The 91,269-nt window shown below is 31.3% G+C and carries 126 protein-coding genes; 76 read left to right on the top strand and 50 right to left on the bottom strand.

Annotation, left to right across the window (positions count from 1 at the left end):
- Nucleotides 1–124: 124 nt before the first annotated feature.
- Nucleotides 125–604 carry an RDD family protein gene (locus AW732_RS06820; RefSeq protein WP_067960419.1) on the bottom strand — a complete coding sequence of 160 codons (480 nt, stop codon included), beginning with the start codon at nucleotides 602–604 and terminating at the stop codon, nucleotides 125–127.
- A 111-nt stretch (nucleotides 605–715) separates the two neighbouring features.
- Between AW732_RS06820 and AW732_RS06815 the strand changes: the two genes are divergently transcribed.
- Genes AW732_RS06815 through msrA form a run of 3 tightly spaced genes read left to right on the top strand, consistent with a single transcriptional unit; the run spans nucleotide 716 to nucleotide 2,503 of the window.
- Nucleotides 716–1,561 carry a class I SAM-dependent methyltransferase gene (locus AW732_RS06815; RefSeq protein WP_253805590.1) on the top strand — a complete coding sequence of 282 codons (846 nt, stop codon included), beginning with the start codon at nucleotides 716–718 and terminating at the stop codon, nucleotides 1,559–1,561.
- Between the two features lie 56 nt (nucleotides 1,562–1,617).
- Nucleotides 1,618–1,998 (top strand): DUF6659 family protein, encoded by a 381-nt coding sequence (locus tag AW732_RS06810; RefSeq protein ID WP_067960417.1) that lies wholly within the window; start codon nucleotides 1,618–1,620, stop codon nucleotides 1,996–1,998.
- A gap of 52 nt (nucleotides 1,999–2,050) precedes the next feature.
- A complete protein-coding gene (msrA, locus tag AW732_RS06805) occupies nucleotides 2,051–2,503 on the top strand; it encodes a peptide-methionine (S)-S-oxide reductase MsrA (RefSeq protein WP_067960415.1) in 453 nt (150 codons plus the stop codon).
- A 6-nt stretch (nucleotides 2,504–2,509) separates the two neighbouring features.
- On the opposite strand, the gene AW732_RS06800 is transcribed toward msrA, so the two are convergent.
- A complete protein-coding gene (locus AW732_RS06800; protein WP_067960412.1) occupies nucleotides 2,510–2,941 on the bottom strand; it encodes a universal stress protein in 432 nt (143 codons plus the stop codon).
- A gap of 129 nt (nucleotides 2,942–3,070) precedes the next feature.
- Between AW732_RS06800 and AW732_RS06795 the strand changes: the two genes are divergently transcribed.
- Nucleotides 3,071–3,481: a phosphoribosyltransferase gene (locus AW732_RS06795; RefSeq protein ID WP_067960409.1), complete on the top strand. Its 411-nt coding sequence runs from the start codon at nucleotides 3,071–3,073 to the stop codon at nucleotides 3,479–3,481.
- Nucleotides 3,482–3,492: 11 nt separating this feature from the next.
- On the opposite strand, the gene AW732_RS06790 is transcribed toward AW732_RS06795, so the two are convergent.
- Together AW732_RS06790 and AW732_RS06785 are read right to left on the bottom strand one after the other, a co-directional pair.
- The gene (locus tag AW732_RS06790) at nucleotides 3,493–4,407 is read right to left on the bottom strand and encodes a TFIIB-type zinc ribbon-containing protein (protein ID WP_067960406.1); all 915 of its coding nucleotides are present in this window, start codon (nucleotides 4,405–4,407) and stop codon (nucleotides 3,493–3,495) included.
- 118 nt (nucleotides 4,408–4,525) lie between these two features.
- Complete coding sequence (locus tag AW732_RS06785) at nucleotides 4,526–5,974, bottom strand: matrixin family metalloprotease (protein WP_067960403.1); 1,449 nt, start codon at nucleotides 5,972–5,974, stop codon at nucleotides 4,526–4,528.
- A gap of 115 nt (nucleotides 5,975–6,089) precedes the next feature.
- On the opposite strand from AW732_RS06785, the gene AW732_RS08580 reads away from it, so the two are divergent.
- Nucleotides 6,090–6,503, top strand: a complete 414-nt coding sequence (locus tag AW732_RS08580; RefSeq protein ID WP_156416082.1) for a hypothetical protein — start codon at nucleotides 6,090–6,092, stop codon at nucleotides 6,501–6,503.
- 1 nt (nucleotide 6,504) lies between these two features.
- Here the strand turns inward: AW732_RS08580 and AW732_RS06775 are convergent, their stop codons facing one another.
- Genes AW732_RS06775 through AW732_RS06765 form a run of 3 tightly spaced genes read right to left on the bottom strand, consistent with a single transcriptional unit; the run spans nucleotide 6,505 to nucleotide 9,029 of the window.
- Complete coding sequence (locus AW732_RS06775; protein ID WP_067960397.1) at nucleotides 6,505–7,512, bottom strand: biotin--[acetyl-CoA-carboxylase] ligase; 1,008 nt, start codon at nucleotides 7,510–7,512, stop codon at nucleotides 6,505–6,507.
- A gap of 36 nt (nucleotides 7,513–7,548) precedes the next feature.
- Nucleotides 7,549–8,076, bottom strand: coding sequence for a winged helix-turn-helix transcriptional regulator (locus AW732_RS06770; protein ID WP_067960394.1), 528 nt, complete (start codon nucleotides 8,074–8,076; stop codon nucleotides 7,549–7,551).
- A 44-nt stretch (nucleotides 8,077–8,120) separates the two neighbouring features.
- Nucleotides 8,121–9,029 carry an NAD(P)-dependent oxidoreductase gene (locus AW732_RS06765; RefSeq protein ID WP_067960392.1) on the bottom strand — a complete coding sequence of 303 codons (909 nt, stop codon included), beginning with the start codon at nucleotides 9,027–9,029 and terminating at the stop codon, nucleotides 8,121–8,123.
- Between the two features lie 95 nt (nucleotides 9,030–9,124).
- Between AW732_RS06765 and AW732_RS06760 the strand changes: the two genes are divergently transcribed.
- From AW732_RS06760 to AW732_RS06725, 9 genes are all read left to right on the top strand, one after another.
- Nucleotides 9,125–9,535, top strand: coding sequence for a CoA-binding protein (locus AW732_RS06760; RefSeq protein WP_067960390.1), 411 nt, complete (start codon nucleotides 9,125–9,127; stop codon nucleotides 9,533–9,535).
- Between the two features lie 411 nt (nucleotides 9,536–9,946).
- On the top strand, nucleotides 9,947–10,513 hold the full coding sequence (locus AW732_RS06755; RefSeq protein ID WP_067960386.1) for a hypothetical protein: 567 nt from the start codon (nucleotides 9,947–9,949) through the stop codon (nucleotides 10,511–10,513).
- A gap of 66 nt (nucleotides 10,514–10,579) precedes the next feature.
- Nucleotides 10,580–10,762, top strand: coding sequence for a hypothetical protein (locus AW732_RS06750; protein WP_067960382.1), 183 nt, complete (start codon nucleotides 10,580–10,582; stop codon nucleotides 10,760–10,762).
- A 50-nt stretch (nucleotides 10,763–10,812) separates the two neighbouring features.
- A complete protein-coding gene (locus tag AW732_RS06745) occupies nucleotides 10,813–11,460 on the top strand; it encodes a nitroreductase family protein (protein WP_067960379.1) in 648 nt (215 codons plus the stop codon).
- Nucleotides 11,461–11,511: 51 nt separating this feature from the next.
- A complete protein-coding gene (locus AW732_RS06740) occupies nucleotides 11,512–11,745 on the top strand; it encodes an Lrp/AsnC ligand binding domain-containing protein (RefSeq protein WP_067960376.1) in 234 nt (77 codons plus the stop codon).
- A 46-nt stretch (nucleotides 11,746–11,791) separates the two neighbouring features.
- Nucleotides 11,792–12,001 carry a hypothetical protein gene (locus tag AW732_RS06735; protein ID WP_067960373.1) on the top strand — a complete coding sequence of 70 codons (210 nt, stop codon included), beginning with the start codon at nucleotides 11,792–11,794 and terminating at the stop codon, nucleotides 11,999–12,001.
- 41 nt (nucleotides 12,002–12,042) lie between these two features.
- A complete protein-coding gene (locus AW732_RS08795) occupies nucleotides 12,043–12,219 on the top strand; it encodes a hypothetical protein (protein ID WP_172790420.1) in 177 nt (58 codons plus the stop codon).
- Between the two features lie 63 nt (nucleotides 12,220–12,282).
- Nucleotides 12,283–12,663, top strand: coding sequence for a hypothetical protein (locus tag AW732_RS06730; RefSeq protein WP_172790419.1), 381 nt, complete (start codon nucleotides 12,283–12,285; stop codon nucleotides 12,661–12,663).
- A 208-nt stretch (nucleotides 12,664–12,871) separates the two neighbouring features.
- Nucleotides 12,872–13,093: a hypothetical protein gene (locus AW732_RS06725; protein ID WP_067960367.1), complete on the top strand. Its 222-nt coding sequence runs from the start codon at nucleotides 12,872–12,874 to the stop codon at nucleotides 13,091–13,093.
- A gap of 2 nt (nucleotides 13,094–13,095) precedes the next feature.
- Here AW732_RS06725 and AW732_RS06720 read toward each other — a convergent pair whose 3' ends face one another.
- On the bottom strand, nucleotides 13,096–13,401 hold the full coding sequence (locus tag AW732_RS06720; protein WP_067960446.1) for a hypothetical protein: 306 nt from the start codon (nucleotides 13,399–13,401) through the stop codon (nucleotides 13,096–13,098).
- A 333-nt stretch (nucleotides 13,402–13,734) separates the two neighbouring features.
- Between AW732_RS06720 and AW732_RS06715 the strand changes: the two genes are divergently transcribed.
- Both AW732_RS06715 and AW732_RS06710 read left to right on the top strand, forming a co-directional pair.
- Nucleotides 13,735–14,058 carry a hypothetical protein gene (locus AW732_RS06715; RefSeq protein WP_156416081.1) on the top strand — a complete coding sequence of 108 codons (324 nt, stop codon included), beginning with the start codon at nucleotides 13,735–13,737 and terminating at the stop codon, nucleotides 14,056–14,058.
- A 181-nt stretch (nucleotides 14,059–14,239) separates the two neighbouring features.
- Nucleotides 14,240–15,577 (top strand): plastocyanin/azurin family copper-binding protein, encoded by a 1,338-nt coding sequence (locus AW732_RS06710; protein WP_067960361.1) that lies wholly within the window; start codon nucleotides 14,240–14,242, stop codon nucleotides 15,575–15,577.
- Between the two features lie 438 nt (nucleotides 15,578–16,015).
- Here AW732_RS06710 and AW732_RS06705 read toward each other — a convergent pair whose 3' ends face one another.
- Nucleotides 16,016–16,477, bottom strand: coding sequence for an SRPBCC family protein (locus AW732_RS06705; RefSeq protein ID WP_067960358.1), 462 nt, complete (start codon nucleotides 16,475–16,477; stop codon nucleotides 16,016–16,018).
- 76 nt (nucleotides 16,478–16,553) lie between these two features.
- Here AW732_RS06705 and AW732_RS06700 point away from each other — a divergent pair, with 76 nt between their 5' ends.
- From AW732_RS06700 to AW732_RS06685, 4 genes are read left to right on the top strand one after another with little or no spacing between them, the layout of a single operon-like run.
- Entirely contained in the window at nucleotides 16,554–17,834 is a 1,281-nt protein-coding gene (locus AW732_RS06700; protein ID WP_067960356.1) for an exonuclease SbcC, read from the top strand.
- A gap of 30 nt (nucleotides 17,835–17,864) precedes the next feature.
- Nucleotides 17,865–18,287: a Mov34/MPN/PAD-1 family protein gene (locus tag AW732_RS06695; protein ID WP_067960353.1), complete on the top strand. Its 423-nt coding sequence runs from the start codon at nucleotides 17,865–17,867 to the stop codon at nucleotides 18,285–18,287.
- Between the two features lie 38 nt (nucleotides 18,288–18,325).
- The gene (locus tag AW732_RS06690) at nucleotides 18,326–18,667 is read left to right on the top strand and encodes a hypothetical protein (protein WP_067960443.1); all 342 of its coding nucleotides are present in this window, start codon (nucleotides 18,326–18,328) and stop codon (nucleotides 18,665–18,667) included.
- Nucleotides 18,668–18,674: 7 nt separating this feature from the next.
- Nucleotides 18,675–18,986, top strand: a complete 312-nt coding sequence (locus AW732_RS06685; RefSeq protein ID WP_067960351.1) for a hypothetical protein — start codon at nucleotides 18,675–18,677, stop codon at nucleotides 18,984–18,986.
- Here the strand turns inward: AW732_RS06685 and AW732_RS06680 are convergent, their stop codons facing one another.
- Both AW732_RS06680 and AW732_RS06675 read right to left on the bottom strand, forming a co-directional pair.
- Entirely contained in the window at nucleotides 18,987–20,354 is a 1,368-nt protein-coding gene (locus AW732_RS06680; protein ID WP_067960348.1) for an ABC transporter permease, read from the bottom strand.
- Between the two features lie 5 nt (nucleotides 20,355–20,359).
- Nucleotides 20,360–21,412, bottom strand: a complete 1,053-nt coding sequence (locus AW732_RS06675) for an ABC transporter permease (RefSeq protein ID WP_067960345.1) — start codon at nucleotides 21,410–21,412, stop codon at nucleotides 20,360–20,362.
- A gap of 714 nt (nucleotides 21,413–22,126) precedes the next feature.
- On the opposite strand from AW732_RS06675, the gene AW732_RS06670 reads away from it, so the two are divergent.
- Nucleotides 22,127–22,375: a hypothetical protein gene (locus tag AW732_RS06670; protein WP_067960440.1), complete on the top strand. Its 249-nt coding sequence runs from the start codon at nucleotides 22,127–22,129 to the stop codon at nucleotides 22,373–22,375.
- Here the strand turns inward: AW732_RS06670 and AW732_RS06665 are convergent.
- Nucleotides 22,372–22,710, bottom strand: a complete 339-nt coding sequence (locus tag AW732_RS06665; RefSeq protein WP_067960343.1) for an ArsC/Spx/MgsR family protein — start codon at nucleotides 22,708–22,710, stop codon at nucleotides 22,372–22,374. The two genes, AW732_RS06670 and AW732_RS06665, sit on opposite strands and share 4 nt — an antisense overlap.
- Nucleotides 22,711–22,921: 211 nt before the next feature.
- Nucleotides 22,922–23,602 (bottom strand): PAC2 family protein, encoded by a 681-nt coding sequence (locus tag AW732_RS06660; protein WP_067960339.1) that lies wholly within the window; start codon nucleotides 23,600–23,602, stop codon nucleotides 22,922–22,924.
- Between the two features lie 227 nt (nucleotides 23,603–23,829).
- Between AW732_RS06660 and AW732_RS06655 the strand changes: the two genes are divergently transcribed.
- Nucleotides 23,830–25,554, top strand: a complete 1,725-nt coding sequence (locus AW732_RS06655; protein WP_067960336.1) for a DEAD/DEAH box helicase — start codon at nucleotides 23,830–23,832, stop codon at nucleotides 25,552–25,554.
- A 231-nt stretch (nucleotides 25,555–25,785) separates the two neighbouring features.
- On the opposite strand, the gene AW732_RS06650 is transcribed toward AW732_RS06655, so the two are convergent.
- Nucleotides 25,786–26,376 carry a hypothetical protein gene (locus tag AW732_RS06650; protein ID WP_067960333.1) on the bottom strand — a complete coding sequence of 197 codons (591 nt, stop codon included), beginning with the start codon at nucleotides 26,374–26,376 and terminating at the stop codon, nucleotides 25,786–25,788.
- Between AW732_RS06650 and AW732_RS06645 the strand changes: the two genes are divergently transcribed.
- On the top strand, nucleotides 26,369–26,974 hold the full coding sequence (locus tag AW732_RS06645) for a nitroreductase family protein (RefSeq protein WP_067960330.1): 606 nt from the start codon (nucleotides 26,369–26,371) through the stop codon (nucleotides 26,972–26,974). The genes AW732_RS06650 and AW732_RS06645 overlap by 8 nt on opposite strands.
- 3 nt (nucleotides 26,975–26,977) lie before the next feature.
- Here the strand turns inward: AW732_RS06645 and cysS are convergent, their stop codons facing one another.
- Both cysS and AW732_RS06635 read right to left on the bottom strand, forming a co-directional pair.
- On the bottom strand, nucleotides 26,978–28,366 hold the full coding sequence (cysS, locus tag AW732_RS06640) for a cysteine--tRNA ligase (RefSeq protein WP_067960327.1): 1,389 nt from the start codon (nucleotides 28,364–28,366) through the stop codon (nucleotides 26,978–26,980).
- A gap of 1 nt (nucleotide 28,367) precedes the next feature.
- Nucleotides 28,368–29,159: an NAD+ synthase gene (locus tag AW732_RS06635; RefSeq protein ID WP_067960437.1), complete on the bottom strand. Its 792-nt coding sequence runs from the start codon at nucleotides 29,157–29,159 to the stop codon at nucleotides 28,368–28,370.
- A 104-nt stretch (nucleotides 29,160–29,263) separates the two neighbouring features.
- Here AW732_RS06635 and AW732_RS06630 point away from each other — a divergent pair, with 104 nt between their 5' ends.
- Both AW732_RS06630 and AW732_RS06625 read left to right on the top strand, forming a co-directional pair.
- Complete coding sequence (locus AW732_RS06630; RefSeq protein WP_172790418.1) at nucleotides 29,264–30,010, top strand: class I SAM-dependent methyltransferase; 747 nt, start codon at nucleotides 29,264–29,266, stop codon at nucleotides 30,008–30,010.
- An 11-nt stretch (nucleotides 30,011–30,021) separates the two neighbouring features.
- Nucleotides 30,022–30,513 (top strand): tetratricopeptide repeat protein, encoded by a 492-nt coding sequence (locus AW732_RS06625; RefSeq protein ID WP_067960322.1) that lies wholly within the window; start codon nucleotides 30,022–30,024, stop codon nucleotides 30,511–30,513.
- A 6-nt stretch (nucleotides 30,514–30,519) separates the two neighbouring features.
- Here the strand turns inward: AW732_RS06625 and AW732_RS06620 are convergent, their stop codons facing one another.
- Nucleotides 30,520–30,822, bottom strand: coding sequence for a Rieske 2Fe-2S domain-containing protein (locus tag AW732_RS06620; RefSeq protein ID WP_067960319.1), 303 nt, complete (start codon nucleotides 30,820–30,822; stop codon nucleotides 30,520–30,522).
- Nucleotides 30,823–30,897: 75 nt separating this feature from the next.
- Between AW732_RS06620 and AW732_RS06615 the strand changes: the two genes are divergently transcribed.
- From AW732_RS06615 to ilvC, 5 genes are all read left to right on the top strand, one after another.
- Nucleotides 30,898–32,139: an adenosylhomocysteinase gene (locus tag AW732_RS06615; protein ID WP_067960315.1), complete on the top strand. Its 1,242-nt coding sequence runs from the start codon at nucleotides 30,898–30,900 to the stop codon at nucleotides 32,137–32,139.
- A 38-nt stretch (nucleotides 32,140–32,177) separates the two neighbouring features.
- Nucleotides 32,178–33,833, top strand: a complete 1,656-nt coding sequence (metG, locus tag AW732_RS06610) for a methionine--tRNA ligase (protein WP_067960312.1) — start codon at nucleotides 32,178–32,180, stop codon at nucleotides 33,831–33,833.
- A 2-nt stretch (nucleotides 33,834–33,835) separates the two neighbouring features.
- On the top strand, nucleotides 33,836–34,588 hold the full coding sequence (locus AW732_RS06605) for a DUF726 domain-containing protein (RefSeq protein WP_067960311.1): 753 nt from the start codon (nucleotides 33,836–33,838) through the stop codon (nucleotides 34,586–34,588).
- 46 nt (nucleotides 34,589–34,634) lie between these two features.
- A complete protein-coding gene (locus AW732_RS06600; protein WP_067960309.1) occupies nucleotides 34,635–35,555 on the top strand; it encodes an EF-Tu/IF-2/RF-3 family GTPase in 921 nt (306 codons plus the stop codon).
- A gap of 214 nt (nucleotides 35,556–35,769) precedes the next feature.
- A complete protein-coding gene (gene ilvC / locus AW732_RS06595; RefSeq protein WP_067960298.1) occupies nucleotides 35,770–36,768 on the top strand; it encodes a ketol-acid reductoisomerase in 999 nt (332 codons plus the stop codon).
- Between the two features lie 12 nt (nucleotides 36,769–36,780).
- Here the strand turns inward: ilvC and AW732_RS06590 are convergent, their stop codons facing one another.
- A complete protein-coding gene (locus AW732_RS06590; RefSeq protein ID WP_067960295.1) occupies nucleotides 36,781–37,203 on the bottom strand; it encodes a cobalamin B12-binding domain-containing protein in 423 nt (140 codons plus the stop codon).
- Nucleotides 37,204–37,389: 186 nt separating this feature from the next.
- Between AW732_RS06590 and AW732_RS06585 the strand changes: the two genes are divergently transcribed.
- The 8 genes from AW732_RS06585 (at nucleotide 37,390) to mce (ending at nucleotide 46,456) form a co-directional block, all read left to right on the top strand.
- Complete coding sequence (locus AW732_RS06585) at nucleotides 37,390–37,674, top strand: DNA-binding protein (protein ID WP_067960292.1); 285 nt, start codon at nucleotides 37,390–37,392, stop codon at nucleotides 37,672–37,674.
- A gap of 10 nt (nucleotides 37,675–37,684) precedes the next feature.
- Nucleotides 37,685–38,611 carry a TFIIB-type zinc ribbon-containing protein gene (locus AW732_RS06580; RefSeq protein ID WP_067960291.1) on the top strand — a complete coding sequence of 309 codons (927 nt, stop codon included), beginning with the start codon at nucleotides 37,685–37,687 and terminating at the stop codon, nucleotides 38,609–38,611.
- A gap of 69 nt (nucleotides 38,612–38,680) precedes the next feature.
- A complete protein-coding gene (locus AW732_RS06575) occupies nucleotides 38,681–41,182 on the top strand; it encodes a M1 family metallopeptidase (RefSeq protein WP_067960288.1) in 2,502 nt (833 codons plus the stop codon).
- The gene (locus tag AW732_RS06570; RefSeq protein ID WP_067960284.1) at nucleotides 41,175–41,582 is read left to right on the top strand and encodes a hypothetical protein; all 408 of its coding nucleotides are present in this window, start codon (nucleotides 41,175–41,177) and stop codon (nucleotides 41,580–41,582) included. The genes AW732_RS06575 and AW732_RS06570 overlap by 8 nt, the downstream gene beginning before the upstream one ends.
- 291 nt (nucleotides 41,583–41,873) lie before the next feature.
- On the top strand, nucleotides 41,874–43,469 hold the full coding sequence (locus tag AW732_RS08860; protein ID WP_216634410.1) for a hypothetical protein: 1,596 nt from the start codon (nucleotides 41,874–41,876) through the stop codon (nucleotides 43,467–43,469).
- A gap of 70 nt (nucleotides 43,470–43,539) precedes the next feature.
- Nucleotides 43,540–44,457, top strand: coding sequence for a methylmalonyl Co-A mutase-associated GTPase MeaB (gene meaB, locus AW732_RS06560; RefSeq protein ID WP_067960279.1), 918 nt, complete (start codon nucleotides 43,540–43,542; stop codon nucleotides 44,455–44,457).
- A gap of 4 nt (nucleotides 44,458–44,461) precedes the next feature.
- Nucleotides 44,462–46,063, top strand: coding sequence for a methylmalonyl-CoA mutase family protein (locus tag AW732_RS06555; protein ID WP_067960277.1), 1,602 nt, complete (start codon nucleotides 44,462–44,464; stop codon nucleotides 46,061–46,063).
- On the top strand, nucleotides 46,064–46,456 hold the full coding sequence (mce, locus tag AW732_RS06550; RefSeq protein WP_067960274.1) for a methylmalonyl-CoA epimerase: 393 nt from the start codon (nucleotides 46,064–46,066) through the stop codon (nucleotides 46,454–46,456).
- Nucleotides 46,457–46,472: 16 nt separating this feature from the next.
- Here mce and AW732_RS06545 read toward each other — a convergent pair whose 3' ends face one another.
- Nucleotides 46,473–47,087, bottom strand: a complete 615-nt coding sequence (locus tag AW732_RS06545) for a hypothetical protein (protein WP_067960271.1) — start codon at nucleotides 47,085–47,087, stop codon at nucleotides 46,473–46,475.
- Between the two features lie 48 nt (nucleotides 47,088–47,135).
- On the opposite strand from AW732_RS06545, the gene AW732_RS06540 reads away from it, so the two are divergent.
- Nucleotides 47,136–47,756 (top strand): superoxide dismutase, encoded by a 621-nt coding sequence (locus tag AW732_RS06540; RefSeq protein WP_067960269.1) that lies wholly within the window; start codon nucleotides 47,136–47,138, stop codon nucleotides 47,754–47,756.
- Between the two features lie 50 nt (nucleotides 47,757–47,806).
- Complete coding sequence (locus AW732_RS06535; RefSeq protein ID WP_253805589.1) at nucleotides 47,807–48,025, top strand: hypothetical protein; 219 nt, start codon at nucleotides 47,807–47,809, stop codon at nucleotides 48,023–48,025.
- A gap of 34 nt (nucleotides 48,026–48,059) precedes the next feature.
- Here the strand turns inward: AW732_RS06535 and AW732_RS08790 are convergent, their stop codons facing one another.
- The 3 genes from AW732_RS08790 to AW732_RS06525 all read right to left on the bottom strand — a co-directional run bounded on the left by AW732_RS08790 (nucleotide 48,060) and on the right by AW732_RS06525 (nucleotide 51,101).
- On the bottom strand, nucleotides 48,060–48,203 hold the full coding sequence (locus AW732_RS08790) for a DUF5679 domain-containing protein (RefSeq protein ID WP_172790417.1): 144 nt from the start codon (nucleotides 48,201–48,203) through the stop codon (nucleotides 48,060–48,062).
- Between the two features lie 125 nt (nucleotides 48,204–48,328).
- Complete coding sequence (locus tag AW732_RS06530) at nucleotides 48,329–49,777, bottom strand: FAD-binding oxidoreductase (RefSeq protein ID WP_067960266.1); 1,449 nt, start codon at nucleotides 49,775–49,777, stop codon at nucleotides 48,329–48,331.
- A gap of 7 nt (nucleotides 49,778–49,784) precedes the next feature.
- The gene (locus tag AW732_RS06525; protein ID WP_067960263.1) at nucleotides 49,785–51,101 is read right to left on the bottom strand and encodes an HD domain-containing protein; all 1,317 of its coding nucleotides are present in this window, start codon (nucleotides 51,099–51,101) and stop codon (nucleotides 49,785–49,787) included.
- A gap of 127 nt (nucleotides 51,102–51,228) precedes the next feature.
- On the opposite strand from AW732_RS06525, the gene AW732_RS06520 reads away from it, so the two are divergent.
- A complete protein-coding gene (locus AW732_RS06520) occupies nucleotides 51,229–51,633 on the top strand; it encodes a hypothetical protein (protein ID WP_067960260.1) in 405 nt (134 codons plus the stop codon).
- Here the strand turns inward: AW732_RS06520 and AW732_RS06515 are convergent.
- A complete protein-coding gene (locus tag AW732_RS06515) occupies nucleotides 51,630–52,184 on the bottom strand; it encodes a DnaJ domain-containing protein (RefSeq protein ID WP_067960257.1) in 555 nt (184 codons plus the stop codon). The genes AW732_RS06520 and AW732_RS06515 overlap by 4 nt on opposite strands.
- A gap of 110 nt (nucleotides 52,185–52,294) precedes the next feature.
- Here AW732_RS06515 and AW732_RS06510 point away from each other — a divergent pair, with 110 nt between their 5' ends.
- Together AW732_RS06510 and AW732_RS06505 are read left to right on the top strand one after the other, a co-directional pair.
- Nucleotides 52,295–52,522 carry a tetratricopeptide repeat protein gene (locus tag AW732_RS06510; protein ID WP_067960254.1) on the top strand — a complete coding sequence of 76 codons (228 nt, stop codon included), beginning with the start codon at nucleotides 52,295–52,297 and terminating at the stop codon, nucleotides 52,520–52,522.
- Nucleotides 52,523–52,795: 273 nt separating this feature from the next.
- Nucleotides 52,796–53,371, top strand: a complete 576-nt coding sequence (locus AW732_RS06505; protein WP_172790416.1) for a tetratricopeptide repeat protein — start codon at nucleotides 52,796–52,798, stop codon at nucleotides 53,369–53,371.
- On the opposite strand, the gene AW732_RS08785 is transcribed toward AW732_RS06505, so the two are convergent.
- Complete coding sequence (locus tag AW732_RS08785) at nucleotides 53,358–53,531, bottom strand: hypothetical protein (RefSeq protein ID WP_172790415.1); 174 nt, start codon at nucleotides 53,529–53,531, stop codon at nucleotides 53,358–53,360. The genes AW732_RS06505 and AW732_RS08785 overlap by 14 nt on opposite strands.
- A 72-nt stretch (nucleotides 53,532–53,603) precedes the next feature.
- Here AW732_RS08785 and AW732_RS06500 point away from each other — a divergent pair, with 72 nt between their 5' ends.
- Nucleotides 53,604–54,701 carry a radical SAM protein gene (locus AW732_RS06500; protein ID WP_067960250.1) on the top strand — a complete coding sequence of 366 codons (1,098 nt, stop codon included), beginning with the start codon at nucleotides 53,604–53,606 and terminating at the stop codon, nucleotides 54,699–54,701.
- On the opposite strand, the gene AW732_RS06495 is transcribed toward AW732_RS06500, so the two are convergent.
- The 6 genes from AW732_RS06495 to AW732_RS06470 all read right to left on the bottom strand — a co-directional run bounded on the left by AW732_RS06495 (nucleotide 54,698) and on the right by AW732_RS06470 (nucleotide 57,649).
- Nucleotides 54,698–55,003: an MTH1187 family thiamine-binding protein gene (locus tag AW732_RS06495; protein WP_067960431.1), complete on the bottom strand. Its 306-nt coding sequence runs from the start codon at nucleotides 55,001–55,003 to the stop codon at nucleotides 54,698–54,700. The two genes, AW732_RS06500 and AW732_RS06495, sit on opposite strands and share 4 nt — an antisense overlap.
- 212 nt (nucleotides 55,004–55,215) lie before the next feature.
- Complete coding sequence (locus tag AW732_RS06490) at nucleotides 55,216–55,497, bottom strand: hypothetical protein (RefSeq protein ID WP_067960247.1); 282 nt, start codon at nucleotides 55,495–55,497, stop codon at nucleotides 55,216–55,218.
- A 148-nt stretch (nucleotides 55,498–55,645) separates the two neighbouring features.
- Nucleotides 55,646–55,954 carry a CxxC-x17-CxxC domain-containing protein gene (locus AW732_RS06485; RefSeq protein ID WP_067960244.1) on the bottom strand — a complete coding sequence of 103 codons (309 nt, stop codon included), beginning with the start codon at nucleotides 55,952–55,954 and terminating at the stop codon, nucleotides 55,646–55,648.
- 91 nt (nucleotides 55,955–56,045) lie between these two features.
- On the bottom strand, nucleotides 56,046–56,303 hold the full coding sequence (locus tag AW732_RS06480) for a hypothetical protein (protein ID WP_067960240.1): 258 nt from the start codon (nucleotides 56,301–56,303) through the stop codon (nucleotides 56,046–56,048).
- Nucleotides 56,304–56,486: 183 nt separating this feature from the next.
- Nucleotides 56,487–56,795 carry a hypothetical protein gene (locus AW732_RS06475; protein WP_067960236.1) on the bottom strand — a complete coding sequence of 103 codons (309 nt, stop codon included), beginning with the start codon at nucleotides 56,793–56,795 and terminating at the stop codon, nucleotides 56,487–56,489.
- 26 nt (nucleotides 56,796–56,821) lie between these two features.
- Complete coding sequence (locus AW732_RS06470; RefSeq protein WP_067960233.1) at nucleotides 56,822–57,649, bottom strand: MqnA/MqnD/SBP family protein; 828 nt, start codon at nucleotides 57,647–57,649, stop codon at nucleotides 56,822–56,824.
- A gap of 185 nt (nucleotides 57,650–57,834) precedes the next feature.
- Here AW732_RS06470 and AW732_RS06465 point away from each other — a divergent pair, with 185 nt between their 5' ends.
- From AW732_RS06465 to AW732_RS06450, 5 genes are all read left to right on the top strand, one after another.
- A complete protein-coding gene (locus tag AW732_RS06465; protein WP_067960231.1) occupies nucleotides 57,835–60,027 on the top strand; it encodes an elongation factor EF-2 in 2,193 nt (730 codons plus the stop codon).
- 26 nt (nucleotides 60,028–60,053) lie between these two features.
- Nucleotides 60,054–60,200 carry a hypothetical protein gene (locus AW732_RS08780; protein WP_172790414.1) on the top strand — a complete coding sequence of 49 codons (147 nt, stop codon included), beginning with the start codon at nucleotides 60,054–60,056 and terminating at the stop codon, nucleotides 60,198–60,200.
- Between the two features lie 64 nt (nucleotides 60,201–60,264).
- A complete protein-coding gene (locus AW732_RS06460; RefSeq protein WP_067960229.1) occupies nucleotides 60,265–60,846 on the top strand; it encodes a hypothetical protein in 582 nt (193 codons plus the stop codon).
- Nucleotides 60,847–60,886: 40 nt separating this feature from the next.
- Entirely contained in the window at nucleotides 60,887–61,129 is a 243-nt protein-coding gene (locus AW732_RS06455) for a hypothetical protein (RefSeq protein WP_172790413.1), read from the top strand.
- A gap of 12 nt (nucleotides 61,130–61,141) precedes the next feature.
- A complete protein-coding gene (locus tag AW732_RS06450; RefSeq protein WP_067960226.1) occupies nucleotides 61,142–61,372 on the top strand; it encodes a hypothetical protein in 231 nt (76 codons plus the stop codon).
- Nucleotide 61,373: 1 nt separating this feature from the next.
- On the opposite strand, the gene AW732_RS06445 is transcribed toward AW732_RS06450, so the two are convergent.
- Both AW732_RS06445 and AW732_RS06440 read right to left on the bottom strand, forming a co-directional pair.
- On the bottom strand, nucleotides 61,374–61,799 hold the full coding sequence (locus AW732_RS06445; RefSeq protein WP_067960223.1) for a hypothetical protein: 426 nt from the start codon (nucleotides 61,797–61,799) through the stop codon (nucleotides 61,374–61,376).
- A gap of 77 nt (nucleotides 61,800–61,876) precedes the next feature.
- Nucleotides 61,877–62,095, bottom strand: a complete 219-nt coding sequence (locus AW732_RS06440; RefSeq protein WP_067960221.1) for a hypothetical protein — start codon at nucleotides 62,093–62,095, stop codon at nucleotides 61,877–61,879.
- Between the two features lie 94 nt (nucleotides 62,096–62,189).
- On the opposite strand from AW732_RS06440, the gene AW732_RS06435 reads away from it, so the two are divergent.
- Together AW732_RS06435 and AW732_RS06430 are read left to right on the top strand one after the other, a co-directional pair.
- Nucleotides 62,190–62,570, top strand: a complete 381-nt coding sequence (locus AW732_RS06435; protein ID WP_067960426.1) for a DUF6659 family protein — start codon at nucleotides 62,190–62,192, stop codon at nucleotides 62,568–62,570.
- Between the two features lie 21 nt (nucleotides 62,571–62,591).
- Nucleotides 62,592–62,945 (top strand): hypothetical protein, encoded by a 354-nt coding sequence (locus AW732_RS06430; RefSeq protein WP_067960218.1) that lies wholly within the window; start codon nucleotides 62,592–62,594, stop codon nucleotides 62,943–62,945.
- On the opposite strand, the gene AW732_RS06425 is transcribed toward AW732_RS06430, so the two are convergent.
- The 4 genes from AW732_RS06425 to AW732_RS06410 form a co-directional block, all read right to left on the bottom strand.
- Nucleotides 62,942–63,148 carry a hypothetical protein gene (locus AW732_RS06425; RefSeq protein WP_067960217.1) on the bottom strand — a complete coding sequence of 69 codons (207 nt, stop codon included), beginning with the start codon at nucleotides 63,146–63,148 and terminating at the stop codon, nucleotides 62,942–62,944. The genes AW732_RS06430 and AW732_RS06425 overlap by 4 nt on opposite strands.
- Nucleotides 63,132–63,365 carry a hypothetical protein gene (locus tag AW732_RS06420; RefSeq protein WP_067960214.1) on the bottom strand — a complete coding sequence of 78 codons (234 nt, stop codon included), beginning with the start codon at nucleotides 63,363–63,365 and terminating at the stop codon, nucleotides 63,132–63,134. Before AW732_RS06420 ends, AW732_RS06425 begins: the two co-directional genes overlap by 17 nt.
- A gap of 66 nt (nucleotides 63,366–63,431) precedes the next feature.
- Nucleotides 63,432–63,698: a hypothetical protein gene (locus AW732_RS06415; RefSeq protein WP_067960212.1), complete on the bottom strand. Its 267-nt coding sequence runs from the start codon at nucleotides 63,696–63,698 to the stop codon at nucleotides 63,432–63,434.
- A 56-nt stretch (nucleotides 63,699–63,754) separates the two neighbouring features.
- Complete coding sequence (locus tag AW732_RS06410; RefSeq protein ID WP_067960208.1) at nucleotides 63,755–63,988, bottom strand: hypothetical protein; 234 nt, start codon at nucleotides 63,986–63,988, stop codon at nucleotides 63,755–63,757.
- A gap of 146 nt (nucleotides 63,989–64,134) precedes the next feature.
- Between AW732_RS06410 and AW732_RS06405 the strand changes: the two genes are divergently transcribed.
- Nucleotides 64,135–64,410 carry a DUF5615 family PIN-like protein gene (locus AW732_RS06405; protein WP_067960205.1) on the top strand — a complete coding sequence of 92 codons (276 nt, stop codon included), beginning with the start codon at nucleotides 64,135–64,137 and terminating at the stop codon, nucleotides 64,408–64,410.
- Here AW732_RS06405 and AW732_RS06400 read toward each other — a convergent pair.
- Both AW732_RS06400 and AW732_RS06395 read right to left on the bottom strand, forming a co-directional pair.
- The gene (locus AW732_RS06400; protein ID WP_067960203.1) at nucleotides 64,403–64,969 is read right to left on the bottom strand and encodes a hypothetical protein; all 567 of its coding nucleotides are present in this window, start codon (nucleotides 64,967–64,969) and stop codon (nucleotides 64,403–64,405) included. The two genes, AW732_RS06405 and AW732_RS06400, sit on opposite strands and share 8 nt — an antisense overlap.
- Nucleotides 64,969–65,214: a hypothetical protein gene (locus AW732_RS06395; RefSeq protein WP_067960200.1), complete on the bottom strand. Its 246-nt coding sequence runs from the start codon at nucleotides 65,212–65,214 to the stop codon at nucleotides 64,969–64,971. Before AW732_RS06395 ends, AW732_RS06400 begins: the two co-directional genes overlap by 1 nt.
- 78 nt (nucleotides 65,215–65,292) lie before the next feature.
- Between AW732_RS06395 and AW732_RS06390 the strand changes: the two genes are divergently transcribed.
- Complete coding sequence (locus AW732_RS06390) at nucleotides 65,293–65,547, top strand: hypothetical protein (RefSeq protein WP_067960198.1); 255 nt, start codon at nucleotides 65,293–65,295, stop codon at nucleotides 65,545–65,547.
- On the opposite strand, the gene AW732_RS06385 is transcribed toward AW732_RS06390, so the two are convergent.
- Both AW732_RS06385 and AW732_RS06380 read right to left on the bottom strand, forming a co-directional pair.
- Nucleotides 65,537–66,361: a hypothetical protein gene (locus AW732_RS06385; protein WP_067960195.1), complete on the bottom strand. Its 825-nt coding sequence runs from the start codon at nucleotides 66,359–66,361 to the stop codon at nucleotides 65,537–65,539. The two genes, AW732_RS06390 and AW732_RS06385, sit on opposite strands and share 11 nt — an antisense overlap.
- A gap of 35 nt (nucleotides 66,362–66,396) precedes the next feature.
- Nucleotides 66,397–68,211 (bottom strand): CBS domain-containing protein, encoded by a 1,815-nt coding sequence (locus AW732_RS06380; RefSeq protein WP_067960193.1) that lies wholly within the window; start codon nucleotides 68,209–68,211, stop codon nucleotides 66,397–66,399.
- Nucleotides 68,212–68,349: 138 nt separating this feature from the next.
- On the opposite strand from AW732_RS06380, the gene AW732_RS06375 reads away from it, so the two are divergent.
- The 3 genes from AW732_RS06375 to AW732_RS06365 all read left to right on the top strand — a co-directional run bounded on the left by AW732_RS06375 (nucleotide 68,350) and on the right by AW732_RS06365 (nucleotide 69,448).
- Nucleotides 68,350–68,775: a bifunctional nuclease domain-containing protein gene (locus AW732_RS06375; protein ID WP_067960190.1), complete on the top strand. Its 426-nt coding sequence runs from the start codon at nucleotides 68,350–68,352 to the stop codon at nucleotides 68,773–68,775.
- Nucleotides 68,776–68,820: 45 nt separating this feature from the next.
- On the top strand, nucleotides 68,821–69,033 hold the full coding sequence (locus tag AW732_RS06370; RefSeq protein ID WP_067960188.1) for a hypothetical protein: 213 nt from the start codon (nucleotides 68,821–68,823) through the stop codon (nucleotides 69,031–69,033).
- A 166-nt stretch (nucleotides 69,034–69,199) separates the two neighbouring features.
- Entirely contained in the window at nucleotides 69,200–69,448 is a 249-nt protein-coding gene (locus tag AW732_RS06365) for a hypothetical protein (protein ID WP_067960185.1), read from the top strand.
- A 2-nt stretch (nucleotides 69,449–69,450) separates the two neighbouring features.
- Here AW732_RS06365 and AW732_RS06360 read toward each other — a convergent pair whose 3' ends face one another.
- On the bottom strand, nucleotides 69,451–69,753 hold the full coding sequence (locus tag AW732_RS06360) for a hypothetical protein (RefSeq protein ID WP_067960182.1): 303 nt from the start codon (nucleotides 69,751–69,753) through the stop codon (nucleotides 69,451–69,453).
- A 13-nt stretch (nucleotides 69,754–69,766) separates the two neighbouring features.
- Nucleotides 69,767–70,042 (bottom strand): hypothetical protein, encoded by a 276-nt coding sequence (locus tag AW732_RS06355; protein WP_067960179.1) that lies wholly within the window; start codon nucleotides 70,040–70,042, stop codon nucleotides 69,767–69,769.
- Nucleotides 70,043–70,372: 330 nt separating this feature from the next.
- Between AW732_RS06355 and AW732_RS06350 the strand changes: the two genes are divergently transcribed.
- Nucleotides 70,373–72,898 (top strand): fibronectin type III domain-containing protein, encoded by a 2,526-nt coding sequence (locus tag AW732_RS06350; protein ID WP_172790412.1) that lies wholly within the window; start codon nucleotides 70,373–70,375, stop codon nucleotides 72,896–72,898.
- A gap of 395 nt (nucleotides 72,899–73,293) precedes the next feature.
- Nucleotides 73,294–73,857: a hypothetical protein gene (locus AW732_RS06345; protein ID WP_067960173.1), complete on the top strand. Its 564-nt coding sequence runs from the start codon at nucleotides 73,294–73,296 to the stop codon at nucleotides 73,855–73,857.
- Between the two features lie 4 nt (nucleotides 73,858–73,861).
- Here the strand turns inward: AW732_RS06345 and AW732_RS06340 are convergent, their stop codons facing one another.
- Complete coding sequence (locus AW732_RS06340; RefSeq protein ID WP_067960422.1) at nucleotides 73,862–74,953, bottom strand: formate--phosphoribosylaminoimidazolecarboxamide ligase family protein; 1,092 nt, start codon at nucleotides 74,951–74,953, stop codon at nucleotides 73,862–73,864.
- Between the two features lie 99 nt (nucleotides 74,954–75,052).
- Here AW732_RS06340 and AW732_RS06335 point away from each other — a divergent pair, with 99 nt between their 5' ends.
- From AW732_RS06335 to AW732_RS06320, 4 genes are all read left to right on the top strand, one after another.
- Nucleotides 75,053–75,199 carry a hypothetical protein gene (locus AW732_RS06335; protein ID WP_172790411.1) on the top strand — a complete coding sequence of 49 codons (147 nt, stop codon included), beginning with the start codon at nucleotides 75,053–75,055 and terminating at the stop codon, nucleotides 75,197–75,199.
- A 303-nt stretch (nucleotides 75,200–75,502) separates the two neighbouring features.
- Nucleotides 75,503–76,678, top strand: a complete 1,176-nt coding sequence (locus AW732_RS06330) for a PQQ-dependent sugar dehydrogenase (RefSeq protein ID WP_082697433.1) — start codon at nucleotides 75,503–75,505, stop codon at nucleotides 76,676–76,678.
- A 137-nt stretch (nucleotides 76,679–76,815) separates the two neighbouring features.
- The gene (locus tag AW732_RS06325) at nucleotides 76,816–77,373 is read left to right on the top strand and encodes a UbiX family flavin prenyltransferase (RefSeq protein WP_067960168.1); all 558 of its coding nucleotides are present in this window, start codon (nucleotides 76,816–76,818) and stop codon (nucleotides 77,371–77,373) included.
- Nucleotides 77,374–77,380: 7 nt separating this feature from the next.
- On the top strand, nucleotides 77,381–77,815 hold the full coding sequence (locus AW732_RS06320) for a polyketide cyclase (RefSeq protein ID WP_067960165.1): 435 nt from the start codon (nucleotides 77,381–77,383) through the stop codon (nucleotides 77,813–77,815).
- On the opposite strand, the gene AW732_RS06315 is transcribed toward AW732_RS06320, so the two are convergent.
- From AW732_RS06315 to AW732_RS06305, 3 genes are read right to left on the bottom strand one after another with little or no spacing between them, the layout of a single operon-like run.
- Complete coding sequence (locus tag AW732_RS06315) at nucleotides 77,807–78,013, bottom strand: twin-arginine translocase TatA/TatE family subunit (RefSeq protein ID WP_067960162.1); 207 nt, start codon at nucleotides 78,011–78,013, stop codon at nucleotides 77,807–77,809. The genes AW732_RS06320 and AW732_RS06315 overlap by 9 nt on opposite strands.
- 27 nt (nucleotides 78,014–78,040) lie before the next feature.
- Entirely contained in the window at nucleotides 78,041–78,832 is a 792-nt protein-coding gene (tatC, locus tag AW732_RS06310; RefSeq protein WP_067960159.1) for a twin-arginine translocase subunit TatC, read from the bottom strand.
- 53 nt (nucleotides 78,833–78,885) lie between these two features.
- Nucleotides 78,886–79,356: a hypothetical protein gene (locus AW732_RS06305; protein ID WP_067960156.1), complete on the bottom strand. Its 471-nt coding sequence runs from the start codon at nucleotides 79,354–79,356 to the stop codon at nucleotides 78,886–78,888.
- A 541-nt stretch (nucleotides 79,357–79,897) separates the two neighbouring features.
- Here AW732_RS06305 and AW732_RS06300 point away from each other — a divergent pair.
- From AW732_RS06300 to purS, 3 genes are all read left to right on the top strand, one after another.
- Nucleotides 79,898–80,134, top strand: coding sequence for a hypothetical protein (locus AW732_RS06300; RefSeq protein ID WP_067960154.1), 237 nt, complete (start codon nucleotides 79,898–79,900; stop codon nucleotides 80,132–80,134).
- A 31-nt stretch (nucleotides 80,135–80,165) separates the two neighbouring features.
- Complete coding sequence (locus tag AW732_RS06295) at nucleotides 80,166–80,468, top strand: hypothetical protein (protein ID WP_067960151.1); 303 nt, start codon at nucleotides 80,166–80,168, stop codon at nucleotides 80,466–80,468.
- Between the two features lie 180 nt (nucleotides 80,469–80,648).
- On the top strand, nucleotides 80,649–80,909 hold the full coding sequence (gene purS / locus AW732_RS06290) for a phosphoribosylformylglycinamidine synthase subunit PurS (protein WP_067960148.1): 261 nt from the start codon (nucleotides 80,649–80,651) through the stop codon (nucleotides 80,907–80,909).
- Here purS and AW732_RS06285 read toward each other — a convergent pair.
- Nucleotides 80,906–81,322, bottom strand: a complete 417-nt coding sequence (locus AW732_RS06285) for a CBS domain-containing protein (protein ID WP_067960145.1) — start codon at nucleotides 81,320–81,322, stop codon at nucleotides 80,906–80,908. The two genes, purS and AW732_RS06285, sit on opposite strands and share 4 nt — an antisense overlap.
- A gap of 79 nt (nucleotides 81,323–81,401) precedes the next feature.
- Between AW732_RS06285 and purQ the strand changes: the two genes are divergently transcribed.
- From purQ to AW732_RS06265, 4 genes are read left to right on the top strand one after another with little or no spacing between them, the layout of a single operon-like run.
- Complete coding sequence (gene purQ, locus AW732_RS06280; protein WP_067960142.1) at nucleotides 81,402–82,082, top strand: phosphoribosylformylglycinamidine synthase subunit PurQ; 681 nt, start codon at nucleotides 81,402–81,404, stop codon at nucleotides 82,080–82,082.
- Nucleotides 82,079–84,244 (top strand): phosphoribosylformylglycinamidine synthase subunit PurL, encoded by a 2,166-nt coding sequence (gene purL / locus AW732_RS06275; protein ID WP_067960136.1) that lies wholly within the window; start codon nucleotides 82,079–82,081, stop codon nucleotides 84,242–84,244. The genes purQ and purL overlap by 4 nt, the downstream gene beginning before the upstream one ends.
- Nucleotides 84,237–85,679 (top strand): amidophosphoribosyltransferase, encoded by a 1,443-nt coding sequence (locus tag AW732_RS06270; RefSeq protein ID WP_067960133.1) that lies wholly within the window; start codon nucleotides 84,237–84,239, stop codon nucleotides 85,677–85,679. Before purL ends, AW732_RS06270 begins: the two co-directional genes overlap by 8 nt.
- Before the next feature lie 57 nt (nucleotides 85,680–85,736).
- The gene (locus AW732_RS06265) at nucleotides 85,737–86,015 is read left to right on the top strand and encodes a DUF427 domain-containing protein (protein ID WP_067960130.1); all 279 of its coding nucleotides are present in this window, start codon (nucleotides 85,737–85,739) and stop codon (nucleotides 86,013–86,015) included.
- Nucleotides 86,016–86,017: 2 nt separating this feature from the next.
- Here AW732_RS06265 and AW732_RS06260 read toward each other — a convergent pair whose 3' ends face one another.
- From AW732_RS06260 to AW732_RS06250, 3 genes are all read right to left on the bottom strand, one after another.
- Complete coding sequence (locus tag AW732_RS06260) at nucleotides 86,018–86,221, bottom strand: hypothetical protein (protein ID WP_067960129.1); 204 nt, start codon at nucleotides 86,219–86,221, stop codon at nucleotides 86,018–86,020.
- Between the two features lie 81 nt (nucleotides 86,222–86,302).
- On the bottom strand, nucleotides 86,303–86,695 hold the full coding sequence (locus AW732_RS06255; protein WP_156416079.1) for a hypothetical protein: 393 nt from the start codon (nucleotides 86,693–86,695) through the stop codon (nucleotides 86,303–86,305).
- Nucleotides 86,696–86,726: 31 nt separating this feature from the next.
- A complete protein-coding gene (locus AW732_RS06250) occupies nucleotides 86,727–86,921 on the bottom strand; it encodes a hypothetical protein (RefSeq protein ID WP_067960123.1) in 195 nt (64 codons plus the stop codon).
- Nucleotides 86,922–86,940: 19 nt separating this feature from the next.
- Between AW732_RS06250 and AW732_RS06245 the strand changes: the two genes are divergently transcribed.
- From AW732_RS06245 to AW732_RS06215, 7 genes are all read left to right on the top strand, one after another.
- Complete coding sequence (locus AW732_RS06245) at nucleotides 86,941–87,357, top strand: hypothetical protein (protein WP_067960121.1); 417 nt, start codon at nucleotides 86,941–86,943, stop codon at nucleotides 87,355–87,357.
- Nucleotides 87,345–87,629 (top strand): hypothetical protein, encoded by a 285-nt coding sequence (locus tag AW732_RS06240; protein ID WP_067960118.1) that lies wholly within the window; start codon nucleotides 87,345–87,347, stop codon nucleotides 87,627–87,629. The genes AW732_RS06245 and AW732_RS06240 overlap by 13 nt, the downstream gene beginning before the upstream one ends.
- 102 nt (nucleotides 87,630–87,731) lie before the next feature.
- A complete protein-coding gene (locus tag AW732_RS06235; RefSeq protein ID WP_067960115.1) occupies nucleotides 87,732–88,064 on the top strand; it encodes a transposase in 333 nt (110 codons plus the stop codon).
- 194 nt (nucleotides 88,065–88,258) lie between these two features.
- A complete protein-coding gene (locus AW732_RS06230; RefSeq protein ID WP_156416078.1) occupies nucleotides 88,259–89,131 on the top strand; it encodes a hypothetical protein in 873 nt (290 codons plus the stop codon).
- A 10-nt stretch (nucleotides 89,132–89,141) separates the two neighbouring features.
- On the top strand, nucleotides 89,142–89,459 hold the full coding sequence (locus tag AW732_RS06225; RefSeq protein ID WP_067960108.1) for a hypothetical protein: 318 nt from the start codon (nucleotides 89,142–89,144) through the stop codon (nucleotides 89,457–89,459).
- Between the two features lie 382 nt (nucleotides 89,460–89,841).
- Complete coding sequence (locus AW732_RS06220) at nucleotides 89,842–90,384, top strand: hypothetical protein (RefSeq protein WP_067960105.1); 543 nt, start codon at nucleotides 89,842–89,844, stop codon at nucleotides 90,382–90,384.
- A gap of 483 nt (nucleotides 90,385–90,867) precedes the next feature.
- A complete protein-coding gene (locus tag AW732_RS06215; protein WP_156416077.1) occupies nucleotides 90,868–91,254 on the top strand; it encodes a hypothetical protein in 387 nt (128 codons plus the stop codon).
- Nucleotides 91,255–91,269: the final 15 nt, after the last annotated feature.

The raw sequence follows: 91,269 nt of genomic DNA, 5'->3' as shown, positions 1-91,269 counted from the left end.
CATAGCGTAAGCTATGCATCATTGATTTCATTTTAAATCATACATAGCGTAAGCTATGCATCATTGATTTCATTTTAAATCATACATAGCGTAAGCTATGCATCATTGATTTCATTTTAAAATTTTAATCTTTGATATATTTGATATCTGAATCTTCACTTGATTCTTTAATTTTAATTATGATTGTTCTGCCAAGTTTGTTGAAAATTCTTTGTCTTTTTTCATTTGTAAAAATTAATCCAAGTATGATGTCTAGTGGAAGAATAAATGATTTTCCAAAACTACTGATAACTATTGATATCAAATCTGGTTTATTTCCATCAATGTTTGTGATTTTTAAATTGAATATTTTTTTTCCTAACGTTTGACCTGTTTTATATTCCAAAATAATCCAGTATGAAAAAAATAAAACACTTGTTGGAACATACATGCCGTCATTTGTAATAAATTCTTCAAAATTTTGATTTAGGTATTGAAATGATATGAAGACAATTGATGTTGATATCAATGAAATAATTACAAAATCTATCACCCATGCAAAAAATCTGTCTTTCCATTTTGCAAGAATAATTTTTGATGAATCAAAATTATTTGAACTGTTCACTATTTTTTCTTTTAATTACCTAGTAAAATAGGTTAATTTTTTAATTTATTTTATTTTTTAAATTCGATTAGGCATTAATAGTACTAATTATAATTTAAAATGAAATAATTTTTGATATCTATTAATCCCATTGATGTATTTTTATGGACATTTCGTAAAAATGAAAAAGATGTTGTTAATCTTTACAACACTTTGTCTCCTGTAATGCAAATAGCTACGGGTGGAAGTATGCTAAATTTTGGTTATTGGTCTGCTAATCATTCTGACCCTATTTCTGCCCAGGAAAATTTATGTGATGTTTTTGGAAATTTATCTGAACTATCTGCTGCAAAAAACGTAATTGATGTTGGAAGTGGTTTGTCTGCTCCTTCAAAATTGTGGCGAGATTCTTATCCTGATCTAAATTTGTATGATGTAAATATCAATTTTCAACAATTAAAATTTTTGAAACATGAAAAAAATATTGAATTTTTAAACTCAACATCTACTAAATTGCCTTTTGCAAATAATTCTGTAGATCGTGTTTTAGCATTAGAGTCTGCACAGCATTTCAAACCTTTAGATGATTTTATTTCTGAATCTAAACGAGTATTGACAAAATCTGGATTTTTAGTAATGGCTGTTCCAATTACGTTGAAAAATTCTTCACTCAGTAGACTGGGTTTGTTGAAATTTACTTGGTCATCAGAACATTATGGGTTGGATTATTTGAAAAATCTGATCTCATCTAATGGATTTAAAATAATTGATGAAACATTGATTGGAACAAATGTCTATGATCCATTAGCAGACTATTATGTACAAAATAGAACGTCATTGAGAAATAAAATTCTTCAACACTATCCTGCATATATGGAAAAAATTCTTTACAAATCACTGTTAAAAATGAAAAAAGCATCAGAAGAAAAAATCATAGATTATGTTTTATTGAAATGTATCTTGGACGATGTATCTTAACGAAAAATCTTTTTCATTAGTATAGTTTTTATCTTGAGTTTACTCAATTTTATCTAGTGGCTGATTCAACTCAATTTCAACTATATGGTGAGAAATGCACACAACTTTTAGGCGAATCTGAAATTCGATTTGCTGGAATTGTTGATAAAGATGGCCAATTAGTTGCAGGTGGATTTAAGGATGGATTGGTACCTCATGAAGGAGACGAAACAAGACTTCAATCATTTTTAGAATTTGTTTCCAAAGCATCAATTCGAAAAGAATATGATGAAAGTTTGGGCCCTATCAACTATCTGGCAGCAAGACGTGACAAGGCAGTTTTGGTTAGTTTTCCATTTCCTATCACTCAAATTCTATTGTTGATTTCTGCTGAACCAACTGCAAACATTGAAAATTTGGCAAAAAAAGTTGTAGAAATTTTCACTGATGTAAATTAATTTTTTAATTAATGATATCCTTTTAATTTGGTAATTTGTAATTAGTAATGAATTGAAAGCAACTTTTGGTGCAGGCTGTTTTTGGCATGTTGAGGATTTACTTGGTAAAACAAAGGGAGTTACATCCACTGCAGTTGGATACATTGGTGGACAGTTACCTGATCCAACTTATGAAGAAGTTTGTACTGATAAAACTGGACATGCTGAAGCAGTTGAAGTTGAATTTAACCCCGCTGAAATTTCTTATGAAGAATTATTGGATGTATTTTGGAAAAATCATAATCCTACAACATTAAATCGCCAAGGCCCTGATGTTGGACATCAGTATCGTTCTGCAATTTTTTATCATGATGAAACACAAAAGGAAATTGCTGAAAAATCTAAAAACACTCTAGATGATTCCAAAGTATTTGGTGATCCGATAGTTACTGAAATTGTTCCTGCTCCAAAATTCTACAAAGCAGAAGAATACCATCAAAAATATTTTAAAAAACAGGGATTTTAAAAAAAATTATTTTACAATTAGAACTGGAATCTTTGATGTGTGTATAACATAGTTAGAAACACTACCAAAGAATATTTCTTTTGTTTTGCTTCTGCCTCTGGAACCCATCACAATCATATCGTATTTTGTTTTTCCATGAGTTGCTTTGATGATGTTATATCCTATCTCTCCAAGTGCTATTTTGTCTTTAAACACAATTCCGTTTTGTGCTGCTCGTGCCTTTGCCTTTTCCATGATTTTTTTTACCTCTTTATGTAATGATTTCTCAACTGATGGACTGGCTCTGAATTCTGAATGTGGCTGTGCATTTATTGAATAAAATCCTGTAATTGTTGCGCCACAATTTCTAGCTAACGTTATTGCTGTTTCTAGGCCTCTTTCTGAATTTTTTGATCCATCTAATGGAACAAAAATTTTAGAAATTTTCTTTTTAATCACAAAATTCCCTTATTTTTGATATTAAAATACAATACTATTGCATTTATTCCTAATTTTTGAATTTTCTATTCGTTCCAAAATTATCTAATTTCCTTATGATTTATTTTTCTGTACATTTCCATAAATTTTATGGTTAATTCACAATATGTAAACTGGAATGATATTGAAAATACTGTTCAAATCGTTTCAAAAAAAATTTCCAAACTCTCAAAGAATTTTTCTAGTATATCTACTATCAGTAGAGGTGGATTAATTCCTTCTAGATTATTAGCTGATTCACTTGGTATTGAAAAAATATTTGTAGATCAAAAAACTATTTCTTCAGATTCTTTATTTGTAGATGATATTTTTGATACTGGAAAAACCTACTCTGATATTATTTCCAAAGTTTCTAATTCTTCAGAAATCACATTTGCTACTTTATTTGTAAGACGTGGTATGACTCTTCCTGAACAATTAATTTATGGTCAACAAACATTTGATGATTCCTATGTTGTTTTTCCTTGGGATAAATTTGAATTTGAAAAAACTTTGAAATAATTTCTCTTGTTTTATTTTTTTAGCATTTTTCTCAAACCTACGCATCTATTTCTTATAGTAACTTCTGTAATTCCTGATGCTTCTGATATTTCTTTTTGAGATTTTATTTCCCCTGTACTGATACATGCTAAATATAGTGATGCTGCTGCAATTCCCGTTGGGTCTTTTCCTGCAACCAATCCTGTTTCTTTTGCTTGATTGAGTATTTCTGTTGCTTTTCTTTTAGTTTTTTCACTTAGTTTTACAACACTGGCAATTCTTGATACTCCTTTTATTGGATCTATTACTGGCATCTTTAACTCCAATTCTCTAAAGATTAATCTGTAACAACGTGCAATATCTTTTCTTCTAATGTTCATTCCATCTGCTATATCTTGTAATGTTCTTGGAGTTTCTGTATTTCTACATGCTGCATATAGACATGCTGCAACTAATCCTTGAATTGATCTGCCTCTAACTAATTTTTTTTCTAGTGCTTTTCTGTAAATGTATGCAGCTTTTTCAATTACGGTATCTGTTAATGCTAGTTTATCTTTTAATTTACTCATTTCATTTAGTGCCTGTCTGAGATTTCTTTCTGCAGATGAATGTGCTTGACTTCTACTGTCCCATGTTCTAAGACGTTCAATTGAACTCTTCATTGAAGTTGATAATGGTTTTCCAGATGCATCTTTGTTCACTGCCCCAATTATTGTTGACAGTCCTCTGTCATGCATTGTCAATGATGTTGGTGCACCAGTTCTTGTTGGATCTACTCCTCCGTCTTTTGAAAATGATCTCCATTCAGCACTCGTATCTGTTACTTTGTCTGTAATTACTAATCCACAATTGGCGCAAAACAATTCTCCTGTATCTTGATCTGTGACAATTTTGGTGTTTGTGCAAGCTGGGCATTTTGGTCCCATTGAAAATGTGTTTTTTAACATATTTGAAATGATTTTTCAAAATTAGTTATTAATGATTTTACGAATTTTCTTACGGTTAATTGTATGTAAGTTAAGCTAACTTTATTCTAATTTCCTAGAACAACTCTGAATATTTACTTTAACTTAGAATGCAATATGCATAAGATGGTGTCATAGATGGATACATGATGTTTTCTTGATCATTTGTATGTGGTAGTCCTATGGAGTGGCCTAATTCATGTCTCATAATTGTCTCTACACTTTTGACATCATATAATTGAAAACTACCGTCACAGTTGTAATCTCCAAGAGCAACTTCTACTACGCCTTTACCTAAATGAGCATGTCCTAGTACTCCCTCTCCGATGTTTCTTACTATCCATGTGACCCATACATTTGCATCTGCTTTTGTGGGAGTAATTTCAAAAATGATTCGTGCATTTTGATTATTTGTCTTTAATTCAACTTTCTCCCAATAATCAAAACTGTCTTGTAAAGTACTAGTGTGATCTAAAGGTAAACCTTGAGGTTGTTCATTGATGTATATTTTGTATTTTATGATGTAGGTTTCATCGATTATTTCATATGTTGGACTTGGAAAACTATTTGATGAATTTTCAACTTCTGCTTCAAAATTCCATTTTTCCACATCTCTGAGAAATTTTTTAATTACATCTTGACTTGGATTTGGATATTCAATGTATCTGACTTCTGAACCTTTATTTTTTAAAATTTTTTGTAAATATCTATCAAACAAATAACTTTCATATTCTATCTCTTCTACTGTTTTTTCAAAATTTATTTTGATGAATTTGTTTTCTATTAACCAATTCATATTTTTATAAAATTCTTCCTCAGGGATTTCATTTTGACTCCATTGGCTAAAATTATTTCTAACAAATGAAATCATTTTTAATTCATTAGTATTTTCAAATTTTTTATTCTCTGGCACTATCATAATTTTGTTTTTAATCATATACTCCATACTGTCGGTAAATTTTTTATCTGATATATTGCCAATTGACCACCAATTTGCAATATCTTTTACCCATTCTGGAATTTTGCCCATAGTCTGTTTCATGGTATTTGTGGGTTTTTCAGTAGGTGTGTAAGGATATTTTTCTAAAGTATTTTCAATAACATCTTTATAATTTTGAATAACCGTACTATCTGGATTTATCTCATCGGCCATCTCTACATATTTTAATGATTCAGAATACTCTCCAAGATTTCCAAAACCTATGCCCATTCCTAATAGGGCTTTAACATTGTTAGGGTCATTTTCTAAAACTTTGTAAAATTGTTTTAGTGATTTTGTATGCTGTTCCATATTGCTATATCCAATACCTTTCATGTTTAATGTTGAAATATTGTTAGGACTTGTTTCTAAAATTTGATCATAAATTACATTTGCTTGATTATAATTTCCATTTTGAAAAAGTTCTGTTGCTTCATTAAATAATATCGTTAATTGTTTTTGTGTCTGTTCACGTGTTTGTTCTTGAGCAAAAATAACACTGTCTTCAGAATACGAAACAAATGCTATAGCTATTAAAGAAAAAAATAATATTTTTGATAGTTTTTTCATTATTTCTTGTTTTTTTGTTTATTTCTATACTTTGTTATTTTTGCCCACTTGGATAACAATTTTTTTTAAAAAATTCACGAAAATCTTTAATTCATTCCTATTCTGTTCTTTTATGTTGACTGAAGTTCAAATTACTGATAATTTGTATCGATTTAAACAAAAAATTGACCAAATTGAACGTGAGTTGAATGAATCTATTGATTCTCCAGAATCTATGCCTGAACTAATTGATTCTTCAAATTTACTGCGTAAAAATGAATTTCTTGTAAATACAGATCAAAAAAAGACAGAACTTCTTACTGTTTATTCTGCTTATACTAAATCTATGGAATTGATGTTGACTTCTTTGTTTGAAATACAAAATGAATTAAAAACTATTTTACAAGAACAATCGTCTTTAATTTCCTCAACAAAACCTAAATCCAAACCTAAATCCAAACCTAAATCCAAACCTAAATCCAAACCTAAATCCAAACCTAAATCCAAACCTAAATCCAAACCTAAATCCAAACCTAAATCCAAAAAATAATCTATTTTGTTAAATGTATGATGTCGCCGGCAAAAATTTTTTTATTTTTTTCTTTATCTTTGACAATTAATCCTCCGTCTTCATCTATTTTTACTGCCTCTCCTTTGACTTTTCCCTGATGTGTATCGACTTCTATTTTCTTTCCAATTGTTGATGATCTCTCTGTCCATTTGGAAATAATTTTTTTAGTTTGATTGTTGTTTAGTTCTTCATAAATATTTTCTAATTCTAACAGAAATGATTGGATTAATTTTATTGATTCAATTTTATTTTTTTGTTCGCTTAAACTTGCAACTCCGTAGAAATTTGGTGTCTTTTTTAAAACTTTTTCAATTTCTTTACTGTTTATTTTAAAATTTATTCCGACTCCTAAAACTAAATTTTCTATTTTATTTGATTCAAATGATGCATCCACTAGCATTCCTGCAAGTTTTTTTCCTTTAATTGTTAAATCATTTGGCCATTTTAATTCAGTTGATATTTTACATGTTTTTTCAATGGCAATTGATAATGCCAATGATGATGCAATTGGAAATAATGTGATGTTTGAAATATCAAATTTTGGATGTAAGATTATGGAAAACCAAATCCCTCCTTTTGGAGAAATCCATTTTCGACCTGATCTTCCTTTTCCTCCTGTTTGTTTTTCTGCAATAACTATAATTCCTTCATCATTTGATTTGTTTGCAATCTTTAATGCTTCATTTTGTGTTGATTCTACTGAATCATAATAATACGCCTGTTGACCAAATGTTTTTGTTCCTAATTCTGAAATCACTTCCCACGGCAATAACAAATCTGATTTTTTAGTTAGCTTGTAGCCTTCTTTTTGTTTTGATTCAACTGTGTATCCTAATGCTTGAATTTTTTTGATATGTTTCCATACTGCAACTCTGCTAATATGTAAAACATCGCTTAAATCTTGACCTGAAAGATATTCTGTATCATGTGCTTTTAAAAATTTTAAAACTCTCGATAATCCTGTATCTTCAAATGAATTATAAATCATCGTTCATTTTTTTTCATTTTAGTAACAACACATGTTTTAGAATCCGATATCAAAATCAAATCCTCCATCATCCATACCTCCATCATCCATACCTCCATCATCCATACCTCCATCATCCATACTTTCTGCTGGCATGTTTTCTGGTGCTACAAAATTTGACATTCCAATTCCCATCATACTAAACATCATTGAAAACATCATCATATCCATTACCCCAAAAAACATCATAGTTGGTAAAAATGACTTATTTTCTTCCATTTTCTGCTGGAGTTTTTGTTTGTCTCCGCTTTCGTAAATTGATTGCATTTCTTTCCACTTGTTTTGTATTTCTACAATTTTTTTATCAAGATCCTCTGAACCCTTATCGGTAATTTTCAATTCAATTTTTTTACCAAACCATCCTTTTTTTTCCTCAACTCTTATGAATCCGTTATTTTCTAATTGCTCTAATATGGAATTTAATTCCTCAGGGCTGATTCTTGTTTCGTTTTGAATGTTTGAAAATTTCTTTTTACCTCTTCTAATTGATCCTAATACAATTACATCTTTTGGTTCTGTATCCATGAATTTTGTATATTTTTTATAATTAAAATACTCTCTGATTTGAATTAGATCTTGTTACTTTCTTTAAGTTCTGATATTGCTTGTATGATTCCATTTTTATAATCTGGATATTTGAATTGATAAATTTTAGAAATTTTCTCATTTGACACTTTCATTGATGTTGTTAATAGTTTGATCAAATCTCCGCCTAAAACTGCTTTAGCCAAAAATGTTGGTACGCTTCCAGGCTGTTTTGCCCCTATCTGGTCTGCTGTGAAATTTGAAAATTCTTTGAATGTTACTGGCTGTGAATCTGCTACTATGAATGACTCTCCAAATGATTTTTGCTCTAAAACTGCAATCATGCTGCCTACTGCATCATCGACATGAACAAATCCTTTATAGTAATCTCCTCCAGCTGGCATTCTAAACGTATTTTTTTGTAATCTTTTCACTAACATATCATTAAACCATCCGCCTGGACCGTACACATCTCCAAAATGAACAACTGCAAAATCTATGTTATTTTTTAATGAATTATCTCTTAGATATTTTTCTGCATCTAATCTGATTTTGACAAAATTTGTATTTGGATTGTATTTTTGCTCTTCATTAATTATTTTATCACCTGTTTCTCCATAAACTCCTAATCCTGAAATATAGATAATTGAATTTGTTATGTTTTTAATTTCTTCAAATAATTTTTTTGTTCCTTCCAAATTCACTTTTTCTAAAATTTTTTCATTTTTTTCCAAAGGTGTATGTGATGCCAAATGAAAGATGCAATCAAATTTTAAATCTTTGAAATCTATTTTTTCATCAGTTAAATCGCCATAAATAATATTTGATTTTGAATTTCCTTTTTTTCCTTCACGAATTAAACTGGTTACATCATACTCTTTATTGATTAACGCCTCTACTAATCTTGAACCAATGAACCCAGTTGCCCCTGTAACTAATACTGATTTTGCCATACTCTTCTCACTTCTTTTTACCTTTTATTATGTTTGAATTTCTTTACCTGGTGCCATAATTTAAAAATTATATGATGTTTAATTGATGATATATTGTGAATCGAGATTCTTTTACTGACCAACAAATTATTGATATTTTATCACTAAGAACAGTTGCTGTAATTGGAATGTCAAAACATTCATCAAAAGCTGCACATTATGTTCCAAAATATTTACTTGATAATGGTTATGATATTACCCCTGTAAATCCTAATGCTGAGAAAATTTTAGATATCTCTTGTTATAATTCAGTTTCTGAAATTGAAGGTCCTGTTGATATTATTGACGTCTTTAGACCCTCTGAACAAGTTTCTACTATTATTCATGAATGTATTGAGAAAAAACCTAAAGTAATTTGGCTACAAGAAGGAATTCATGATTTTGAATCTGAAGAATTAGCTCGAAATGCTGGAATACTTGTTGTTTTTAACAGGTGTATGTTGGCTGAACATAGGAGATTATTGTGATGATCACTTTTGATGCTTTTCATCGTGATTTAATGAATTTGGTAAAAAAGATGAGATTGATCTAGGATTGAAAATTGAACAAGATCTTGAATATGATCTAATCAAAATATTTGGTACAAAAATCACTTCTTTGACACGTGCTTAAAACGGTCTTAATGACATAACTGAATTATCTAATACTGCTGTAAAACATCATCCTTATTGGAATTTGTTGTATAATTGCTCTGAAATTGGTCATACAATCTTAGAAAAATCTTGTCTATGGGTGGAATTGTTGATATTGAGTAGGCTTTAAAAGAAATTAGTCAGACTTTGAAGAAAATTAAAAATATTCTAATGTTTTGGATGGCTGATAAGAGATCTTGATAATAGTCTATTAAATTAATAAATGGGTAATTTTGCAAATTTAGTATGAGTTCTGAATATGTATCTAATTCTAAGGATACAATCAAAGTAGGAATTACTGTAGGGCTAGTTGCATGTGTTGCATTATTTGCATCATTGATGTCTATTGATCAACAATTAGGTCTTCAAAATGGTGTATTCTTTAAAACATTGGAACATGCATTCGGTGTTGATCCTGTTTTAGCTATTTTCATTGGTTTTTGTGGTGCTGCAATAATTGGGATTATCTATAATTTAGTTTCTGATAAATGGAGAACATTTAGAATTATTACTCCTACTAAAGGAATTTTAACTGGTGCTGTAACTGGTGCTATTGTCTTTGGTTTAGTGTTTGTACCGTTACATACTGGAGTTTTAATTCCTGCAGTTGAAGCAAATATTTTCTCAAGTGAACCTGATGATTTTTTGTCTGAAGAAATATCTGCATTGAAACATGTTTTGATAAACAATACTCATGTATTGTGGTATGGTGCATTTATGCATGTGATATTTGGTTCTATTTTGGGTCTAATGTCTGGATTTGTAGTAAGTGAAAGATATAGAACTGTAAAAAGAATTCGTTCTTTTTGGTAGTTGTATAACTTGTATCTAATTTTTGTCATATCTTTAAAATAACTGCATTATGTTAGTTTTTTTACAATGAATACAATTGAATCAAAAATTGAAAACTCTGGAATCACAACTGCTGAATTAATTACTTATTTTAGAAAAAAATGTAAAATTTGTGGACATCACAGAATTATGCATAATGAATTTGGACAATGTGAAGGAGTAATGAATAAACCCTGTACTTCTGGTTGTGATAAATTTGATTCAGAATAACGTTGAATGTTTGACTATTCTTTAATATCATTAAATTATACGTTCTGTTAATGAGGGACTTTCACCCTGACGATGATTTTGCCACACCTGAGGAATATGTTCCTCAAACCACTCCTGATGATTTTGATCCTGGTCTGCCAAATCAACTATTGGATTTTGTATTGCGTTCTGAACCTGCAGTAGTTGACACTGATTTGTTTGCAGTAATGAAAAAGAGACGTTCAACTAGAAAATTCTCTGACAAACCAGTTGAAACCGTGAAAATTGATAAAATAATTGCTGCTGCTGATACTGCCCCTACTGCAGGTAATTATCAGGGATTTGAAATTTTTTATGTAAAAAACCCTGAAAAGAAAAAACTTCTAGTTGATGCATGCAATAAACAACCTTATGTTGACTCTCCTGTGGTTTTAGTATTTTGCAAAAATCCCTCTAGGGTAAAATTGGATTTTCCTGAATACATATTGAAGAAATTTGCAATTCAAGATGCTACACTTGCTGCAGGATATTCTCAACTTGCAGCACAAGCATTGGGACTGAGTTCTATATGGATTGGAATGTTTGATGAGCAAAAAGTAATGGATGTGATTGGAACTGACCTTGTTCCCTCTTCAGTTTTATGTATAGGATATCCAAAACAGACAAAATTCCCTAAACCTAGGAGAAACCTAAAAGACTTGGTACACGTAGTCTGGTAACCCTATCAAACATTCTTCTGATTTAAATAATCAAACACATTTCTTATTTACATGACTGATGCATATGTAATGTTAAATTGTGAACTTGGAGCAGAAGAAAAAATTATTGAAGCATTAAAAGAGATCGAACAAGTTACTGATGTTTTTGAAACAATTGGAACCCATGATATGATGGTAAAGTTACAAGGTGAAAATTTTGAGAAAATCAGAGAAATTGTTTCTTGGAATATACAAAAATTGGATAAAGTGCGCTCTACTGCAACTTTGATCAAAAAAGACAATTAAATCCATAATTCATTATGCTTAAGTTTGAATTTGATTATGATGTACTATGGATATTTCTTCAACAAAATTACCAATTATCTTGATTCTAGTTTTAGTGGGAATTCTTTTACTGCAATTTGCCACAAATGATAATTCTAAACCTCTAATTGATCCCGAAACATGTGAATTATACATCATGGATTCTCAAATTAATACTAAAACGTATTTGAATGAATTTAATGAAAAATGTCTAGAATTTAAGAAATTAAAAGATTGATGATTTTTAATCCTTAATTATGATAAATTTCATAGGAAACCATGACTGGAGATAAAAATGAAATTGATAATCTAATTGATACTATGATTGAAAGTGGCGATGAATTAGTAAATAATTTAAAAACGGTTTTGCCTAATTCCTTATCTGAATCGATGATCATGTTTCATGAATCCAATGTTGAAAATTTAAAAAAAATAAAAGAATTTCTTAATGGTTAAAAAAATTTTTGATTAGTATGATTGCTACTATACTCTTTTTAATGAATATCTGACTTTTTTATTGTGATAAGAACTAGAACTGTTTCCATGCATGTTAATAAAATTGCAGGCGATACATTTGATGCAATTATAGATTTATTTCCAAAAATAATTCCTGATGCAAAAATTAATGCCAATGGTTGGTGGTCCTTTATTGGTCCATATGGAAAATCTAAACTCAAGTTTAATTCCAATAGATCCTTGGGAATTATTGATCATCACTATATTGATGAGGAATCATCGTGGCATATTCCGATGCGTATTATTCCAAATGGTGATTTTTCTGAAGTAGTGATTGTTTTAACTAAACCTCCACAGCTTACTGATTTTCAATTTGATGACAGAGTTGAAAAAATCAACAAACTTGTATTTTCTATGAAAACTCTTCTTGAATCTCCGTCTTGATTTTTTTATTACTTGTTGTGCTTAAATGTAAATTTTGCGATAATAATTGAAAGAAATTGCCACATGAGGAGTAAGTCTTCTGAGATTAGAAGATTGCAATTCTGTCAATCCAGATGAGCTGAATCTCTTTCTGTGCTGATAAACTCTGATGGTGAATTCTTACAAAAATATGATAACATAAATTCTACTTTTTTGATTTAGATGTAAAATGAAATGCAATTATTGTGATAAAATTTTTGATAATGATGATTTAATTTTATCTCATTTTCATCATCTGGGTGAAAATCACTATGATGTGCTTACTGTAGATGATAAAATTATGTATGACACTCGAAAAAAAATGATTGAATCCAAGATGAAATATGAATCACAAAAAAAAATTGATGGTGATTCTGATTTGATCTTTAATTCTCGTAATTCTAAAGTTTAGGATTATTCTTCTTTACCTGGACCAACTACATCTTCTGGCTTAATTTTACTATCCCAGTCTCCTCTAATTCCTTTAATCAATGAAATTATTCCAGCCACTATGAATGCTAATACTAATCCAAAGAATACTGTTTGATCCATTATCTTAAATGAACAGTTGATTTTTTGTGGAGGTTTGTCGTCAAAGTATTCGTAACACGTTCCAAATTCATTTGACTCTATTGTTGCAGCTTGGTATTCATGACCAAAAGCCCCCAATACAATTACTCCAACAAAAATCAATACAGATCCTAAAATTATGAATCGCATGTCACTCATAATTTTTTTTCAATGATTCACAGTATTTAGATTTTAACCTAAAAAATAACTGGTATTGTTTGACCTATCTTGGTAAATTATCATCTTCCTTTTTTATGCTCATGGAAAAAATACCTTCGTTGAAAAAAGAATACACAACAAAAGAAGATTGGTTAGTGGATATTTTAACAAACTCTAATTCTGCATCTTCACAGAAAAGTGCAATGAAACACTTAGAGGAACTATGAACTTTGATAGACATCTAACTTTAGTCCATGGAACTAGCCATTGGGATTTACATCTTGCAATAAGAGAGATGAAAAGAACTTTCAGGAAAGTGATGGAATGAAACTAATAGAAACAGAAATTCAAGAATGTAGTGCCAATCACATCTTCAAACTAGATATTAATCGATTAGCTAGAATCAATGCAATGGGTTCTAATCCTTTGTTATGGTGTAATGATGTCATATTCTTCATTGGGGATTTTGAACATTCTGAAGCTGTTACCAAATCACAATTGCAAGGAAGATATTTTGTTGATACAATTCTTTATACTGAATCTCCATTAATTGACCAAGTAAAATGGAATGGATATACTGTTGAAGTTTTAGATATGTCAGGACACAAGTTCTATGAAGAATTAACTGAGGGTTTGAAGAATGTATAAGGCTTCTAGACGTTCTAACAAATCGATAAGATAGGTTCAATCTTCAATAGTGTTGATACTATCACTAAGGGTTTGGGAAAAATGAAAAATGAAATGTCATTCTAATTTTATAAAACAAATAACAAAAACATCGCAACAAAATCAATGAATGTATTAAGTAACAACAGTAAATGGAAGGGGCATGTTAACAAGAAATCTGATAATTGTCATGACCGCAATTACAGTTATTGGTGTATCAGCAGGAAGTATTGTACAACAAGCTGATGCAACAGATATCTGTGGATTGATGTTTTGTGCAGATTATCCAGGTGGAAAAGAAGCATATCAGAAAAATTGGTACAATGAATACAGAGGAATATCTTCACAAGTTCATCATGTCAGTGATTCAAAAAGTCATCACATGAAAAGTGTAATTCCTTCATCACATAATGCTGATGAAGAATTTCCCGAACAACTAGATGTGTTTATCCACAAATTCGAGTTGGATAAAATCTCAGCTAATGAAGCACTAGAGGGAATCAAGGAAGTACACAAATCATATGTAAATGCAAGAATTACAACGGAAATAATTGAAGATGTTGGAGAAAAAATCTCACTTCACAACAGTGGTGTATTGAATACATCTGATACAATTGAAGCAATTCACTTGTCAGCTGAACCACAAAATGTTAATCCTGAGTACCAAGGTGCATTAGATGAAGTTATCCACAAATTCGAGTTGGATAAAATCTCAGCTAATGAAGCACTAGAAGGAATCAAGGAAGTACACAATGGTTTTGTTGATTTGTACATCACATCTGATTTGATTGAAGCAGTAGATGAGAAAATTGCATTGATTGATTCTGGTAAACTATCAGGATCAGATGCAGTTGAAGCAATTCACTTGTCAGCTGAACCACAAAATGTTAATCCTGAATTCATCGGAGCATTAGATGAATACCTACACAAATTCGAATTAGGTAAGATGACAGCAGATAAAACTATCATAGGTGTAATTGATACCTATGAGGGTTTAACTTCCCTATACATCACATCTGATTTGATTGAAAATGTTGGAATTCAAATCAACATCTATGAATCAGGAAACGATTCAGTAGAACATGTACTACATGAAATTCACAAAGAAATTGAAGAAATAGAAGCTGAAATGGCTGCTCTTCAATCAGTTGATGGAGAAATTTCAATGAAAGAATTGCCTCCAAATACTGTGGACATGCCGGCAGGTGCAGGAGTTCCAGGTTGTGAAGAAAATGAAATGTGTTACTATCCAACACATTTGACTGTACATGCTGGAGATACCATAACATGGATAAATTCTGATGGATCTATTCCACACACAGTAACTTCTGGTTGGCCAGATTCTGACCAAATAGGAGAAAACTATCCAGGAGGAAATGGATTTGATAGTGACTTTATGGCCGGTGGTGCATCATTTATGCATACTTTTGAAACACCTGGCGAATATGATTACTATTGTCAATTACATCCTTGGATGATAGGTAGTATTACTGTAGAATAAGGTTAACCCCTTTTCTTTTTATTTTTTATAATTATGATTGATTACTTTGATAACAAAAACAATCAACTAATGGAGTTCTAATGTCCCGCCCACATACTGCCAAAACTGACAAAATAGTCTTACCACAACCAAAATTTTGGTTTGATGGTATGTTGAATTTCTTTAAATCATTGTTTGGATAGAGGTATTATCTTTCGCGTCTCAAAAGAAGTGTTCCATAGTTACCAAGTGAGCAACATGCCAAACACATCTTCTATGGTAATCTCTTTGATTTCTAATTCTTCTTTCATTAAATGGCATGATCTTTTTGCATAAAGTACATGGAACAAACATGATTTACTTGTTGTAATTTAGTTAAAGATGGGTTGGTTATTGTGTTACATCAATTTACTCCTAGAACTACATCATAATTAACCAAAACAGTTCATATGGCTAGTATTATTTTTCTAACAAATTTTTCAAATTTTCTAAAGATGCTTCATAGAATGAACCCATAAAGACTAGGAATTCTAGAAATTGTTTTTCAGACATTTTTTGACTGTTTAGATATGATTGCCATGTTAATTCAGTCAATGTTTTAGTTTTCTTTTTAATTGAAATTGTAGCTACATATGCCCTTAACGGCAAACCTTCTGTTGCAACATATGTGAAATACTCTCCTTTTTCCCATGCAACAATGTGCTCTTCAATTTCATTTCCGTCTCCAAATGTAATTAGTCTGATTGCTCCTACTCCTTTTTTCTTTTGAGATAGATACTCTGTTTTTGTAACATCCACTAGCCATGAAGGTAATCCTACGATATTGCTAATTTTTCTCCAAACTTTGTCTTTTGATGCTTTAATTTTGATTGTTTTTTTGACTGTTCCTGTATGAAATGATTTTTGAAGGCTTTTTACCATATCTGTATGGAGTTTTTATTAGATTTTAAGATATGTGTAAGAATCATTTTTAATCCCTCCAGCATAATCTTATCAAATGGTCTTTGGATGGGGTAAAAAAAAGCAAGTAAAAGAACCTGTTGAACGTAAGCCTGCTAACCAAGAAATTGACCTTTCTGAAGTTCCTAAAATTATCAATGATTTACGAAAATTAAGAGAATCTCAAACTCTTTCAGAGATAAAAAATCTGAGAAATGAAACCGCTCCATTAATTGATGATCTTATGAAAATTGGCATTGTTTTAGAAAAAGATGATCTAAATATTGATGATATCGATAAACACTTGGCAATAATTGTAGTAAGAGGAAAAAAACAAGTAATTGATATTTTGAAAAAAGATGTTAAAACTTTGATTCAAGTTTCAACAATGGATGAAGCAAAAAAACTAGATTATTTTTTGACTCAATTATTGAAAAAAGTAGGTGATGTCTTAGGACGACAGACCAGAGTAATTCATATTTTTGCAAAAAAATATGCCAACCAATTAACTAATAATTTGAAAATTATGAATGAGAATTCTGAAAATATTTCAAAACTTCTAAAGCATTTTGATTCGACTCAGTCTAGTTTTGATGAAATTGATGAAATGATCCTCAAAATTAATTCTCTTAAACAAGAGCGTGTTGATAAGACAAAAAGAAACACTGAGATTCAAGAAAATTTAAAATCTTTACAAGACAAAAAAACATCTTTGCAAAATTTAATGGATGAAATCCATTCTTCTGAAAATTATAAAAAATATGTTGACTTACAAAATAAATTAAATGACTTTATTAAACAAAAATCTAAAATTAAATCTGAAATAGATTCTCAATTCACAAAAATTTCTAGACCTCTTGGCAGATATGCTTATGCCTCTTCATTAGATAAGGATCAAAATCGTGTTCTTTCTGCTTTAGTCGATAACCCTCTTGATGCTCTTGTTCCTGAAAACTTAGATTCAGTTATTCTTATCTTGGAAAACATCCGAAAGGCTGTTTCTTCTGGCTCAATTTCAGTTAAAGATACTCAAAAGACTCTAACTCAATTAACTGAAACTGAAGAGTCTTTAGATGGCTTTATCAAAAAAGTGTCTGAATATTCTACTGTCTTTGATTCCATGCAGCAGGAAGTAGAAAATTTGAAGCCTGAAAATCTAACTTCTACTGAAAATGAACTTACAAAAACTAATGACTTTGAAAATGATGCAAATGATAAATCTAAAACAATTTTGTCAGAAATAGATGAAATGGAATCACAAATTCCTGCTCTAATATCTGATATTGAGAATAAATTGCAAATATTCTCATCTACCCGATACACCATATCTAAATCTTAAATTTATTTACCAAGTACTCTCACGATTCTTATGTTTTTTAAAAATAAAAAATTTGAACGTAAAGTACTTCTTGATAAAAGCGTCCTAGACAGTATTATTACATTTTGTAAAATGAAACATCCTAATGAGGGAATCTTAATTTTAAAAGGAAAATCCAAAAATGGTCAAATCAAAATAGATGGACTAGCTATTCCTCCTTTTAATTTCACTGGCCCTACTTTTGCAGGATTTCCACACTCTTTCTTACCTTTTGATAATAGCTATATTGGAATTGTTCATTCTCATCCCTCTGGCTCAGCTGAACCTTCTGTAACTGATCTGAATAATTTCTTTGGTCTAGTTTCTTTAATCATCCAATCTCCATATGACGATGATTCAATTTTTGCATGGGATAGTGGCGGCAATACCATTCCATTATCTATCAATGATGAGCCTGAAACTGATAAAAACTGACAAAGCTTTATAACCATTTTAGGGGAAATTTGAGTGGTTTGAATCCTCAATTAAAAAAATATTATATTTTTCTAGGTGCTTCACTAGTTTTCAGTATTGGTTTGCAAATTGTCTTGGGATATCTTGGTGTTCCTTGGTTTATCAGTATTGGATTAGTTATGGCAATTTTCATTTTACTTCCAATGTATATGCGTAGACGACAAATGGGCCAAATGGGAAATTATGGTGGCAGATCTAGTGGAGCTGGTGGCGGTTTCTTTGGTTCTGGAGGTCAAGGCGATTCTGGTAGTGTTCGTTATGTTTGTCTTGTTTGCAACAATAAGCACAAAGGTGGATCATGTCCACGTTGCGGTTCAAAAATGCAACGAGCAGATTTTTAGATGAAAATTGTCCTTAGATGAAATTCGTAAAAAAGTAATTTTTCATAACTCTGTTGATGTTTGGATTGCTGCATGTTCTGAAAAAAACAAACCTTGGTCAAATCCTGAGGATTACAAAAAGTTCATCTCATATTTGTTGTCCAACAATTTGAATCTCAAAGCATTCAATCTATGCGCTCATGAAGCTGGCGCTACAGAGGAAGAAAAAACTAAGTTCACTGAAGTTTTATCTGAAACTAAAGATGATCCTAATTCCTTAACTTACACAATAAAATTAAATGATTCTGCATTAGAAATTATTCGAAGTTATAGTTTCTAATCATCTTTTTAATTTTGGATTAATTATTGAATCTAAAGCATTTCCTATAAAGACAAATGCCAATCCTGTAATGGCAATCATTACTCCTGGTGGGACTATCCACCACCATAACCCTCTAGCTGCTGCACCAAATGTATTTGCATCGTGTAAAATTTGACCCCATGTAGGAAATGAAGGATCCCCTAAACCTAGAAAACTCAATCCTGCTTCTGTAGTAATTGCTGCAGGAACTGAAATTGCAACACTTGCAAATGCATATGGCAACAATTGTGGTAGGATATGTTTGAATATCATTTTTGAATCCTTTTGACCCATCATTGCAGCTGCTTCTACGTAACCTCTTGTTTTGATTTGAAGTGACATGCTTCTTGAAACCTTGGCTATACCTACCCATCCAAAAATCATTAAAAATCCAATCATGACAAAAATACTGTTGCTGATTGTTACTGAAAGAATAATCAAAAATGGCAATGCTGGCAGTGCATAGATGACATCGTTGAATCTCATTAATGCCTCGTCTGTTTTTTTACCCTTAAATCCGGAATAAACTCCGTAAATCAATCCCATAATTACTGATGCAATAGATACCACAAGTCCTATGAACAATGCTAGGGGTGTTCCCCACAACAGCCCTATAGCTAAATCGCGTCTTAATTCATCAGTTCCCATAATTCCAAAAGCTTTTCCACCAATGATTAAATCTGATTCAATGATTTCGCTTTTTTTACCAATTTCAAACATTTCAATTACAAATGCATAATTTCCTTTGAGTGGTTCATTTGTCTCAGCTTTTGAAAAAACAATTTTTTCTGCAGATAATTTTTCAATATTAAAATCAAATTTGTCATTTTGTAAAACTAATTCTTTTTTTAACATTGCATCTGTTGAAAATATTTTATCCTCATGAATTGTATCTGTACTTGAATATGGCAATGCTGATGAAATTAATTTTAACTTTATTCCGTCAGGACGTATGACACTCATTTCTAATAGCGGTGAATCTGAATATTTTGCTGAATATGAATAAATGAAATCATTTGGGAATTGATCATATTCAAAATTAAAACTGAATTGATACGCTGATAGATTTATCTCATTATTTGAAAAATCCTCAACTTTTGGTTGTGTTAGAATTTTATGTTCAGGAATTTTTTCTATTAAAAATAAATTCACCCAAACTGGAGTTGCTGCCTTTGGATATTCCATCCAACTTCCAGGATTGTTCCATTCTTGAAATGTCTCAACAGGAATAGTTGTAATTGTAACTAGTGATGTTGAAATTAGAATTGTAAGAATAATAATTCCTGCAATTCCCATCTTGCTTTTGAAAAATTCTTTTTTGATATCTTGAGGTGAAATGCTGCTCATTTTGATTACTCCGTGTTTGTCCTAATTCTGGGATCAAAATATCCATAAAGTAAATCTGCAATGAATATGCTGACTAGGAAAAATACTGTAAGGATGTATGTTGCTCCAATAATTACTGGCAAATCCATGACTGTGATGGCTTCAAAGTATAGTCTGCCCATGCCTGGCCAATCAAATACGGCTTCTGTAATTATGGCCCCTCCCAATGAACCTGATAGACTGAGTGCTAAAATTGTAACAATTGGTGGTGCTGCATTTTTTAGTGCATGTGTGTATGTGATTTTACTTTGTTTGATTCCAATTGCTTTTTTTGCTGTAATGAAATCTTCTTGCATTATTCCTACCATGAAATTTCTTACAAGATATGCCCATGAACCAAAACCTATCATTACAATTGTAATTAATGGTAAAGTCATATGATACAACAATGAACCAATGTACTCTGGGTCTGATGGTAGAATATCTGGTGTTGCCCTTGCTGGAAAAATTTGATACGTAAATGCAAACAAAAATATCATTAACATTCCAATCCACCAAACCGGAAAACTAGAACTAATTATTGCAAAACTTGATGTTATTCTATCTACTGTAGAGCCAATCTTACTTGCTGACAGTGCTCCAACAAAAATTCCTATAATTGAAATTAAAATTGTAGCTGTAGTGAATAGTAAGATTGTCCTTGGAAGTTTTTCAAAAATAATATCTTTTACATCTGATGAGCCAACATCACTAGTAAGAAAAGTTGCCTGTCCAAAATCTAATAAAATTATTTTGTACATTGTCAATCCGATTCTTTGTGGAGAATACCACGGTTCATCCAAACCTAAAGTTTTGATCCGTTCATCAGTTCTATCTTGAATGTATTCTTCGAATTCTTGCACCGATGAAAAACTTTGAGCTATTTCGGGATTTTCAGTAATTTCTGACCTGACTTGAAAAACAACTCCTTGTTTGAGTATGGTATCCATGTTTGAGCCAACAAGCATTATTGTGATTAGTAATGTAATTAGTAAAACTCCAAACATTGTAGCTGCACGTTTGGCGATATATCGTTTCATACTCAATAGTGATTTTTGATAGAAATAGCTTATAATATTATTAGAAATTGTCATCTTTTCGTTACATTCTATTTTAGGCGTGATTTTGAAATATTTGTGCCTAGAATTGTCTGATTTTTTAAATAATTTTACATGTTGGAAAAAACTGGATCAAATCTTATGTATTTGAAAATTATTTTATCTGTACTGGTGTTATTTTCAATAGCATTTTTTGTTTTGTTGGATGTATTTGGTGTTACATGATATGTGTTGATTGGGGGCATGTTCTATTTTGTCACATTCTCTGAGTTTTCTTACATTTACAAAAACTTCAAACCAACAAAGTTGCAATTGTGGAAATCTCATAATGATCTAAATGTGTCAAAAAACCACAAAAACCAACTACAAACCACGTGCTTTTGGGCTATTTTGGCACAGGCACGATACAAAAAAGGCGTAATTTTAGCTAAAAACCATCTTAAAACCACCTTAAATCAAAACTAGACATGGTACCAAACCAAAGCAAATTTGTGCCTAATTTGGATAAAAATCACACGTCACTTTTCAAAACCACCTAAAAGCCAAAATCGGTTAGCTAACAAATGTATCTAAAAGCCAAAAAAGGCCATAAAACCAAAAGCAAACCAAAAACCATTTTTGTAGTATTGAAAAATAATTAAAATTTTTAAAATCTAATGGTAAGAAATTAATTCATTATTGGATTTTCAGTATGATGTGAGCAGTCCTAATACTATCAAAAAAGCAAAAAAACTCGTTGATGATGACTGTGTATCTAAAATTGAAGATGATTTGTTTCAAATCAGGTCCTCTTCAGACCCTAACAAATCATATTTTGTAACCTCTGATACTTGTGAATGTTTTGGTTTCAAAAATTACTATAAATTTCATCATGGGAATGGACAAAAAGCTAATTGTTCTCATTTAGAAGCAATTAGAATTTTTAAAAAAGAAAATTCTGATTAATTTTTAATTTCTTTAGGATCTACTTTTCCTACCAGTGCTTTATTTTTTGAAATAATAATTGGACGCAAAATCAATCCTGGATTTTTAACCATTAGTTTGATTATTTCTGAATCTGTTTTTTTGTTTTGATCCAATTTCATTTCTTTGTATGTCTTGTCTCTTTTACGAAGTAATTCTGTTGGTTTTTTCCCTGTCATTTTTATAATTTTTTTTAATTCTGCTTCTGTAAATGGATCCTTGAAGAAATCTCTAGACTCCACATCTACCTTCATTCGTTGGAATTCATTAATTGTTTTCTTGCATGTAATGCAGGATGTTTTGTGATAAATTTTCAATTGTTTTTATTTTTAAAATATGCCTTAAAAACTCTTTAATTGAAGAAATATTCAAATTCATCTATTGGTAATGATTAACTATGATTTGTGCTGCATGTGAGGGTAGAAAACACTTTGAATGCATTGATTGCATGAACAATCACCAGACTCATATGTGTAGTTGTGACTGTCACGATGAGAATACTGCTCCTCATAAAGTAGGAAGCTCTCATTAATTTCGAAATTTCTGATCTATTTCCTTGGCTAGCATATCTAGTTCTTCAGTATTTCCTAATTTTCTAAATGTCAACTTTTCAATTGTTTTGATAATGCTAATAGCTGCTCTATATTGTGGGATTTCTGGTTGGTTTAACTCTCCATACATCCCAATTCCCTGAATGTCATGTTTTTTTGCAAATCCAAGAATTAATCCATTAAATCCTGAAATTAATGACTTTTGAGGAGTCAAATCCAAATCTAATTTTTCCATTTGTTTTCTAAGTTCTGTATTTGTTGTAGTGACGTATGTTTTGGGTTCGTTTTTTAAAATTCTGTTTGTGTGAAACCCTCCTAACGTGTAAATGAATTTTGCAGAATACTTTTTTGCAACATCTATCACATCTTGACAAAGTAAATTCAATTCGTTATTGTTTTGAGGTTGACCTTTTCCTCCTCCAAATATTATCAGGTCATCGGTGTATTTGTAATCCCAACTCTCGTTTGGAAGATCAATGCTTCCGCCATTATCTATTACATATGTTGGAAACGAAACTTTTGCAGTTCGAAATGACTCTGTTTTTAGTGATTGATTTATGAAATTGATTACTATGCTTCCCACATTTCCCATATCTTGCATGGCAGCTATGATGATGGGTTTTTTGATACTTGGATCTTTTGTTTGAATAAATTCCACATTTGATGATTATTTTCATTTAATTTTAAACGTATGTTGGTTTTTCAAATTTTTAATACACATTATTATAAATTTTTAAGAAATTTGAGCCTACAGATATTTTTTATTTTATTCCATAACCTGCAATTAATGTTATATTTTAACTCTTCTTGATTTTTTATTTTTTTTCAAAATTTTTTTTGAAACCTGAAGATTCATAAGACAAAAAAAATTTCTAGCTACAAATTATGACCACATCGCTGGAAAACTATGGTACGTTAGAATACGTTCAAGACAAGTACTCAAAATTATGGTGCTGGAAGATCACTGGTCAATTGGCTATTGAAAAAATTTCTGGCTTGTCTTCAAAAGCTTGGTATGGTGAAAATGAAAATGAGGTAATCATTGAAGATTCTACTGATAGTATCAAACAACTAAAATTATTGATGGATCGATTCCCATTAGAATTATTATCTAAAACTGTATGGCAAAGAAAAATCGTAAAAACATATGCTCCAAAACCTAAATTGCCTCCAATTAAACACAAACTCAAACGTGCAAAACCTGGGGACCAATTTAGAGGCAAACTAATGAATTTTCAAAAAGAAGGTTTGGATTTTTTGTTAAAATCTTCTGGAAATGCACTACTAGCTGATGAAATGGGTCTTGGTAAAACCGTTCAAACTTTATCTTATGTTTCTACTGAAAAACAAACTTTTCCTGTATTGATAGTTGCCCCTTTGGTAACATTGAACAACTGGGAACGTGAAGTTGAAAAATTTCTTAAGAAAAAAAGTCGAAACGGTAGGATTCTTGAATCTAATTCACCTAGTGTGACATTGATTCGAACTGGTAAATCTAAGGAACTTCCTAAAAGTGATATTTACATTATTAATTATGAATTATTGCTCAAACGTTCTGGTGATTTAGAACAAGTAGGAATTCGAACTATTGTCTGTGATGAGGTTCATAATTTGAGGTCAAAAACTACTCAAAAATACAAAGCTGTCAAAAAACTTGCTGCTTTGTCTACTGTTCAATACCGAATTGGATTGTCTGGAACTCCAATTTATAATCGTGGTTCAGAAATTTGGCCAATCATTGATATTTTAAAACCAGGATTGTTGGGAAGTTTTAAAGAATTTTGTGAATACTTTTGTTATGTTAATGATAAAGGAAAAGCAATTGTTTTAGAAAATAAACGTGCATCATTAAGAAATGAATTACAAAAACATGTAATGCTTAGAAGAAAAAAAGCAGATGTTTTAAAAGAATTAAAGGACAAAGTAAGATACAAAGAAGTAATTGCATCTGATACTGATTACTATCTTGAAGAGTTAGACAAGATTTGGAAAAAATTAGAAGAAGAACAAAAGGACGCTCAAACAGAATTTTCAAAATCTGCCTCTTATCATAGAGCAATTCAAAGTGAACGTCAAATTGCAGGGGTTGCAAAACTTCCTCATGTAATTAATTTTGTTAAAAACATCATGGAAATTGAAGAAAGTGTAGTTGTATTTTGTCATCATAAGGTTATTCACAAATTACTTCATGACAGTTTGCAAGAATTTTCTCCGGTTTCAATTATTGGTGGACAATCTGATGCAACAAGACAGGATCAAATTGACAAATTCCAAAAGGGTGAATCTAAATTAATGATTGCTGGTATTCGTGCTGGTAACGTTGGTATCAATTTAACTCGGGCAAAATATGTTATTTTTGCAGAACTTGATTGGAGTCCTGCAATCCACAGACAAGCAGAAGATAGACTTCATAGAATTGGTCAAAAAAATACTGTTTTTGCATATTATTTGATTGGTAATGGAACTTTAGATGATCACGTTGCCAGTATTTTAGTGGACAAAAGTTATGAAATTGATGCTATTATGGATGAAACTGTGGATACCTATGAGAATAAAGACAAAGCTGCTCTAATTTTGGCCCAAATTCAAAATAAAATACAGTCAAAATAGTTATTGATTTTTTAAAACCCGATCATTTTAATCCCAAAAAATTGAAATGTTGTTGACAATTAGCTAACCTGAGGTAAAGAAAATCTAAAAATAGATATTGTTTCCAATTAAGATTATGAAAACATTTTGTAAATGTGGATGTGAATCTCCATTAACTGATTATGAATATAGGAAGTGGAGTGGCTACAAACGTGGGCATGAACCACTACCATAATTGTATTTTTTTAACTTTTAATTTTTAAAATTATTTTTAGTTGAAAAGATTTCTAAAAATTCTTTCATCTCTTTCTTTTGTTCTTCTACATCTGTATTTTCCCAAATTTTTAATTGACTAAACTTTGCTAATTCGTAGAAGATATCTTTGTCTTCATCACTAAACTCGTCATGTCCTTTTTTGTTAATTTTTCCTCGTCTTCTTAGAATTCCTTCTCTACCTTTACATTCTTCTTGATATTCGATAATCAATTTATTTTTAAAATCAATCAGATCTGGAACGAACTGTCTAAATCCTTTTTTTCTAAATTCTGTTGCTTGTTGTTCTGTTAAACATGGGGTTTTTTTCCATGTTCCAAACTCATCGATAACAATTCTTGTCTTTCCTTCTTTTGTGTCTGTATCGATCACAAAATTAAATTTATTTTCTGTATCTATTTTTTTTATCTCTCTATGAATTTCAAATAATTTACTCAAGTCTTGAATTCCCATAACTTTTTTTTTAATTTGAATATATGAAACAAAGGTTATCTTGTAATATACTCGATCATTTTTTGTAAATTTAGAATCAATTAAATTGATAATTGAATTTAATCCGTATATGGACACTTTTGAAGCAATTTCAACTAGACGTGCAATTAAGAAATTTGATCCTTCTCATAAAATGACATCTGAGGAGGTTGATTCTTTGATGAAACTAGCCTTGCTCTCCCCAACTAGTTATAATCAACAAAATTGGCGATTTGTTACTGTTACAGACCAGTCAATTAAGGAAAAAATTAGCGTAGCTGCTAGAAATCAGGCACAACCTGTTGATGGCTCTTTGGTCATCTTGTTATGTGGAAACATGAATGCCTGGAAAGATGATCCGTTGAGATATTGGAAGAATCATCCTACTGAAAAACAAGAGTTAGTTAAAGCCTCTTTGGAAAAAAAATATTCTGAGAGTCCTCAAAATAGACGTGATGAAGCAATTCGTTCTTGTGGATTTGCAGGCCAAACAATAATGCTTGCTGCAAGACAAATGGGTCTTGATTCCTGTCCAATGGTTGGATTTGATTATGATGAAATGGCAAAAATTATTGAACTTCCTGATGACCACTTGATTGTTTTAATGATTGTTGTTGGAAAATCCCTTGAACCTGCAAAAGAACGTGGCGGTCAGTTAAGATTGGATGAAGTAGTTTTTAAAAATAAATTCAATTAATTCTTAACAATCTTTTTCAATTTTCTCTTTCTTCATCCAGATTGTTCTTCCTTTATGATCAATTAATTCAATATTCATTTCATTTAATTTGTCTCTAATTTCGTCTGCTTTTTCAAATTGTTTTTCCGCTCTAAATTTTTCTCTGTCAAAAATTAGGGTGTCGATTTTGTGTTTTTCTTCTTGATTCATTTGGGGAATTTTTAATCCTAGAATATTTGAAATTCTTTTAAATTCATTCATTATTATTTTTGAGTTTTCAATTCCTAATTTTTCTGATGCTGCCAATCTGTTTGTTTCTTTTACTAATTGAAAAAATGCTGATAATGCTAAATGTGTATTCAGATCATCTTCTAATGATTTATCAAATTCATTGCCTATGTTTCTAACTTTTTCTGAAATGTCTTCTTGCTGATTGCTGTTGGCATGAATTAATTCAAAATAACATGTTTCTACTTGTCTCCATTTTGTAAGATTTTCTTTTAACAATTCTTCTGAATAATCTATGACTTTGGCATAATGTCCTGATAAACAAAATAATCTGATGATATTTGGTCCCCAATTTTCTAATACGTATTTGATAGATTTTGTGTTCCCTAATGATTTTGACATTTTTTCTCCCATGATAGTTACCATGCCTACATGCATCCAGATTTTGGCAAATTGACAATCTGAATGTGCTTCTGATTGTGCTATTTCATTTTCATGATGCGGAAAAATAAGATCTCTTCCGCCTCCATGGATGTCAAAATTTCCTCCTAGATACTTCATACTCATTACTGAGCATTCAATATGCCATCCTGGCCTTCCTTTTCCCCATGGACTTTCCCATACTGGTTCAACATCTGAAAATTTCCATACTGCAAAATCTAATGGACTCTTTTTTGTTTCGTCAATTTGAATTCTAGACCCTGATTCTAACTCGTCGATTTTTTTCTTAGATAATTTTCCATATTCTGGAAATTTTGATACTGAAAAATATACTCCATTATCAGACACATATGCAATTTCTTTGTCAATCAATTTTTTTATAAATTCTATAATGTCTTCAATGTGTTCTGTTGCTTTAGGATAGTTTGTTGCATGTTTGATGTTTAATTTATCAAAATCTCTAAAATAATTTTCAATGTATCTATTGCTGATTTCTTGAGCTGACACATTTTCTTCTTTTGCTTTATTGATGATCTTGTCATCCACATCTGTAAAATTCTGAATCAATTCCACCTGGATATTTTTATTTTCTAAATATTTTCTTAATACGTCAAATACAATAATTGTTCTGGCATGGCCTATATGTGATTCATCATAAACAGTCACCCCACAAAGATAAATCTTAATTTTTTCTGAATTATCTAATTTTTGTTCAGTACTTGAAAGAGTGTCTAGAATATTCATATTATTTTACATCGTGTTTTTGCGGTAGTAATCTTTTATGTTCACTGTTTATGTTTAAATTATTAATTTTTTCAACTATTTCTTTATCTATTTTGGTTGTCTCAATAGTTTCTTCAATTGAAAGTCCTTTATCCATAAGACAGTATAAAATGGAATCAACTTCTTCGTATTGTGTGCCTAACTCCGTCTCTGCTTCATGATCTTTCCAAAGGTGTGGACTACTCTTTTTTGAGATTATGTTTTCTGGAATTCCTAAATATTTTGCAATTTCTCTCACTTGTAATTTATACAGTGAAACAATTGGTGTCAGATCTGATGCTCCGTCTCCGAATTTTGTAAAATACCCAATTAGATATTCACTTTTGTCACTGGATCCTAACACCAAATAATTTTCAATATTTGCATAATAGTATAGAATGTTTGATCTAATTCTTGCTCTTAGATTGCCTTTAGATTTCTCATTAGGTACCAAATACATAGAATATTCATTTACAATTGGTTTTATGTCGATTAGTTTATGTTCAATTCCAGTCAGACTGATTATTTTCATTGCGTCTTCAGTTTCACTGCTTGGTGTGATATCTGTATCAGGCATAATCAATGCAAGTGTTTTTTCTTTGAATTTTCTTTTACAAATGTAAGCTAAAACTGCTGAATCAATTCCGCCACTTAGTCCTAAAATTACCCCCTTTGCATTGTTTTTCTTTAATTCATTTTCTATAAACTCTTCAATTTTATTTGTAATTGCAGCATAGTCTTGAGAAATTATTTTGTTAATGATGTCTTGATTCAATGATCTTTTTAAAAAATTTCTTGGAATATTAATTGATCTGGAAAAATAATCTCTAGTCAAATAATCATCTTAGACTTTAAATTAATTGGAAAATGGCAAAAATTATGAATAATAAATCCTGGGATGATTTGGCTGCTGATTATGATAAAAGTGTAGAAGATAACCAGAGTCCTTTAATTATTAATTATCTTAAGGAGGAAATTGAAATTCTCAGAAATTTGTGCGAAAAACATAGTCGTTTAAACAAAAATTTCTCAGTAATTGACATGGGTGCTGGTACTGGAAGAGTGGTATTTGCCCTTGATGAAAAATTACATGATAACTCAATTGACTTTTTGGGTATTGAAAATTCTGATTTGATGTTAAATTATGCAAATCAAAAAAACAAACTTCGTAGGGGATTTTCAAAAACAAGTTTTCTAAAACATGATCTTACTGATTCAAATCTATCTCAAAATTTTGATTTAAAGAATGCTAATGTTGTAATGTGCACATACAATACATTAGGTGTAGTTCCTTCAGATAAACGTCAAAGTTTCATTGATAATATGAAAATAATTGCTGGAAAAAATGGATTGGTTATACTAACTATGTTTAATGGTGATGACTTTGGTTTTGTCGCACCAAAAATGTATCATTCAATGATTCCAATGATTAAAAAAATAGATGGTGATTCTTTTGATGAAGAAAACAGAGTTTTTCATAACAGTCTTGGTTTTCGAAGTCAGTGGTTTACCAAAAATGAAATTAATTCTTTGTTGGATTCTACTTTAGATCCTCTTCCAATCAATGTGATAATTGATGATAAACCTAAAACATTTGGAAATGTATTTGTCCATGATGTTGCTTGAGATTTTTTACCATGTCTGAAATAGAAAAATTGTTAGAAGATGGACAAAGATCATTAAATTTAGACAATCCTAAGGAGGCTTTGTCTTTTTATCAAAAAATTCTTGATCAAAAACCTACTCATCTTGAAGCATTACTGAAAAAAGGTAACATTTTTGGAAGATTTGGAAGATTTGATGAAGCTATAATTTGTTATCAAAAAGTTCTTTTGCAAGAAAAAGAAAATCTCTTGGCATTACTGAATAAAGGATTATGTCATCATAACATTGGACAATATGATGTGGCTATAGAGTGCTTTGATGTTGTATTGAAAGTTAAACCACAAAATAAGACTGCGTTATATAACAAATCTTCCTCAATGATTAAATCTGGAAATGTAACTGATGGTTTAGTACTTTTATCCAAATTAATCAAACTTGATTCATCCTATAAGGAACAAGCAAAATGTGATATTGATTTTGTTGATATCAAAGTTTTAAATGAATTTAAAGAAATTACTAGTTGATTTTTTCTAAATGTCTACGTATAGACCGTCGTCTCTTTTCTCAACTTTGTATGTCTCTAATTTGACATCTTTGAGATAATCGACTAATTCTCCTGTTTTGATATTGTAGTGCCAGAAATGTAGTGGACATTCTACAATGTCTCCTTCTAGTTTACCTGGTGCAATTGATCCATCTTGATGTACGCAAAGATCATCCATGGCATGATATCCGTCTTGATTAAAAATTGCAATTTGTTTTCCGTCAATTTTGAATGCTTTACCTCCGCCTTCTGGTACTTCGCCTTTATCTGCAATCTTCTTCCAAGCCATTGGTTTATTGAATTCTTTGTCATTTATTTACATTCGCATGATAGCATTTAATACCCCTCAAAAGAGCAAAATTTTATGAGTAAAGTAAAGTCTAATTCAAAATTGATCAAAGAAGGAAAATTATCTTATGAATGGGCCAAGTCTCATATGCAAATTTTAGATAATACAATTAACAGATTAAAAAAATCAAAACCACTTAAAGGAATTACTTTGGGATTTTGTCTTCACATTACAAAAGAAACTTCTGTATTGTTGATGGGTGCAAAAGAGTTAGGAGCAACAGTCGCTTGCTGTGGCGGAAATCCTTTAACCACTCAAGACAATGTTGCAGCATTTTTGGCTTCACAAGGAATCAATGTTTATGCATGGCATGGACAATCTGTAAAAGATTATGATTGGTGTATTGATCAAGTACTCAAACACAAACCAACAATTCTAACTGATGATGGTGCAGATATGAACATCAAAGCACACTTTGATAAAAGATTCAAAGATATGGAAATTCTTGGAGCAACAGAAGAAACTACTGCTGGTGTTACTAGAATTAGAGCAGTAGAAAATCAAGGAAAATTACGATATCCTGTAATCTTAGTTAATGAAGCTGTTACCAAACACATGTTTGATAATCAATATGGAACTGGTCAAAGTACAATTGATGGTTATTTGCGTGCCATGAATTTGCTAATGGCATCTAAACGTGTTGTAGTAGTAGGTTATGGATGGGTTGGACGCGGTGTTGCATCTAGATGTCGCGGAATGGGCTCTAAAGTAATTGTAACTGAAGTTGATCCTGTTAAAGCATTAGAAGCTCATATGGATGGATTTGAAGTAATGCCAATGACACAAGCTGCAAAACTTGGTGATATGTTTATCACATGTACTGGAATGACTAGTGTAATTAGAAAAGAACACATCTTGAAAATGAAAGACGGTGCAATAATGGGTAATGTTGGACACTTTGATGTTGAAATTGACAGTGAATTTTTGTTAAAGAAATCAAAATCTGTAAAAGAAGTACGACCAACTCTTGATGAATGTACTTTGAAAAACGGCAAAAAAGTTTACTTGATTGGACAAGGACGTTTAGCTAATTTGGTATCTGCTGAAGGACATCCTCCAGAAGTAATGGCTCAATCATTTTCAAACCAAATCTTATCAGTAATGTATATTCTTACGAATCACAAAAAAATGGAAAATAAAATTATTGACGTTCCAAAAGAAATTGATATTCAAATTGCACATGATGCATTGAAGGCTATGGATGTTAAAATTGATAAATTAACTCCAGAACAAGTAAAATATGCAAATAACTGGTAAAACTTCTTAACTCTAATCTAATCTTTGAAAACTGTATCATGAATAAAAGGGCTATAATTACAAGTGCGTTGCCTTATGCAAACGGTGAGATACATTTAGGTCACGTTGCATCAACTTATCTTCCTGCAGATGTAACTACAAGATTTCTAAAACAAAATGGAGTTGAAGCATACTATGTCTGTGCATCTGATGATTTTGGAACTCCAATTCTGATCCAATCTGAAAAAGAAGGGAAAACTCCTGCAGAATATGTTGCACATTGGAATAAACGAGATTATGATGATTTTACTGCATTTGGAATTAATTTTGATTATTTTTACAAAACTAGCTCTTCAGAAAATATTGCATTTGTTCAAGATGTTTTTAAGAAATTAAATGATGCTGGTCATATTTATGAAAAAGAAATAATTCAGTTTTATTGTAACAATGACAAGAAATTCCTTCCTGACAGATACGTGAAAGGAATCTGTCCACATTGTAAGGCTGATGATCAATATTCTGATTTATGTGAAAGTTGTGGACGTGTTCCTGAAGAAATCACAGACCCCAAATGTTCTCTTTGTGGGCAAACTCCTACTAAAGAAAAAACTAATCACTATTTTTTCAAACTCAAAAATTTTGGTGATTCTTTATCTCAATGGCTGGATGAAACTACTACTCTTCAAAAAGATGTAAAAAAATATGTGCAAAATTGGATTAAAAATGGTTTAATTGATTGGGATGTCACTCGTGATATTCCATGGGGTGTTCCTGTACCTCTTGATGATGCAGATGGTAAGGTGTTTTATGGTTGGTTTGATAATCATTTGGCATACATTTCTACTGCAATCAAATTTTTAAACGACAAAGGAATTGACGGAAAAGAATTTTGGAATTCTGCAGATATTTATCATTTTATTGGGAAAGATATTGTCTATCATCATTATCTCTTTTTACCTGCAATGAGATTGGGAATGGAAAAAGAATACAAATTACCTGATTATATTCCAACAAGAGGTCATCTTACACTTCAAGGAAAAAAAATTTCTAAAAGCCGAAATTGGTATATTGGTTTAAAACAATTCTTAGAATATTATCCCGCTGATTATTTGAGATTTTATTTAGTTTCCATAAATCCTTATTCTCAAGATGATTTGAATTTTGATTGGGATGATTTTACAACAAGAATTAATTCCGAACTAATTGGCAATCTTGGAAATTTTGTTAATCGTGCATTAGGATTTACAAAAAAAGCCTTTGATGGAAAAATTCCAGAAATTGAATCTTTTGATGAAAAAGATTCTGAAGCAGAACAAAAAATAAAATCACTTGCAAAAGATGTTTCTGAATTAATGGAACAAAATCATTTAGACCGGGCATTGAAAAAAATCATGGAAGTTTCTTCCTTTTTCAATCAATATTTCCAACACAAAGAACCTTGGAAAAATGGTCCTGGTACTGCAAACTGTGTTTACCTGTCTGTAAATGCTGTAAGGAGCCTGGCCATAGCCATATTCCCATTTGTTCCTGAATCTGCCCAAAAAATTTGGATACAGTTAGGTCTGGATGGAAACATCCAAGACATTCCTTGGGATTCTCTATCTGAATTGGGAATTTTGTCTGGACATATTTTAGGTGAGTCTTCGCCATTATTTGCTAGAATCGAAACTTCTGATATTGAGAAATACAAAAAAGAATTAGGTCCATCTGAATAATTATGAAGCCAATTCCCAGAATTTCTACTAGAGGGTATTATGATCTGTTAACTGGTAAAACTCTAAAAAATAACTCATACTATCTATACCCAAAAAAAGATTTCAAAAAATTAATTGATTCAAAAGAATTAACAATTATGATTCATGGTTTGAGAAATGATAATGCTGGTGCAATTGCTAAAGTTGTTTTGGCAAAAAATAGACTTCGTAAATTAAATTATTCTCATCCTGTAATTGGGTATAGTTATGATTCTAACACTACTGGTGCACATTTGGTAAAATATGCAAAACGTTCTTTGTCAGTTGGACAAAAAATTGCAAAGAAAAATGGAAAAAATCTAGGAAAGTTTATTGAAGATTTTAAATCTGAAAACCCTAATATCAAAATCCGTCTAATGGGACACTCCCTTGGTACTCAGGTTATACTCAGTACTTTAGAATATCTTGCAAAAAAGAAAAATAATTTTGGAATTGTTGAAGGTGTTTACTTTTTTGGTGCATCCATAACTGAAGAAATTCCATCTTCTAAGAAATATGGGAAGATTCTTCAAAACATTGTAAATAAAAAAATTGTAAATCACTATGCTCCAACTGACGAAGTTCTAAAATGGGCTGATTCTGAAAAACATGTTAAAGGCCCTCTTGGATTAAATGGCTCAATTGGAAAACCTGTATCAAAATACAGTCAAAAACTTGTCAGACCCAAAAATCATAGATTTGCAAGTTATGCTCAAGTTTTGAATAATTTCCCATAAATCTCAACTAGTATGGTTTTTAGAGGCTGTTTTTTCTTGAATCGTATTGGTAAAATCAATAAATTTTGTAGTTTTAGGTAAACAAGAAACTGCATCTGAATTTGGAAAAAAAGGAACCGAATCAGATCTCACGCTTTATGATAGAAAGGAATCTGACATTATCAAAACTTGGGTTATTCCAAATGGATTTCCTGAAAAAATTCAACCTCTTTTTCAGGCAATTAATTTGGCTGAATATGTAATATTTCATGTAGATAAATTAGATAAATTTACAGGCGAGCAAATAATTGCTTTGGACTCTCTAAAAAAAGAAAAGGGAATTCTAACTCATACTTTTGATGTTGATGAATCAAAACTAAATTTAATGATTAAGGGAACTGTAGTTGAAAATTATACTCGCGTTGAACAAGATAAAGTAAAAGAAGAGATGAATGCTCTTGAACCTATTACAAATGATAACCCTGCTGAGTTGTTAATTGATCATTGTTTTGATGTTAAAGGCGTTGGAACCGTAATTTTAGGTAAGGTGACAAATGGAACAATTAAACAATATGATAATCTAAAACTATATCCTCATAATATTGATGTGTTAATAAAATCAATTCAGATGCATGATGATCCTGTAACTGAATCCATTTGTCCAGCAAGAGTTGGTTTAGCAGTTAAGGGTGCAAAACCTGACGAAGTAGGACGCGGTGATGTAATTTCTATTGAAAATGCCGTTGACATTAAAACTGAAATTGAATTGGATTTTCAGAAAAGTCCATTTTATAAAAGCGAGATTACTGAAAACCAAGGTTGCCTTGTAAGTATTGGGTTACAAATCAAAGCTGCAAAATTTTCTTCAATTACTCCATTGAAATTAATTTTTGAGAAGCCTATTGTGTGCAAAAAAAATGATATTGCAGTTATCTTAAAACCTGAATCGACTACTATTCGAATCTTGGGCAGTGGAAAAATCCTATAGTGTAATTTAATAAAATCTGCCATGGCATAACTATTTGATGAAGCCTGCACGTTCTTGTCCAATTTGTCCAAAATGTGGTTCTAAAAGATTCATACGTTTACCAGGAGAAAAAGTCACTGTAAAATGTAAAAGTTGTGACAAAATAATTGAAATTTAGTTAATTCGGTCTGATTATACTTCCATAGTTAATATTTGCACATTCTTTACGGTAGGTATGGCAAAAACATGGAAAGATAACGATATCAGCTTAGATCCTATAAAGGATCAAACAGTCGCTGTAATTGGTTATGGAATTCAAGGTGATGCACAAGCAAATAACATGAAAGACTCTGGTCTAAATGTTATAGTCGGTCTTAAAGAAGGTGGAAAAAGCTGGAAAAAAGCCGAAGCTGATGGTCATAAAGTAATGTCTGTTGCAGAAGCAACTAAACAAGGAGATATTATTCACATCTTACTTCCAGATATGATTCAGGGTCAAGTTTACAAAGATGAAATCGGACCAAATCTTTCAGAAGGAAAAGCATTGTCATTTTCTCATGCAGCTGCAATCTATTGGAAATGGATTGAAGCACCAAGTAACGTAGATCTTATTATGGTTGCTCCAAAAGGACCTGGTTCAAAAGTTAGAGAAACCTATCTTGATAACTTTGGTACTCCATCAATTGTTGCAGTTGAACAAGACTTTACAGGAAAGGCTTGGGATAGAACTTTAGGAATTGCAAAAGCAATTGGTAGTGCAAGAGCTGGATTAATCAAAACTGCTTTCAAAGAGGAAGTAGAAACTGATTGGTTTGGTGAACAAGCAGACCTTTGTGGTGGTGCAGCTTCTATGGTAACAAACGCATTTGAAACTCTAGTTGAAGGAGGTTATCAACCAGAAATAGCATACTTTGAAGTTTTACATGAACTCAAATTAATTGTAGATATGATTCAAAGATATGGAATTAATGGTATGTGGAGACGTGTTAGTGAAACCGCTAGATATGGTGGTTTAACACGTGGACCTATGGTTATGGATGCAGCAAGCAAAGATAACATGAAAAAAGTACTTACCATGATTCAAGATGGTACTTTCAACAATGAGTGGATTTCTGAATATCAATCAAAAGGTTCAGAAGCATTTGATCAATACATGAAAAAATATGATGAACACCAAATTGAAAAAGTTGGTAAAGAAATGCGAAAAATGATGTGGCCTGATTCCACAGAATAATCTTTTTTTATTTTATATTTTTCTTAGTTTGGACACACCGTTATTGATGTGTTCAATAATTGTTGGTAACGGTGTACCTGGACCAAACACGTGGTCTACTCCTGATTTCACTAAATCTTTATGATCAATTTCTGGAATTACTCCTCCGCCTACAATTAGCACGTCTTTGATTCCTTTCTTTTTTAGAGTTTTAACAACTCTTGGGAACAATGTGCCGTGTGCTCCATTTAACAAACTCATTGCAACTGCATCCACATCTTCATCTTCGACAATTTGTGCAATTCTGTCTGGTGTTGCAAATAATCCTGAATAGATTACTTCCATTCCTGCGTCTCTAAATGCTCTACACAAGACTAATGCTCCTCTGTCATGACCATCAAGACCTAATTTTGCAACTAAAATTTTTATATTTCGTGATGCTGCTTTTTGTTTCATAATTTCGTTCTATAATGTATATTTTAAAAGGTTTAGTCTTTGTCAACAAATCCATTATTTTGTGTCTTTAGACATGATATTTTGTAAAATCCACTGATCGATGGAGATCTAACATACTTTGGTTGGCCTAATTGATTTTGATCATTTGTACTATCTGTTTAAATTAGACCTGAAAATTAATCCTGTATGTCAAACAATTCAAAAGATACAATTTTCATTGGAAAAAAACCATTAATGACCTATGTCACGTCTACTATTGTTCAATTAGCTACAAAGCCAAGCGTTACTATCAAAGCAAGAGGATTAACTACTTCGACAGCCATTGATGTTTCTCAAATAGTGCTTAAGAAAACAAACCCTGCATTTGAAATTAGTAACGTTTCAATAAATTCAGAATCGCTTGTTTCCACTGATGGAAAAAACAGGGATGTCTCAGCTATTGAAATTACTATAACTAGGAAAAATTCTTAGGATAATCAAAATGGTTGCTGCCAATTCAACTCCAAGTTGTCTACGTTGTGGGAAAAATTCTCTTCTTACTGATGATGCTACTGGTGAACAATTTTGTTCAAAATGTGGTTATGTAGTTTCAGAAAAGTCCCAAGAATCTGGACCTGAATGGAGATCATTTCAAAAAGATGGCGGTGCAGATCCTGCTAGAACTGGTGCTCCTTCATCACTAATGATACATGACATGGGATTATCAACTGTAATTAATCCACTAAACAAAGATGCATCTGGAAAACCATTATCAACTTCAATGAAGAGTACTATCGAACGTCTCAGAACATGGGACAGTAGAAGTCAAGTTCATGAACCAGTTGATAGAAATCTCAGACAAGCACTAAGTGATTTAAATAAATTAAAAGATAAAGTTTCAGTTCCTGCAAATGTTCTTGAAAAAGCTGCATACATTTACAGAAAAGCACTAGAAAAAAAATTAGTTAGAGGTCGTTCAATTTCTGCAATGATTGCTGCATCATTATATGCTGCATGTAGAGATACTGAAACCCCTAGAACTTTAAAAGACATAGCAGATTCTGCCAATGTTAAAAGAAAAGATATTGCAAGGTGTTATCGATTATTGCATCATGAATTAGAATTGAAAATGCCTGTAGTTGATTCCATCCAATGTATTGCACGAATTTCAAGTAAATTAGAAATTTCTGAAAAAACTAAACGTTACGCAGTTAAAGTGTTGAAAGAAGCACAAGAACGAAAAGAATCTGCAGGTAAAGACCCAATGGGACTGGCTGCAACTGCATTGTACTTATCGTGTGTAAAAAATGGAGTGTCTATTACTCAACGTGATCTTGCTGAAGCAGCAGGTGTTACTGAAGTTACAATCAGAAATAGATACAAGGGATTGAAAGCTGATCAAACTCCAAAAAAAGATGATTCAGAGTAATTTTCATCGTTTTTGACTATTTTTTCAAATGGAAAATCTACATAAAGAGCCTAAAATTTTCTATAATTCATGGATACTAGTCCTACTAACTACAATCTAACTTTTGAACCAGATCTAAAAAAATTCACTTTTTCTGGTTTGGAGATTATTTCTGTAAATTGTAAAAAATCAGTAAATGTAATTCGAATGAATTGTGCTGAATTAAAAATAAAATCTTGCATTGTAAAATCTGCCGGACAAATAATTAACTCATCTCCAAAAACAAATGAAAAAAAGGAAGAATTAGAAATTAAACTGGGACAAAAAATACGTGGTTCGTGTACTATTCATTTAGAATTTGAGGGAATCTTAAATGATAGGTTACTTGGATTCTATCGAAGTAAATACCAACAAAACGGCAAAACAAAATACCTTGCAACAACACAATTTGAAGCTGCAGACGCAAGACGTGCTTTTCCTTGTTGGGATGAACCTGAAGCTAAAGCAACTTATGATATTTCAATTATTGCAGAAAATAAATTCACTGCAATTTCAAACATGCCAGTAAAAACAAAGAAAAAAATTGGCAATAAAACTATCTATAATTTTCAAAAAACCCCTCTTGTTTCAACTTACTTGATTTATCTTGGAGTTGGTGAATTCGAATATCTCACAGGAAAAGCTGGAAAAATTCAGATTAGAGTTGTTACAACAAAAGGAAATACTTCAAAAGGAAAATTCTCTTTAGAACTGGGAAAAAGACTTCTCACTTCATATGAGAAATATTTTGGAATAAAATTTCCATTACCTAAACTTGATTTGATTGCTGTTCCTGATTTTGCTGCTGGTGCAATGGAGAATTGGGGTGCAATCACTTTCAGAGAAACAATTTTGCTTTATGATCCAAAAACATCTTCAACTAGAACTAAACAATTCATTGCAGAAGTAATCTCTCACGAAATTGCACACATGTGGTTTGGAAATTTAGTTACTATGAAATGGTGGAATGATTTGTGGTTGAATGAAAGTTTTGCTACTTTTATGGCAACAAAATTTGTGGATAAGTTTTATCCTGAATGGGATTTGTGGAATCAATTTGTTGAAGATGCAATGAATGTTGCAATGGGATTGGATTCTCTGAAAACAACTCATCCTATTGATGTTGATGTTAATTCTCCTGCTGAAATTCGTGAAATTTTTGATGCTATTTCATATGACAAGGGTGGATGTGTTTTGAGAATGCTAGAAAATTATGTTGGTGAGCCTAATTTCCAAAAGGGATTAAAAAAATATCTTTCAGATTTTAAATACAAAAATGCTAAGGGTCAAGATTTGTGGGATGCAATTGGCAAAGCATCCAAAATGCCTGTAACTTCAATGATTAACACATGGCTCAAACAACCTGGATTTCCACTTGTAGAAATTAATCAAAATGGAGATAATCTCAAAATTAAACAAAAACGCTATTTGCTTGAATCTAACTCTAAATTTAGTAAAGGTTTATGGTCGATTCCGTTATCATTAGGTCTGGAAAAAGAAATTTCCAATAAATTATTTTCAAAAAAATCAATGTCTGTAAAATTACCTAAAAATACAATTGGTTTTGTTGCAAATTATGGTCGAAAAGGATTCTACCGTGTAAAATATGATGAAGGAATTTTACTTGATCTAAAAATGCTAGTTGATGAAAAACGTATTCCTCCAATTGATAGATGGGCAGTACAAAATGATTTATTTTCATTATGTGTATCTGGAGATGAACAAGTTAGAAATTATCTTGATTTTTCTGATGCGTATTTTGATGATGATAGTTATCTTGCTTCTGTTAATGTTGCACATAATTTGGCATCATTGTATTTCCGTGCATTTGATGAAAAATTTGTAGAAGAAATTCGCAGTTATGCAATTAATTACTTTAGAAAACTTTTATCTAATCTTGGATGGGAACCACGAAAAACTGACAAACACACTGACGCACTATTACGTTCATTTACAATATCTGTATTGGGAAAAATGAATGATGATTCTGTTACTGAAAAGGCAATTGAAAAATATAAAAAATTCTTAAAATCTCCTAGTAGTTTATCTCCTGACTTAATTGAACCAATTTGTTCAATTGCGGCTTGGAATGGAAATTCAAAAACTTTCAATGAATTAAAAAAATTATACACAAATTCAAAAACTATGGAAGAAAAACTTCGTTTCTTAGGTGCAATGTGTGGATTCCAAGACAAAAAACTTCTTGCTAAAACTCTTGATTTCTCTCAAACATCTGAAGTGAGATCCCAAAATATGCAATTACCTATAATGAAAATCGCTGCCAATCCTTACGGGGACAAGATTTTGTGGTCTTGGTTGAAGAAAAATTGGAAAAACCTAAACAAGAAAGTTGGACATGGAAATCCATTATTCAATCGTATTGTTGCTAGTATTGCAGGCGTAGCTGATGATTCCATGGAAAAAGAAATCAAATTATTTTTCAAAAAGAACCCTACTCCTGGAACTGAACGAACTCAAAAACAAACTTTGGAAAGAATTCGCATTAATTCTAAATTTTTAAGAGCAATGCGTAAAGAATTCAAAAATGGCTAAAAAACTAGGTCCTCCAATATTTCTAGGTGTTTTTACTGTAATTGCACTTGTATTTTTAACTGGTGGCGCTACTGATGATAAAAATCCCCTTCGTGAAAATTTTTCATTAGAAGCAGTTTATTATGAAACTGGTTATGTTGAAATTTCTTATTTTGACAAATCCCAGAAAACTACTTCTGTAGTTCTTGAAATTCTTGGAATGGAAAATTCTTTTCAAAAAACTTTTTCTGATTCTGAATTTATTGAAATCATAGAATTTCCAAATAAACCAAAGTATGGTTGGGCAATTCATCCAATCGTTTTAGAAGTTGAACATGAAGAATTTGGTCATGTCCAAATCAAGACTGAAATCCATGAAATGAATACTCCCGTACCAAACATAATTTATGATCCTTCTTAGATCGCATACAAGATTTTATTGTAATTTGTAATTTCACTTACAAGGTACAACTCATTTTTCTCTGAATTTTTTAGGTCGTCTGAATTATTCGTGCCTAAAGTCATTGAATGTTGTAAAACAAAACATGACTTAAGTTTTAACGATCATTTTACGCATGATTTTTGTAAATGAGAAGTTAATTTAGTTTGTAAAAAAAGTCACTGCGCCCTAAAATCACATGTGATAATGTAATGCTTGTTTTTTAAAACCAGAAATAATGTGATAAATACTAGTCATTCTAAAAAAAATAAAATGAAATCTGTTTTAATTATTGCAATAGTAGCAGTTGCCATGATTGGAGTTATGGTTCCAAGTGTTTTTGCATTTACTACAATGCCTGATGATGGACTACCAGATGGTCATATTCCTGTACTGGATGATAAAATTGCCATTGTAGATCATTATGGATATAATTACGTACAAGAATCATTAAAAGAAAATTCTTTATGGTTTCATTCTAGTTCTATGATTTTTGGAGATTTGGTAAATGTGTCTGATGATTCTTTGTACTATGTAATTATTCGTGGCAATGTTTACCAAGATGGAAAACTATTGGATGGTACTGGTTATTCACAACCTTATGTTTTTAGATACAATTTTCCTTTAGAAGAAAATGATCAAACTGAATTAGCTATTAGTCCTTGGAAAGCTTCTATACGTCCTGGTGAATCTGCACAATTCTCTCTATGGCCTGGAACCTCTGGTTGGGATTGTTATGAAGTATGGATTGAGAGTTATGAATTAGAAAATAAATTCAAAGGTATATCTGATGAAGTACTTCGAAATGATTTAGAAATAAAATCTGTTAAAGATGAACGAGGTGTAATAAAAGGAAAAATTTACAATCCTTCTGACAATCTTTTGGACCATTCAGTTGTACTTGTATCAAAATATGATGAAAATGGAAAATTATTTGCAATACTTGGTGATTATACTGGATCAATTGGACCTGACAAAATCAAGCATTTTCAAATTCCTGCATATCTTGAAGGATACCCAATTAAATCTCATGGTGATAATTTTATTTATGGTAAACCTGCAAATTATGAAATTTTTGCATGGGGGTATAATGATTGGGAAAGTGGCGAAACCAATAATTCTCCTGAATTTGATAAACATCCGATAAAATTCATGGGAGAAAGTAAATTTTATCCAGATAAAGATAGATCTGATAATGTTAACATAGAAAAAATCATAAAAAATAAGGAAAATAGAGAAGTTAGTAGCTGTCTTAATGATCCTGATCAAGTTTTTGTAACGAATGATTATGTTGCAACAATTCCTGATTGGATTAAAAATAATGCTGGATGGTGGGCTAGTAATGCCATTGAGGAAAAAGAATTTCTCTCATCATTAGAATATTTACTTAAAAATGAAATTCTGAGAATAAATATTCCCAGAGAGAAATTTAACATGGAATTAGATTCTCAAACATACTATGTTTCTAAATATGATTCTCAAGAAATCAAAATTTCTGGATGGTATGAATCTCATAAGCAATCTACAATATCTTGCGAATTATGGAAACCAAATGAGCCTTTTTCAGACAAATTCACAATTTTAAGAGAGTATGTTGATGACAGTTTTGAACAACCTATATCTCTAAATCTTGATTGGAATCCTGGAGAATATACTTTAGAATGTAGTCATGATGATGTGGATTTTGCTCCATTATCATTTGTAATAGTTCATGGAGATTCTCCAAAAACTGATGAGGAAATTAAACCAAAAATTCCTTCATGGATTAAAAATAATGCTGGATGGTGGGCAGACGATATTATTAATGATTCAACTTTCATTACGGGAATTGAATTTTTAGTTAAAGAAGGTTTAATTTCAGTAGATTGAAATTTGTTTGATCGTATGCTTTCTAAATATTATTTAACGCATTTATTGTACCTTCTAAATCATATTTCTAGTGGACTTACTTTCTGATTTAAAAAAAGGTAAACGTGGTGCAATTGCTAAAGCTATCACAATTGTTGAAAATGATCAAAAAGAAACACGAAAAATATTAAAAAAAATTTTTAAAGATACTGGAAAATCTAGTGTAATTGGAATTACTGGCCCTGCAGGAGCTGGAAAGAGTTCTTTAATCAACAAGACTGCTATTTCATTAAAAAAACTTGGTTCAAAACCAGCTGTGTTGGCAATTGATCCTACTAGCCATGTAACTGGGGGTGCAATATTGGGAGATAGAGTAAGAATGAGTGAATCTACTGATTCAGGAACTTATATCCGTAGTATTGCATCTAGAGGTGCAACTGGAGCTGTTTCTAGATCATTGAGAAATAGTATTAGAATTTTAGAATATGCTGGATTCAATCCAATAATTATTGAAAGTGTTGGTGCTGGACAAACTGAAGTAGAAATTTCAAATATTGCAGATATTACTGTAGTTGTTTTTAATCCAAATACTGGAGATAGTATTCAAACAATAAAAGCTGGATTAACTGAGATTGGTGATATTTACTTAGTAAACAAAAGTGATCTTCCTGGCACAAATCAATTATTTGATGCAGTACGTGATTTTATTGGAGATTCTGATCGAAATCCTGCAATTTTAAAAACATCTGTAAAAAAAAATGCTGGAATTACTGTTTTTGCAAAAACTCTCAAGGATATGATGAATATAAAAAAGAAATTCAAAGAAGAAAAGGATTTGGAGCGTTTTGAAGTCGAATTGAAAGACATTGTTTTAAATAGCATTAATGAAAAGGTTGAAGAAATGATGCAAACTAACAAAACTTTTGCAAATTATCTTAAAAAAATAAATTCCAAGAAAATTGACCCTTATTCAGCAGCTGATAAAATTAGCAAATCAATAATGAAGTGATACTATGGCAACAAAGAAAGTAACAAAATCAAAAACACCTGAAAAGAAAATTTTTACTGATTCTGAATATTCTGTAAAACGAATTTATCAAAAATCTTCTAAAAAGAGACCTACTGAAGATGCTGGCAAATATCCTTTCACTAGAGGAATTCATCCTGGAATGTTCCGTGAAAGATTCTGGACTATGAGACAATATTCTGGATTTGGTGATGCCAAATTAACTAATGAGCGATTCAAATTCATGCTTGAAAAAGGTCAAACTGGCCTCAGTATGGCATTTGATTTGCCTACTCAAATTGGATATGATTCTGACTCTTCACAAGCAGAAGGCGAGGTTGGAAAAGTTGGAGTATCAATTACATCTATCAAAGATATGATGACTGCTTTTGATGGAATTCCACTTGGAAAAGTTAGTTCATCAATGACAATTAATTCTACTGCATCAACATTACTTGCATACTATATTGCAGTTGGTGAATCTCAAGGTTTCAAAAGTCATGAACTTCGAGGTACAACTCAAAATGATATTTTAAAAGAATACATTGCACGTAATACATACATCTATCCTCCACAACCTTCCATGAGATTAATTGGTGATATGATTGAATTTTGTGCAGAAAAAGTTCCATCTTGGTATCCAGTTTCAATTTCTGGATATCATATGAGAGAAGCAGGTTGTACAGCTACACAAGAAATTGCATTCACATTGGCAAATGCAATAGCTTACATTCAAACTTGTTTAGATAAAGGACTAAAAATTGATGACTTTGCACCACGTTTATCATTCTTCTTTTGTTGTACAATTGAATTCTTTGAAGAAGTTGCTAAATTTAGAGTTGCAAGAAAAGTTTATGCAAAAATATTAAAAGAAAAATTCCATGCAAAAAATCCTCGTTCCTTACAATTAAAATTCCATACACAAACTAGTGGTGAATCTTTAACAGCACAACAACCTAACAACAACATTGTTAGAGTTGCTATCCAAACCATGGCTGCAGTTGCAGGTGGAACTCAATCTCTACATACGAACTCTAGAGATGAAGCATTGGCTCTTCCAACTCAAGAATCTGCAAAAATTGCATTAAGAACACAACAAATTGTCGCACATGAGAGTGGCATCACAAAAACTGCAGATCCTCTTGCCGGCTCATATTACTTGGAAGAATTATGTGATCAAATTGAAGCTGATGTTTGGAAATATTTGAAGAAAATTGAAAAAATGGGAGGTTCAGTTAAAGCCATTGAAAAAGGATTTTTCCAATCTGAAATTAGAGCAAATGCATATCGCTTAAAGAAAGAAACTGATGATGCTGACAGAGTAATTGTTGGTGTCAACAAATATGCTGAAAAAGAGGAACAACCTGAATTACTTAGAATTGATGACAGAGTTGAAATTCAACAAAAGAAAGCATTAAAGAAATTGCGTGCAGATAGAGACTCTAAAAAATTAGAAAAAGCATTGTCTGCAATGCAAAGCGCTGCTGACACTGAAGAAAATCTGATGCCATACATTGTAACTGCTGCAAAAGCATTTGCTACAACTGGTGAAATTAGTAATACTTTCAGAGAAGTCTTTGGGGAATACCGTCCAAAGGAGGTCTTTTAATTGAAAATTGATCATATAGCAATTGCAGTAAATGATGTTGAAGAATCTGCAAAAATTTATCAACAGGCATTGGGTGTTAGTGAGATTGAATTTGAAACTGTAGAATCTGAAGGAGTTAAAGTTGCAATAATTGCATTAGAAAATGGTCGGATTGAATTAATGCAACCAACAAATGATTCTAGTCCAATTAAGAAATTTTTAGATAAAAAAGGACCTGGCTTACATCATATGGCATTGGATACTGAAAATATTGAAGGTGAAGTTGAACGAATGGAAGGTTGTGGAATTCAATTTTTAGGTAAAATCAGACCTGGTTCTGCAGGCACAAAAGTTACTTTTATTCATCCAAAATCACTTAATGGTGTTTTAGCAGAACTTTGCTCACATCCTTAATCTACATTCAAATTTCTTAAATTTTTAAATTATTTTTTAACAAATTCAGTTTTTCTATGATGTTATTTTTTTCATTATCAGAACAACTCATATTTTTAACTTCATTAATTATTTCTTCAATTGTTTCTAATTTTTCTCCACTTGATTTACTTTTATCAAATTTTATGTTTTCAAATCCTTGAGTTTCTGTTTTATCAATTACTTGAATGCCTTCTGGTAAAATCTCATATACTTTGATTATCTTATCATCTTGACGTTGTGGTGACATTAAAACAAGTTGGTTTTTTCTTAACTGTTCTAATTCATTAAATACATTCTCTTCAGAATTATCTATTGTTTCAATGATTTGTTGTAAATCACATGACTTGATCTGTAATAGTCTTAAAATTTTTGCCCATGTGGGAATTTTTGAACTCCAAAGAATTTCTTTAGCTAAATTTGTAATAGTAAATGAACCATTTTGATTCATTGAGATAAATTTTCTATCTTTAAGTGATGCTAGAGTGTCTAAAATTTTTCCTACTCCATGTCTTTTTAGATTGGAATTTTCTAGATGAGTTTCATCAAATGTTCCATTTTCATTCATTGCTAACTGTAATACTTCTAAATCAATTGTTCCTAATTTTCTCATAATTTAATTCAGTTTGAATAATATATGTTGATTATCATTTTTTTATTTATGGTGCTATACCAACTTCCAAAATTATCTTATGGTTATGATGAATTGGAGCCCTATTTTGATAAAGAAACTATGAAAATACATCATCAAAAACATCATCAAACATACGTTGATGGCCTAAACACTTCTCTTGCTGGAATAGGTGCTGCATCTCATCCAAAATATATTTCTGCAATATTGTCAGAATTACAATCCATTCCCGAATCTGGTCGACACTCCATTAATTTTTTTGGTGGTGGTTTTGAAAATCATAGATTATTTTGGGAAACATTAACTCCTCAAAGTGATAAGGTTCCTGGTGGCAAATTAGAGGATCAAATTGATGTTTATTTTGATGATTTTAACAATTTCAAAAAAATTTTTTCTCAAAAAGCAATTTCTGTTGAAGGGAGTGGGTGGTGTTGGTTGGTTTTTAATGAAACGTATCATAAAATTGAAATAATTACTACTGCTAATCAGACTAGTCCTTGGACACTTCAAAAAACCCCTCTTTTAGGAATTGATATGTGGGAACATGCATACTATCTAAATTATCAAAACAAACGACCTGATTATGTTGAATCCTGGTGGAATATCATTAATTGGGATTATGTGACAAATCGATTTGAAGAAATTTTCTGATTTGAAAAAAGGTTCATTGAGAATTATTGTTGTACAAATGTGTGGATGTGATGCTTAAATGGGAATTAATTGATTTGATGAAATTTTGTTTACAAAATCCTGATTCTTCAGAAATTCCTGAAAAACATACTAGGATTAATGAGATTGGACAAGAAATTTTTAATGATGGTGATGATGCAATTGAGAATTTTTCATTTGTTTTAAAAATAGAATTATTCAAGAAATTGAAAAAGATCCATCGCCATTGCTTTCGCTATGGCAAGGCTTAACTAGTAAATAGAAGATTGAGTTTCTTACGAACTTCTATCCTCTACCTATTCTGAAAATGGCTGTACTGCATGTTGGGCATGTACCTTTGATTGCAGGTTTTCCATTTTTCATGGTGTATGGTTCGGCGCCACCGATTTCTCGTTTGTCGCGGCACTTTACACAATATCCTATTGTCATGATCATTGTAGGCTTGTTCTTATATTAGCGAGAACTTGTTGAACTTTTTTTACTAATAGGCAAATATCCGATCTTATTTTTTATCACCCTAAACAAGATTTTTTGTAACGGTCAATTCAAAATTTTTAACATTTTTCTAAATTTTTAACAATTGTACTTTTTTTTGTAATTATTTTCCCTGGGTTTAAAACATTATTTGGATCCAATATCTTTTTTATTTTTTTAAATGTTTGATAGTTTTTTTGCCCATATTGTTTTCTAACAAATTCTGAACGTGCTAACCCATCACCGTGTTCTGCTGAAATTGTTCCTTTGTTTGTTATTACTTCGTTGAAATATTCAATTGCAATGTTTTTAATCATTTTTGTATTTTTTCTATTTGAAATTAATCTAACGTGGATGTTTCCATTCCCTATATGTCCATAAATTATCATTTTTACTTTGTATTTTCTTTCAATTTTTTTTAACACTGAAAACATCTTGGGCATTTTATCTAATGGAACTGCAGCATCTTCAATGATGTGTGGAATTCTTAATTCTCTTTTGATTGATTTTAAACTATAGTGTAATGAGGAATCTCTATGTCTCCACCATGCTTCCATATCTGAAACTGAATTTAATTTTTGAATAATTTTTCCAGAAATAATTGATTTTAATTCTTTTTCAGATTTTGAAATATTTTCATCGTATTCTATAAAGAGTAAACACTTGGTTGATTTATCAAAATCAAATTTTATGTTTTTGAGCGTATTTTTGTCTACAAATTCAAGCGTAGATGGGCTTGTTTTTATTATTTTTTGACTATTTTTTGCTGCTTCAAAAATTGAATTATATTCTATTATGAATAGAATTTTTTTCTTTGGAATGTCTAAAATATTTAATTTTGCTGAAACAATTATCCCCAATGTTCCTTCAGAACCAATAATTATTTTATGTGTCTCTTTATTTGATGTAACTTTTTTTAGTTGATAGCCTGAAGAATTTTTGGAAGTTTTGGGAATTTTTTTGTCATCTATGGTAATGTTTTGAAAAATTTTTTCACCAATCTTTTTGTTTTTTGGTAATGTAATGATTTTCCCATTTCCATCAATAAATGTAATTTCTTTAACGTTGTCTACTGTGCTACCATATTTCACGCTTCTACTGCCGCTAGAATTATTTCCTAACATTCCTCCTAACGAACAAAAATTACCAATAGATGGATTTGGAGGAAAAAATTTTCCTTTATTTTGTAGTTCTTTATCTAGATGTCCTTTCAAAATTCCCGAACCAACAATTGCTGATTTTTTATTAATCTTAACAGAATTGATTTTTTTCATATCTACAATTATTCCGTTGTTTAATGCACTTCCTACTAACCCTGTTCCTGCTCCTCGTACAGTTACTGATGTTTTAAACTTCTTTGCAATTTTTATTGTTTTGATGATGTCTTCTTTATCTGCTGGAATTACTATTATTTGTGGAATTAATTGATACGAGCTTGAATCAACAGAATAAAAATCTCTGAAATATTTCTCATTATGTACTTCTCCTTTAATTTTGGATTCAAGTGTTTTTAAAATTGATTTTTTCATTTGTATTTTATAATTTCATTCTATAGTAATCCCACCTTTCAGGATCAAATAATTGTACAAATTCTGCATCCTCTTTGGTGATTCTTGCTCTAATTACATCTCGTAATGCAAAACTAGTCAAATACTTGTATTTCATTGAATGTGCCTGCATGATGAACATGTGTCTCATCTCGCTGCCTCCCCTAAGTCCCCAATACCCCATTTTTAACGCTAAAGGCTCTAAAAATACTGTATTTTTCAAACCAAAATTTTCATCTCTTATTTCTTCACGTAATTGATAATTTTCAAGCGGCCCTCCTTTTGAAAATCCAATAATTTCTCCCTGACAATCATTTAATCTTAAAGTATTGATGATTGTATCTTTTTGTTTGATTGATTCTTTGAAATTTTCTTTTCCAAATTGTAATGGTTTTGGTAATTCTAAAAATATGTTGTATAATTTTTGAGCAAAATCTGGATCCTCTTGCGTAGTTTTATTTTCAATTGTTGAAACTAGTTTTAGATTCTCGTATGAAACATCTGCCTGAACACATACTTCTTGCTCTCTCATTTTCATAAAAGATAATACTGTATCAAAAAAATTCTTTCTCATTTCTTTTGGTAGTGTTTTAAGAATTGTTTTTGTCATCTTTGTTTCCTTGTTTAAAATTTCTTCAAAATATGCTACTGCTGTTCTGATAATTATTGATGGCCTCCATGCAAGTGCATGTGCATTCATTTTTGCCATCTCCATTGCTTTTGAAAAATCTCCTAATACATAACCACTAATTCTATCTACTACTGATAAATACCACCCAATTTCCATAATGTGTTCTTGTAAAGCTATGTTGTTTCTTGTTTTTTCTGATTTTTCAAAACATTTTTTGATTTCAATTTCTGCATTTTTTTTCATTTCTCCGTTCCATGGATATGTGGTTCTTAGTATCAACACTTTGATAATTTCTAAATCAATATTTGCAGAATTTAGTAACTCTCTTAATTTTTTATCCAATGAAATGAAATTCAATACACTTTCTTCGTGTGGTTTATCTATACTCTTTTGTGGATCAAAGTCATGAAATAGCGCTGCAGCATACAGATATTTTTTATCTTCTTGTGTGATTTTGATTTTTTCCTGATTAATTGCTAGTAGGGAAACGTATGTGACTTCTAATTCGTGATTAATATTGTGATATCCATAATAATCTGTTCCCAAACCTTGACTATCAAACAGATCAATTGTATAATCTAGCATTTCTTGATAGCAATTATTTTCTAATCCGTGTTTTGCCATTAAACTAAGAATCTCATTTCTCATTGAATGAGTAGTTGCAAGTTCTTGCATTATTTTTCGATTATAATCCAAGTTTTTAAATTTATTCCACAATATTTTTTGAAAATAACAAAAATAATTGCAATTTTCTTAATCTTTAATCACAAGATTCAATAATTTAGACATGAGAATTTTTTTTATGTCTATAGATTCTGATTTATTTGAAAATTTAATGAATTTTACTAGTCAAAATTCTCCTAAGTTCATACTTCATCTTAATGACAAAAACTATGATCTAATTGATGTTTCAATTGAAAATTCATCTGTTCCTGTAAACGAACCTACTACTCGTGGTGGGGTATATTTTTCTGGAAAATTTGCATATAAAATGAAAGGCGTACTCAAAGATCTTTCTGTTGTTCCATTACTTACAAAAAAAATGCTTGGACCTAATACTGAATTTGGTGAATTAAAAATCTCTACATTAATTGAATTAGATGATAAACCCATTTCTTTGGAGATTTTTACTAATTTAACAAATAGTGTTCAAACACCTGATTCTATCGAATTAAGTATGATAATTATTAATTTAAAATCTCTTTAACTTGATTTAAAATATCTGTCATACTTTTCTTTTGATTTTTCATCTGACAATATTTCGTATGCTTTGTTAATATTGATCATTTCTTGTTCAGAATCTTCTTTGGTTTTATCTGGATGAGTTTTTTTTGCTAATTCTCTAAAACTTTTTTTGATTTGTTCTGCCGTTGCATCTCTTTTGACTCCTAGAATTTCATAATAATCTGGCAAGTTTTCATTTGCCAATTCTTCTCTGAATTCTTTTTCTTGTTTAGTATTTCCTCTTTTTCCAATTTCTTCATAATCATCCCCCCAATCAGAATGATATTTCTCATATGTTCTATCTTTTTTTGAATCATGTTCTTGTTTGTCATATGTTGTCTTTTTTCTTAATATGATGTCTCTGGCTAAAAATAGAAATATTGCAATTATTGCAACAGAAAATCCTGCAAACAAAATTATTTTTTCATCGTCTGACACTTTCAATATTCTTTCAGAATCACTTTCTTGGGCACTAGCCATTTGTAAAGTACCAATCATCATTACAAAAATTACAAAAATTTCAATTTTATTCATATGTTCAAACCTATATTATTGAAAATGATTTTTTGTTCTATTTAGTAGTATATTTTTCTCTGAGTTTCTTAACTCTTCAAATTTAATAGATATGTAATTTATACAAAATTATGGACAAAATTGATGATCTTGTCTCCACCGGAAAATCTCATTTAGAAAATGGTAATTTTGAAAATGCCTTGTCTTTTTTTGAACAGGCACTGTTGTTAAATCCAAAAAATCCTGATTTGTGGAATTACAAGGGTGCTGCTCTTAGGAGTTTAGGTCGTTATGCTGAATCTATGGAATGTTTCAATAATTCTCTTAAACTTGATCCAAGAGACAAATTTTCTTCATAACCACTATGTGGTAATCTGAATTAACCTTTTTAATCATGAAAACCATGTAATGTTATGACAAGAACACAAAGACGTAGAGATACTGCTCATCCTACGCGTGATGGGAAGCATAATCCAATTTGCATTGATCCTGATTGCAAGGATTGTCAATAAATGAATTAAACTATCTTAATTCATTTTTTATCCTTTTTGAGCCTACCATAATTTTATTTTTTGTCGTTGGTTATGTTGGAATAACTTGTCTTTTAATTCAAAAACATGTTAATTTTCTATATGTCAAAACTTGTTGCCATTCAACAAAATAAAGTTTTAACTAAGGATCACTATATTATTGACACCAAATTAGATGATTTGTTGAATACCAAAGTAGATGAATTATTTTTAAAGGCAAATAATTGCATTGATGATGAAAATTTTTCAAAAGCAATTGAGTTTTATGATTTGATATTAAAAACAGATCCCAAAAATATCTCTGCTTTAATTGATAAGGGCGTTACTTTACAAATTCTTGGAAAAATAAAATCTTCTATTCATAGTTTTAACAAAGCTCTTGAATTATCTCCAAACAATATTGATGCCTTAATTAACAAAGGTTCTGCATTACATCTTGATCAAAAATATTTTGATGCAATTGCTTGTTATGACAAGGCACTAGAAATTGATCAAAAATGTTCTATGGCACTGGCTTACAAAGGGCTTTCTTTAGGTGAATTAAATGATCTTCCAGAGGCTATTCGATACTTCAAAAAAGCCCTATCTATTGACAAACATTGTACTTTAGCTCAAGTTTCTAAGGATACTGCACAAGAACTTTTAAAATCTACTAATCTCAGTTCTAAAAAACTGTAACATCGCCTGGTGCTGGTTCTCGATTGGTTTGTTTTTCATTTGTTTCAAAGAAATCTTGATGTTTTGAGTTTTGATGTTTTCTTAAATCTTCGATATTTTCAAAACCTTCGTGGCACAAGTAACATTTTGGTTTATGTTCATCAACTAATGGAAGTACCATGAGTTTTCTAATTTTTTTGGTTACTTATTTCTTAAGAGTATGGAATATATCCTAAAAGGAGAGTCAAAATGTATGTTAGAACAACTTGTTGGTGATTCTCAGGCATTAGATCGTGCATTAGCTGGAGAAGAATTGTCTTACAAGGATGGCTTGGAGTTGATGGATTATGATAATTTACATTTACTTGGCGCTGTTGCAGATTCTACTCGAAAAAAATTAGTTGGTGACACTGTAACATTTGCTGCTTCATATTACATGAATTACACAAATGTTTGTGCTGCAAGTTGTCAAATGTGTGCATTTTATCGAAAAGGCGATGAAGAGGACGCTTACACTTTAACCCCTAAAGAAATTGAACAACGAGTTGGAATTGCAAAACAAATGGGTGCTACTGAAGTACACATAGTTGGTGGATTTCATCCTGAACTTCCTTTAGAATATTATGAAGATATGATGAAAACCATCAAAAAAAGTCACCCTGAATTAAATATCAAAGCGTTAACTGCAGCTGAAATTCATTTCTTATCTAAACTTACAAAAAATTCTACTAAAGAAATTTTATCTCGTTTGAAAATCGCTGGATTGGATTCTATGCCTGGCGGAGGAGCAGAATTATTCCATCCTGATGTACGTGGTAAAATTGTTCGTGGTAAATGTACTGGACAACAATGGTTAGATGTTATTGAAGAAGCACATACAATGGGAATTCAAAGTAATGTTACTATGTTGTATGGTCATATTGAAAAACCAGAACACATTGTTGATCATTTAATAAAAATTCGTGAACTTCAAAAGAAAACAAATGGTTTTGTAACTTTAATTCCTTTAAAATTTAGTTTAGACAATACTGAATTAGAACAAAATGATCTAGTAACTAATGAATGCTCTTCAGTTTATGATTTGAGAATTGTTGCATTATCACGATTGATGCTTGCAAATACATTAAACAATATCTCTGTTTATTGGGTTGCATACGGTAAGAAATTGGCACAAGTTGCATTATCTAATGGTGGAAGTGATTTAGTTGGAACTGCATTTTCTGAAGAAATTTATCGTGCTGCAGGAAAACCTACAACTTCTTCTGTAGATGAATTAGCTACTATGGTCAAAGAAATTGGGCGAACACCTGCTCAAAGAAACACTCATTTTGGAATTTTAAAACAATTTTAACTCATTTGTTTTTTTATAGAATCTATTTTTTCTTCCATTTTTTGATGTTTATCTGTCCTTGAATCTATTTTTATAATTACTTCAACTCTGTTTATTCCTAAATTATGAACTGTTTCTACCATATTTTTTGATGCTTTGTTGATACTGTCAATATCATTTGATTCTAAAATCGTACCCATAGAATTAATCTCATATCTTAAATTTTCTATATTTTTTATTGATTCTATTGCTTTGGCAATGTAGAAACTCACACTGGTGGTTTTTGTTGCTAATGGGTATATGCTGATTTCTGCTTGAATCATTACTTGTTTCAAATTAATTTTGACTTAAAATGTTTGATAATTTTCTAAATAGTGAGATTGGTGAGATGAAGAGTCTCAACCAACCTCATGTAGATTGGAGAGTTCCGTTCTACATTTACCACGTTTTGTTAACCCGAATTGGTTAACGCGATTTTTGGAATCAAACGTACCTATCAAAATATGTTGTAACGTATAAAATAAACGGAGAATCTCTATTCTACTTTTTTTTCTACATTCTTTGTTGGTTTGTCGCCTTTCTTTCTTCGTGCCCCAAAACTAATCAAGACTAGTAAAAATCCTAAACCAAACAAAATTCCTGCTAATGTCCCATAATCTTTATTTTCTTGTTCAGCCAACATCAAGTCCAACGTTTCTTCTTCTGTCATCCCTGCTTGACCTACTGGAATTGCAGCATTGATGTTGATCGTAAATACTAATCCTACAATCACCATTGCCATTCCTCCTGCTAACATTTTTTTATTTACTAGAACCATCTATGGATTTTATTAAATTTCATCATATATTAGGGAATCAATCTTTTTTCATAATTGATTTTTTATTATCTTATGCGGTCTATTTGTTTGGAAAATTTAATAAAAGTTACAAAGTTTTGAGTGTTTTTCCCAAAACAATTTGTTTGTATTATCTATGATTTTGGAAACATTCTCTGCAATATACAGGTCTGTCTTCTTTTGGTTGAAATGGTACTTGACAATCATTTCCACAATCACCGCATTTTGCATCATGCATTTGTCGTGGTCTGTCGTCTCTTCTACCAAATCTGCCACCACCAAATCTGTCTCTATTTCTTGGTGCTGGTCTATGATTTTGGAAACATTCTCTGCAATATACAGGTCTGTCTTCTTTTGGTTGAAATGGTACTTGACAATCGGTACCACAATCACCGCATTTTGCATCAAACATTTGTCTATCTTCTTTATTATATGACATGTTTTCTAGGTTTAATCAAATGGCGTTGTAATTAAACCATTGTAAAACTATCTGATTTTGGTCTTTTTGAAATCTTTGAATATTAATTTTATTACATTGGAATTTCAGGTACTGACATTCCACCATGTCCTGAATCAATTGTTTGTTTTGGATTGAGGCTAGTGTCATGATGACATGGCTTGTTACATACTGGACAAAATTTTCTATCCAATACAATGCACTGACAAATGTGGTTTTTTACATATGATTGAGCAGCTTGGTTCCATTCCCCTGTTCCATTACAATAGACACATACATTTGTAGAACTAGAACCAACTCCTTTACAAAAATCACATACATCTTCTGTCATGTTCCTTATCTAGTTTATCTGTATTATATCATTTTGGTCAATTTTTTTGTTAAATTTCGTGCTTCATAATTCGGCAATATTCATCAGTTTTGAGGAAAATCAGAGAGAACCCGTTGACATAATCATCAGCACATAATTGTTAGTAATGAACTAAATATTTCTTATCTCTATTTTGTTTTAAAATTATACTGAACCTTCTGGTGGTTTTTGAACAAACACATTGCATACCAATGCATCCGTTTTTGAATCTCTGTACTGAACTTTACATGTGACAAATTTCCCAATTAATGCCCGTTCTAAATCTTCTTTTGTTTGTTCTGGACGTTGTCCTTCTTCAGTCTCTTTGATTAACCCCATGATGATCTTTTCAGTTTTTCCATAATCTCCTTTGTTGTCTTTTCTAGTGTGACTTACCAATAACCTAAATGCATTGCCTGTTAATACTTCTAAAACTGCTCCACCTATACCATCTCCATCTAATCCATCAGACATAATCGAATATTTTTTTTGTTCTATAATTACTTGGTGGCAATACTAATTTCAAAGTCTGGAACTAATCCTTTTTCTTTTGCCATTTCAAATAATTTTCTAATTGCTTGTTCTCCAGAATCTCCCATATTGACTGTTACTTGGTTTACATACATTTTAACAAATTTCTCAATCAAAGGACGTTCTTTTCCTCTGGAATATTGCATTGCATATTCTATGGCATCTTCAAAATTCTCTATTCCAAATTCAATTGATGATTGTAAGTATTTATCAAATTTTACAATTGTATCCATTCCTAAATCTGTTCTCATCACATTAATCCCTAATGGAACTGGTAAACCGTTTGTGGTTTTATCCCACCATTCTCCAACATCCAAAATTTTTACATTTCCTTCTTGCTCATATGATAATTGAGTTTCATGAATTACTAATCCTACATCCACCTCGCCGGATTCCACGGCCTTAGGAATATCGCTGAAATTCATTTCAACATAGTCAAATTTTCCTATCATTAATTGCAGTAATAGAAAAGCTGATGTCATTTTTCCTGGAATTGCAATTTTACATTTTTTTAATTCTTCAATTGTCATTTGTTTTTTTGCTGTGACTATTGGGCCATAATTAATTCCAAAACTTCCCCCACTTCTCAAAATGGTGTATCCTGGTATGTATGCACATGCATGTACTGATACTGCTGTTACATCTAATTCTGGATTTGTTGCTTTAAGATTCAGATTTTCAATATCTTCGATTACGTGGTTTACAGTAAAATCTGGTGATGGTACTTTATCAGTAAACATTCCATAAAACATGAATGCATCATCAGAATCTGGAGTATGTCCTACTGAAATTTCCATATTTGGTTTTTAATGAGTCGTAATAAAAATCCAAATCCTCGCTGTTTGATACTGTTGTTTGTTTGATGACGATCATTTTGAAAATTCTTCTCTATTCCAAATTTTTTAAAATTAAAAAAATTAATAATTTAATTTTGCGACTAAATATCACATACATTATATAATCCTCGACTGGTTTTCGCATTATGGCAAAATTCAAGTCAACACAAGAAGTAATGAAAATTATCAAAAATAAACAAAATATTCGTAACTTTGGTGTTATTGCACACGTTGACCATGGAAAAACAACTATGAGTGACAGCCTTTTGGCTTATTCTGGAATTATTGCCCCTACTGCTGCTGGAAAAGCACTTGCAATGGACTTTGATAAGGAAGAACAAGAAAGAGGAATTACAATTTACCAAGCTAACGTTACTTTACTTTATTCTCAAAATGACAATGATTATGTCATTAACATGATTGATACTCCTGGCCACGTTGATTTCAGTGGTAGAGTAATTCGAAGTCTTAGAGCAATTGATGGTGCTGTAGTAGTATGTGATGCTGTAGAAGGTATCATGACCCAAACTGAAACTGTAACCAGAATGGCACTTGAAGAAAGAGTAAGACCTGTTTTGTTTATCAATAAAGTTGATAGATTGATCAAAGAACTAAGATTAACCCCTGAAAAAATGCAAGCACAATTAGCTGAAGTTGTTTCAACTTTCAATCAATTAGTTGAAACATATGCTGAACCAGAATACAAAGAAAAATGGAAAGTATCTATTCAAGATGCAAGTGTTACATTTGGTTCTGCAAAAGATAGATGGGCAATTAACACTGATTTAATGAAAGAACGTGGAATTACTTTTAAAGATGTAATAGATGCATACACTGCAGAAAAACTTCCAGATCTAGTTGAAAAAGCACCATTAGCTGATGCTGTTCTTGGAATGGTTGTAAAACACCATCCTGCACCACAAGATGCAATCAAGTATAGAATTCCACAAATTTGGAAAGGTGATTTAGATTCTGATGTTGGAAAGGCTTTGCTTGCTGGTGAAGATGATGGGCCAACAATTATGATGGTTGTAAATATGGTTTTGGATCCTGCAGCTGGTCCTGTTGCAATTGGAAGATTGTTTTCTGGAACTATAAAGGATGGTCAAACATTACATATCCTTGATGAGAAAAGAGACGGACGTGTACAGTCTGTTAATTTCTTTATGGGTAATCAAAGAGAACAAGTTGGTGAATTGGGTGCTGGTAATATTCCCGCATTGTTAGGTTTAACTGAATGTCGTGCAGGAAACACTTTGTCTACTGTAAAAGACATTCCAATGTTTGAAGGTGTAAAATACGTTTCAGAACCTGTTGTTCAAATTGCAATTGAACCAAAACATCCTAAAGATTTACCAAAACTTGTTGAAATTTTAAGACAACTTACTATTGAGGATCCTAACTTAGTTGTAAAAATCGATGAAGAGAGTGGTGAAACAATTGTTGCAGGAATGGGTGTTTTACACTTAGATGTTGCAACTCACAGAATTCAAGACGCAAAATGTGAAATCATTACATCTGAACCTTTGATTAACTATAGAGAAACTGTTAAAGCTGGATGTGAACCAATCATGTCTAAATCGCCAAATAGACACAATAAAATTTTCATGAAAGTTGAGCCATTGGAACCTGAAATTGCTCACATGTTACGAACTGGAGAAATCAGCGATATGAAAGACAAAAAAGTTGTTGCTGATTTGCTAAAGGGTGCAGGATGGGATACTGATACAATTAAGAGAGTAATGAAATTTGATTCTCGTGGAAATGTTTTGATTAATGGAACAAAAGGTGTTCAATTTGTTCAAGAATCTACTGATTCTATAAATTCCGGATTTGATGAAGTAATGCGTGAAGGTCCCCTTTGTAAAGAACAAATGAGAGATTGTAAATTCATCTTTACACACTTTGTACCTCATGAAGATACTGCTCACAGAGGATTATCTCAACTTGGTCCTGCTTCCAGAAGAGCTTGTATGGGTGCATTACTTACTGCAGGTACTGCTGTTTTAGAACCAACACTTGCAATTGAAGTTCGTGTACCAACTGATCTTGTTGGTAATGTTGCAACAATTCTTTCTGGTAAACGTGGTAAAGTTCTTGATATGCAACAAAAAGGTGCATCAAGTATTGTTGTAGGTGAATTACCTGCATCTGAAACTTTTACTTTATCTGAAGCAATGAGAGGTCAAACTGCTGGTCGTGCAACTTGGAATACTTCCTTTAAAGAATGGACTGAAGTTCCAAAATCTATGTTGTCTTCTGCTGTAGCTGATATTAGAAAAAGAAAAGGATTAGCTCCTGAGCCACCTGGAGTTAATGAATTTATAGATAAAGAATAATTATTCTAATTTTTCTATAGATTTTGATGGTTAAAGTTGATAATACTCGTTATCAAGAATTATTAAAAATGAAAAAATCTTTGGAAGATAATAGACCTCATGATATTGATGAAATGAGACGTTGGAAGCATTCTATGAATAAAATACTTGAAGAATTGGAATTGTTCCGTTAATTTTTTTAAAATTTTTAACAATAAACCTTATTAGATAACCCATTAAATATAGGTCGACCTAAATATGATGAGTCGATTTGAGCCCACAGTTAAAAATTATGAACGTGAAAGAATAATTTTAGAGACAATTAAGGATAATCCTGATTTACATCATAATGGTTTGATTACTCTATTAGTTCCAAAATATATGGCAAAAACTACTTTTGAAAAGTCAAAAAATTCCTTAATTGAAAAAGAAATTTTGTTTGTTAAAAAGAAAGGAAATATGAAATTTTATGTTCCTACTCCTAATTATAAAGAAAAATCTCAACAACAATTAGAACAAAACACAAACAAAGCATTTCATGATATAAAATTAAAGATAAAAAATCTCGATGTTTCGTTTCCCCACAAGGATGTTGATGAAAAAATTTTGATTGGAACTATGTTTTTGAAAAGTTTGTTACAAACTGATACAGGATTTACTATTTTAGATTCTATAAAAAATCCTAAAAAAACATTATATCGTGACGAACATTTAATGATTCAACAATTGATCTCACAACTTTTTAAAATAATTAAAAGAGATGTTGATTATGAGTTAATTTTTCCAACCATTGTAAGTCACCATCAGGTAAATGTTCCACAATATGATCTTGAAACATGATTTTATCTAGTTTTTATTCCGGTAGTTTCTGTGATTCTTTATGGGATTACTATATTCAAAATTCTATATGGATTTTGATGATGAGGAATGGACTCAGATATCTAATAATCCCATAGTTTTTCAAACAAAGAAAGACAAAGTATCTTTAGAGATTGAAGATAGTTCTCATAAAACCTATAAACTGATTTTCAAAAATGGTGCCAAACTCAGTATGTTTAGAGTTACTGGAAAGTTTAGATTAACTTGGGATGATGAAGATTTGTTTAAATTATCTAAATCATAACGATCAATTATAATGTCTCTAGAAATTAAAATTAAAAACATTGTTGATAATTTTGATGATGTGTCATCTGATGAATTTTTAGAAATATTGGCTCAAATCATGCTTGAATTTAAAAGTAATTTGACTGTTGAGTATCTAAACGGCAAAGTTGAAAAAATTCTTGAACTTTCGTCAGAATCTGAAAAGAAAAAACAGTGTAGATTGCTTTTGCCCTACTATGACTGGTATTTGCAGGGTCAATAGATTATTCTGAATATATCTTAATTTTATTTAATGCATTTTCTATTTCTGGTAAATCTTTTTTAGATTCGCTAACATTCTCTAATAACTTTACAAAATATTCGTCAGATGTATTTTCTACTTTTTCAATATCTGATTTTCTACACTCTAATGCTTTTTCAATAATTTCTAAATCTTGTTCTAATGGTTCATATAATTTTGAATCTACTAAAAATCTTTCAATATTTGTTTTAGCACTTTCTATCATGGGAATTCTTTTTTTAGCTTGTGATTGCAATACTGGAGCAAACATTGCAGCTGCTTCCTTTACTTCTGGACTTGCATGGATTGTTTGTAATCTTTTTTTATAATGAGTTAAAGATTTGATGATAATTTTGTAACCTCCTTCTTCTTTTAGATAAATTCTTCCCATCCATGTTTTTTCAGACATTTATCCAATTCTTTTTTTTGTACTATTATAGTTTATTTCTCATATTTTTTGTTTCGATATTTGATTCATGTAAGAAATTATTCTATATCATAATTTTCTTGAATTGGTTGAGGTTTTCTGTTAATTAGATATAGTAGAATCCCTGCAACTGCTACGCCTATTCCTGTTAGACCTACAAATGTTCCTGAATTTTTGATGATTGCTGAATTTTCATTATATTCCATTGAATAAAATAAGATTAGTCCTAAAATGAACATGCTGACACCTATGATCATCCATGGCATTCCAGTTTTCATAAATTTTAGTCATATTTCCAATTAATAAATAGGCATTTTTAGGCATCATTTTTTATTTTAATGGCTTATATTTGACAAAATACCTTCTATGACTATGGCTGTAAAAAAGAAAGTAGATCTTCTAGATCTTGTTGAAAAAATCGTTAGTTTAAATTCAAAAATGAGATTTGCAGCAATTATTGATACTAAAGGAAATATTCGTGAAGGTATCATGAAAAAAGGCCAGACTAGTCTTAATTCTCAAAAAGCTGAAGAGCATTTTTGTAAACAAGTTGCACAAAGACGAACTATGAGAAAAGAATTTGATCGTTCATTAGGTAAAGTTCAATTTGTTCATGTTGAAAGAGAAAAAGTTTCTCAACTAGTACTTTATACAAAAAGAAACATTGTGTTTTTTACAGTTGAACCAAACACTCCTATGACAACTAAAGTTAAATTAATTGAAAAAATTAAAAAGATAACTGCATCTATCTAATTTTTATTATTTTAAAATCTGATGACTTTTCATAAGTATCTTGCAGACTCTAAAATGTTTGAATATGATAAACATTACAAAGAATGTCAACAACAAAACAAACCATTTATCAAATCAAAAATCAATCCTGTTCATGGTAATTATACTGTAAATGTTGATTTGATGTCTTGTAACTATGTTTTTTCAAAACCTGAATTAAATGAAATAAAACAATTAATTGATAATGAGAAATCATTTGTAAATTCAAACTATAGTAATTTACATTATGATTATACCATTGATGAAGAAGTGATTTGGATTGATGGTGTTTCAATTGAGAATATGGGTTTTGTATGTACTAGTATCTATGATTTGGCACAAAAATTTCATGACTAAAATCTGATCATGTTTTTTAAAATTTTATTTATCACTTGAATTTCTTTTTTCCTTTCATTAATAGTAGTTTCATTCCATTTTTTTAAAAATTCTGATTTTTTATCCATTTTTTCTAATTCTTGAACCTGTCTGACCAAATGTATTTTGTAATCATGTAGTAAATCTAGGTGTTTGTTGTGGTTTTTTTCAGTTGGTGTTGTCATCCCATTCCTCCATTTTCATATCTGGAAATAGATCTCTGATTCTTTTTCTGTCTTTTTCTACTGCATCAATTCTACTTCTTAGATGTTCTTTTACAGCAGGTTCTCCTTCATCGTCAATTTCTTTTTCCATATTTGAAATTATTTTACTTAATGATTTGTAGTAAATAATGTGATTTTGTTTTGATTTTTCTGATTTATCTTCTTCTTTTTCATCCATTGTTTTTATTGTTATTTTTAGAAATAAGTACTTGATCTTTTTTATTTTACACTAATTTACTCTATATTATTCATCTTCTACAAATTTTGTTCCTGTGGTTGTTATTCTACTAACCCATGGAAATGACTGATTTTCATCTTGATCGATTCCACCTCTTACTAAATTTTCATTTATTAAATATTTGACATTCTCAAAAATTTTTTTATTATCAATCTCTTTTAATTCTGGAAAATTGTACATGTGAATTTTTGGATTTTCTGATTTCCCTTTTGCCCTTTTGTAGAATTCTTTTAAAATAATTTCTCTGATCTCCTCATTTGTTAAATCTTTCATTAATTTAAAATATTTTTTTCTTTAATTAAATTTTTAATTTTTTGAAAAAAATAAAACTAGCAGATTTTTTCACATTCACATTGTCTACTTACAAACAAATTTTTGAATGATTCAAATCGGGATTGAGAAATTTTTGGTTTATTTCTGCCCACTATTCTAAATAATGAAATTCCTGTTTCTGAACTAGTTCCTTTTAATGCCCATGAACCATTTTTCATTAGATATGGTTTAGGATTGTTCATGGTTACTTTTTTTCTTGCTTTGATGTCATATGCTTCTATTCTTGACATAATCCAAAATTGAAAAATAATTATTAGATATCCAATGTAAAATTTTTCTTGCTGTTTAGATAAAAAATTTTTTTTGCTAAATTAATCAAAAAACTATTTCAAATTGTGCGTATTACACTAATATTGTAAAACGATTTCATAATTGTATGAAAATTTTGATTGATGAAATGGATGATGGTTGGGATGAAAAACTTAAAGAATTAGGTTTTGATGCATATAGTGTCAAAAAATTACGCACGGCTGGTTACAAATTAAAAACAGATTATTCTGTGATCAACTATGCTAAAGAAAATAATATGATTTTAGTTACCCGTGATACTGAAAGTGGTCAAGCCTGTGAAGAAAATGATTTACCATATGTATTGTTAGACAATATTTCTATTTTTAATATTGTTTTAGATAAATTAAAAAATTTTAATTGACATTGCTTTGATTTTTTCTTCCAACCTGTAAATTATTAATTATTTCATTCAAAAAACCTTCTTCAGGTTGATGTATCATACTATTCATAATAATTTCCCAACAATCACTAATTTTTCTTTTAATTTGTGAAAACATTCTATCTTTTTTAAATGTGGGATAATATGATAGCAATTTCATTATGCTCTCAGCTGACTGTATTGTATGTATAATGTGGATTGTATCTCTTAATCTTTGATGATATGAAAAATTTTCTTCTTTGCTAATTTGTTGAAATTTTCTTATTTCTTTAAAAATTAAATTTATTTCATTATGCAAATTTTTTAATTGAGTATTTACTGATTCATGTAAATCTATTAGTTCGTATTCAATGTGTGATCTATTGTGAACTGTTTTTTCAATCTCTCCTTTTTCTACTAATTCGCTAATTTCTCTATATACTATTTTTTCATTGCCTACTTTTTCTATCACTCTTTTTGCTAGTTCATTTCCACGTATCTTTCCGTTTTCATTTAAAATTCTAATAATTTCTGTTTTAATAATTTCTGAATTTTTATTCATTATCTCTCATCTGATGTTTGATATTTTGCCAAAATTTTTGATTCTCCGTTTTCAGAAATTTCTTTAATTATTGATTCTAAGATAACTATTCCTTTTTGAATTGGTTCTTTTTGATTGATTTTATTTTTCAATTTTTGTTTTAGTACCATTCTTTCATTGTTAACAAAACTAAGTAATGTCACTTTCTCTCCCATATTCAAATTAATGAAAAATTCAACATATTCTTTTTCTGAATTTATTGCCATTATCTGCTTTGTTTGTGGCTAGTATTTGTTACAATCTTTTCAACTTAGGTTTATTTACCATTTTTTGGTATTTGACATATGGATTCTTGTGATCATCGTGTTCGTGCTTATAAAAATGGAAAAACGATGGATGAATGTAAAGCAATAGCTGAGTCATTAATTCCTCAATTCAAAAAAAATATTCAAAATAATCAAAAAATTCTGTGGAGTGAAATACTAGATGTAGTAGATCATGATGAATTAATTTACAAACTATCATTAAAATTTCTTCGAAGAGATGGATATGATATTGGAAATTATAAAATTCCTGAAGTTAAGGCATTTATTTCTTAAAATTAATTTTACAACTTCCATCCGAATTTCTTAATTTCTTTGCCATTAGATATGGTGTTACAATTAAAATGGGAATTGAAATTCCAATCAAAAATGTCTGCATTTGTGACAGTGCTACTGACAATGCAATTCCACTTGCAGTTCCTATAAAAATTGACAAAAATGTTCCTGCACATGTTGGACATGCAATGAATAATCCTGTTGCAGCTCCAATAGTGCTAATTCCTCCACCTTTTTTGGAAATTGAATATGCTGTTACTGCAATTGAAACATTAAGACCAACTAAATATGAAACAATAATTTGTAGAACTAGATTAATTGGAATAATTTGTAAGCCAATATGTTCTGTAATGTAGATTATTATTTTTGGCATATATCCTGGTCCGTCACAACATGGTGCAATAAATCCTGATGGAATTGTTGCTCCATAATGGGTTACAAAATTAATTTCTGGTTGGTATACTAGTGTTCCTGAAATTAATGCAAAAAATATTCCATATCCGATAAATGTGGATAAGAAAATCCTCCTTGATTTTGAATTCCATGTAACTAATGCTATAATTGTTGAAAGATCTTTTCCATTTGTTTCAACTTTTCCTTTATGATATCTGAACATTCCAATTGCAATTGCACCAAATGCTGCTACCAACGTAATGTAAAATCCATATGCAATTCTTTGAATTGAATCAATTGCACTAGGCGTCATAAGTTCTGGATCTTGATATCTTCCATACAAAATAAACAAAACTCCTATAATTATAAATCCCAAAATTATCATTTTTTTCCCTTTTTTGACTAGACTAGATTGTTCCATGATGTCTTGATTTTACCGTGAAATTAAATTCTATCTTAACTGAGTTTGGGCACAAAAATATAGATGATTGCTATTATTTCCAATCTTCCAAAAATCATTAAAAATCCTAGTACTATCATTGTAGCAGGATCCGTACCATTATCAATTACTCCTGCTGATAATCCTCCTGTAGTGATAATTCCTGCTGCTTCAAAAAATGCATCTTGATATGGTACATTTTCTATTGCTGCAAGGTGAGCTCCTGTAATTGCAGAAATTGTAGGAAATAATGCAAGAATAATCAATGTTGAAATGATTTCTTTTTTATTTTGACTAGTTAATTTTGATCTACCAACTTTTGAAATAAATGATTTGATGTCTTTTAGATGAAATAATCTGAAAATTTTCAAACCACCTGCAGTTGAAAATCCGCATCCTCCAATAAACATCAAAATTATTAGGATTGTATGAGCTCCTCCACTTAGACCTGCTAAACTCTCAATTTGCAATCCTGCAGTTGAACTAGCTGAAACTGAATAAAATGCACTTTGCATCGGATCTAATCCACTAATTGCTGCAAACAACAGCGTGGCGCCACCTAAAATTGCAAAATATGCAAGTACTTCCTTTCCTAATTTTGGTGATAAGAATTTTTTTCTAACAAATGCATAGTGAAATGTAAATGGTAAAGCTCCTAGAATCATTGCACCCATTAGTACAATGTGCTCTTGCCACAAAAGTCCTTCAAGAATTGTAGATGTGGGTGTAAATCCGCCAGTAGACAGTGTGCTCATCGCCAGTGAAAAATTATCAATTATATTTCTCTCTCCGAATAGATATAACAAGAATGCAACAATTACAATGTAAATTGCAAAAATTACTGTAATTGTAAGAAAGAGTTCTTTCATGTGAAGTGTCTTGCCGGAAATAAAACCACGCATAGCTTGCAACTTTGATTCTGGGTAGAATGCTGTAATTACTAGATATATGAAACTCATTCCTCCTACCAATTGTGTGTAGCTTCTAAAAAATGTGAAACTTTGTGTTAATTTTTCAGGTTCATCAAACAGGGAAATTCCTCCAGTTGTAAATCCTGCTGCACTAGAAAAGAATGCATTTGCAAATACTTCTACATTTGTTTCATCACTAGGAAAGACATACAGATATGGTATTGTTCCAAACAAAGATAGTAAAAATAAACTTGAAAATACCAGTATTGACGCCTGCTGCAAATTCAGACTTGATTTTTCACCATATGAATTTAAGAAAAATCCTGTAACAAGTAATAGAACTGTAGTTAAGTAAATTCCTGATGCAGTAACTGTATCTTCTAATAAAGTGGCAATTACTGCTGGAACCAGTAACAATACTCCTGCAAATTGTAATACAAATCCTAAGTTTCCTAAAACTGCTTTTACTGGCGGACTCAAAAGTCGAGGTGTTGTTGCAGTTGCGTTTCTAATTATATTTGCAATCGTTGATTGAAGAATCATTCCAAGAACTTGGTTCTTTTTTGAAACTACTGGGAGTTTTCTTACATTGTTATCTCGCATAATGTGTAATGCATCTTGTAATGTTGATTTTTCGTTAATTGTGATAAGTGGCTTACTCATAATTTGCTCTAATGTGGTTGACTCTGCATACACTGATGCATCACTTACTTTACTAAGAATATCTTCATCAGTAACAATTCCAACTGGAAATTTTTTTTCATCTACAACAACAATGTCATCTGTTTCATAATTTCGCAGCATTGTTGCAGCTTCTCTTGTTAGTGTTTTCAGATTTAACATCAAAACATCTTTGTCCATGTACTCTGTCACGTATTTACTAAGGACGTAAGAAACTGCCTTTTCTGGATTTGTTGACATTAAGCTTCCTTATATCTGGATTTTAAATAATTTGGGGTAGTATTTAATTAATAAATTATTTTTAAGGTCTATCTAAATTTTGATCCCACATTTTTGCTATCTTTATAAATAATATCTGCATACTTTATGCGTAATACGATGAAAATTGATCAAGCTCCTGATCCTGATTATGATTCTGTAAAAATTAATTATGTTGGATTTGTAGATCCTTATGCTTTAGAAGGAATGGTTATTCTAAAAGCTGATAATGGAAAAGAGTTTCATATGCGGGCTTTTTCGGGAGAAGTTGCAAAACATATCTCAAGTTTTGATGAACCTGATGATGAACAATCTCCATCAATTTATCGAATGATTGAAGAAATTTGTGAACAAAATGAAATATCTCTTGTGAAAGTCAAAATTTATGAAAGTGGTGATGTGCTACGAGCAAACCTGTATTTTACTGGTAAGAAGGATTTGGTTTTAAAAAATCATAGAGCTTCAGATGCAATGGCATTAGGCGCATATTACAAAATTCCAATTTTGGTTAGAAAAAAATTACTTAAAGAACAAATGGAAGCATAGTTTTCTCTCCGAATGGTTTTTTTCTAAGTGTATTTGTGATATGCTATGGAACAACAAGAAGAATTAATGGATAATATTTTGAACACTGATCTTGAAATAATTGAAACGGTTCGAACATTACAAGAAGCAAATTGGATGGATGAAAGTTTAAGAAATCAGGTAACTGATTTACTTAAAATTCATGATGATATGATTACAAAATTAAGATCCCTTCAGGGTGATGATCATAGTTGTGACTGTGGTCATGATCATTGTTAATTTTATCCTTAATTTGTAAATGCTTCATAATTCGGCAATTTCATCACTCGTCAGTGTAGCTTAAAAATTTGATTAATCATCAGCATTTGTTTTTATTTTTGATCCAATATATTGATGTTAAATAATTAAACAGAAGCTTTTTGAAATGAAATGATGTTATTCTATTATGACTAATTTTGAAAAATTATATGCAAAAGTGGCATTAAAAATTATCAGTCGATGCCATGGTGCTATTAAAATTTCAAAGCGCGGTAAAATTATTGAAGTTTATGATGTAAAACGTCATATTTGGAGTGATGGACTTGCAGGTCTTATAATCAAAGAAGAATGTCGTTTGGCAAATCTAAAAGAATGGGAGTTTGCTAATGTTAGGGGATATGTAATTAAAGAATTATTGTCACAATCAAAAAATTAATCTTATAATTTTTTATCTCTTATTACAAATAACTCCCATTCTTGATTGATCTTTGTTGAATATTCTTTAACAAATTTTTGTCCTTCTTCTTTTAAAATAATTGAAGGATTTGTATTTCTTGTAAACCAACTATCATTTTTATTAATTGTAATAAAATCTAAATTCTCTAATTTGTTTACATGCTCCCTAAATTTTCCCGCATTTGTTTTTTTACAATTTTTAAAAATATTGGTATATTTTGTTACTCCATGTGTAATTGAAGCTAAGATAAGATAATCTACTGTGTCAAAAGAATCTGAATTCATCTAAAATCTATTGTCACATTAGATGATTAAAAGTTGATATTTGTCTAATTATGTGGGGTTCTTTTAACATGATAGTATCATCTTTTATTGGTGATAGTTCTGGCTTGATTATTTTATTGGTTGTAACTACAATTAATGCTTCACATCGTGTGCAAAGAATTGTTTTTCCTGAAGATCTTTCTTCTCTAATCAAATCTTTTTCTAATCTATCTGATTTTTGACACGTTGGACACAATCTAGGTTCTTTTTGAATGCTGTTGATTTCTTTAATGAATATTATTTTCCCCATATTTTCTGTTACTCTGAACACTAAAAGAATTTGACTGTTAATTGGTATCAGCAATCCATTTTGAATGTCAAACCGTTTTAATCATTCAAAATTAGAACGAATGGTATTCAGTATATTTCCAATCTAACCAATTAACTAGGGATTTGTTTTCCAATCTAACGTAAGAAGTTTTCCCTATCATTACTTTCTAATGGTAAAACTTGATCTTAAAGGTTTCTGGGTAGGAATAGATCTGTTGTTTTTTGTATTTTTATCTTGATTGTATTGATTTTTCTTATTTTTATGACTTTACAAAAAAAAAATAAATATTCTCCAATTTTTTTATATTATATGAATTTCAAAAAATTCATTATCGTATTTCTGTCTGTTACTCTTTTAACTAGTACATTAATTCCAATTGAAGATTCATTTGCAAATGATGGTTCTTCAATTACAGAAGTTGCAACTTTAGAACATGATGAAATATGGGGCGCCCATAATTCTCTTGTCCAAGTGGATTCAGACACCTACGCTTTAGCTTATTCTGGTGAGGGTAATGATGGTTACATCTCCACATTTACTATCACTTCCTCTACTACTGCACCATCTCAAGTTGGAACAGTTACAGTAACTCCTGGAACTGACACTACTGCACTTTCATGGAGTGCACCATCTGATGGTGGTTCTTCCATTACTGATTATATCATACAAATATCCCCTGATGATTCAAACTGGAGTACATTTTCTGATGGCACCAGTACTGCAACAACTGCAACTGTAACTGGATTGCCAAAAGGAACTGCATATTATTTCAAGGTAGCAGCAGTTAATTCAGTTGGCACTGGAAGTTACTCTTCATCAGGTTCTGGTACTTCCTATAACTATGCTGAAAATTACACTTTTACAGGAACACAATCATTTGATACTGGAACCCGCTTCCAAGCAGGAACTACTTTCAAGGCAAATCAGGATTTCTCTGGTGGTGCAATGACATTTGGTGCAAACCAAGTCTTCGATGAGGGAACAAAGTTTGCAGCAAGTCAGTCCTTTGGCTCTGCACAAACATTTGGAGATGCCCAAGAGTTTGGTAGCGGTGGAACTTTTGCAGCTGCAAACACATGGGGAGAAAAAGCTGATTTCTCAGCAGGTACTCAGACATTTAATGCAGCTCAAACATTTGGTGCTGCAGCAAAGTTTGCAGCAAACCAGGATTTCACAAATGTAGACCATGATTTTTCAGCTGCTGCAATGTTTTTCAATTCTGGTGGTCAGTTCTCAGCAGGTGAAGTCATGGGGGTAGGTGCTGATTTCTCATCAGGTGCACAAACCTTTGGTGCTGGCATGACTTTTGGAGAATCTACTGCATTTGCAGATTCACAAGACTGGGGAGCAAACGCTCAAACTTTTGACAAATACATGCACTTTGGGGACTCAAATGATTTCACAGGAAAAATTCAAACTTTCATGGAAGGAACATCGTTTGGTAGTGGAACTACATTCAAAGATACACAAACTATTCCAGTAAACACAATTCCTGCATTTGGTGTAATGCTTGAACAAATCACTTGTGGAACTGACACATCTGCAAACACCTGTATTCCAAATGATGCATCAAAGTATTTAGCTCCTGGTGAGTTTCTAACTGCAGGACAAGATCCTGCTGCCACATCAAACTCTATTTCTTCAAATGATAAATCCTTTGCAGTAGAAGGTGCAGGATTGGAGATGTCCTTTGCTTCAGTAACTGGTGATGGAACAATTACATCAGACCTGTATGATCCTGCAAATATTCCTGCAAGTACTGCAGTCGGAGACACTGGAAAAGTTTCAGTTAGTACCAGCAATGCTGGAACTGTTGAAACTATTGGTTCAGTTACAAATGTCTCAACTGGAACTGCAACCATATCTGGAGACATTACCATAACACTATCTTACACAGAGTCAAACATTCCTGCAGGAACTGCAGAATCTGATTTGACCATGATACACTATACTGGTGGAGAATGGAAAACAGAATCCAATTGTACTGTAGATGAGACTAACAACAAAATCTCTTGTACTGTAACGTCACTATCTCCATTTGGAGTTGGAGGTTCAGGTTCAGGTAGTGGATCAAGTTCCTCAAGTTCAGGTGGCGGCGGAAACAATTGTGACTCTAAGGGATTTGGAACTGGTAAATCTCTAATGGTGTATAACGTCAATTATTCTATTGATACAAATCTTGTAACCCTACAAGCTTATTCTACTTGCGGTACCGTCTCTGCTAGTGTTACAACTGACTCTGGTAAACAATCTATGGGATTATCATTGGAACAACCCCTCATTGATGAAAATATTGTACTGTATAGTGCCATACTTCCTGAAGGTATAACTGACTTTAGCATTGCAGTAAACAACAAAAAAAATACTTTTGATGAAAGGTATTATCCCCATGGAAATGATTTGAACAGAACATACACTGGTGAGACCATGTACACTTCACAACAACAAGGAACATCAATTACTTCAGGATACACATCAGACCAACATGGTGTCGTTGCTAATACTGCTGTAGATGTTGTTATGATGTCTGATGAAAAAATTGTAAAACCTATTGCTAATGAAATGGTAAATGAAAAACAAAACGTCCCAAAAACTAGTGAATCAATTTCACAATACATCCCAGAACCTGTAGCTGATTCTGTTGTATCTCCAGTAGAATTTATCTCAGAGGCATCATACATTTCAGAACCAGTAGAATCAAATGATATGATTCCATCTGAACCACAATACATTCCAGAGCCTACTCCAACTTGCGGTATGGGAACTGTAATGGTAGATGGTTATTGTGTTGTATTACAAAATGAGACACCAAAGCCATGGTGGAAGTTTTGGTAGGGATTTGGAATTTCAAAATGAAATTGGAATTTTAGAGATACCAATTAACAAAATACCATTTTTTTTATTGAAAATATGTTTTTCTTATGATTATTTTAATTATGAAGCCTACAATTTTGAATATTTTTATTATAATTTGAAATTATTACAATTTAATCTTAAATAGTTGTAGTTTGTATATACTATGATGTCGTTAGTTACAAAATCTAACGAATAACTTGCGTAACCCCGCAGAACGAAAAAGGCACTCAGGCGTTTAGACGCTTGACCACAAGAGGAAATCTCTAAATGTTCTGCAGTTATGGGGTTTACGCCTTTTCATTTTCCATATGCTCTTGATTCATTTCATTTTCATCTAAACATATTAGAAATCCACTATATTCAATCAAAATACATTGGTTACAATTCATGATGATTACATTCTATTTTGTACTTCACAATGGATTGAAAAAAAAGACATTGTAGAAAGATGTGGTGGAAGTGAATCTGAAGTGATTGAATCAATTAACAGACTTGTCTATATGGGATTTCTTGAATCTCGAACTCTAAAAAATAATCTATTTTATAAAAAACTAGATAAACCACAAAATCATGATCAATTTTCATTAATGTTAGATAATTTTTTAGATTATCAAAAATATGAAATTGAGATGATCCAAAAAACTCCTACCATTATGATGAGTGATGGTGGAAGATTTGGTTTCACAAAGGATGGATTGGAATTACTCGAACACATTCAAGAAGAAATTAATCGAGTTACAATGGTGATTTCCAGAATTGATCATTTTGACAAAATCAGAATTTTACAACATCCTATTGCACAACAACGAATTAAACGACTACAAAATCATATAAATCGAATTATGGAAATGATGTTAGATTCATACAAAGATGTTCGTTCAAACGTGGCACTACAAGAATATTTTAAAACACATACTGGAAAAATAAACAGTTTATAATTTTCTATGTGACTATCTCATCAAGACGATCTTCTTCTTGAGCTCTTTTAATTTCCATTGCAATTCTTCTTCCGACTCCAAATGTTTGACCATATTGATATTTTGTATATGGACTTGTTGTTGCAACTATTGGGTTTCCTGGAACTCTTAATGAAACGTCATAGACGATTAATTCTAAATCTTTTGTAATAACACTTTGAAGTGAAAATGGTCCAATTATCCCTGGAGCATATTCTTTTTTTACTGCAGCCACAAATTTGTCTCCCATTTTCAGGACTTTTTCAAGAAGTGATTCTCTGATACTAGCTGGGGTATGTCCAACTTCTATATTTTGCAAATCTATGTCCATTTCCATTTGCTCTCTTGCTGGTAATGCATTATAATCATGAATGTTTGTTTGAAGTCTTCTTTCAATTCCTATAAAGTCAACTTGATTTGAAATGGGAGTGTGAAAGAAATTAAAATTCATGTATGTTCCAATAGCTAACTCTTCAATACTTGCTTTTTCCAAATCTTTTCTTGCAATAACCCCTTGTTTGATTTTCTCTTCGGATTTTTCTTTGTAATCTTTGTATGATGAAACCGTGAAGAATGCTCTTTCAAGTGGTCTGTTTTTTTCTTGAACTTTTACAATGGATGGCTTGTTGATTCTTTTTGGGTCTTTGAATAACTTTGGATATTTGATTCGAGCTTTTTCTAATAGGTAGTATTGTCCTTTTTTTGCAGTTCTTTCTTCAGCTTGAAATAATTTTCTATTTCCAAAAATTGGAACTTTAAATTTATCTTCAATTGTTTTGTACCCTAAATAGACTGTAAGTGATCTATGTGGAACAACTATGGTATTTGAATCTCTTAACATTTTTTGATTTTTTGCTGATGCCATATCTTTGAATTTATCTAAAACAATAATTTGATCTGCAATTCTGTTAAATCTTTGATAAGGTCCTTCTCTACCTTTCTGGCAAAAAACTGTTGTTTCAAAATTTTCTTCTTTTGCTCCGTCCATCACTTCTAAGGCAGAATGGCTTCCAAGAACCCCGATTTTTACATCTGAATAATCATTAACAATTTTTTTGATTTCAGATGATTTTATCATATTATGCGTAAATATTGGCATCTAATATATGTAAAATTTTGATTTATTGGATCGATAAAAACCATAATGTTTTATTCAAATGTCTTGATTAGAATAATCATGTTTTACTCTGTAGAATTACAAATGGCAGGTGTGATTCTATTAACTGCTATGGCTGTTTGTGGTGTATCCTTATGGATAAAACGAAGAAAATTAGAAAAAGAATCTGATGATTCAATTGAGCAAGATGTTTCTGAAAATATTTGATTTACCAAAAATTTATTTTTGAAATAAACTAGGTTTCTTTTTGTTTACAATTAATACGCATCTTTTTTGATAAAATTTCAAACAATGCGAAATTATGGACATACCTTTTCTTACAATTCATAGGCTTAATCTCTATGAAGAAAATATTCAAGGTAAAAGGTCAAATCTAATATCGATCAAAACCAAAACATATTTTTTTAAATTCCTTTTTTTCATTTATCAAAAATTTCATGTATGAAAAATATGAAGTCGTTTTTTGAATTAATTGCATAGTGTTTTAACTAAAAAAACTTTCATTAAATTATGCAGTTTCTCTTTGTGATATTTTTAATTTCTTTTTTTTCAATAATGATCCCTGTAAATGCTGAATTGAATACTGACGTAATTGTGGATGGATTAAACAATCCTTGGGAAATTGTATTTGGTCCTGATGGTGAGATTTACTTTACGGAGAGGGATGGTCGCATCTGGAAAATAAATGAATCTGGCGATGGTAAAATAATTCAAACATTCCCTAAAAGTGGTTCTGTTGAAGGTGGTACATTGGGTCTTGCATTGCATCCTGATTTTGAAAAAAATAAAAAAATTTACGTTTATCAAACAAATTTGGAACTTGAATTTTATCAAAACAAAGTTTACAGTTTTAGATTAAATGAAGACAAGTTAACGGATAAACAAATTATTCTTGATGGTATTCCTGGTGCACCTTGGCATGATGGTGGAAGAATAAAGTTTGGTCCAGATCAAAAATTGTATGTCTCAACTGGTGATGCAATCAGTCCGGGATTATCCCAAGATTTGTCTTCACTTGCAGGAAAAATTTTGAGAATTAATCCTGATGGAACTATTCCTGAGGATAATCCATTTGATTCTAGTCCTGTTTTTTCTTATGGTCATCGGAACCCTCAGGGATTGGCATGGTCATCAGATGGAATGTTTGTATCTTCTGAACATGGTCCTTCTGGTGAACAAGGATATGGGCATGATGAGATAAATGTTATTTTGAAAGGTAAAAACTATGGATGGCCAAACATAGTTGGTAATTCCTCTGATGAAAATTTTGTAAATCCAATTACTCATAGTGGTCAGTTGACGTGGGCTCCAAGTGGAATGGTTTTTTATGATTCAGAAAAAATTTCTAGTTTTAATGGAAAATTTTTGGTAGGAACTCTTCGTGGAGAACATTTGATGGTTGTTGATATTGGTGATGATGGTTCTTTAATTGGTACAGAAAAATTTTTTGAGGGAGAATTTGGTAGAATCCGAACTGCTCAAATTGACCCTGATGGAAATCTATATCTTCTTACTGCAAATGGCAATAATGATAAGATAATACGTATATCTGAAACTCCGCTAGGAGATGTAACAAAATTTACCTCAAAAGAATCTGGTAATGATTTAACAACTTTGTATATTGTAATTGGTGTTGTGAGTATTGGAATAATTTTGGGTTTTGTTGTTTTCAAGCGTAAATTTTGATTTCAACAAAAAATCATGCTTTTTATCTGATCACTATTTAATTTAGATTGGAGGTAATGGAAAATGAAACTAACTTTGCTTAAAACATGTTTCTTTAGTGAGTCTATTCTAAATACTACTATTTTCCACAATAATCAATGAAATTAATTATTGGAATTACTGGTAGTACTGGTGTAATTTATGGAATTAGAATGCTTGAAGTATTAAAAAAATTAAACATTGAAACACATTTGGTAATGTCTGAATGGGGAGAAAAATGTATTACTATGGAAACTGAACATGCTCCAGATTATGTTAAATCTTTAGCAACTTCTGTTTCAGATGAAAAAAATATGGCTGCAAGTGTCTCAAGTGGAACTCATAGAATTAACGGTATGATTGTTGCACCATGTAGCATGAAAACACTTTCTGCAATTGCAAATGGATATGATGACACTTTAGTTGCAAGAGCTGCTGGTGTAACAATTAAAGAATCAAGAAAACTGATTTTGATGGTAAGAGAAACTCCATTATCTGCAATTCATTTAGAAAATATGTTGAAATTATCTCGACTGAACGTAATAATTTTACCGCCTGTTACTGAATTCTATACTAAACCAAAAACCATTGAGGATATTGTAAATCATGGTGTAGGAAAATGTCTTGATCAATTTGATATTGATCATGATTTATACCCTCGATGGGGTAGCTTCTAAAATACTATTGCCCAAATTTTCTTTAGAAAAAATCATTCATGCCAAACGAAAAGATGTATTTTCTATATTTTCTAATTTTGAACAACATGAACAACTGATTCCTCAATTTTTTCCATCAATTCGTATTCGTTCTGTACGTGGAGAAACTGCGGTTGTTGAAGAGCATTTCAAACTAGGTGAAATTGAATTTCTTTTAATGTCTAAACATGTTTCAAAACCCTTTGTTTTACATGAAGTTTTTGTAATTGGTGGGAAGTCTAAAGGCAGTTACATCCGACAAGAATTCATTGAAATTCCAGATGGAACCAAAATTCTGATTGATGTAGATTTGAAATTAATGGGGATAATGAAAATTCCAAAACTATTGGACAGATCTAAATTAATTGAAAATTATTCTAAATTGTTGGATGAATTAACTACTTTGTGTGAAAAATCAGTCTGATTTTACTTCTTTATCTTTAGGAGATTCATCAATTTTACCTTTGAAATCCTTCAATTCTTTATCTCCTTCAATCTTTCCTTTCTCAAATTCTCCCTTTGCCTTCCCAAATGTTTTGGCCAGTTCAGGAATTTTTTTAGCACCAAAAATTAGTACTCCTATTACAACAACTAAAACAATGATTTCGGTACTTCCAAGCATTATGTCTCTACTTCTCAGATTTCAGATTTAAGTGTTCAACTTTTCTCTTTGTTTGCGCTCAATGAATAACATGCCTGCAAAATACAATCCAATCATTGGGCCTGCAACAAACATCATCGTTACTCCGGTTCCATCGGGAGTAATGATTGCACCAAAAATTATGATAATGACAATTGCATATCTTGCATTTTTTCTCCAAAAATCTTTTCCAACCATCTCTGACATGGATATTGCATACATGATTAGTGGAAGTTGAAAAGAAAATCCAAATGCCAATAAAAATTGTAATACAAAAGTTACAAATTCCATCACGTTTAGGAAAGTAACTAGTCCTGCTGAATCTCCATATCGATACAGAAATTCTAAGATGTATGGAATTACAAAATTATATGAAAATACACATCCTGCAACAAACAATCCTAACGCAGGCAATGAAATATTTCTACTAACATTAATTTCATTTTCTTTTAATGCTGGTTTGATAAATCCTACAAATTCTTTTATTATTACGGGCATTCCTATTACCATTCCCACTAATGCTGAAACATACATCTGAGCAAAGAAAGCTTGTCCTGGTGCAGTTTGAATTAACTGTACATCTGAAGGAACTAGATTTTCTCTCATGTGATTTGTAATTTGAGCTGCAATGTTGTTTTGAGGATCTGGTGATGGGTAGTATAATGTAACTTCTCCAATGTTAATTGGTTCTGCGTGAAATGTCAAAACCACAACTGTAATAATTCCAATTACTAAAACTACTCTAAGTAATCTTTTTCTTAATTCCTCTAGATGTGCATTAATGCTTTCTAAATTTGACATCTAATCTCGTTTTGTGCAATGATGTATGAAAATGTATATTTTTTAAAAATCGACTATTTTGGAATTGGTAAAAGTTTTGCTTCGGGCATGCCTGATTCCTTTAATGCTTCTGGCGAAATATCTTCAAATTCTAAAGAAATAATTGCTTTTGTATTGAATTTTGTTTCCATATCTCTTGCCAGGGTTCCAATATCCTTACTGGAGAAAATTTGGTCTGAATCTTTCAAAAATATTCTATCTCCTTTTTCCATTTCTTTTCCGTTAAATTTTCCTTGTAAAAATTTGGTAATTTCTGGAAGTTCTTTTCTATCTATGTTGTTGTGGAAATAACAAATTCCCTTAACTGATTCATAGTCATAAGCTGTGCCGTTTCTGTACATAAAAACACCAATAAAATGTGCTTCATCTTCGGGTTCTCTAATGCATTTGATTTCCCAATTTAGTAATTTAGTTTCATCATAATTGAAATCATTCATTTCTTCTGAGGTAATTTTCCAATATCTCATTCTGTCTTTTCTTGCCATATGTAATATGTTCAAATATTCTGGTATAACTATCTAACCCTACTTGACTCTAGAAATCTAAATTACTAGCCTGATGAAATTATTTGTTATAGATACGAAAATCCATTCGCAAATAATATTTGAAATTTTTAGATAGAGAAACTACGTTGGATGATTTGGATTTTTATTTTAATGAAATACAAAATAATAAAATAAATCTAGAACAATTAACATCAATTCTTAAAAATTCTGATGAATCAATAAAATTACAAAAAACCAAATTTTCAAAATAAATCCATAAAAATTGATACTTACAACGATGTTAGAATTTAAGGAAAAACAATTTCTTCTGGATATCGGGAATCTGAATAACGTTGTAAAGAAATTTTAAATTTTTTACAAAAATTTAATCGCCCAATATCTGTTAGATTTAGGTGCAACTGAAGGTTATTTCACATTTAGATTGTCTGAAGATTTTTCTGGAGTTTTTGTTATTGTGGAGAGTCATTCTAAACGTTGTTTATTGGACTCATAAAAAAACAATAATCGAAATATTCTCCTTTTGGAAAAACAAATGAATTTGAAACATCTAAAAAATTTGAAAGAAGTTCAGCATTTTGATATTATTTTGGCTTTGAATGTGGTACATCACTTTGATGATCCTTTTCAAGATGTTCTTGAAACCATAGTTTCTATGTATTCATTTTGTTTCTTTGAACATCCAAACTCATTAGAAAATTCTGCAACAAAGAACTCTCGTCGATTTAAAATTGAAAAACTGAATTTAAAAAAAATTTGAACCTCAACTCTTAAACAAAAATGAATCTGGTTTGGGTGATTCTACAAATAAAAAACTTGAAAGAAAAATGTGGTTGTTAAAAAATACCTCATCAAAAACAATTGATCGTCCATGGCATGGTACTCAAAAATATGGTGATGAATTTGGTCCTGATACTCAAATTGATATTAAATCAACTTTTGATGAAATTGTCATTGATTACGGTTCAAGGAATGATATCAGAACTTGGATTCAAGGTATTGATTTAAGAACATTTTTAGAAAATGATGGAGTATATTCAACAAATGATCAAATTCTTACTTTGATTGATGATATGAAAATTGATAACGCTTGAGATTTGGGTCCTCACAATTTAATTTTAGATGGACATGAATTGTTTCTATTAGTCAGAACGATAAATTCGATGATGTAAACACAAAAGAAAAACTAAAATCATTTTTAGAACAAAGTGGATTGTTGTAATTTTTAAAATTATTCGGAAGATAGATTAATCAGTATTTTGTTAGTTGAATATATGACAAACTATCAAGTACATGTAACAATTGAAAATAAGCCTGGAATCAGTGATCCTGAAGGAAAAACAATCTTAAATGATTTGGTTATGAAAGGTACTCACAAAAATATATCTCAAATTAAAACTGCAAAAATGTTAAAATTCTCAATTGATGAAACTGATAAAGAAACTGCCCAATCAAAAATTAAGGAAATTTGCGATGAATTACGAATTTACAATCCTATGGTTAGTGTAGTAAAAATTGATGTATTTGATGTTTAATCTGATTCAATATTTTCTATAGTGGCATTTATCAAAATTTTACTTCGTAAAAATTCTGTTAAATCTGTTTGAGTAATTACTCCTGCTAGATCATCATTGTCTAAAACAACTAAGCGTCTAATGTTATTGTTTAACATTTTTTGAACAGCAGATTCAATTGATGCATTAGGTTCAACCCATTTGAATTTTTTTGACATTATTGTTTCTAATGGGGTTGTCTGTGACTCGTTGTTATCTGCAACAATTTTTCTCACGATGTCTCTTTCAGAAACTATTCCTACTGGTTTTCCTTCATTCACGACTACTAGAAAACTGATCTCTTTTTCTTTAAGAATAACTGCTGCATCTTGTGCTTTTTTCGTATTTCCGATTGTAATTACATTTTTTTGCATAATATCTCTAACTTTTGCCATAGCGATCCCCCCAAATTATTCACTTAAAAATTGTATCAGGCTGGGCTCAAATTAAATAACTCTGAAACTAAAAACTATTGTGAATGTTGGAGTTGTAGTTTTTCCAGGAAGTAATTGCGATCGAGACATGTATCATGTGTTATCTGACGTTTTTAATCTCAATGCTCAATATTGCTGGCATGACAAACCCCTTCCTGAAAATCTTGACGCTGTTGTATTGCCAGGCGGATTTTCTTATGGTGATAGACTACGAGCAGGTGTAATTGCTGCAAATAGCCCAATCATTCAAGATGTAAAAAAAATTGCTGAAAAAGGACTTCCAATATTGGGTGTTTGTAATGGATTTCAAATTCTTGTAGAATCTGGATTGTTGCCCGGCGTCTTACTGAAAAATGATTCTCTGAATTTTATGTGTGAATGGACAAATTTGATCGTTGAAAATAATAAAACACCTTTTACAAATCAATTTGAACTTAATCAAAAGATACCAATTCCTATTGCAAATGGCGAAGGACGTTATTATGTTGATGATGACACATTGAAAACGCTTGAAGAAAAAAACCAAATTGTTTTCAAATATGATAAAGTTGTAAATGGTTCCTTAAATCAAATTGCAGGTGTCTGTAATGAAGATGGAAATGTTGTTGGCATGATGCCTCATCCTGAAAGAGCTGTAGAATCTGAAATAAATCCTCAAGATAACGAACCCTCATCATTAATTTTTGAATCATTATTGAAAAAGGCAGGAATTGAAAATTGAGTTTAGAATCACATGAATTAGAAGAACTAAAAACCAAGATTGGTCGCAATCCTACTTCAACTGAATTACAAATTGTTGCAGCAGAATGGTCTGAACACTGTTCTTACAAATCTTCTAAAAAACATCTCAAAATGTTACCAATGGATGGTCCATTAGTGATTAATGAAAAAGGATATGACTCTGGAGTTTTAGATGTGGGTGATGGCTATGTGGTAACAGCTCACATTGAAAGCCATAATCATCCTTCTGCTGTTGAGCCTTATGGTGGTGCCGCAACTGGTGTTGGAGGAGTAATTCGAGATATTTTATCTGCTGGTACTCGTCCTATTGCACTTCTTGATGGATTGCGTTTTGGAAATATTGAAAATGATAAACATGCAAAATGGCTTTTTAAAAATGCGGTAACTGGAATAGCTGATTACGGAAATTGTTTAGGTATTCCAACTGTTGGGGGTGAAGTTGAATTTGATGAGTGCTACAAAAATTATGCGATGGTTGATGTTGCTGCAATTGGATTTGGTAAAAAAGAAAATTTGATTAAAAACCATGCAAAAAAAGGTGATTTGGTTGTTCTCTTAGGCGGTGCTACTGGAAGAGATGGTATTGGTGGTTCTCAATTTGCATCTGATTCATTAGAAACTGAAGACCGCTCAGCTGTTCAAATTCCTGATCCTTTTATTGAAAAATTAATCATTGAAGCAATTTTGGAAGCACGTAATGAACAACTTATTCATGCAATGAAAGATCTTGGTGGTGGTGGATTATCTTGTGCAGTATCTGAAACTGCTGATGCTTTGGATATTGGAATTGAAATGGATGTAGAAAAAGTACATATCCGTGAATCTGACATGCATTCAGATGAAATAATGATTTCTGAATCTCAAGAAAGAATGTTAATTGTTACTGATAATGAAAAATTAATTAAATTACGAAAAATTTGTGAGAAATTTAGAATCGAATGTTCTGTAATTGGACACGTAACATTTGACAATAAAATGCATGTAAAAAAAGGTGAAACTTCAATTGCAAATATTTCTACAGATATTGTTGCAAATGCAACTTTACTTGATTTGCCTTCAAGAAAACCTGTCTATCTTGAAAATCTTGAAACAGCAAAATCTTTCCCACAACTATCTGATTATTCTGAAACCTTGATGAAATTACTTGGGTCTCCAAATATTGCAAGTAAGATTTGGGTTTATAGTCAATATGATCATGAAGTGGGAATTAGAACTGTTACAAAACCTGGTCATGATGCATCTGTTTTGAGGCTAGATAATGGAAAATCTCTTTCAATTAAGATTGACGGTAATCCAAAACAATGTTACATTAATCCTCGAGAAGGTGCAATTGGTTGTTTTGAAGAAGCATGTAGAAATGTTGTTTGTACTGGGGCAAAACCAATTGGAATGCTAGATCACCTTCAATTTGGAAATCCAAATGATCCTGAAATCTTTTGGACATTTTTGGAATCACTTAAGGGGTTGACAGATTTTGCAAAGGACTTTGAAATTCCTTGTGTTGGTGGAAAAGTAAGTTTGTATAATGAAACATCTGATGGTCCAATCAAACCAACTCCCGTAATTGGTGTTATTGGTTTAATTGACAAAAAACCTTTGAGGATTCAAAAAATTACTTCTGGAAATTCATTAATCATGATTGGTGAAACTAAAGATGAATTGGGCGGTTCAGAATATTCTGAATACGTTCATAAATTTATTGGAGGAAAATGCCCTTCAGTTGACTTTACAGAATCAAAGAAAAATATGAGTTCTGTATTGGAAATAATTGAAAATAAATTAATCAAATCTGCACATGATTGTTCTAAAGGTGGATTGGCAATTGCAATATCTGAACTTTGTATGACAAATCAAATTGGATGTAACATTTCATTGGAAAAAATACCTGGTGAAAAATTAGATTCTGATAAAATTCTATTTTCAGAAAGTCATTCAAGATATTTAATCACATTTGAAAAAGAAAATATTCAAAATCTAGAGGAAATATTGAAAAAACACAATGTATCGTATTCAGTAATTGGTGAGTTTACTGGTGATTCCATTCAATTTAGTAATGATTCTAAACCAATAATTGATCTAAGCGTTGATAAAGCACAAGAGACTTGGTTTAATTCGTTAAGGGAGATGGTTTTACGTGCCTAAAGTAAAAGAAAATTGTGGTGTGGTTGGAATTTACAGTCTTTCTGGTAAGAATGTTGTACCTATGGTATTTGATGCATTACGTGCTTTACAACATAGAGGACAAGAAGCTTGGGGGTTTGCAGTACCTAACAAACCACCATTCAAAAAAGTTGGATTAGTTTCGCACTCCTCATCAGAATTTAAAAAAATTGCACAAGAGTATGCATCACCTTGTGTAATTGGACATGTAAGATACTCTACAATGGGTACAAGTACTTTGGCAAATGCACAACCATTGAAAGTAAAAGATCTTTGTGTTGCACATAACGGAACAATTGCAAATGCACAAGAACTATCCAATTTAGTTGGAGGATGTTCTTTTACTCCTCAAAATGCAAGTGATACTTTGGTCGCTGCAGAAAGATTGGTTTCATTAATTTCTGAAAACGGTGAAATGGGAAAAGCACTATCAATTTTAAAAAATGAAATGGTTGGTTCGTATTGTTTTACTTTTATTTCTGATGATAATTCTGTTTATGCTGCAAGAGATCCTAAAGGTTTTCGTCCAATGGTTTTGGGACATAAAGAGTCTGATGATACATACATTGTAACTTCTGAATCTGCAGCTGTAACTGCAGTTGCTGCAACGTTACAACGAGATGTAACTCCTGGTGAATTAATTAAATTAAGTAAAAATGGTTTAGAGACTGAAAAGTTCTCTGATGATAAATCCCGTGCACATTGTTCATTTGAATTTACTTATTTTGCACATCCATCTAGTATGATGGAAGGACGTAACATCTACATCTCTAGAAAAAATATTGGAAAGTTTATGGCAAAAAAATTCCCAATTAAAGATGCTGATTTGGTAATTCCTGTCCCTGATTCTGCAAGACCTGCAGCCTTGGGTTACGCACAAGAACTAGGCGTATCCTTTGATGAAGGCCTACTCAAAGACAGATACAGCAAGAAAGGTCCTTTGAGAAGTTTCATTGAACCTCACCAAAGTGACAGAGTAGAAATTAACAGATGGATTATTCCAATTAGTGAAATTATTCGAGATAGACATGTTGTAGTAATTGATGATAGTTTGGTTAGGGGAACAAGTTCTAAAGCCATAATCAAAGCACTCAGAAGAGCAGGAGCTAAAAAAATTAGTATGTTAATTACATACCCACAAATTAACTATCCTTGTTATGCTGGAATTGATTTCCCATCTCAAGAGGAACTTGCAACTTACACTGATGGTAAAGAAATGACTACTGAAGAAATAACTGAAATGGTCAGAAAAAGTATTGGTGTTGACTTTTTGGGGTATAATGATGCTGAGAATTTAGCTGATGCAGTTGGCATGCCAAAGGACTCTATGTGCTTTACATGTTCATCTGGAAACTATGATTCTCTTGGAATAAAACCAGACTTTACAAAACGAGATCAAGTCAAAGCAAAAATTTAATCAAATAATCTTATAATTTTAGATTTGATTAAATATGGTATATTTTGTAATGCTTCCATGCAAGCAACATGGAATGGAATAGTAATTGCAGACAGTGATGACACTGTAGTGGTTGAAGGAAATCATTACTTTCCGTTTGATTCTATAAAAAAAGAATATTTCACAAAAACTGACTTGACTACTTTTTGTGGTTGGAAAGGAATGGCAAATTATTATTCAGTTACCATCAATGGTAAGACAAACAAAGACTGTGCATGGTACTATGAAACCCCAAATGATGCTGCCTCCAAAATTAAAGGAATGGTGGCATTTTGGAATGGTGTATCTGTAGAATAATTTCAGTTTAAGAGATTATCATCAAGCATTGCTTGCAAATCACGTGGTGGAATTCCAAATTCAGCTTCTTTGTAGATAGATGTAAGTGTAGAATCTTCTGGAAGTGTCCATCCCGATCCGCCGGGATATAATCTCCATCTTGTTTCTCTCTTTTTGTTGCTATCACCAAACACTATCTTTTCAAGAGAATAGCAATGATCAGGCATTCCGCCATCCGTAGGGTTGCAATAAAAATTATCAGAGTACAGTACTAGTCCATTATGATAATTTGGAGGTTGCCAAAGTTTTTAGGGTTTGCCATATTCTGCAGTCCAACTAAATTCTTCTTCCCATAAACATTTGTGTTTGTTGTAGATGTGGGTAGTGTTTCTAATCTCTTCTCCCGTTACCCATTTGTTTTGTCCAGGAATACAATCAATGTTGGTGTTTGGATATTTTTCTATCTTTTGCCATTCACAAATAACATGATTGAATTTGTGGGTATCATTTTGTATTGGAATGTCTGGTTTTGGTGAATCATCAAATAAGCTTGGTACACAATTTTTTACTAAAATCAAGTCATCTAAATTACTCTCGTATTCATTAGTTTCATTTATTGCATAGATCCAAACGGATCCTAAAACTATTGTGACAGCGATTAATGGTGTTGAAATTAACACAGCTTTTTTCATATTAGTCATTTTTTGTAGTCCCCATAAAAAGTAAAAAAGGTTAGAGGATTATTCCTGTAACACCTTGGAATTCAGATGTGTTGCTATTTGATGTTCCATATAGAGCATCAGTAGTAACTAATCCGCCTTGACCTGATTTGTTATTGCATGATAAACCAGTTGTAGTACCATAATCTTCTGCTATTGTTACATAACACCAGGCAGCATATGCATCTGGAAATCCATATCCTATCACATCTTGGAAACAAGTAACAGTGGATAGAACGGGTGGTTCTGGAACTGATAGTTCAAGCAATGATTATGATATTGATGGAGGTAACGACTTTTCTTCCTTGTCAACTTCATATACGTCCACTAAAGTAACCTATACTCTAACATTCGATGATGAAGACCACCCAGATGAATGGTGGGATGATTTTTGGGATAATTGGAGATCTGTACAATATGGTAGAACTACCGATATTGAATCATTTTATGTCACAAGTGCAGGCATAAACTTCAATGGTATCTGGGATAATGACAAGACCTTTGCAGAATTCTATGGTCAACATGGAAACAAGGTAAGATCATATTCTAGTGGCTCCCCAGTCTATATCAGTAATGTATGGAATCATGCTATGGATACAACAAATGAAAATTCAGGAATGTCTATGACTACATGGACTACCTAGTTCTTTTTTCTTTTATTCGAAAAACAATATCTGTTTTACATTGGTTGTTTTATGGTCTTTGGATCATTCCAATTATAATTAATGCTGAAACTTGGTTTTATGGTGTAAAATTTAGTGGTGAAGTAGCAATTACAATACATTTTGTAATTGGAGTATTTGGAATCTTTTTAGGATATCTAATTTACAAAAAATACAAATTTGCATATGTTGCAAGCATACTACTTTTTGGAATTGTGTTAGCTAGCATGATATTCAATCATTTAAAATCCTAATTTAGAATGACTTTGAATTAACCAAGTCATCCTAAAACCGATCATTTTGTAAAATAATTACGATCATCTTGATCTAAGAATTATCTCAATTGATACCATTCCATGAAATATCAAGAAATAACAGACTCACAATGGGAAGGAATACACAAGCACCTTCCAAAACCAGATAGAACTGGGAGACCAAGATGTGATGACCGCACAACAATAAATGGAATCATCTATGTTTTGATATCTGGATGCAGGTGGAGTGAAATGCCAAAAAGATATGGTAGCAAATCCACTGTGCATCTCAGACTGCAAAACTGGCAGCAAAAAGAAATTTGGAAAAATATTCTATCTGGAATAATAAAATCAGCTCATCAGTCCGGCAAACTGCAACTGCAGAAAGTATCCATCGATTCATCATCAATTTCTGCCAAAAAAGGGGCAACGTAATAGGATATGATGGATTCAAGAAGATAACAGGCACAAAAATACATGTTGCAGTGGAACAAAATGGATTACCGATATCGATTCTATTGAGTTCTTTCTTTGCAGTTCATGCGAGACATGTGAATATGTGAATATAAAGATTTGTTCAATTTGGATTGAACTATTTTTTATTAATCTCATAATTTATGTAAATTTTAATGACGACAAAAAACATCAAAACGATATTGTTTGCTGGACTCATTGTTGCAATGATTCTGCCATTTTCAGGAATGCAAATGGCAGATGCAAAGAGCTATGATAAAGAAACAAAACAAGATCTCAAAAATGATGTAAAAACTTGGTTGAAAGATACAAAGAAAGATAAAAAATCATATGATGAAAAATCCACACAAATAAAGGCCAAATATGACAAATTACTTAGAGAATCAATAGAAGAAATTCGTATTGAAACAAATACGACTGAATTAACTGAGGATGAAATTCAAGGCGCAATTGACTATATTTTTCGTGAAACTGTAAAAGATGAAAAATTAAAAATTGCGAAGGAAAATAAATCAGTTAAACCATTAAACATTGATTTTCTAGAAGCATTTGGTATCCAGATGGCCGAAGCTGCGTGTCCTAGTACAACACATCCAAATTACAAACAAGTCCAAATTGACATTAATGGAGGCTCCTATGGGGGATATTCTTTTAATGGCGACAACGATTTATTTGGGGTAGTGTATAGTGATAATTCTTCAACATGTGTACGAACATATACTTTGTATTTCTTTGATGAAGACCATCCATATCTTGATGCTTTCTATGATGCTTTAAGAATAAGCTGGTATCAAAGAATTATGGATATTGAATCCTTTGATATTAAAAACAATAATCAAATAATATTTGATGATACTTATAGTTCATCAAATGACTTCGATTGTCTAGCTGGAAGCATTGTTGGCTGTCATTTAACAGCAACAAAAACCTATTCTCCAGGCGCTACCATCTATGTTAGCAATACATGGAATCATATGATGAATACATCGGATACAAACCCATCACTATCTACGGTCTCAGTACCTTAGGTATTTTTTTATGATTAAACCAATCTTTTCACTATTAATTGGACTTCCTCTTTATGGAATTTTAATTAGTTTTTTTCCTATGCTAACAGGGAACACATACCCAATTCCAGGAATGATGTTTTACCTTAATCCCATAGTATCTGTGATGTATATTTTTTTTGATTTTATGATTATAGATTTCAATAAAAATTATGATTTCCAAAATATTGATTCTGATAATGTAATTTATCCTATTTTTCTTGTAATTTTCAATTTGTTATTTTGGATACCTGTAGCAATTTTAATTAATAGATATGTGGAGAAACGTAAAACTAACAAAAAACAATAATGTAAATTTACTGATTCTAACATTTTTCCGTATTTTTATTAATATTATTTTTCTGTAATCGATATAGTGTTATTCTTAAGAAAATCATTTTTTAAAAATACCCGTAAAAACTATTTGAATAAAAAACTATCAAAAATTTGTGACACCATGGTTGGATTGGAATTCCGTTTTTGGTTTTGGGGTTTATCCTGATATACAAATCCCCAATAACTAGAAAGTTACTAAATTACGATTAACCGTAATTGTTTGTCAAAAAGAGCATTGATCAAGGAATGATTCCATGAGGAATGTTTTTTTGAATTAATTGTCAATTGTACAACACTTTACCTTTTAACAAAAATCATTCATTTTTACTAGTACGGCAAAAAAGACACAGACAATCTTGTTTGCTGGGTTAATTACTGCATTGATTATTTCTATTAGTGGAATAAGCTCTACATTTGCCGAAGACAAAACAGCAGCAGAACTACAAGATGAAATAGGTACTCAAATCCTCAAACTAAAGGTAGATAATCAACAATTAGAAATGGTTGGAAAAGATTCAACTATTCCTTTGATTATGGCAAATGAAAGAAAAATAGATTCTCTCTTTGCTCAACTGGATGAAGTTATCCCCAAACTACCGATTGCAGAAATATCTGATGCAGATATGCAAAAAATGGAATTTGCTATGGATAGATTACAAGAAATTGGACTTGCTCTTCATAAATTAGGTGTTGATGATTCAACAGGAATACTTGAAGTGGAAGTTGATATTGAAAGAGAATCTAAAAATATAGATGCAAAAATCATGAAAATCATTGGTTCTGATATTCCAACAGAAATTACATATTCAGTAAACAGAGCATCCTTACAAGGTGCTTGTGTTGGACAAGTGGTGATTGTGATAAACAGTCTGGTTTGCAAAATTAAATTAGGTACCTAGGTGAATCCAAATTAAAATCAGTATGATCTAAACTCACTCCTACAGGTGTGTGGAACTGATGGTGTTACATATGAGAACATCTGTGTCCTCCGCAGTCAATCTGGCAATGCTCGTGTGGACTACTACGGAGAGTGTGATGTAGATGATGAAGACCCACAAGAGACCCCTGAGGGTGTCTGTCAGAGAGTGAGTCGAGCTAGACGATGTGTTTATAACATTTCCAACTGTCGTCACCTTGTGAGACCGGAGGAAGGATGCTGTGCTCTTTGTGGTGAGTACATAAACTTTTATATTTGCTTGCATTGCTACCATCTCCCATACCTTTACTGTAGCATTGCCATGGTAACTATGTTTGTCCTTTTTGCTTCAGTGTACAGCAGTAGAAAACAATTGGTTCTGATTGATTGATTATCGCTATAATTTTTTTTGTGTCCAGGTGGAATAATTTTCGTAGCTATTGACTTCAGAGGTCTCGGAGAGTATGTGAAACTCAACCCCAGACTCCGAACCATTGATGATTTCATCGCACTACTCGTAGAGTCTGGTTTTATTTCAGATGAAACGACCAATCGTTGTGAGCTAGACGTGTCCTTCACTTCATCCGAGAACCTTCAAATCACTCTCGAGGCACGCACGCCCGACGATGAAATGTTCTGTGGTGAAGAAAGTGACCGGATTGCTCGCTGGATCAATAACCCAAATATCGCTGCTGATGTCCTACCTCCACAAGTACTCCAGTTTGCTAGTGCAGCTGTATCTGGAGAGGCTATTGTACAGGAGGTGATTGGATTTAGTGGTGCACCTGCACTAGTCAGCTTTCTCTCCCTCACCTTCACGCTCGCTATGTTTCTCATCCATCTATTTATTTAGATTGCCCACTCATAT

It is taken from the genome of Nitrosopumilus sp. Nsub (assembly GCF_001541925.1).
GTDB lineage: Archaea > Thermoproteota > Nitrososphaeria > Nitrososphaerales > Nitrosopumilaceae > Nitrosopumilus.
This window is presented reverse-complemented; position numbering and strand designations above follow the sequence as displayed.

Bases quoted from the DNA above. Each gene is read 5' to 3' on its own strand.
- AW732_RS06485 (WP_067960244.1), bottom strand. From the start codon at position 55,954: ATGTCATATAATAAAGAAGATAGACAAATGTTTGATGCAAAATGCGGT.
- AW732_RS06645 (WP_067960330.1), top strand. From the start codon at position 26,369: ATGGACACTTTTGAAGCAATTTCAACTAGACGTGCAATTAAGAAATTT.
- AW732_RS06335 (WP_172790411.1), top strand. From the start codon at position 75,053: ATGTTTTACTCTGTAGAATTACAAATGGCAGGTGTGATTCTATTAACT.
- AW732_RS06710 (WP_067960361.1), top strand. From the start codon at position 14,240: ATGTTAACAAGAAATCTGATAATTGTCATGACCGCAATTACAGTTATT.
- AW732_RS06475 (WP_067960236.1), bottom strand. From the start codon at position 56,795: ATGTCTGATGGATTAGATGGAGATGGTATAGGTGGAGCAGTTTTAGAA.
- AW732_RS06370 (WP_067960188.1), top strand. From the start codon at position 68,821: ATGGAACAACAAGAAGAATTAATGGATAATATTTTGAACACTGATCTT.
- AW732_RS06385 (WP_067960195.1), bottom strand. From the start codon at position 66,361: ATGGAACAATCTAGTCTAGTCAAAAAAGGGAAAAAAATGATAATTTTG.
- AW732_RS06235 (WP_067960115.1), top strand. From the start codon at position 87,732: ATGAAATATCAAGAAATAACAGACTCACAATGGGAAGGAATACACAAG.
- AW732_RS06590 (WP_067960295.1), bottom strand. From the start codon at position 37,203: ATGAAACAAAAAGCAGCATCACGAAATATAAAAATTTTAGTTGCAAAA.
- AW732_RS06580 (WP_067960291.1), top strand. From the start codon at position 37,685: ATGGTTGCTGCCAATTCAACTCCAAGTTGTCTACGTTGTGGGAAAAAT.
- AW732_RS06230 (WP_156416078.1), top strand. From the start codon at position 88,259: ATGACGACAAAAAACATCAAAACGATATTGTTTGCTGGACTCATTGTT.
- AW732_RS06620 (WP_067960319.1), bottom strand. From the start codon at position 30,822: ATGGCTTGGAAGAAGATTGCAGATAAAGGCGAAGTACCAGAAGGCGGA.
- AW732_RS06365 (WP_067960185.1), top strand. From the start codon at position 69,200: ATGACTAATTTTGAAAAATTATATGCAAAAGTGGCATTAAAAATTATC.
- AW732_RS06625 (WP_067960322.1), top strand. From the start codon at position 30,022: ATGTCTGAAATAGAAAAATTGTTAGAAGATGGACAAAGATCATTAAAT.
- AW732_RS06770 (WP_067960394.1), bottom strand. From the start codon at position 8,076: ATGGATACAGAACCAAAAGATGTAATTGTATTAGGATCAATTAGAAGA.
- AW732_RS06790 (WP_067960406.1), bottom strand. From the start codon at position 4,407: ATGTTAAAAAACACATTTTCAATGGGACCAAAATGCCCAGCTTGCACA.
- AW732_RS06575 (WP_067960288.1), top strand. From the start codon at position 38,681: ATGGATACTAGTCCTACTAACTACAATCTAACTTTTGAACCAGATCTA.
- AW732_RS06605 (WP_067960311.1), top strand. From the start codon at position 33,836: ATGAAGCCAATTCCCAGAATTTCTACTAGAGGGTATTATGATCTGTTA.
- AW732_RS06755 (WP_067960386.1), top strand. From the start codon at position 9,947: ATGAGTTCTGAATATGTATCTAATTCTAAGGATACAATCAAAGTAGGA.
- AW732_RS06425 (WP_067960217.1), bottom strand. From the start codon at position 63,148: ATGACAACACCAACTGAAAAAAACCACAACAAACACCTAGATTTACTA.
- AW732_RS06750 (WP_067960382.1), top strand. From the start codon at position 10,580: ATGAATACAATTGAATCAAAAATTGAAAACTCTGGAATCACAACTGCT.
- metG (WP_067960312.1), top strand. From the start codon at position 32,178: ATGAATAAAAGGGCTATAATTACAAGTGCGTTGCCTTATGCAAACGGT.
- cysS (WP_067960327.1), bottom strand. From the start codon at position 28,366: ATGAATATTCTAGACACTCTTTCAAGTACTGAACAAAAATTAGATAAT.
- AW732_RS06530 (WP_067960266.1), bottom strand. From the start codon at position 49,777: ATGAAAAAATCAATTTTAAAAACACTTGAATCCAAAATTAAAGGAGAA.
- AW732_RS06555 (WP_067960277.1), top strand. From the start codon at position 44,462: ATGGCAACAAAGAAAGTAACAAAATCAAAAACACCTGAAAAGAAAATT.
- AW732_RS06450 (WP_067960226.1), top strand. From the start codon at position 61,142: ATGTCTCTAGAAATTAAAATTAAAAACATTGTTGATAATTTTGATGAT.
- AW732_RS06775 (WP_067960397.1), bottom strand. From the start codon at position 7,512: ATGATTTATAATTCATTTGAAGATACAGGATTATCGAGAGTTTTAAAA.
- AW732_RS06225 (WP_067960108.1), top strand. From the start codon at position 89,142: ATGATTAAACCAATCTTTTCACTATTAATTGGACTTCCTCTTTATGGA.
- AW732_RS06695 (WP_067960353.1), top strand. From the start codon at position 17,865: ATGTTTTTTAAAAATAAAAAATTTGAACGTAAAGTACTTCTTGATAAA.
- AW732_RS06330 (WP_082697433.1), top strand. From the start codon at position 75,503: ATGCAGTTTCTCTTTGTGATATTTTTAATTTCTTTTTTTTCAATAATG.
- AW732_RS06410 (WP_067960208.1), bottom strand. From the start codon at position 63,988: ATGTCAAGAATAGAAGCATATGACATCAAAGCAAGAAAAAAAGTAACC.
- AW732_RS06470 (WP_067960233.1), bottom strand. From the start codon at position 57,649: ATGGAAATTTCAGTAGGACATACTCCAGATTCTGATGATGCATTCATG.
- AW732_RS06540 (WP_067960269.1), top strand. From the start codon at position 47,136: ATGGTGCTATACCAACTTCCAAAATTATCTTATGGTTATGATGAATTG.
- AW732_RS06545 (WP_067960271.1), bottom strand. From the start codon at position 47,087: ATGAGAAAATTAGGAACAATTGATTTAGAAGTATTACAGTTAGCAATG.
- AW732_RS06680 (WP_067960348.1), bottom strand. From the start codon at position 20,354: ATGAGCAGCATTTCACCTCAAGATATCAAAAAAGAATTTTTCAAAAGC.
- AW732_RS08795 (WP_172790420.1), top strand. From the start codon at position 12,043: ATGACTGGAGATAAAAATGAAATTGATAATCTAATTGATACTATGATT.
- AW732_RS08860 (WP_216634410.1), top strand. From the start codon at position 41,874: ATGAAATCTGTTTTAATTATTGCAATAGTAGCAGTTGCCATGATTGGA.
- AW732_RS06355 (WP_067960179.1), bottom strand. From the start codon at position 70,042: ATGGGGAAAATAATATTCATTAAAGAAATCAACAGCATTCAAAAAGAA.
- AW732_RS06255 (WP_156416079.1), bottom strand. From the start codon at position 86,695: ATGACTAATATGAAAAAAGCTGTGTTAATTTCAACACCATTAATCGCT.
- AW732_RS06240 (WP_067960118.1), top strand. From the start codon at position 87,345: ATGGACTACCTAGTTCTTTTTTCTTTTATTCGAAAAACAATATCTGTT.
- AW732_RS06380 (WP_067960193.1), bottom strand. From the start codon at position 68,211: ATGTCAACAAATCCAGAAAAGGCAGTTTCTTACGTCCTTAGTAAATAC.
- AW732_RS06720 (WP_067960446.1), bottom strand. From the start codon at position 13,401: ATGCGATTCATAATTTTAGGATCTGTATTGATTTTTGTTGGAGTAATT.
- AW732_RS06735 (WP_067960373.1), top strand. From the start codon at position 11,792: ATGGATATTTCTTCAACAAAATTACCAATTATCTTGATTCTAGTTTTA.
- ilvC (WP_067960298.1), top strand. From the start codon at position 35,770: ATGGCAAAAACATGGAAAGATAACGATATCAGCTTAGATCCTATAAAG.
- AW732_RS06390 (WP_067960198.1), top strand. From the start codon at position 65,293: ATGGATTCTTGTGATCATCGTGTTCGTGCTTATAAAAATGGAAAAACG.
- AW732_RS06435 (WP_067960426.1), top strand. From the start codon at position 62,190: ATGGCTGTAAAAAAGAAAGTAGATCTTCTAGATCTTGTTGAAAAAATC.
- AW732_RS06420 (WP_067960214.1), bottom strand. From the start codon at position 63,365: ATGGATGAAAAAGAAGAAGATAAATCAGAAAAATCAAAACAAAATCAC.
- AW732_RS06515 (WP_067960257.1), bottom strand. From the start codon at position 52,184: ATGAATAAAATTGAAATTTTTGTAATTTTTGTAATGATGATTGGTACT.
- AW732_RS06325 (WP_067960168.1), top strand. From the start codon at position 76,816: ATGAAATTAATTATTGGAATTACTGGTAGTACTGGTGTAATTTATGGA.
- AW732_RS06500 (WP_067960250.1), top strand. From the start codon at position 53,604: ATGTTAGAACAACTTGTTGGTGATTCTCAGGCATTAGATCGTGCATTA.
- AW732_RS06510 (WP_067960254.1), top strand. From the start codon at position 52,295: ATGGACAAAATTGATGATCTTGTCTCCACCGGAAAATCTCATTTAGAA.
- AW732_RS06375 (WP_067960190.1), top strand. From the start codon at position 68,350: ATGAAAATTGATCAAGCTCCTGATCCTGATTATGATTCTGTAAAAATT.
- AW732_RS06465 (WP_067960231.1), top strand. From the start codon at position 57,835: ATGGCAAAATTCAAGTCAACACAAGAAGTAATGAAAATTATCAAAAAT.
- AW732_RS06795 (WP_067960409.1), top strand. From the start codon at position 3,071: ATGGTTAATTCACAATATGTAAACTGGAATGATATTGAAAATACTGTT.
- AW732_RS06490 (WP_067960247.1), bottom strand. From the start codon at position 55,497: ATGGTTCTAGTAAATAAAAAAATGTTAGCAGGAGGAATGGCAATGGTG.
- AW732_RS08790 (WP_172790417.1), bottom strand. From the start codon at position 48,203: ATGACAATAGGATATTGTGTAAAGTGCCGCGACAAACGAGAAATCGGT.
- AW732_RS06630 (WP_172790418.1), top strand. From the start codon at position 29,264: ATGAATAATAAATCCTGGGATGATTTGGCTGCTGATTATGATAAAAGT.
- AW732_RS06445 (WP_067960223.1), bottom strand. From the start codon at position 61,799: ATGTCTGAAAAAACATGGATGGGAAGAATTTATCTAAAAGAAGAAGGA.
- AW732_RS06260 (WP_067960129.1), bottom strand. From the start codon at position 86,221: ATGCCTGATCATTGCTATTCTCTTGAAAAGATAGTGTTTGGTGATAGC.
- AW732_RS06675 (WP_067960345.1), bottom strand. From the start codon at position 21,412: ATGAAACGATATATCGCCAAACGTGCAGCTACAATGTTTGGAGTTTTA.
- AW732_RS06655 (WP_067960336.1), top strand. From the start codon at position 23,830: ATGACCACATCGCTGGAAAACTATGGTACGTTAGAATACGTTCAAGAC.
- AW732_RS06725 (WP_067960367.1), top strand. From the start codon at position 12,872: ATGAAATGCAATTATTGTGATAAAATTTTTGATAATGATGATTTAATT.
- AW732_RS06405 (WP_067960205.1), top strand. From the start codon at position 64,135: ATGAAAATTTTGATTGATGAAATGGATGATGGTTGGGATGAAAAACTT.
- AW732_RS06480 (WP_067960240.1), bottom strand. From the start codon at position 56,303: ATGACAGAAGATGTATGTGATTTTTGTAAAGGAGTTGGTTCTAGTTCT.
- AW732_RS06535 (WP_253805589.1), top strand. From the start codon at position 47,807: ATGCTTAAATGGGAATTAATTGATTTGATGAAATTTTGTTTACAAAAT.
- AW732_RS06740 (WP_067960376.1), top strand. From the start codon at position 11,512: ATGACTGATGCATATGTAATGTTAAATTGTGAACTTGGAGCAGAAGAA.
- tatC (WP_067960159.1), bottom strand. From the start codon at position 78,832: ATGTCAAATTTAGAAAGCATTAATGCACATCTAGAGGAATTAAGAAAA.
- AW732_RS06285 (WP_067960145.1), bottom strand. From the start codon at position 81,322: ATGGCAAAAGTTAGAGATATTATGCAAAAAAATGTAATTACAATCGGA.
- AW732_RS06440 (WP_067960221.1), bottom strand. From the start codon at position 62,095: ATGAAAACTGGAATGCCATGGATGATCATAGGTGTCAGCATGTTCATT.
- AW732_RS06340 (WP_067960422.1), bottom strand. From the start codon at position 74,953: ATGATAAAATCATCTGAAATCAAAAAAATTGTTAATGATTATTCAGAT.
- AW732_RS06705 (WP_067960358.1), bottom strand. From the start codon at position 16,477: ATGGTAAAAAGCCTTCAAAAATCATTTCATACAGGAACAGTCAAAAAA.
- AW732_RS06745 (WP_067960379.1), top strand. From the start codon at position 10,813: ATGAGGGACTTTCACCCTGACGATGATTTTGCCACACCTGAGGAATAT.
- AW732_RS06415 (WP_067960212.1), bottom strand. From the start codon at position 63,698: ATGAAAGATTTAACAAATGAGGAGATCAGAGAAATTATTTTAAAAGAA.
- AW732_RS06305 (WP_067960156.1), bottom strand. From the start codon at position 79,356: ATGGCAAGAAAAGACAGAATGAGATATTGGAAAATTACCTCAGAAGAA.
- AW732_RS06360 (WP_067960182.1), bottom strand. From the start codon at position 69,753: ATGAATTCAGATTCTTTTGACACAGTAGATTATCTTATCTTAGCTTCA.
- AW732_RS06585 (WP_067960292.1), top strand. From the start codon at position 37,390: ATGTCAAACAATTCAAAAGATACAATTTTCATTGGAAAAAAACCATTA.
- AW732_RS06505 (WP_172790416.1), top strand. From the start codon at position 52,796: ATGTCAAAACTTGTTGCCATTCAACAAAATAAAGTTTTAACTAAGGAT.
- AW732_RS06430 (WP_067960218.1), top strand. From the start codon at position 62,592: ATGACTTTTCATAAGTATCTTGCAGACTCTAAAATGTTTGAATATGAT.
- AW732_RS08785 (WP_172790415.1), bottom strand. From the start codon at position 53,531: ATGGTACTTCCATTAGTTGATGAACATAAACCAAAATGTTACTTGTGC.
- AW732_RS06785 (WP_067960403.1), bottom strand. From the start codon at position 5,974: ATGAAAAAACTATCAAAAATATTATTTTTTTCTTTAATAGCTATAGCA.
- AW732_RS06700 (WP_067960356.1), top strand. From the start codon at position 16,554: ATGGTCTTTGGATGGGGTAAAAAAAAGCAAGTAAAAGAACCTGTTGAA.
- AW732_RS06570 (WP_067960284.1), top strand. From the start codon at position 41,175: ATGGCTAAAAAACTAGGTCCTCCAATATTTCTAGGTGTTTTTACTGTA.
- AW732_RS06520 (WP_067960260.1), top strand. From the start codon at position 51,229: ATGTCTATAGATTCTGATTTATTTGAAAATTTAATGAATTTTACTAGT.
- AW732_RS06495 (WP_067960431.1), bottom strand. From the start codon at position 55,003: ATGATTCAAGCAGAAATCAGCATATACCCATTAGCAACAAAAACCACC.
- AW732_RS06460 (WP_067960229.1), top strand. From the start codon at position 60,265: ATGATGAGTCGATTTGAGCCCACAGTTAAAAATTATGAACGTGAAAGA.
- AW732_RS06395 (WP_067960200.1), bottom strand. From the start codon at position 65,214: ATGGCAATAAATTCAGAAAAAGAATATGTTGAATTTTTCATTAATTTG.
- AW732_RS06715 (WP_156416081.1), top strand. From the start codon at position 13,735: ATGAAACTAATAGAAACAGAAATTCAAGAATGTAGTGCCAATCACATC.
- AW732_RS06265 (WP_067960130.1), top strand. From the start codon at position 85,737: ATGCAAGCAACATGGAATGGAATAGTAATTGCAGACAGTGATGACACT.
- purS (WP_067960148.1), top strand. From the start codon at position 80,649: ATGACAAACTATCAAGTACATGTAACAATTGAAAATAAGCCTGGAATC.
- AW732_RS06315 (WP_067960162.1), bottom strand. From the start codon at position 78,013: ATGCTTGGAAGTACCGAAATCATTGTTTTAGTTGTTGTAATAGGAGTA.
- AW732_RS06525 (WP_067960263.1), bottom strand. From the start codon at position 51,101: ATGCAAGAACTTGCAACTACTCATTCAATGAGAAATGAGATTCTTAGT.
- AW732_RS06400 (WP_067960203.1), bottom strand. From the start codon at position 64,969: ATGAATAAAAATTCAGAAATTATTAAAACAGAAATTATTAGAATTTTA.
- AW732_RS06615 (WP_067960315.1), top strand. From the start codon at position 30,898: ATGAGTAAAGTAAAGTCTAATTCAAAATTGATCAAAGAAGGAAAATTA.
- AW732_RS08780 (WP_172790414.1), top strand. From the start codon at position 60,054: ATGGTTAAAGTTGATAATACTCGTTATCAAGAATTATTAAAAATGAAA.
- AW732_RS06765 (WP_067960392.1), bottom strand. From the start codon at position 9,029: ATGGCAAAATCAGTATTAGTTACAGGGGCAACTGGGTTCATTGGTTCA.
- AW732_RS06455 (WP_172790413.1), top strand. From the start codon at position 60,887: ATGGGATTACTATATTCAAAATTCTATATGGATTTTGATGATGAGGAA.
- AW732_RS06350 (WP_172790412.1), top strand. From the start codon at position 70,373: ATGAATTTCAAAAAATTCATTATCGTATTTCTGTCTGTTACTCTTTTA.